General features: G+C 42.4%; 106 protein-coding genes, 3 rRNA genes, 1 other RNA gene and 4 riboswitches (2 of these 114 cut by a window edge). Of the genes, 81 read left to right on the top strand and 29 right to left on the bottom strand.

From position 1 onward, the window contains the following. The 8 genes from garR to MKX97_RS14745 all read left to right on the top strand — a co-directional run. Nucleotides 1-225 carry the final stretch of a 2-hydroxy-3-oxopropionate reductase gene (garR, locus tag MKX97_RS14780; protein WP_342536322.1) on the top strand. 669 nt of this gene lie to the left of the window's left edge, so the window shows 225 of its 894 coding nt (coding positions 670-894); its start codon lies off the left edge, out of view; its stop codon occupies nucleotides 223-225. 1 nt (nucleotide 226) lies between these two features. Continuing rightward, on the top strand, nucleotides 227-1,642 hold the full coding sequence (locus MKX97_RS14775; protein ID WP_342536321.1) for a four-carbon acid sugar kinase family protein: 1,416 nt from the start codon (nucleotides 227-229) through the stop codon (nucleotides 1,640-1,642). A gap of 9 nt (nucleotides 1,643-1,651) precedes the next feature. Beyond that, nucleotides 1,652-3,001 (top strand): gluconate:H+ symporter, encoded by a 1,350-nt coding sequence (locus MKX97_RS14770; RefSeq protein WP_342536320.1) that lies wholly within the window; start codon nucleotides 1,652-1,654, stop codon nucleotides 2,999-3,001. A gap of 301 nt (nucleotides 3,002-3,302) precedes the next feature. Continuing rightward, nucleotides 3,303-3,533: a hypothetical protein gene (locus tag MKX97_RS14765; RefSeq protein ID WP_139366033.1), complete on the top strand. Its 231-nt coding sequence runs from the start codon at nucleotides 3,303-3,305 to the stop codon at nucleotides 3,531-3,533. Between the two features lie 223 nt (nucleotides 3,534-3,756). Beyond that, a complete protein-coding gene (locus tag MKX97_RS14760) occupies nucleotides 3,757-4,488 on the top strand; it encodes a hypothetical protein (RefSeq protein ID WP_342536319.1) in 732 nt (243 codons plus the stop codon). Then, nucleotides 4,485-5,246, top strand: coding sequence for a hypothetical protein (locus tag MKX97_RS14755; RefSeq protein ID WP_078818571.1), 762 nt, complete (start codon nucleotides 4,485-4,487; stop codon nucleotides 5,244-5,246). Before MKX97_RS14760 ends, MKX97_RS14755 begins: the two co-directional genes overlap by 4 nt. Then, nucleotides 5,246-6,097 (top strand): metallophosphoesterase, encoded by an 852-nt coding sequence (locus MKX97_RS14750; RefSeq protein WP_342536318.1) that lies wholly within the window; start codon nucleotides 5,246-5,248, stop codon nucleotides 6,095-6,097. Before MKX97_RS14755 ends, MKX97_RS14750 begins: the two co-directional genes overlap by 1 nt. Before the next feature lie 53 nt (nucleotides 6,098-6,150). After that, nucleotides 6,151-6,936: an ASCH domain-containing protein gene (locus MKX97_RS14745; RefSeq protein WP_078818569.1), complete on the top strand. Its 786-nt coding sequence runs from the start codon at nucleotides 6,151-6,153 to the stop codon at nucleotides 6,934-6,936. Nucleotides 6,937-7,004: 68 nt separating this feature from the next. Here the strand turns inward: MKX97_RS14745 and MKX97_RS14740 are convergent, their stop codons facing one another. From MKX97_RS14740 to MKX97_RS14710, 7 genes are all read right to left on the bottom strand, one after another. After that, the gene (locus MKX97_RS14740; protein WP_040760123.1) at nucleotides 7,005-7,697 is read right to left on the bottom strand and encodes a DUF6198 family protein; all 693 of its coding nucleotides are present in this window, start codon (nucleotides 7,695-7,697) and stop codon (nucleotides 7,005-7,007) included. 173 nt (nucleotides 7,698-7,870) lie between these two features. Continuing rightward, nucleotides 7,871-8,242 carry a hypothetical protein gene (locus MKX97_RS14735; protein ID WP_009498689.1) on the bottom strand — a complete coding sequence of 124 codons (372 nt, stop codon included), beginning with the start codon at nucleotides 8,240-8,242 and terminating at the stop codon, nucleotides 7,871-7,873. A 263-nt stretch (nucleotides 8,243-8,505) separates the two neighbouring features. Further along, nucleotides 8,506-9,768 (bottom strand): dihydrolipoamide acetyltransferase family protein, encoded by a 1,263-nt coding sequence (locus tag MKX97_RS14730; protein WP_342536317.1) that lies wholly within the window; start codon nucleotides 9,766-9,768, stop codon nucleotides 8,506-8,508. A 12-nt stretch (nucleotides 9,769-9,780) separates the two neighbouring features. Then, nucleotides 9,781-10,836, bottom strand: coding sequence for an alpha-ketoacid dehydrogenase subunit beta (locus tag MKX97_RS14725; RefSeq protein WP_078818567.1), 1,056 nt, complete (start codon nucleotides 10,834-10,836; stop codon nucleotides 9,781-9,783). An 18-nt stretch (nucleotides 10,837-10,854) separates the two neighbouring features. Continuing rightward, nucleotides 10,855-11,802: a thiamine pyrophosphate-dependent dehydrogenase E1 component subunit alpha gene (locus MKX97_RS14720; RefSeq protein ID WP_009498685.1), complete on the bottom strand. Its 948-nt coding sequence runs from the start codon at nucleotides 11,800-11,802 to the stop codon at nucleotides 10,855-10,857. A gap of 24 nt (nucleotides 11,803-11,826) precedes the next feature. Further along, nucleotides 11,827-13,179: a dihydrolipoyl dehydrogenase gene (gene lpdA / locus MKX97_RS14715; RefSeq protein ID WP_340760482.1), complete on the bottom strand. Its 1,353-nt coding sequence runs from the start codon at nucleotides 13,177-13,179 to the stop codon at nucleotides 11,827-11,829. A 276-nt stretch (nucleotides 13,180-13,455) separates the two neighbouring features. Then, on the bottom strand, nucleotides 13,456-15,399 hold the full coding sequence (locus MKX97_RS14710; protein ID WP_009498683.1) for a sigma-54-dependent Fis family transcriptional regulator: 1,944 nt from the start codon (nucleotides 15,397-15,399) through the stop codon (nucleotides 13,456-13,458). Nucleotides 15,400-15,617: 218 nt separating this feature from the next. Between MKX97_RS14710 and rpoN the strand changes: the two genes are divergently transcribed. After that, nucleotides 15,618-16,898 (top strand): RNA polymerase factor sigma-54, encoded by a 1,281-nt coding sequence (rpoN, locus tag MKX97_RS14705; protein ID WP_342537515.1) that lies wholly within the window; start codon nucleotides 15,618-15,620, stop codon nucleotides 16,896-16,898. A 9-nt stretch (nucleotides 16,899-16,907) separates the two neighbouring features. Here rpoN and tatC (MKX97_RS14700) read toward each other — a convergent pair whose 3' ends face one another. Both tatC (MKX97_RS14700) and tatA (MKX97_RS14695) read right to left on the bottom strand, forming a co-directional pair. Further along, on the bottom strand, nucleotides 16,908-17,717 hold the full coding sequence (gene tatC, locus MKX97_RS14700; protein ID WP_078818563.1) for a twin-arginine translocase subunit TatC: 810 nt from the start codon (nucleotides 17,715-17,717) through the stop codon (nucleotides 16,908-16,910). Next, the gene (gene tatA / locus MKX97_RS14695; RefSeq protein ID WP_078818562.1) at nucleotides 17,718-17,930 is read right to left on the bottom strand and encodes a twin-arginine translocase TatA/TatE family subunit; all 213 of its coding nucleotides are present in this window, start codon (nucleotides 17,928-17,930) and stop codon (nucleotides 17,718-17,720) included. 187 nt (nucleotides 17,931-18,117) lie between these two features. Between tatA (MKX97_RS14695) and MKX97_RS14690 the strand changes: the two genes are divergently transcribed. From MKX97_RS14690 to MKX97_RS14680, 3 genes are read left to right on the top strand one after another with little or no spacing between them, the layout of a single operon-like run. After that, nucleotides 18,118-19,485, top strand: a complete 1,368-nt coding sequence (locus MKX97_RS14690; RefSeq protein ID WP_009498679.1) for a spore germination protein — start codon at nucleotides 18,118-18,120, stop codon at nucleotides 19,483-19,485. Continuing rightward, nucleotides 19,482-20,579, top strand: coding sequence for a GerAB/ArcD/ProY family transporter (locus MKX97_RS14685; protein ID WP_078818561.1), 1,098 nt, complete (start codon nucleotides 19,482-19,484; stop codon nucleotides 20,577-20,579). Before MKX97_RS14690 ends, MKX97_RS14685 begins: the two co-directional genes overlap by 4 nt. Continuing rightward, nucleotides 20,576-21,700 carry a Ger(x)C family spore germination protein gene (locus MKX97_RS14680; protein ID WP_176132607.1) on the top strand — a complete coding sequence of 375 codons (1,125 nt, stop codon included), beginning with the start codon at nucleotides 20,576-20,578 and terminating at the stop codon, nucleotides 21,698-21,700. Before MKX97_RS14685 ends, MKX97_RS14680 begins: the two co-directional genes overlap by 4 nt. A 695-nt stretch (nucleotides 21,701-22,395) precedes the next feature. Here MKX97_RS14680 and MKX97_RS14675 read toward each other — a convergent pair. Together MKX97_RS14675 and MKX97_RS14670 are read right to left on the bottom strand one after the other, a co-directional pair. Next, nucleotides 22,396-22,572 carry a hypothetical protein gene (locus MKX97_RS14675; protein ID WP_009498674.1) on the bottom strand — a complete coding sequence of 59 codons (177 nt, stop codon included), beginning with the start codon at nucleotides 22,570-22,572 and terminating at the stop codon, nucleotides 22,396-22,398. Between the two features lie 160 nt (nucleotides 22,573-22,732). Then, nucleotides 22,733-23,230 carry a DUF3231 family protein gene (locus tag MKX97_RS14670; RefSeq protein ID WP_078818559.1) on the bottom strand — a complete coding sequence of 166 codons (498 nt, stop codon included), beginning with the start codon at nucleotides 23,228-23,230 and terminating at the stop codon, nucleotides 22,733-22,735. Nucleotides 23,231-23,395: 165 nt separating this feature from the next. Between MKX97_RS14670 and MKX97_RS14665 the strand changes: the two genes are divergently transcribed. Further along, nucleotides 23,396-23,719, top strand: coding sequence for a four-helix bundle copper-binding protein (locus tag MKX97_RS14665; RefSeq protein ID WP_009498670.1), 324 nt, complete (start codon nucleotides 23,396-23,398; stop codon nucleotides 23,717-23,719). Nucleotides 23,720-23,800: 81 nt separating this feature from the next. On the opposite strand, the gene ssrS is transcribed toward MKX97_RS14665, so the two are convergent. Beyond that, a non-coding RNA gene (gene ssrS / locus MKX97_RS14660) (6S RNA) lies at nucleotides 23,801-23,994 on the bottom strand. Nucleotides 23,995-24,109: 115 nt separating this feature from the next. Between ssrS and MKX97_RS14655 the strand changes: the two genes are divergently transcribed. From MKX97_RS14655 to MKX97_RS14645, 3 genes are all read left to right on the top strand, one after another. Then, the gene (locus tag MKX97_RS14655) at nucleotides 24,110-24,343 is read left to right on the top strand and encodes a spectrin repeat,Rudiment single hybrid domain protein (RefSeq protein ID WP_009498669.1); all 234 of its coding nucleotides are present in this window, start codon (nucleotides 24,110-24,112) and stop codon (nucleotides 24,341-24,343) included. A gap of 209 nt (nucleotides 24,344-24,552) precedes the next feature. Then, nucleotides 24,553-25,068, top strand: coding sequence for a type 1 glutamine amidotransferase domain-containing protein (locus tag MKX97_RS14650; protein ID WP_078818507.1), 516 nt, complete (start codon nucleotides 24,553-24,555; stop codon nucleotides 25,066-25,068). A 290-nt stretch (nucleotides 25,069-25,358) separates the two neighbouring features. After that, nucleotides 25,359-25,541, top strand: a complete 183-nt coding sequence (locus MKX97_RS14645) for a hypothetical protein (protein ID WP_009498667.1) — start codon at nucleotides 25,359-25,361, stop codon at nucleotides 25,539-25,541. Nucleotides 25,542-25,632: 91 nt separating this feature from the next. On the opposite strand, the gene MKX97_RS14640 is transcribed toward MKX97_RS14645, so the two are convergent. Continuing rightward, on the bottom strand, nucleotides 25,633-26,763 hold the full coding sequence (locus MKX97_RS14640; protein WP_040759850.1) for a methionine biosynthesis PLP-dependent protein: 1,131 nt from the start codon (nucleotides 26,761-26,763) through the stop codon (nucleotides 25,633-25,635). A gap of 81 nt (nucleotides 26,764-26,844) precedes the next feature. Next, nucleotides 26,845-26,948: riboswitch (SAM riboswitch) on the bottom strand. A gap of 154 nt (nucleotides 26,949-27,102) precedes the next feature. Between MKX97_RS14640 and MKX97_RS14635 the strand changes: the two genes are divergently transcribed. From MKX97_RS14635 to MKX97_RS14615, 5 genes are all read left to right on the top strand, one after another. Beyond that, the gene (locus tag MKX97_RS14635) at nucleotides 27,103-27,447 is read left to right on the top strand and encodes a multidrug efflux SMR transporter (RefSeq protein ID WP_009498664.1); all 345 of its coding nucleotides are present in this window, start codon (nucleotides 27,103-27,105) and stop codon (nucleotides 27,445-27,447) included. A 2-nt stretch (nucleotides 27,448-27,449) separates the two neighbouring features. Beyond that, nucleotides 27,450-27,764: a multidrug efflux SMR transporter gene (locus tag MKX97_RS14630; protein ID WP_040759849.1), complete on the top strand. Its 315-nt coding sequence runs from the start codon at nucleotides 27,450-27,452 to the stop codon at nucleotides 27,762-27,764. Next, the gene (locus tag MKX97_RS14625) at nucleotides 27,757-28,296 is read left to right on the top strand and encodes a methylated-DNA--[protein]-cysteine S-methyltransferase (RefSeq protein WP_342536313.1); all 540 of its coding nucleotides are present in this window, start codon (nucleotides 27,757-27,759) and stop codon (nucleotides 28,294-28,296) included. The genes MKX97_RS14630 and MKX97_RS14625 overlap by 8 nt, the downstream gene beginning before the upstream one ends. A gap of 45 nt (nucleotides 28,297-28,341) precedes the next feature. Beyond that, nucleotides 28,342-28,458, top strand: a riboswitch (TPP riboswitch). A 127-nt stretch (nucleotides 28,459-28,585) separates the two neighbouring features. Next, a complete protein-coding gene (gene thiC, locus MKX97_RS14620; RefSeq protein ID WP_342536312.1) occupies nucleotides 28,586-30,361 on the top strand; it encodes a phosphomethylpyrimidine synthase ThiC in 1,776 nt (591 codons plus the stop codon). Between the two features lie 15 nt (nucleotides 30,362-30,376). Next, nucleotides 30,377-30,547, top strand: coding sequence for a hypothetical protein (locus MKX97_RS14615; protein ID WP_009498658.1), 171 nt, complete (start codon nucleotides 30,377-30,379; stop codon nucleotides 30,545-30,547). A 110-nt stretch (nucleotides 30,548-30,657) separates the two neighbouring features. On the opposite strand, the gene MKX97_RS14610 is transcribed toward MKX97_RS14615, so the two are convergent. After that, complete coding sequence (locus tag MKX97_RS14610; RefSeq protein ID WP_342536311.1) at nucleotides 30,658-32,484, bottom strand: L-lactate permease; 1,827 nt, start codon at nucleotides 32,482-32,484, stop codon at nucleotides 30,658-30,660. A 233-nt stretch (nucleotides 32,485-32,717) separates the two neighbouring features. Here MKX97_RS14610 and MKX97_RS14605 point away from each other — a divergent pair, with 233 nt between their 5' ends. From MKX97_RS14605 to MKX97_RS14590, 4 genes are all read left to right on the top strand, one after another. After that, the gene (locus MKX97_RS14605) at nucleotides 32,718-33,440 is read left to right on the top strand and encodes a FadR/GntR family transcriptional regulator (RefSeq protein ID WP_009498656.1); all 723 of its coding nucleotides are present in this window, start codon (nucleotides 32,718-32,720) and stop codon (nucleotides 33,438-33,440) included. 157 nt (nucleotides 33,441-33,597) lie between these two features. Then, nucleotides 33,598-34,317 carry a (Fe-S)-binding protein gene (locus MKX97_RS14600; protein ID WP_078818502.1) on the top strand — a complete coding sequence of 240 codons (720 nt, stop codon included), beginning with the start codon at nucleotides 33,598-33,600 and terminating at the stop codon, nucleotides 34,315-34,317. Between the two features lie 22 nt (nucleotides 34,318-34,339). After that, entirely contained in the window at nucleotides 34,340-35,761 is a 1,422-nt protein-coding gene (locus MKX97_RS14595) for a LutB/LldF family L-lactate oxidation iron-sulfur protein (protein ID WP_078818501.1), read from the top strand. A gap of 2 nt (nucleotides 35,762-35,763) precedes the next feature. Beyond that, nucleotides 35,764-36,480 (top strand): lactate utilization protein C, encoded by a 717-nt coding sequence (locus tag MKX97_RS14590; protein ID WP_009498651.1) that lies wholly within the window; start codon nucleotides 35,764-35,766, stop codon nucleotides 36,478-36,480. Between the two features lie 39 nt (nucleotides 36,481-36,519). Here the strand turns inward: MKX97_RS14590 and MKX97_RS14585 are convergent, their stop codons facing one another. Beyond that, entirely contained in the window at nucleotides 36,520-36,789 is a 270-nt protein-coding gene (locus MKX97_RS14585) for a hypothetical protein (RefSeq protein ID WP_040759845.1), read from the bottom strand. Nucleotides 36,790-36,931: 142 nt separating this feature from the next. On the opposite strand from MKX97_RS14585, the gene MKX97_RS14580 reads away from it, so the two are divergent. From MKX97_RS14580 to MKX97_RS14410, 35 genes are all read left to right on the top strand, one after another. Continuing rightward, entirely contained in the window at nucleotides 36,932-38,395 is a 1,464-nt protein-coding gene (locus MKX97_RS14580) for a nicotinate phosphoribosyltransferase (protein ID WP_078818619.1), read from the top strand. An 18-nt stretch (nucleotides 38,396-38,413) separates the two neighbouring features. Continuing rightward, on the top strand, nucleotides 38,414-39,238 hold the full coding sequence (nadE, locus tag MKX97_RS14575) for an ammonia-dependent NAD(+) synthetase (RefSeq protein WP_078818500.1): 825 nt from the start codon (nucleotides 38,414-38,416) through the stop codon (nucleotides 39,236-39,238). A 256-nt stretch (nucleotides 39,239-39,494) separates the two neighbouring features. Beyond that, a complete protein-coding gene (locus MKX97_RS14570; protein ID WP_009498647.1) occupies nucleotides 39,495-40,442 on the top strand; it encodes a MoxR family ATPase in 948 nt (315 codons plus the stop codon). Further along, on the top strand, nucleotides 40,439-41,623 hold the full coding sequence (locus tag MKX97_RS14565; protein WP_078818499.1) for a DUF58 domain-containing protein: 1,185 nt from the start codon (nucleotides 40,439-40,441) through the stop codon (nucleotides 41,621-41,623). The genes MKX97_RS14570 and MKX97_RS14565 overlap by 4 nt, the downstream gene beginning before the upstream one ends. After that, on the top strand, nucleotides 41,620-43,785 hold the full coding sequence (locus MKX97_RS14560; protein ID WP_078818498.1) for a transglutaminaseTgpA domain-containing protein: 2,166 nt from the start codon (nucleotides 41,620-41,622) through the stop codon (nucleotides 43,783-43,785). Before MKX97_RS14565 ends, MKX97_RS14560 begins: the two co-directional genes overlap by 4 nt. A 203-nt stretch (nucleotides 43,786-43,988) precedes the next feature. Next, nucleotides 43,989-45,542: a glutamine-hydrolyzing GMP synthase gene (gene guaA, locus MKX97_RS14555; protein WP_342536309.1), complete on the top strand. Its 1,554-nt coding sequence runs from the start codon at nucleotides 43,989-43,991 to the stop codon at nucleotides 45,540-45,542. Between the two features lie 142 nt (nucleotides 45,543-45,684). After that, nucleotides 45,685-46,278: a hypothetical protein gene (locus tag MKX97_RS14550; protein WP_342536308.1), complete on the top strand. Its 594-nt coding sequence runs from the start codon at nucleotides 45,685-45,687 to the stop codon at nucleotides 46,276-46,278. A 241-nt stretch (nucleotides 46,279-46,519) separates the two neighbouring features. Beyond that, nucleotides 46,520-46,621: riboswitch (purine riboswitch) on the top strand. A gap of 81 nt (nucleotides 46,622-46,702) precedes the next feature. After that, nucleotides 46,703-48,037, top strand: a complete 1,335-nt coding sequence (locus tag MKX97_RS14545) for an NCS2 family permease (RefSeq protein ID WP_040759841.1) — start codon at nucleotides 46,703-46,705, stop codon at nucleotides 48,035-48,037. Between the two features lie 349 nt (nucleotides 48,038-48,386). Next, nucleotides 48,387-49,938 (top strand): 16S ribosomal RNA (locus MKX97_RS14540). Nucleotides 49,939-50,190: 252 nt separating this feature from the next. After that, nucleotides 50,191-53,116: ribosomal RNA gene (locus MKX97_RS14535) — 23S ribosomal RNA — on the top strand. Between the two features lie 71 nt (nucleotides 53,117-53,187). Beyond that, a 5S ribosomal RNA gene (gene rrf, locus MKX97_RS14530) occupies nucleotides 53,188-53,303 on the top strand. The 16S, 23S and 5S rRNA genes sit together here, the layout of an rRNA operon. Before the next feature lie 381 nt (nucleotides 53,304-53,684). Next, complete coding sequence (locus MKX97_RS14525; RefSeq protein ID WP_009498639.1) at nucleotides 53,685-54,212, top strand: DUF2179 domain-containing protein; 528 nt, start codon at nucleotides 53,685-53,687, stop codon at nucleotides 54,210-54,212. Next, entirely contained in the window at nucleotides 54,209-54,394 is a 186-nt protein-coding gene (locus MKX97_RS14520) for an NETI motif-containing protein (RefSeq protein WP_009498638.1), read from the top strand. Before MKX97_RS14525 ends, MKX97_RS14520 begins: the two co-directional genes overlap by 4 nt. 128 nt (nucleotides 54,395-54,522) lie before the next feature. Continuing rightward, nucleotides 54,523-54,623, top strand: a riboswitch (purine riboswitch). Between the two features lie 162 nt (nucleotides 54,624-54,785). Further along, nucleotides 54,786-55,274, top strand: coding sequence for a 5-(carboxyamino)imidazole ribonucleotide mutase (purE, locus tag MKX97_RS14515; RefSeq protein WP_040759839.1), 489 nt, complete (start codon nucleotides 54,786-54,788; stop codon nucleotides 55,272-55,274). Then, nucleotides 55,271-56,392: a 5-(carboxyamino)imidazole ribonucleotide synthase gene (gene purK / locus MKX97_RS14510; protein ID WP_342536307.1), complete on the top strand. Its 1,122-nt coding sequence runs from the start codon at nucleotides 55,271-55,273 to the stop codon at nucleotides 56,390-56,392. Before purE ends, purK begins: the two co-directional genes overlap by 4 nt. Before the next feature lie 45 nt (nucleotides 56,393-56,437). Then, the gene (gene purS, locus MKX97_RS14505) at nucleotides 56,438-56,692 is read left to right on the top strand and encodes a phosphoribosylformylglycinamidine synthase subunit PurS (RefSeq protein ID WP_009498635.1); all 255 of its coding nucleotides are present in this window, start codon (nucleotides 56,438-56,440) and stop codon (nucleotides 56,690-56,692) included. Next, nucleotides 56,689-57,372 (top strand): phosphoribosylformylglycinamidine synthase subunit PurQ, encoded by a 684-nt coding sequence (gene purQ / locus MKX97_RS14500; RefSeq protein WP_009498634.1) that lies wholly within the window; start codon nucleotides 56,689-56,691, stop codon nucleotides 57,370-57,372. The genes purS and purQ overlap by 4 nt, the downstream gene beginning before the upstream one ends. Beyond that, the gene (purL, locus tag MKX97_RS14495; RefSeq protein WP_342536306.1) at nucleotides 57,362-59,593 is read left to right on the top strand and encodes a phosphoribosylformylglycinamidine synthase subunit PurL; all 2,232 of its coding nucleotides are present in this window, start codon (nucleotides 57,362-57,364) and stop codon (nucleotides 59,591-59,593) included. Before purQ ends, purL begins: the two co-directional genes overlap by 11 nt. Beyond that, a complete protein-coding gene (gene purF / locus MKX97_RS14490; RefSeq protein WP_078818481.1) occupies nucleotides 59,569-60,993 on the top strand; it encodes an amidophosphoribosyltransferase in 1,425 nt (474 codons plus the stop codon). Before purL ends, purF begins: the two co-directional genes overlap by 25 nt. An 11-nt stretch (nucleotides 60,994-61,004) precedes the next feature. Further along, a complete protein-coding gene (gene purM, locus MKX97_RS14485; protein ID WP_342536305.1) occupies nucleotides 61,005-62,060 on the top strand; it encodes a phosphoribosylformylglycinamidine cyclo-ligase in 1,056 nt (351 codons plus the stop codon). Beyond that, nucleotides 62,060-62,632, top strand: a complete 573-nt coding sequence (purN, locus tag MKX97_RS14480; RefSeq protein ID WP_009498630.1) for a phosphoribosylglycinamide formyltransferase — start codon at nucleotides 62,060-62,062, stop codon at nucleotides 62,630-62,632. The genes purM and purN overlap by 1 nt, the downstream gene beginning before the upstream one ends. 48 nt (nucleotides 62,633-62,680) lie before the next feature. Then, nucleotides 62,681-64,216, top strand: a complete 1,536-nt coding sequence (gene purH / locus MKX97_RS14475; RefSeq protein ID WP_342536304.1) for a bifunctional phosphoribosylaminoimidazolecarboxamide formyltransferase/IMP cyclohydrolase — start codon at nucleotides 62,681-62,683, stop codon at nucleotides 64,214-64,216. 21 nt (nucleotides 64,217-64,237) lie between these two features. Beyond that, nucleotides 64,238-65,497 (top strand): phosphoribosylamine--glycine ligase, encoded by a 1,260-nt coding sequence (gene purD, locus MKX97_RS14470; RefSeq protein WP_342536302.1) that lies wholly within the window; start codon nucleotides 64,238-64,240, stop codon nucleotides 65,495-65,497. A 422-nt stretch (nucleotides 65,498-65,919) separates the two neighbouring features. After that, entirely contained in the window at nucleotides 65,920-67,635 is a 1,716-nt protein-coding gene (locus MKX97_RS14465; RefSeq protein WP_078818477.1) for an adenine deaminase C-terminal domain-containing protein, read from the top strand. A gap of 9 nt (nucleotides 67,636-67,644) precedes the next feature. Continuing rightward, nucleotides 67,645-68,682 (top strand): DUF3048 domain-containing protein, encoded by a 1,038-nt coding sequence (locus MKX97_RS14460; RefSeq protein ID WP_078818476.1) that lies wholly within the window; start codon nucleotides 67,645-67,647, stop codon nucleotides 68,680-68,682. Nucleotides 68,683-68,706: 24 nt separating this feature from the next. Beyond that, nucleotides 68,707-69,024 carry a YerC/YecD family TrpR-related protein gene (locus tag MKX97_RS14455; protein ID WP_009498624.1) on the top strand — a complete coding sequence of 106 codons (318 nt, stop codon included), beginning with the start codon at nucleotides 68,707-68,709 and terminating at the stop codon, nucleotides 69,022-69,024. A 106-nt stretch (nucleotides 69,025-69,130) separates the two neighbouring features. Beyond that, complete coding sequence (locus tag MKX97_RS14450) at nucleotides 69,131-69,829, top strand: heptaprenylglyceryl phosphate synthase (protein ID WP_078818475.1); 699 nt, start codon at nucleotides 69,131-69,133, stop codon at nucleotides 69,827-69,829. Between the two features lie 44 nt (nucleotides 69,830-69,873). Continuing rightward, nucleotides 69,874-72,111: a DNA helicase PcrA gene (gene pcrA / locus MKX97_RS14445; RefSeq protein ID WP_009498622.1), complete on the top strand. Its 2,238-nt coding sequence runs from the start codon at nucleotides 69,874-69,876 to the stop codon at nucleotides 72,109-72,111. A 37-nt stretch (nucleotides 72,112-72,148) separates the two neighbouring features. After that, nucleotides 72,149-74,167 carry an NAD-dependent DNA ligase LigA gene (gene ligA / locus MKX97_RS14440; protein WP_342537514.1) on the top strand — a complete coding sequence of 673 codons (2,019 nt, stop codon included), beginning with the start codon at nucleotides 72,149-72,151 and terminating at the stop codon, nucleotides 74,165-74,167. Beyond that, nucleotides 74,151-75,284, top strand: a complete 1,134-nt coding sequence (locus MKX97_RS14435) for a CamS family sex pheromone protein (protein ID WP_342536300.1) — start codon at nucleotides 74,151-74,153, stop codon at nucleotides 75,282-75,284. Before ligA ends, MKX97_RS14435 begins: the two co-directional genes overlap by 17 nt. An 89-nt stretch (nucleotides 75,285-75,373) precedes the next feature. Further along, complete coding sequence (gatC, locus tag MKX97_RS14430) at nucleotides 75,374-75,661, top strand: Asp-tRNA(Asn)/Glu-tRNA(Gln) amidotransferase subunit GatC (protein ID WP_078818473.1); 288 nt, start codon at nucleotides 75,374-75,376, stop codon at nucleotides 75,659-75,661. A gap of 57 nt (nucleotides 75,662-75,718) precedes the next feature. Further along, on the top strand, nucleotides 75,719-77,182 hold the full coding sequence (gatA, locus tag MKX97_RS14425) for an Asp-tRNA(Asn)/Glu-tRNA(Gln) amidotransferase subunit GatA (protein ID WP_078818472.1): 1,464 nt from the start codon (nucleotides 75,719-75,721) through the stop codon (nucleotides 77,180-77,182). Between the two features lie 2 nt (nucleotides 77,183-77,184). Further along, the gene (gene gatB / locus MKX97_RS14420) at nucleotides 77,185-78,615 is read left to right on the top strand and encodes an Asp-tRNA(Asn)/Glu-tRNA(Gln) amidotransferase subunit GatB (protein ID WP_009498617.1); all 1,431 of its coding nucleotides are present in this window, start codon (nucleotides 77,185-77,187) and stop codon (nucleotides 78,613-78,615) included. A 107-nt stretch (nucleotides 78,616-78,722) separates the two neighbouring features. Next, nucleotides 78,723-79,292, top strand: a complete 570-nt coding sequence (locus tag MKX97_RS14415; protein ID WP_040759836.1) for a thioredoxin family protein — start codon at nucleotides 78,723-78,725, stop codon at nucleotides 79,290-79,292. Between the two features lie 84 nt (nucleotides 79,293-79,376). Next, nucleotides 79,377-80,300: a diacylglycerol kinase gene (locus MKX97_RS14410; RefSeq protein WP_040759834.1), complete on the top strand. Its 924-nt coding sequence runs from the start codon at nucleotides 79,377-79,379 to the stop codon at nucleotides 80,298-80,300. A gap of 111 nt (nucleotides 80,301-80,411) precedes the next feature. Here the strand turns inward: MKX97_RS14410 and MKX97_RS14405 are convergent, their stop codons facing one another. After that, nucleotides 80,412-80,843 (bottom strand): NUDIX domain-containing protein, encoded by a 432-nt coding sequence (locus tag MKX97_RS14405; protein WP_009498614.1) that lies wholly within the window; start codon nucleotides 80,841-80,843, stop codon nucleotides 80,412-80,414. Between the two features lie 298 nt (nucleotides 80,844-81,141). Between MKX97_RS14405 and MKX97_RS14400 the strand changes: the two genes are divergently transcribed. The 4 genes from MKX97_RS14400 to rlmD all read left to right on the top strand — a co-directional run bounded on the left by MKX97_RS14400 (nucleotide 81,142) and on the right by rlmD (nucleotide 85,092). Beyond that, complete coding sequence (locus tag MKX97_RS14400; RefSeq protein ID WP_342536297.1) at nucleotides 81,142-82,488, top strand: cytochrome ubiquinol oxidase subunit I; 1,347 nt, start codon at nucleotides 81,142-81,144, stop codon at nucleotides 82,486-82,488. Beyond that, complete coding sequence (locus tag MKX97_RS14395; RefSeq protein ID WP_342536296.1) at nucleotides 82,485-83,510, top strand: cytochrome d ubiquinol oxidase subunit II; 1,026 nt, start codon at nucleotides 82,485-82,487, stop codon at nucleotides 83,508-83,510. The genes MKX97_RS14400 and MKX97_RS14395 overlap by 4 nt, the downstream gene beginning before the upstream one ends. A 12-nt stretch (nucleotides 83,511-83,522) precedes the next feature. After that, entirely contained in the window at nucleotides 83,523-83,657 is a 135-nt protein-coding gene (locus tag MKX97_RS14390) for a hypothetical protein (RefSeq protein ID WP_009498611.1), read from the top strand. A gap of 67 nt (nucleotides 83,658-83,724) precedes the next feature. Then, nucleotides 83,725-85,092, top strand: coding sequence for a 23S rRNA (uracil(1939)-C(5))-methyltransferase RlmD (gene rlmD, locus MKX97_RS14385; RefSeq protein WP_342536293.1), 1,368 nt, complete (start codon nucleotides 83,725-83,727; stop codon nucleotides 85,090-85,092). A 249-nt stretch (nucleotides 85,093-85,341) separates the two neighbouring features. Here rlmD and MKX97_RS14380 read toward each other — a convergent pair whose 3' ends face one another. The 9 genes from MKX97_RS14380 to tatA (MKX97_RS14340) form a co-directional block, all read right to left on the bottom strand. Continuing rightward, on the bottom strand, nucleotides 85,342-86,682 hold the full coding sequence (locus MKX97_RS14380) for an aromatic acid/H+ symport family MFS transporter (protein WP_342536292.1): 1,341 nt from the start codon (nucleotides 86,680-86,682) through the stop codon (nucleotides 85,342-85,344). Between the two features lies 1 nt (nucleotide 86,683). Beyond that, nucleotides 86,684-87,574, bottom strand: a complete 891-nt coding sequence (locus tag MKX97_RS14375) for an alpha/beta hydrolase (protein ID WP_342536291.1) — start codon at nucleotides 87,572-87,574, stop codon at nucleotides 86,684-86,686. Between the two features lie 214 nt (nucleotides 87,575-87,788). Next, nucleotides 87,789-88,160: a Na-translocating system protein MpsC family protein gene (locus MKX97_RS14370; protein WP_245799537.1), complete on the bottom strand. Its 372-nt coding sequence runs from the start codon at nucleotides 88,158-88,160 to the stop codon at nucleotides 87,789-87,791. Nucleotides 88,161-88,779: 619 nt separating this feature from the next. Next, on the bottom strand, nucleotides 88,780-89,988 hold the full coding sequence (locus MKX97_RS14365) for a hypothetical protein (protein ID WP_342536290.1): 1,209 nt from the start codon (nucleotides 89,986-89,988) through the stop codon (nucleotides 88,780-88,782). Between the two features lie 15 nt (nucleotides 89,989-90,003). Then, a complete protein-coding gene (locus MKX97_RS14360) occupies nucleotides 90,004-90,828 on the bottom strand; it encodes a hypothetical protein (protein ID WP_342536289.1) in 825 nt (274 codons plus the stop codon). After that, nucleotides 90,825-91,514 (bottom strand): ABC transporter ATP-binding protein, encoded by a 690-nt coding sequence (locus MKX97_RS14355; protein WP_342536288.1) that lies wholly within the window; start codon nucleotides 91,512-91,514, stop codon nucleotides 90,825-90,827. The genes MKX97_RS14360 and MKX97_RS14355 overlap by 4 nt, the downstream gene beginning before the upstream one ends. A gap of 17 nt (nucleotides 91,515-91,531) precedes the next feature. Next, nucleotides 91,532-91,900 (bottom strand): GntR family transcriptional regulator, encoded by a 369-nt coding sequence (locus tag MKX97_RS14350; RefSeq protein WP_342536287.1) that lies wholly within the window; start codon nucleotides 91,898-91,900, stop codon nucleotides 91,532-91,534. 585 nt (nucleotides 91,901-92,485) lie between these two features. Continuing rightward, nucleotides 92,486-93,232 carry a twin-arginine translocase subunit TatC gene (tatC, locus tag MKX97_RS14345; protein ID WP_009498602.1) on the bottom strand — a complete coding sequence of 249 codons (747 nt, stop codon included), beginning with the start codon at nucleotides 93,230-93,232 and terminating at the stop codon, nucleotides 92,486-92,488. An 18-nt stretch (nucleotides 93,233-93,250) separates the two neighbouring features. After that, nucleotides 93,251-93,439: a twin-arginine translocase TatA/TatE family subunit gene (gene tatA, locus MKX97_RS14340; protein WP_009498601.1), complete on the bottom strand. Its 189-nt coding sequence runs from the start codon at nucleotides 93,437-93,439 to the stop codon at nucleotides 93,251-93,253. 180 nt (nucleotides 93,440-93,619) lie between these two features. Here tatA (MKX97_RS14340) and MKX97_RS14335 point away from each other — a divergent pair, with 180 nt between their 5' ends. The 3 genes from MKX97_RS14335 (at nucleotide 93,620) to MKX97_RS14325 (ending at nucleotide 96,883) form a co-directional block, all read left to right on the top strand. Then, nucleotides 93,620-94,393, top strand: a complete 774-nt coding sequence (locus tag MKX97_RS14335) for a gluconate 2-dehydrogenase subunit 3 family protein (protein WP_040759832.1) — start codon at nucleotides 93,620-93,622, stop codon at nucleotides 94,391-94,393. A 30-nt stretch (nucleotides 94,394-94,423) separates the two neighbouring features. Beyond that, entirely contained in the window at nucleotides 94,424-96,166 is a 1,743-nt protein-coding gene (locus tag MKX97_RS14330; protein WP_009498599.1) for a GMC family oxidoreductase, read from the top strand. 138 nt (nucleotides 96,167-96,304) lie between these two features. Beyond that, nucleotides 96,305-96,883, top strand: a complete 579-nt coding sequence (locus tag MKX97_RS14325; RefSeq protein ID WP_342536286.1) for an SCO family protein — start codon at nucleotides 96,305-96,307, stop codon at nucleotides 96,881-96,883. Nucleotides 96,884-97,161: 278 nt separating this feature from the next. Here the strand turns inward: MKX97_RS14325 and MKX97_RS14320 are convergent, their stop codons facing one another. Beyond that, nucleotides 97,162-98,538 carry a HAMP domain-containing sensor histidine kinase gene (locus MKX97_RS14320; RefSeq protein ID WP_342536285.1) on the bottom strand — a complete coding sequence of 459 codons (1,377 nt, stop codon included), beginning with the start codon at nucleotides 98,536-98,538 and terminating at the stop codon, nucleotides 97,162-97,164. A gap of 8 nt (nucleotides 98,539-98,546) precedes the next feature. Next, entirely contained in the window at nucleotides 98,547-99,248 is a 702-nt protein-coding gene (locus MKX97_RS14315) for a response regulator transcription factor (protein ID WP_342536283.1), read from the bottom strand. Nucleotides 99,249-99,395: 147 nt separating this feature from the next. Between MKX97_RS14315 and MKX97_RS14310 the strand changes: the two genes are divergently transcribed. Genes MKX97_RS14310 through MKX97_RS14300 form a run of 3 tightly spaced genes read left to right on the top strand, consistent with a single transcriptional unit; the run spans nucleotide 99,396 to nucleotide 102,356 of the window. Then, a complete protein-coding gene (locus tag MKX97_RS14310; RefSeq protein ID WP_342536282.1) occupies nucleotides 99,396-100,163 on the top strand; it encodes an ABC transporter ATP-binding protein in 768 nt (255 codons plus the stop codon). Beyond that, on the top strand, nucleotides 100,150-102,003 hold the full coding sequence (locus MKX97_RS14305; protein ID WP_342536281.1) for an ABC transporter permease: 1,854 nt from the start codon (nucleotides 100,150-100,152) through the stop codon (nucleotides 102,001-102,003). The genes MKX97_RS14310 and MKX97_RS14305 overlap by 14 nt, the downstream gene beginning before the upstream one ends. A 2-nt stretch (nucleotides 102,004-102,005) precedes the next feature. Then, nucleotides 102,006-102,356: a YxeA family protein gene (locus MKX97_RS14300; protein WP_342536280.1), complete on the top strand. Its 351-nt coding sequence runs from the start codon at nucleotides 102,006-102,008 to the stop codon at nucleotides 102,354-102,356. A 134-nt stretch (nucleotides 102,357-102,490) separates the two neighbouring features. On the opposite strand, the gene MKX97_RS14295 is transcribed toward MKX97_RS14300, so the two are convergent. Continuing rightward, complete coding sequence (locus tag MKX97_RS14295; RefSeq protein WP_342536279.1) at nucleotides 102,491-104,110, bottom strand: thiamine pyrophosphate-binding protein; 1,620 nt, start codon at nucleotides 104,108-104,110, stop codon at nucleotides 102,491-102,493. A 426-nt stretch (nucleotides 104,111-104,536) separates the two neighbouring features. On the opposite strand from MKX97_RS14295, the gene MKX97_RS14290 reads away from it, so the two are divergent. After that, nucleotides 104,537-105,886: an FAD-dependent oxidoreductase gene (locus MKX97_RS14290; RefSeq protein WP_340760255.1), complete on the top strand. Its 1,350-nt coding sequence runs from the start codon at nucleotides 104,537-104,539 to the stop codon at nucleotides 105,884-105,886. Nucleotides 105,887-105,956: 70 nt separating this feature from the next. On the opposite strand, the gene MKX97_RS14285 is transcribed toward MKX97_RS14290, so the two are convergent. After that, nucleotides 105,957-107,249, bottom strand: coding sequence for a Na+/H+ antiporter NhaC family protein (locus tag MKX97_RS14285; protein ID WP_078818488.1), 1,293 nt, complete (start codon nucleotides 107,247-107,249; stop codon nucleotides 105,957-105,959). A 293-nt stretch (nucleotides 107,250-107,542) separates the two neighbouring features. On the opposite strand from MKX97_RS14285, the gene MKX97_RS14280 reads away from it, so the two are divergent. From MKX97_RS14280 to MKX97_RS14235, 10 genes are all read left to right on the top strand, one after another. Then, entirely contained in the window at nucleotides 107,543-108,019 is a 477-nt protein-coding gene (locus MKX97_RS14280) for an S-ribosylhomocysteine lyase (RefSeq protein ID WP_040759829.1), read from the top strand. 269 nt (nucleotides 108,020-108,288) lie between these two features. Continuing rightward, nucleotides 108,289-108,411, top strand: a complete 123-nt coding sequence (locus MKX97_RS14275; RefSeq protein ID WP_281250679.1) for a hypothetical protein — start codon at nucleotides 108,289-108,291, stop codon at nucleotides 108,409-108,411. Between the two features lie 343 nt (nucleotides 108,412-108,754). Next, complete coding sequence (locus tag MKX97_RS14270; RefSeq protein ID WP_009498585.1) at nucleotides 108,755-108,877, top strand: hypothetical protein; 123 nt, start codon at nucleotides 108,755-108,757, stop codon at nucleotides 108,875-108,877. Nucleotides 108,878-109,064: 187 nt separating this feature from the next. Continuing rightward, a complete protein-coding gene (locus MKX97_RS14265) occupies nucleotides 109,065-110,468 on the top strand; it encodes an MATE family efflux transporter (protein WP_342536277.1) in 1,404 nt (467 codons plus the stop codon). A gap of 195 nt (nucleotides 110,469-110,663) precedes the next feature. Further along, nucleotides 110,664-111,614, top strand: a complete 951-nt coding sequence (locus tag MKX97_RS14260) for a bile acid:sodium symporter family protein (protein WP_221838309.1) — start codon at nucleotides 110,664-110,666, stop codon at nucleotides 111,612-111,614. A gap of 80 nt (nucleotides 111,615-111,694) precedes the next feature. Beyond that, nucleotides 111,695-111,928 carry a hypothetical protein gene (locus tag MKX97_RS14255; RefSeq protein WP_246603143.1) on the top strand — a complete coding sequence of 78 codons (234 nt, stop codon included), beginning with the start codon at nucleotides 111,695-111,697 and terminating at the stop codon, nucleotides 111,926-111,928. Nucleotides 111,929-112,104: 176 nt separating this feature from the next. After that, entirely contained in the window at nucleotides 112,105-113,316 is a 1,212-nt protein-coding gene (locus tag MKX97_RS14250; RefSeq protein WP_221838304.1) for a DUF2399 domain-containing protein, read from the top strand. Beyond that, complete coding sequence (locus MKX97_RS14245; protein ID WP_342536276.1) at nucleotides 113,292-114,683, top strand: hypothetical protein; 1,392 nt, start codon at nucleotides 113,292-113,294, stop codon at nucleotides 114,681-114,683. The genes MKX97_RS14250 and MKX97_RS14245 overlap by 25 nt, the downstream gene beginning before the upstream one ends. Further along, nucleotides 114,646-115,335: a hypothetical protein gene (locus tag MKX97_RS14240; RefSeq protein WP_342536275.1), complete on the top strand. Its 690-nt coding sequence runs from the start codon at nucleotides 114,646-114,648 to the stop codon at nucleotides 115,333-115,335. Before MKX97_RS14245 ends, MKX97_RS14240 begins: the two co-directional genes overlap by 38 nt. Beyond that, nucleotides 115,332-115,343: the start of a chromosome segregation protein SMC gene (locus MKX97_RS14235; RefSeq protein ID WP_342536274.1), read on the top strand. 3,192 nt of this gene lie beyond the right edge of the window; 12 of the gene's 3,204 nt are visible here — the first part of the coding sequence; its start codon is at nucleotides 115,332-115,334; its stop codon lies beyond the right edge, outside the window. The genes MKX97_RS14240 and MKX97_RS14235 overlap by 4 nt, the downstream gene beginning before the upstream one ends.

Raw genomic sequence — 115,343 nt, 5'->3', positions numbered from 1 at the left:
GAGCGGAACTTCGTAGCAGGCGGGCGTATCGACATTAATATGAAAGATCTGACGAATGTTGTTCAGGCAGGACATGATATTGGTGTACCAATGCCACTGTCTACGGATGTCTTGGAAATGTTCCATGCATTGAAAATAGATGGCAAAGCAGCAGACGATCATGTGGGTTTGATTCAATACTATGAGAAATTAGCGAATTTTGAAGTGCCAAAGGGAGGTAAATAAAGTGCAACAGCGTATTAAACACCTTCCTGTGTACGGACTGGATTTGGAAACTCTTTGGAAAACAGAACGTTCAACGTTTCAGCAGAAAATTATTGTGCTAGATGATGATCCGACTGGTGTACAAACGGTTCATGGCATTCCGGTATATACCGACTGGTCTGCCGAAACTATCCGTTCCATGTTTGAGGAATCACGTCAGCTAGTATTCCTTTTGACCAATTCCCGAGCATTCTCTGTGGATGAAACGACGAGAGTTCATACGCAAATTGCGGAAAGAATAGCCATCGCTGCGAAAGAAACAGGACAAGACTTTATAATCATCAGTAGGGGTGATTCCACATTGCGTGGGCACTACCCTCTTGAAACCGAAGTTTTGAGAAATGTGATTGAAAAGCAAGATGCGTATAAAGTCGATGGGGAAATCGTTATACCGTTTTTCAAAGAAGGCGGCAGAGAAACGATAGATGATGTGCATTATGTAAAGCAAAACGGGAACTATATACCGGCAGGAGAAACAGAATTTGCAAAGGACCGGATGTTTGGATTTACAAAGAGCGATCTGAAGGAATATATTGCGGAGAAAACAGAGAATCAATTCCCTGCTGACTCGGTATTGTCGATTTCACTTGACGAGCTGCGCGCACTTGATTTTGGTTCGATTGAGTCTAAATTGCATCGTCTGGAAAGTTTCCAAAAGATGATTGTCAATGCGGTATCGGAAGAGGATTTAAAAGTGTTTACGATAGCGTTGATGCGTGTTATCCAGCAAGGAAAACATTTTCTATTCCGTACGGCAGCTTCCTTTACAAAAGTCATCGGTGATATTTCTTCAAAACCATATTTGACCAAAGTGGACTTGATTCAAAAAAATTCAGCAACGGGCGGTTTGATTGTAGTCGGTTCGCATGTGCGGAAAACGACAGATCAACTAAACGCTTTGAAAGCTTTGGATTCGATTGAGTTTATCGAATTTGATTGTCACCTCGTCGTGGATAAAGAACAATTTGAAAAAGAAATTGTACAGATTCAGGAGAGGATCAATGAGAAAATTGGAGAAGGCACGACGGTTTGTGTGTATACATCTCGTAGTCGAATCGATTTAGGTGAAGGGCGGCAGGAAGAGGAGTTGGCTTTATCTGTGAAGATTTCCTCCGCAGTCACACAGTTTGTCGCACACTGCAATCCACAGCCAGCATTTGTCATTGCAAAGGGCGGCATTACGTCAAGTGATGTGGGAACAAAGGGGCTAGCCGTGAAAAAAGCAGAAGTGGCTGGACAAATCGCGCCCGGTATTCCTGTATGGAAAACAGGGGAAGAGAGTCGTTTTCCAAGCATTCCGTATGTCATCTTCCCTGGCAACGTCGGTGAAGTCGATACACTGCGCACAGTTGTAGAGAAATTAGTGAATAAGGATTGAGGTGATGACATGGTAGAAGGTAATATGCTCATTGTCATTTTTCTGCTGTCATTGGCAGCATTATTCTTTATGATATTAAAAATGAATATTGAGCCGTTCGTAACGTTGATTGTTGTAGCCTTTGTTACAGCACTTGTACTTGGATTTCCGTTGGCAGATATTCCGGGCCTCATTACGACGGGGTTTGGTAACACGCTAACTGGAGTCGGAATTTTAATCGGTCTTGGGGTAATTTTTGGCCAGTTCTTAGGTGTATCAGGTGCAATTGAAAAAATTGCGGAAGCTGTGCTGCGAGTGTTTGGGATCAAGCGGTCAGCAGCCGGGCTTTCTTTAACAGGAATTGCCGTTTCGATTCCTGTCTTCTTCGATGCAGCTTTCGTCATTTTGAGTGGACTGGTGAAAAGTTTATCCAGTCGTACAGGAATTTCGATTGTGACATTCGTAACTTCCCTCGGTGTCGGATTGATCGTTTCGCACAGTATGATTGCGCCAACACCTGGACCGCTCGTTGTGGCGGAAAATACGGGCGCAGACTTAGGATTGTTTATTCTTTATGGAATCATTTGCGCAATCCCAGCAGCGATGATCGGCGGCTATTTTTACGGTTCATTTATTGGCAAACGAATTAAGACCATGCCGGAAGAACTTGAGGATGATATTGCCGTTCCTGATAAAGTTGAAGGTCGTAAAGAAATCTCTACAGGTTTATCGTTCTTTATGCTTGGCTTGCCGATTATACTGATACTCCTGAATACAGTCACGGATTTATGGTTGGAAGAAGGGACTGCATCACAAATTCTAGGTTTCATTGGCGACAAAAACGTTGCATTGTTAATCAGTGTGATTGTCGGATTGATCGTGCTGAAACCGTATATACATGTGCCCTATAAAACATTGTATGATGAAGCAATCAATTCTGCAGGAATGATCATCCTTGTCACGGGAGCTGGTGGCGCTTTCGGTGCAGTAATTAATCAAAGCGGCATAGGAGATTATTTGATTGAGACGATGCAAGGTTGGAGTATTCCGGTTCTCATCCTGGCATTCATCTTTTCACAAATTTTACGTGCTTCGCTCGGATCAGCAACTGTCGCGCTCGTCACGACTTCATCCATTCTCGGACCGATGGCCGGAGAACTTGGCGTCTCTCCAATTTTGCTTGGACTTGCAATTTGTGCGGGAGCGATCGGCTTGTCCTTGCCGAATGATTCTGGTTTCTGGGTCGTCAATAAATTTGGTCGTTTGACGATTCCTCAAACAATTCAAGCATGGTCGATTGGTGGATTTATCGCAGGTCTTTCCGCACTTGGCATGGTATATTTATTAAATTTACTAAGCGGGATTTTACCTGGATTATAATGCAAAACCGCAAGTTGCTCATAGATGAGTGGCTTGCGGTTTTCGTCACTCAACGAGGTGGCGCGCTCATACGACTTCGATTTGCGCTTATAACTTCGCCATCGCGGCTCATAAACACATCTTCTTGTGTAGAAAAATATTTCCGCCTTCCAAATTAACAGAGAAAAAAATGCATTACTCATCGCAGTTAATTTTATATAGCTAAAATGTTTAACTATTCTTTTTACTGGGAATAGTTATGTGTGGTTTGTTAAAAGCTTCATTAATAAATCATATAGATCTACGAAAGGGATTGATAGAGTTGAAAAAAACAGGTCGATTTGCAGCAGCGTTACTAATGGCGGGTGTTTTAGCTATTGGTGCTAACCCTTCTATAAATACTGCGGAGGCAGCATCTACCAGTCAGACTATAGGTTCAACTTCCTTAGGAAGTAAGTGGCAAAGCGGGGAAGTTGGATTCGAAGCGGGCTGCGCGTTATCCGAGTGGCTTGGTTGGTTTGAATGTCATCCTTCACAAGTGTCTTGGAAGTAATATCGTTTAAGAGGGTATAAATTATTGAAAGTTACTATACTATGTTTGAATTTACGAGACATTTTTAAGGAACGATTTAAAGATCGACTAATAAAACAAGTGATGAGACCAATTGGTGCTCATCACTTGTTTTTTATTTTTCTGTTAAGAAGATGCAACTAATAGACACACAGTCTATAATTAAATTAGATGTTGTTTTCTGATTTCCGTTAAGGGAGAAGGGGTGTCCGCCATCGAAGTTTTATTTGACTTTAATCTGATTCCTATCATATTCACTCTACTATCTTGGATAGCATTGGGGTATATTGCTTTCAAACTCTATACGAAGCAGAAAGTCAAACTAAAATTATGGAAAGTCCTGGTCACCATAATTGTAGGTCTGTTTTCTTTCTCTATTAATGTATATTGGTTTGATCTGCTGCTAAGATTGGCGATTTTACCGCTTGGAGTATGGTTTCTCTATTTCATTTTGAAAAGTAAGGAAAACCGATGGGAGCGTTATCGATCGTTTGTCTGGCTTGGCTTTTGGTCAAATTATATTTTCCTAGCATTTGCTCTGCTATCCGTTCCTTTCCAACAATGGTTTTATCCGAAAGACCAGTTATCGACCTATCTTTCTCAGGTGGAAAACCCAGAACTTATCTCTATTCATCCTGCCGCAAAAGATCATCAGGTATTTCAGACAGAAAAATATTTTGACCAACTGGACACTATGAAAAAGGATAGGGTTTTTAATGATGAGTGGTATACGGAATACTATTTGGAAACAGAACCTGCTGAACGGAATGAACGTTTCCCTTATCAGCTGACAGGCACTGGATCAAAATGGGGAAATGGTTTGCATTCTATGATCTATGTCGAAGAGGACGGTAAAGGAATTTTAGTGACGACTTCAGATCGGCAGCTATATTTTCGCACAGATGCATCGCTGATAGATGAGGGAGGGAGCCAATGAAGAAACAATCGTGGATTTTGACCGGTATCGTGCTCCTTGGTGTGGTAATTGGCTTAGCTGGTTGGTTTTATTTATCGGAACCAGTCTCTTTTCCAACTGATGCGCAATTGATGAATGAAATTCATGAGATGTTTCCCGAAGCGGCTGTTGACGTGATTCAAGATATAATTCATGCAGATGAACGTCATACAGTGGTCCCTTTCATTTCTGAACGCCAAGAATACGGTCTGAGCTATTGGATTTGGAAGAACCGTAAATGGCAGGTGGCACATATTGATATGAACGGCGAACCTAGAGTGTGGAAGGTTGACCAGCAAGATCCATCTTCTTATCATTTTGTATGGAATATATCTCCTGCGGATCAACTAAGTACTCTCCAATTATATATGATTCGGGAGAGAGGACAGCGAATCTCAGAAGAAGTAGTAGAAGAAGAAACATATTATCCAAGGGTGCAAATGGAGTGGGTCACCTCTCTCAAGGACAGTTCATATGGCGTGATGCCGTTGCCTGAAGATGGAGTGCAGATTTTGGATTCTTTTTTAAAAACTAAAGCAAAACATCAGCCTGAGTTGTTCTTTGAGAATTTCTCACCAACACAAGAGATACATTTCAGTTGGATTGCAAAGGATCAGTCAGGGAACGAAGCATATCCAGAGAGTTCAGTAAATGGCGATAGCTATAGTGTCAGTAATATCTCGGTAGATTATATGATGATTTTTAGTGAAGAACAGTTAGAGTTGCCGGATAGGAAGTGATGAACCGGATGTCGAAGAAGTTTTTATATGTAGTAGTGACTCTTGCAGCATTGGGATCTTTCATTTATTTTCAAAATAATGCAATCGATATAACTCGCACTACAATTCGTTCGACAAACATCCCAGCTGGCTTTGATCAATTCAAAATTGTGCAGTTGTCTGATTTGCATAATAAGAGTTTTGGGGAAGAACAGCGTGCTTTGGTGCGTAAAGTCAGCGGCTTGGAACCAGACATCATTGTATTTACGGGCGATTTGATCGATTCAAAGAAAAAGGGCGACAAAGCTAGCCTTATTTTGATGGAGGAATTGGTTCAAATTGCGCCTGTTTATTTTGTCTCGGGAAATCATGAATGGTGGTCGGGAACGTTCAGTTCACTGGAGAGTTCTTTACATGATATAGGAGTACAAGTCATGAGAAACACACATGTTACCTTGGTTAAAGGTAATGAAGAGATACATCTTGTTGGGATTGATGATCCGGCGTACGAAAATGAAAGCCGATCAGAAAGAGATACATCAGAGGAGGACATTTTGAGATCGACCGAAGGGCTTGAAAAAGAAAATACTACTATCCTTTTATCGCATAGGCCCGAAATGTTTTCGCTCTACGCAGAGCATGAATTTGATATAGTTTTTGCCGGTCATGCGCATGGGGGACAGTTCAGAATGCCGTTTATTGGCGGTCTAGTAGCACCGAATCAAGGGTTTTTACCGAAGTATACAGCTGGTAAATATACATTGGATCATACGGTCATGGTGGTGAGCAGAGGACTTGGGAATAGTATTATTCCATTAAGGGTTTTCAATCGACCGGAGATTGTTGCAGTCACATTGGAAGAGACAGATTGAGAAATAAATAACTAGAGAAACAGCTGAGGGGCATAACTGAGGAGGAGAGCAAATTGACTATTAAGACGATAACACCGGAAGATTTATTTATGAAAATGAATTCTAACGAAGAGATTGTGCTTGTAGATGTACGAGCTGAAGACAAATACAATGACTTTCATATTGAAGGGTCTAGCGTAGAGGATTTGAATGTGCCAAAAACAGAGATATTCAAGTTGGTAGACGAGAAAGATCGACTCATTCCTATGTTACCGATGAATAAAGAATTGACCATCACGTGCACAACGGGGAATTCCGCTACGAAGTGCGCGAACATACTCTCCGAACGAGCTTATACCGTTGTCGTATTGGAAGGAGGAATCACCGCGTGGAAAGAATATAAGAGCAAGAATTCGACCAATCGTATGTGGGAAGAGTATATAAAGGGTAACCCGCATGCACCTGAAAGTTACGAAGCATGGGCTTTCGGCGATTCAAAAGAAATGGCAGATGAACTTGCCAATCTGGTTATAGAAGGAAAGAAAACAGCGACAGCCTCCAATTACACAATTTATGAATTAGAAAACGAGCCGTTACCGCAAGTGGGCCTACACAATATTATTCTCGATGGTGATGGGGAAGCGGTAGCGATAGTGGAAACGACAGAAGTGGAAGTTGTTCCTTTTGACGAAGTAACGGTAGAACACGCTTATTTGGAAGGCGAAGGTGATCGTTCGTTAAGCTACTGGCGTGACGTTCATGAAACTTTCTTTAGCAAAGAATTTGAAAGTCTTGATAAAGAGTTCACATATAAAATGCCGGTGGTTTGCGAAAAGTTTAGGCTGCTTTATAAGAAATAAATGATTTATCTAAATAGAAATACTTTGCAAAAAAGTCAGCCGTTCGCAACCGGCTGACTTTCACTACATCACAATTTTGATTTTATGGGCTTCATTGGGACCCCGTCTTCGTGATTTACCTCTTTTACACCTCGATAGATCCACTTATGTAACGGCTGTTTAAAACGCGGCATCATAAAACCAAGAATTTTTCCGATATAGTACGCAGCAAGAATTGTTCCGATACCAATTGAGCCGAGTGATTGAATAAAGACTAAACAAACTGCACCTGCGATCCCTACGTTAAGCAAGTCACTCGTAATTTTTGCTTTGCTGAATTTTAAATCGAATCGCTCACTAATTACATATGTCAAAGCATCATAAGGCATCAACGGAAGTTTGGCCGTGAAATAGGCTACTAGACCTGCTGAAATGATGAATAGACTGATCACTAGAAAAGCAAATCTTGTCAGAAGAATTTCAGGGTTAGGAAGCAGCTGAACAAGGAGTAGTGTCGCATCCATAAAAAATCCGAATAAAAGTGCGACTAATAGCTGTAAGAACAATTCACGTAATTCAATTCGTTTCTTTAAAATTACCTGGAGTGCGACGAATAAAATGTTCGCGAGGATGGTAGTGATACCAATGGATAGGCCGGCTGTCAGAGACAAAGCATAAGCCAGCGAAGACACAGGGGAAACGCCGAGATTTGCCTGAATGGAGAAACTAACGCCTAACGATAATAAAAATAAGCCGATTATATATAGTATTACACGTTTCATGATGGTTTTCATAAACTTTGAAGGACCTCTGCTTTCTAGAAATGTCTATGTTTAATCATAACATGTTAATTTGGATATGTATTAAACCTGATACGCTAGAAAACCTTCACTTCTATAAGTAGGGGATGGACTGCAATGGCTTACATCATGCAGTCCAAAAAACAACAGTTACTTCACCAACCAATTTTAATCGTCAACACACAGCATGTTCCGTTTTGGTCCCGATATTTCAGTTGAATACCTTCTGGGGTGTAGTGGGTTTCAACGATAGCCGTTTCATCAATGGATGCAATCAGCTGGTTTACTTTATTCTGATTGGATTGTTGTGCGGCCTGCATAAGTTCCCGTGAGAATTGGGGCGATTGTTCGATCTTACCGACTAATAAAGTTGCCTGTTTCATGAGTAGATGGAATTCCTGAGCTGAGGATTGAAATTTTTTCGTATCGACAGGTGGGTAGCCGCTAGTGTCATTGACGGCTTGTGCTTGAGTGGAGAATGGCCAGACAGGATAATAAGGTGAATGGAAGTAAGGGAAACGATGCACTGAAACTCCTCCTTTTTATAAAATTCGGTATGGTATATTATGAAGCTTATCGTAAATACGTGTTAAGTGTCGGTATGGTAGACCCATTTGAAATACGAGAATGCATAATACATAACGAAAAATTAAGGAGCTGTCGTAGAATAGCAAACGTGGACTTAGTGGTGTTTTATTATAGTGCGACCGATACACAAACTACCTTTTCTTCGTGGGTTAAACAGAGCAAAGTTGCAAGGAAGAATGCCTTTCCTTGCAACTTTTGCGTATTACAGTACTAGTAAATAAGGTGTTTCAATATATTTTACTAAAATGGATAAGAACTCGGCAGCTTTAGCTCCATCAATGATTTGATGGTCAAACGTAATGCTAAGTGGAATCTTTTTGATGGCTTTTACTGTTCCGTCTTCACTTAAAATCAACTCTTCTTGCAGAGCCCCAATTCCCAAAATTCCTGTTTCGGTTGGATTCAGTATTGGTGTGAAATATTCGATACCACTTGCACCTAAATTGGTGATAGTGAATGTGGAACCAGAGAGAAGAGCTTGATCCGCTTCACCGATTCGGGCTCTTTCAGTTACATCTTTTAACGCGTTCGCGAGTGTTCCAATGGTCTTTTGATGTGCATTTTTAATGACAGGCACTAGTAAACCGTTATCTAGGGAAGTCGCGATGCCTAAGTGTACTTCATCAAATTCTACTAACTGTCCATCAAAATATGTGGAGTTCATGGCCTTTAGCTCTTGTAAAGCCAAGATAGCAGCTCGAGCTAATAAAACAGTTAAACTTAATTTCACTTCGGAATTATTGGCGTTCAGTTCATTGCGCAATGTCTGTTGGAATTCAATTAGCTGATCGATACCTGCTTTGCGATGTAAAGTGAGTTGGGCTGTTTGTGCCAAACTTTCACGCATATTTCTCGCAATCGCTTTTCGCATGGGAGAGAGCCCTTCGCCGACAGAAGCAGTTGGTGCTGAAACGGTTGCTGCGGCTTGTTTGGCAGCGAGCTCATGTGCAGGTTCAGTCTGTCTATCACTACTTGCCAACACTTTATCGATATCGCGCTTTGTTATACGCCCTTTGCCGCCAGAGCCTGTCACAGATTGGATATCGATATCATTGTCGACAGCCATACGTCTCGCTAACGGGGTAATGAAGATCCGATCTGACTTTTGATGTTTTGTTACTCCTTGCTGTGCAGGTATGTCTGATGGTGAATGTGGTTTTTCGAAATTCATTACATCTACACTGACAGGGTTAGTATCCTTTTTATCAGCTGAGGAAGGCTTTTCTCCTTCTTCGCCAATAATCGCAAGGGCGTCTCCCACTTTCAGTTCATCTTCCACGTCACCGAACTTCTCCAATAGAATACCGGTGTTTGGAGCTTCTACATCTTGATTTAGTTTTTCAGAGCTAATCATTAAAACAGGTTCACCTTTTTCAACTGTGTCACCTATTTCTTTATACCATTCAGTAATGGTGCCTTCTGTCATAGTCATACCTAGTTTCGGCATTACAATTGTTTCGCTCATTTATTTCACCTCCTACATTGTATGAGATTTCTTTAAGTCTTCAATGATTTCATCAGCTACATGCAATACCTTATTGGCATCTGGTATATATGCTTTTTCCAGATTAGCGGCAAATGGAACAGGTGTATTTGGTGCACAAACTGTTTTAATTGGACCGTCTAGATAGTCGAATGCCTTATCTGCTACAACAGATGCGATGTCTGTCGCTGTATTGTTGTGCGGGTTGGATTCGTCTATAACAATTAGGCGGCCTGTTTTTTTCACAGACTCAATAACTGTTTCCTGATCCCATGGTGCAATCGTTCGTAAATCGATTACTTCTACCTCGACACCATCGGGATTCAGTCGCTCTGCTACTTCTTGAGCGACCTGCACCATTTTACCTATCGCCACAATTGTCAGGTCACTTCCTTCACGTACTACATTCGCCTTGCCGATTTCAATTGTATAATAGTCTTCCGGCACATCTCCTTTGATGCCATAAAGCATTTTGTCCTCCGAAAAGACGACCAAGTTATCGTCTTCGATTGCTGCTAGCATGAGCCCTTTTGCGTCATAAGGATTGGAAGGAACGACCACTTTTACACCGGGAATTGCACCGAACAATCCATACAATGTTTGGGAGTGTTGAGCAGCAGCTCCTGCGCCTGCCCCATGGACCGTGCGTACGGTAAGTGGGATTTTTGCCTTTCCGCCAAACATATAGCGCATTTTTGCTCCTTGGTTCAAGATAGGATCTAGTGCAAAACCAACAAAGTCATTGAACATCAATTCTGCGATTGGGCGTAAGCCGGTTGCTGCTGCGCCGACAGCTGCGCTGAAGTAGCCGTGTTCTGCAATCGGTGTGTCAATGACGCGTCTTCTGCCAAATTCAGTAACAAGCCCTTTGGATAAACCGAACACCCCACCAAATGCATCGTCATATCTTCCGTCATCTTGGACTAAATGATCAACTTCTGCCCCGCCTGCTACATCTGTACCAATTAGAATAACAGATTCGTCTTTACGCATGGATTGCGCCATTGCTTCATTGATTGCTGTCATAAAAGTGACTTTTCTTTCCGTCATCGTCAGTTCCCCCTTTTCTTATGCAAAAATATCCGTGTAAAGTGTGGATTCATCTGGAAGTGGACTAGCTTCTGCAAAAGCTACTGCATCCTCAACTGTCTTCTTCGCGTTTGATTCAATTTCGTCCGCTTGTTCTGAAGTCATCCATTTATTCTTGGTAGCTTTTTCACGGAATTCCGTAATTGGATCACGGTCCCTGTTTGGATCTTGGTCGGTTTTATATTTTTGTTCATCTCCTTCAAAATGTCCGAAATGTCGGTACGTATCACATTCAATTAAAGTAGGGCCTTCTCCGGCCTTAGCTCGTTTAATAGCTTTCTCAGTAGCCTCGTAAACGGCTTCCACGTCCATTCCGTCTACCCGAACGCCAGGCATATTATAGGCAGGTGCGCGTTCCGCTACGGTTTCAGATGCTGAAGCATAACGGAAAGGAGTGCCTTCCCCGAATTGGTTATTTTCACAGACAAAAATTACTGGTAAGTCCAAGATTGACGCTAAATTAAGCCCCTCGTGGAATGTCCCTTCATTGGAAGCCCCATCTCCGAAGAAACAGACTGCTACATGACTTTGCCCAAGCGTTTTAATGGTTAATGCGGCTCCTGCTGCTAACCCGAACCCACCGCCAACTATCCCGTTGGCGCCGAGCATTCCCCGGTCTATATCTGCAACGTGCATGGAACCGCCTTTTCCGCCGCCCAAGCCATCTTTTTTGCCCATTATTTCAGCCATCATACCTTTAATATCGCAGCCTTTTGCAATGGCATGTCCGTGTCCGCGGTGTGTACTCGTAATATAATCTTCGTCATCCAGTAGTGCCATCACGCCAGTAGCGACGGCTTCTTCTCCAGCGTATAAGTGAACAAATCCAGGGATTAGACCTTTTCCGAATATGTGATGCACTTCCTCCTCAAAAAAACGAATTTCATTCATCTTTTGATAAATCCATAATGCTGTTTGCTGATCCATAATAAATTCCTCCTTTATGACATTCTATTTATGAATAGCTAGACCGAAAAATGCGTTAGCACTTTCCCCGATTGCTTCTGAGACAGTAGGGTGCGCCTGAACAAAATTGGCCAGCTCAAACATCGTACCTTCTGCATGTTTAACTGCTGACAATTCCTGAATTAACTCTGTCGCATTCGGAGCAACAATCACTGCTCCAAGAATTTCTCCGTATGTTGTGTCGGCAATAATTTTGACAAAGCCTTCTGTCTCGTCCATGGCAAGTGCTTTTCCATTTCCAGATAGGGGAGTGAGGGTCGTCCGTACTTGATAACCACTCTCTGAAGCTTCGTGTTCACTAAGACCGAATGAAGCAATTTCCGGATGTGTATAGACACATCGTGGAATGGAAGAGGAGTCCAGTGGTAAAACTTCTTCTCCTAGGATTGCTTGAACGGCCGTCAAACCTTCCGCGCTCGCTACATGTGCCAGTTGATAACCCTCTACAATATCGCCAATCGCGTAAATATGTTTTGTACTCGTCTCATAATGATCGTTGACTGCAATATAGCGATCCGAATCAGCAAGCTGTAAATCTAGTTGATTAGCTATTTCTAGGTTAGGAGTTCTACCTGTTGCAACAAGCAGTTGGTCATAAGGATAGATTGTATCTTTAACTATTACACTGTCTTTTGTGACGCTCTTGATCTCCGCGCTTGTTACAACAAGTACACCTAATCTATTCAAGCGTTGTAAGATAATTTTTCTTGCATCCTCGTCCTCTGACAATAAAATCTTGTCTGCTACTTCAATAACAGTGACAGATGTACCAAGCGGTGCCATGGCAAAGGCGAGCTCGATGGCAATGACACCACCGCCAATGATTACAAGTGTACTGGGTAACTTCCGAAGTTCGAAAAAAGTGTCTGTTGTTAAATAGTCCACTTGATCAAGTCCGGGAATTGACGGGACAAATGGTTTACTTCCAGTCGCTAAAATTACATCTTGGGCTTTGAAGTGTTTATCCTTCACTGTAACGACTCGATCAGTAGTGACTGTAGCAATCCCTTGAAATAATGAAATTTGATTTTTTTTTACTAAGTACTGAATTCCCTGTGCTAACGTGTCAATCACTTGATTTTTCCGGTCCATTAATTTGGGGAAATCAATCGACATAGATCCTGTCTGGATACCCCAATCATTTGCCTTGTGGATGACTTGTATCATTTCACTATGTTGCAAAAGAGTTTTGGAAGGAATACAGCCAACGTGTAGACAAGTGCCGCCAAGTTTACCTTTTTCTATGAGAGCTATTTTTTTTCCCGATTGGGCCGCACGAATTGCTGCGACATAGCCGCCGGGACCTGCCCCAATTACAGCTAAATCAAATGTTTCCATAACTTTCTATCACCTGCTTTCATGAAAATAAAATGAACTTTTAAAGAAATAATAAATTAGCTCTTTTGATGATGCATTATTATATATTGCAAGAAGCATGCCGAAAAAACGAAAATTTTTAAGAGACTATGATACTGTGGGTTTTATTCAATATATCAACTAAATTCGGATTAAATGGAGGGATCCAGAGTGTCTCAGTGAGACAGAAAAGTGCCTCACTGTAGCAAAAAACCTCTAACAGATCAACAGGAGGCTGTTGATCCATTAGAGGACGGGTTATCGTGCGGTAATATTAAATTGCTTCATTCGTCGGTACATAGTTGCGCGTGAGACACCGAGACGTTTGGCAGCATGGGTAACTACTCCATTTTCAGCTTGTAAGGATTCGAGTAACTGCTCTTTGTCAGTTTGCTTTAAGTTTGAAGTTAGTTCTAAAGGTAGATGCGCAGGAGTAAGCATTTCACCTTCCAGATTAAATAACGCTTGCTGAATCACGTTTCTTAATTCGCGGATATTGCCAGGCCAGTGGTAATCAATGAGACATTGTACTGTCTCTGCCGTGATTTGTACATGTTGTTTTCCAAATTGATTGCTTAGTTCATTGATGAAACGATGAGATAATTCAGAGATATCTGATGTTCTCTCCCGAAGTGGAGGTAACGTTAATTGAATAATTTTTAGACGATACAATAGGTCTTCACGAAAAAGGCCATCTGTGACAGATTGTGATAAGTCACGGTGCGTGGCGGCGATGATACGGACATCAATTGGAATGGGCTTCGCACTACCGATCCTTGTCACTTCACGTTCCTCAAGAATGCGTAGCAAATGAACTTGAAGATCAAGGGGCATGTCACCAATTTCGTCCAAGAAAACGGTGCCGCCCTGTGCCATTTCAAATTTCCCTGGGCTTCCCTTTGCTCTGGCACCGGTGAACGCACCAGCTTCGTATCCCGATAATTCACTTTCTAGTAATCCTTTTGGAATGGCTCCACAATTGATTGCGATAAAAGGATGATCTCTTCTTTCGCTTGCTTGATGGATGGATTGTGCGAATACTTCCTTTCCTGTACCAGTCTCTCCTGAAAGGAAAATTGTCGCATCAATAGCAGCCGCCTTTTTTGCTTGTTTTATGACATAAGAAAAACTAGTAGATGAACCAGTTATATTTAGAAATGGGTCAGATTTCTTATTTGTAGTTTTCTTTAAAGCAGGTTTATGCTCATGTTTTGAAAAGGATTTAGTTTTCCTTAAAGTGATAATGGCACCTAAGTATATATCTTGGAATGAAAGCGGCTGGATGGAGCAACGAAAAATTTGTTTTGAATGTTTGATCTTCACTTCTTCATTCAGGATATTCTGTCCGTTCATGGTGTGGATTAAAAGTTCTTCCAATCCAATAAGGGATTGAATTTGTGAAACCTGAGAAATAATTGGATTGGTCATCGCAATTATATTTCTTTCTATAATATTTTTTCCGCTATCCACCACCAAAATAGCCTCGTCAGCCACTTCTATCGTATTTTTCAAAAATAGATTGTCACGTACTGCACTTTCATATACTTGTCCCATAATTGAATTTGATACATTTTGAGTCTCTGCGATAATTAGCTTAAATGTATGGGGATGGAGATTCGGATTAGAACCTGCAATGTTGACGATTCCCAATAGCTCTTTTGTAAAAGGAGCAATAATTGGTGTAGCCGCACAATACCAATCATGATTTTTTTCACAGAAGTGCTCGGAAAATAGTACTTGAGCGGATTGTTTAGTTTTCAAAGTGACTCCAACGGCATTCGTACCGGCTGATTTCTCACTCCATGTACCGCCATCCGAGATGTTAAGCGCCTCAGCTCGCTTTAGTGTTTGTCTGTTTCCGCAGGAATACAAAATAGTTCCTTGGCGGTCGGTAATGGATAACATAGTTTGTGACTCATTTAATAACTCTAAAATATGTGTGGTTTTTGGGGTTGCATACGACAATAATTGTTCATTTTGTTGTAAGCGATTGCCTAAATCGTGGTGGGTCACAACTTCTTGTATTTTTGATTGAAGAGGATTTACACCAAGACTCTTGGAATTCTCCCAGGATTCATAAATTTCGTGACGAATAGAATCATTTGAATGTATTCCATGATCTTGATACTGTTTCCAGGCTGCTTTAGCTGACAGATTAAATTCATAAGGTTTAAGAATTGCTTTTTTAAGTAAAGGATTCATATCCAAGCCTCCAAACCGTTAATATGCTAAATATAAGACTACCGAATATTTAGACTATAGCATACAAGGTAGATTGGATGCGATAGATAAGACAATCTAGGAGAAATTCTCTATCGAAAAGTTTGAGCGACATGTTATGATAGAGTCAGACAAATGAAAGCGCATTCAACTTTGAAGTTATTGTGTGGATAAATCTTAAGGAGGAATGGGTTTTGGAAATGGTTTTACAGCAAAAACAGGATTTGCATTTGCGTATGACGACAGAATTGCGACAAGCCATTGAGTTATTACAATTATCCACTTATGATTTAGAACAATATATAAGAGAACAAGAATTAGAAAATCCACTGATTGAGTTAAAAGAATCCGATAGAAATGAATCCTTTCAGGAAAGAATCTCTACTAAGAGTTCTGGAAATGGAGCAGAACAACAGGATTGGGTAAAGCAGCAAGAAGAGAGTAAACGTGATCAACTGATCAAGCAAGTGAATGTAAGTTTCCCAGATAGTGAGACAAGACAATTGTTAAAGGCTATCATTCACAACTTGGATGATAATGGGTACTTGTCTACAGACATGCAATTTATGGACCCTTCTCGCATAGAATTGGGAATCGAGCTTTTACAACAAATCGGACCTCCGGGTATTGGCGCAAGGAATTTACAGGAATGTCTATTGCTGCAGGTTAGGAGAAGTGATATATATCCCGAATTAGTCGAGACTTTTATTGGTGATCATCTAACGCTGATTGCGGAACGAAAGTGGGAGAAAATCGCGAAGAGTATGGGGATTTCCTTACTGCAGGTAAATGAATTGCATGACTATGTCCTAACATTGAATCCTCGGCCGTGTCCAGAACTTTCACTAGTGACTACCGAATTTATGATACCGGATATCGTTGTAGAAGAGACAGAAGGAAAGCTGTCATTCCATTTAAATGATCGAGGATTGCCGAAGATTGGTTTGCAACGAGAATACGTATCGTCTTTGCAAGGAAAATCAGAGCTCTCTTCATATTTAAGCGAATACCATAAAAAAGCACAATGGCTATTGTCGAGTATCGAGCAGCGACGTCATACGATTATTCGAATTGTAACGGAAATGCTGAAAAAACAGGAATCTTTTTTTAAGGAAGGTTTTGCGGCGTTGCAGCCGATGACGTTAAAAGACATAGCCGACAGCATCGAGATGCATGAATCTACAGTGAGTCGGGCAGTGTCAAATAAAGTAATGCAAACTCCGGTTGGTTCCTTCGAAATGCGTTCTTTATTCACTTCCAAATTATCCGGTCAAGACGGTGATAGTATCTCCCAATCGGCGGTCAAATCTTTGTTACAAACTTTAATCGCAAAAGAAGACAAACGAAAACCGTTATCCGATCAAAAAATTGCGGATTACTTTATAAAAGAACGAGGAATTACGGTATCGAGAAGAACGATCAGTAAGTATCGAGAAGAACTGCAGATCCCTTCATCAAGCAAGCGGAAAGGGATTTTATGAAAAAGCCAATCACACCGGCCGTGATTGGCTTTCTTCTGTTGCTCTCAGTTGAGCACGTTTTTCTGTATGTATCACCAAGCGAATGCTTGCTTCATACAGGAGAATCATTGGAATGAGTACAATAAGCTGGCTGATAAAATCAGGCGGGGTGATTAATGCAGAGAGAACGGCCAATACAACATATGACCACTTTCGTACTTTTTTCATCGTATCGCCTGTCAATAAACCGATTGCGGCAAGAAACATAGCGACCATTGGCAACTCGAATAACAACCCGATTGGCATGGTCGTCAGCAGCAAAAAGCGTACATATTCTTGTGCAGAAATTAAAATATCGAAATTCATTGCACCTAACGAGATTAGGAAGTTATAACTCAACGGATTGACAATGAAATAGCCAAAAGCTAAGCCAGCAGCAAATAAAATAAACATCACTGGCGAGTAAAGACTGAGGAATCGACTCTCCTTTTCGTTTAAACCAGGTCTCACAAATTGCCATAAAAAATTGCATAAGAATGGCAGTGCTAAACCGAGAGCCAGCGCTGCAGAGATTGTGGTATAAAAGGTGATGATCTCTAATGGTCCCAAGACGATAAGTTTGTGACCTCTCGTTACATAAGGAAACCACAAATTTATCGTACTGAAAGCTCCGATGAAGAAGACTAAAAAGACAGCAATACTTTTAACCAGCTGTTTTCTCAGATCCGTCAAATGCTCTACAAGTGTCGGCTCCATCGTAGAATCGTTGGTACTTGAATCTTTTGACCCGACAGATGCAACGTGTTCATTCGTTTGTTTTTCTTCTGTGGGTACTGTCATTTACTTCACCTGCTCTTGTACTTCAGTTTTCTGTGCTTCAGTTTTTGGTTGGTCATCATCGTCATCCATTATATCCTTTGCGGATTTTTTAAACTCTGCTAAAGTTTTTCCTACCGCAGAACCGACCTCGGGCAATTTACGTGGTCCAAATAAAATCAAAATGATAACTAAGATGATAATTAACCCCGGTACTCCAATGGCTGCTAAATTCATAGCATTTCCTCCTTTCTCTCCTTAAAAATCAAGTCCTTTTTATATAATAGCCAGTTTCCGACCGCCTAAAACAATTTCCTATGTATTTTTTTATGAAAGAATTGAAAAGGGGATATTTTTGACTAAATTTATGGACTTTCGGGCAAGCTACGGTCTATACGAGATGCATTGAGGAAGTGACAGGAAAATGGATGAAAATACAGAAAATCCGAATACCCCCGAGTACATGAAACGTCTAACCAAAAAACTAGAACCATCTGATGATATTGTACAAAATACCTTGACGATAGAAGGAAAGAAAGTTCATCTTCTGTTTTTGAAAAGTGTAGTCGACCCACTTCAACTGCAATCCGTCATTGTGAAACCATTTTTTGAAATGAAGGAAGAAAGACATTACGCGGAATATATCAATTCGCTGCCGTATAAAACCAAGTTACCGTCCGGTGATCGTGAAGTAATGATCGAACTGACAAAAGGTAATGTATTGGTCATGGTTAACAATCAACTGACCTTGCTGGAATTAAAAATTGTAGCAAATAATATGGTGCAAGAGGCGGATTTGGAACCGACTATGCATGGCCCTCAAATGGGGATGAGTGAAAGTTTGGAAATTAACATCAATATAATTCGGCAACGTTATCACGATCCATCCCTCATTGTAGAGACACTTGAATTGGATGAACAATCAAATCGAGGTATTGCCCTTCTTTACGATAAGGATAGAGTCAGACCGGGCGTGCTGGATAAGATCAAGGAACGACTCCAACCATTGGATGTTGAATTGGTTCAAGCTGCAGATGAGTTGATATATTATTTGAATAACAAAAAACGCAGCCTGTTCCCCACGAGCCTTCTTTCTGGACGCCCTGATCGATTGATTAACAATATAACGGCTGGAAAAGTCATCATTTTGGTTGATGGGAGTCCGCATGCTATTGTGACGCCGATTGTCTTTTTTGACTTTATGGCATCTATGGAAGATAGGTACCATTCTTATTGGATTATGGTGGGAGCTATGGTCTTGCGCTACGGCGGACTTTTCACTTGTCTCATGCTGCCGGGAATTTATGTGGGGGTTACATCCTATAATCCGGACGTATTCAGAACAGAACTTGCTCTTACAGTAGCAGCAAGTCGGATAGGTGTTCCATATCCATCATTTATTGAAGTGTTTTTCATGTTGATTTTTATCGAACTACTCACGGAAGCCAGTTTACGTCTTCCTGTAACGATTAGTGCAACAGCCACAACGGTCGGTGGGTTAATTTTGGGAACCGCTGTTGTCGAGGCTGCTTTAGCATCCAATATTATCGTAATTGTCGTTTCCCTCGTTGCCATATCTACATTCGTAATTCCGGTCAATGAGATGAGTTACGCTATTAGGATCTGCCGATTTTTCCTATTACTTTATGCGACATTGTTCGGGTTGGCGGGACTTGTTTTAGGAATGTTGGGGCTTATTATGTTTTTGTCGAACAAAGACAGTTTAGGACAGCCTTACCTACGCATGTATTGGTGGAATCGTGAAAAGGAATTAAAGGCGGGTAAGAGATGAGTCGATTCGTCTATTTTCTAATTACAACTAATATGATAGCGAATATAGCAGCCTCTTTGCCAAGGGTTCTTCTAAGCGGAAGTAATAATGGGGCAATTACTTCCATGGCGTTGGCTTTGATTTTCGGAGTGTTTGCCACTTGGTCAGTGATTCGATTACTAAGTTCATTTCCTGGAAAAACACTTCCAGAATTAATGGAAACATATTTATCGAAATGGTTATTTGTTCCGTTGCTTCTTTTCTTTGCAATCAATTGGTATGTTAGTGGGTTGGCAACGTTGATTACGTATTCGGATATATTGCTCCGATACCTAACACCTGAAATGTCTATTTATTCAATTGTCGGCACCTTCATTCTGTTTATTACATTTGGTTTAGTGATGAAAGGTCGAAGTGTCTTGTACACAATAGAAATCATTCTTGTATTACTTGTCCCCATAATTTTATATTTCTTATTAAAAGTATATTTAGATCGACAATTGGATTGGGATAATGTTGGAGTAGCGATTATGAATGTAAACAGCTTCCCCAATTATACCCTATTTACAGCCTCTTCCTATATATTCTTGGGTTTTTTTGACATGCTATATTTTAATAAATATATAAAGAAGAAAATGAAATTTGGTATTAAAGAGGGACTGATTGTCGGAGGGATGGGCTTCTTCGTTTTATTTACAACCTATTTTATCCCAATTGGCTTTATTGGTTTTGATGGAATTGAAGATATTCTCTATCCATGGATTGTAACCACGGATTCAATTCGAATGAAATTTGGAGTAGTCGAACGTATTATTTTTATATTCCTTTTGATTTTCCTTGCCATTGCGTTCTTAAACATTATGATTCATTGGCATGTGTCGTTAAAATTTTTTCAAGGCGCTTTAGGAATCGATAAATTAGAAAAAAGAAAAAAAAGGACGATAGCGAACAGTATTCTCATCATCGCTTTTTGGACGGTAAGTATAGTTGTCGCTGTTAAAATAACAGAATATGGTTTGTTTAAGTATATCAACTATTTTTACGGTACATTACCATTCCTTTTTATATTGCTTATGGGGACGTTGATGTTGGTGAAACGGAGGGCAAACTCTTGAAATATAGACGATCTTCTGTTAAAGACATACTTTTGACCTTCCTCCTGATAGGAACAGTTATTCTTCAATCTGGCTGTGCCTTTAAAGATATTGATAAACGGTTATTCGTCTCTGCAATTGGAGTGGATCCTTCGGAAAATATGGAGAACGGCTATAAAGTTACGTTGAAAATTGCGTTGCCCTACGGTGCCATTAAGGAGTCAACACAGCCAAGCTATGCGTATCTCTCTCAAGAGGGGGAAACAATAGGAGAGTCAATTAGGATGTTAGAGACGCATGTTGATAAAGTATTAGAACTTGGACATATGAAGGTAATTGTCATCAACGAAGAACTTCTTTCGGGATCTTTACGACCGTTTATGGACTTCTTTACCAGAAGGGGCGATATTCAGTTGATTGCCTACGTAGCGGCGGCGCGACCATCCGCTGAGAAGGTATTGAAAACAGAGCCAAAAACGGAAGCGCCTGCTTCTGTCTCTTTATTTAACTATTTTGGGGATTCAGGAACGGAAAGTCCTTATATTATCACAACGTATTTATTTCAATTGAGACGAGATTATATCATGGAAGGAATAAGTCCTGTCTTGCCAGTTATTACGACAAATGGCGATCATGAAGAACTTATTGTCAATAAAAGTCTGGTTATTGGAGGCGAAAATGAGTCCGCTTCGCTTGATAACATCGAAACAAAATATTACAATTCTCTCTTCAAAGATGCTAATGGTTTCTCTTATAAGACGGAGCAAGGTAAGATGAGGCTGCTTTTGAATTTTGACAGAATTAAAATGAAGTACAAAATTATCACGAAAAATGGAGTACCGCAGGCGATTGACATGAAGGTGACAATGGCAGGAGAAGTAGGTGAGTCTGAACAAAGGCTGTCCTTATCTAAATTGGATAAGTACGACAAAATGGCAGAAGAGGAAATTAAAAAGAAAATACTTCATCTCTTGAAGGATATGCAGGAAAAGAAATTGGATCCTTTCGGTTTCGGCTTGCGTTACCGGTCCACGAGACTGCAAAAGGATGGCCTTTATGAGACGTGGAAAGAAGCCTATCCTGAATTGGAGTTTAGAGTGAGTGTGGATGTGAAGTTGATGAGTATGGGAACGAATCAATGACCCGAAGAAGGACATTGATTCGAGAGTTTTTTCGAGATGCACTTCAAAAGTTAGAGCAGCAATTTAACTTTTGGAGTGATTTATTATGACTAAAATAGCAATGAAATTAAGCCGTAAGTGTCTAAAGAAAAGGAACGACTTGGTCATAGCACATTGACTAGAAAAGATGGTGTGGAGGCAGAAGTACAGGAAGGAAATCTGGCGAACGCATGCCCTCTAAATTAGAGAAGAATACTCTTCAGGAGCTAAAAGAACAATACAATAAAAGGGGGATAACGGAAAGACTCTCTCGTGGCATCCCAGTTTGTATTTAATATTCAGCTCGGTAAACACGCTTATGGAGGTGTTCTTAAAGATCAGTGAACGTAAGAATCGCTCAATAAACGCAGAGTATTTAAACGTTCAGATGATTTCTTATGGATAAAGTCTTCGGGCTATTGAGGCAAGAGATGTATTATGGAAAATAATTTACAAATAGAATAAATAGAAATGAGATATTAAGATCACCTTTCGTTGTCTTAACGAAAACAGCAATTGGCTGGCATGAGTTCGGTCCGATACCGTCCTCATACCAGCCAATTGACTGCTGTATAAACGCTAACAATAAGATGGCACTATTATCTGGATATCGACTAATCGTTCATTAATTAGTTTCCAGATTGATTAGAGAAGGCCTATTGGAAAGTCTCCTCTAGTTATTTTCGGTTATTGCGTCGTTCTCTGTTTTGCTCATCATCTTGTCGTTGGCGTTTTTGGTCGAAGTTAAACTCTTCACCAAACTCCATGTTTTCTGCTTGATCCTGTCTCTCACGCTGGTTCTGCTGATCTTGACGTTGGTCTTGACGCTGACGATCGTTTTTTCGGTTATCCATTAAAAAACACATCCTTTAAAGTTGTTAGATGATGACATCTACACCTATAGATTGAGCAGAATTACGCTTTATATGAGTGGAAAAAAATTCATCTTAATGGGTCGGCCAGTGAATAAAAAAACTCCGTCTTGCACGAATGCAGTACGGAGTTTTAGCTAGCTCATGACATATGAAGAGGTGGCGGGATAATCCAGCCTTTTGATTTGTTTAGGTTCAGTAATTTTGCGCCGAATGCCACTTTTTCCAAATGAAACTTCGCGAATAGCGCGGCGATGTCTTCACGCAAGCATTGACCCATTGCCATACTACATGAAACAAGCCCTTGACCTACGTTAATGGAGACGGCCGCACTGATTTCAGGATCCATGAACCGAGCTCCAGCTGGAATTTCCTCTGGATTTGATTTTGGTCTTTCTGGCAATGCGGGGGGAGGCGTGATACCGTTTGCTTTTAGCACTTTGCCGAATTCTTTATTCTCAGCTTTCATCGTCTTAATCGCTTCCTCCAACAGTGCGATTAAGTCTGCGTCCTCGGCATGATTGACAAATGCTTCATACCCACTAATCAACCCATTATTTGAGCCCATAAACGACCAAACAGCAATTACTTCACCATAATGCATTGGCTCATCTTTCGGATTACCGTCTAAAATACCCAAAAAATCACTCCTTAATATCATGATAATGTTCAGGTATAGTTTTTGCGTAAATCATTTTTTTATGCATACACTTTTTAGAAGTTTTAAAAACAAGACGGAACTCTCAGTTTAAGATGAATGAAAGCGGGAAGATTACTTAGGAATTAACAAATTGGAGGCGATTGGATGAATTCTCAATATGAAGACGTATTGCGTGTACTGGAAGACTGTGTGAAGGCTTGTAATCAATGCTTTGATGCGTGTTTAAAAGAAGAAGACGTTAAAATGATGGCGAATTGCATTCGATTGGATCGGGAATGTGCGGATAGTTGTTCGTATGCAATACAAGCGATTACTCGCGAAAGCCCATTTACTGCGCAAATTCTCAAGTTGTGTGCAGACATTTGTGAAAAATGTGCGGAAGAATGCGCAAAACACGACCATGATCATTGTCAGAAGTGTGCAGAAGCTTGTCGTAAATGTGCACAGGCATGTCGAAGTGCCGCGTAATTAGGTTAAGTTAAAGAGTTTTTTTGAATCAAGTATACAAAAAACACCTTTCACATCATGTGAAAGGTGTTTTCGTTCGTTATAAAAGCCGTCTTTGCCGTAATTTAGTCATAGAAAGTTTTAAACCACCACTCCTCGAAGTGGGTGTTTGCAGAAACGTTCCTGTACGTCCGAGTTGCTAAAAGGAACCCGGCATGCCATTTCCGTTCCGTAATAAACTCCCTGTTACAGCTTAAAGGTTAAAACTTAATGTCATACGAACAATACAGCTTGTAAATTTATAATACACCCGAACAGCTGAAAATGCAAATGGAAAGTTTTTCAATGAAACGAAACTTAAGCGGTTATAAAAACGTATAAAGAAGAAAACTTGGAGGAGCGATTAGATCTATGGATACGAATGAAACATCTCCGCAAAAAAATGAACTAATTTCTAAGCAATCGCAGGAAATCAGTACGCTGAATACAGAAGTAGAAGAGCTTCGTAAAGAAGTGAAGCAATTGCGTGAAGACTTGGAATTGATTAATGTCTTTCAGAAGAAGCCGGTTGTGTCGACGGAACTGGTCCAAACCGTTGGGGGTCTTATTATCGCCGCTCTTGTCATCATTGGTATATTTTTTTAAACGAGTTTTTTTCTAATGTAATTAGAAAAGTACCAGGAATATGCACAGAGATTCAAGTTGATATAAGCAGGCAAATTTTCTGGAAAGATGAAACGAATACGACCGTAAATTTAGATACTGAGGATAAGAGACAGCTTAGCCGTGCGATGTTTAGATCTTTTAATTCGTGGAATAGTAGGTCTAGAACATCACATAAGGAGTGGTAAGCAATGGCAAAGATCGCAACAGTACTAGGAGACATGTTTGAGGACTCAGAATATACGAAGCCGGCCAAAGCCTATAAAGATGCTGGACATGAAGTCGAAGTGATTGGGACGGAAGCTGGATCGGCAGTTACCGGTATGAAAGAAAACACGAAAGTAAAAGTCGATAAAGGAATTGACAATGCGAAGTCATCAGATTATGATGCTTTATTTATCCCAGGTGGATTCTCCCCAGATATTTTGCGCGCAGATGATCGTTTTGTAAAATTTGTCAAAGAATTCATGGATGCCGACAAACCAGTTTTTGCTATCTGTCATGGACCACAGCTATTGATCACGGCGAAAACATTAGAAGGTCGTGACGCAACAGGATACAAATCGATTCGTGTCGATATGGAATATGCGGGTGCAAAGTACGCAGACAAAGAAGTCGTTGTCTGTCAGAATCAGCTAGTCACAAGCCGTCAGCCTGATGATATCCCGGCATTTAACAGAGAATCCTTAAAACTGTTGGAAAAATAATAGTTGAAAAGTGACTGTCCTGAAAGTCAGAAATGGCTTTTAGGGCAGTTTTTTCTTTGGGGAGAACAAAGAACACGCTAAAGTACAGCCGCCCCGAAGCAATGCAGCTTTTTTGTTGGACTAATATGCATATTTCAAGTTAATCGTGAAGTAGAATAAACCGATAGCATTCGAATTGAAAAAGGTTCTCACTTGCACTTGAAAATTGTTCTCAACTAGAGTATGCTAAATACAACGAATTATTCAGAACCTTTGGGGAATCTTTAACTTGAAAGGTCGGGGATCTTGTTATGTATAAGTTGATTACATTGGCAATTATAGCGGGTATTGGCATAGGCACGACTGCCGGGTTTTCCTTAGGGAGTAAAGAGTGGGCGGGCATGCTGGCAGGTGTGGCGGCATTGGCATTTATTGTAGTGCCGGCAACAGTTGTTTACTCAGCGGAAAAGAAGAAATGGCAGCAAACTCAATGAGCATTTAACAGACATCCTTCTCTCTAGGATGTCTTTTTTATTGCTAGGAAAGAAAAAATCCTCTTGCACTTGAACGCAAGAGGAGAAGGGATTAATGAATATTTACGGCTTCTACTGCTTCTTTCGCAGCGTACAGTGCTTGTTTGACATCGGCAATTAAATCATCCGCATCCTCCACCCCGACTGAGAAGCGCAAGAGTCGATCATCGACACCGCGTCGATTCCGTTCTTCAATCGGAATGTCCATATGCGTCTGTGTTGTTGGATACGTGATGAAACTTTCGACGCCTCCAAGACTCTCTGCAAAGGAAATGAGTTTCATATTCTCTAAGAACGGTCCTACCCACTCGCTGTTTTGTACGCGGAACGAGAGCATACCGCCGATGCCGGCGTACAAGACATCTGCGATTAAAGGTTCTTGCTTCAAATAGGCTACCATTTCTTTTGCATTCGCGTCATGCTGCTTCATTCTCAAATGGAGTGTTTTGAGACCGCGGACTACGAGCCATGAATCAAACGGAGATAGTGTAGCGCCACTCGCATTATGGTTCGTGAACAAGCGGTCGCAAAGTTCTTCGCCTTTTGCTACGACAAGACCAGCAAGCACGTCATTATGACCACCGATATATTTCGTAGCGCTATGGATAACGATATCCGCACCTTCCTCAATCGGTCGTTGGAAATACGGTGTAAGGAACGTATTATCAACAATTAGCAACAGGCCATGCTTTTTAGCAAGTTCTGCATAAGTTGCGACGTTAATCTGCAGCATAAGCGGGTTGGTAGGTGTCTCCAAAAATATCGCTTTTGTACGATCTGTAATTGCTTGTTCAACTTCTGAAACATCTTCAAATGTTAGGTAGTGTGTAGAAATCTGATAGGTTTTCTCATACTGTTGGAATAAACGATAGGTGCCGCCATACAGGTCCTCAGGGGCAAGGATTTCGTCACCTGTTTTAAACAGTGACAAGATTAGTTGAATAGCTGCCATTCCGGAGCTGCAGGCATAGCCTTGATCACCGGATTCTAAATCGGCAATGCCGTCTTCCAAAATAGAACGAGTCGGATTTTTTGTCCGCGTATAATCGTAGCCGGTAGACTGACCTAACCCTTCGTGATGATAAGCTGTTGATAAATAAATCGGTGTATTGACTGCGCCCGTTTTCTTATCGCTGTTATTCCCCAGCTGGACTAATCTTGTTTCTAATTCATTGTTTGTCATAGTATCCATCCCCTTCAGAAAAATAAAAAAGAGCCTCTTCATTTCGAATAGGCCCTCGAACATACAACATTTTCTTCAGTATTCTCATCTTCAAGGCGGTGTTCACCCTTGGAATTAGCACCATGCCAAGCTGGCTGGTTGCTGAGACTTCTTTGGGCCTATCCCTCCGTCTCTCTCGATAAGAATATTCTTAATATAGGAAAAATTATTAGTGGATTCATTCTATCATGCGAACATAGCAGATGCAAGCTTACTTCTACTAGGAATGCTTTTTTCGTTTAACTGAAAGGTTTGTTATACTAATAGACACTATAGAGCGAATGAAAGGAGACGTTAACTTTGGCTTGGAGTTATGTCGCTTTAGCTGCGGTCGTAGAAATATTTTGGGTGGTGGGACTGCGCTATTCGGAGACGTTTCTGCATTGGATCGGAACTGGAGGCGCGATTATATTTAGTTTTTATTTCATTATTAAGGCATGTGAGAAATTGCCTTCAGGGACTGTTTATGCTGTCTTCACCGGTTCAGGCGCTGCAGCCATTCTATTAGTTGATATTTTCGTTTTCCACGCGGACTTCACCTGGATTACGCTGTCATTTATCTGTTTGATTGTCATCGGGGTTGTTGGTATCAAACTGACTACAGATGAGCAGTCGGATGAAGCGAATCAAGAAGGGGGCAGTTGACGTTGGCTTGGGTTTATTTAGCGATTGCCAGTCTTGGAGAAATCTTTGGGGTTATAAGCATCAATTATTACTTGCAGAAACGTACGATCAAGCGTCTCCTACTCATAGTTGGAGTATTCAGTTTCGGCTTTGTTTTTTTATCGTTAGCGATGCGCGATATTCAAATGAGTACGGCTTATGCAGTCTGGACAGGATTGGGAGCGGCAGGGGCAGTCCTGGCTGGTATTCTAATCTTTAAAGAGTCTGCAAGTGTGAAAAGGATTTTCTTTTTGTCATTGATTATAGTAGGGGCCGTTGGATTGAAGCTGTTTGGCTAATAGAAAGGTAGTGGGGAAACTGGTTTATTGGACAAGTTTTGATGTGGAAGGTTGGAACGTAACAATGGCAGCGACTGAAAGGGGCCTTCTCTATGTAGGCTTAGCTGAAGATGCTGAGGAAAAAATGAAGAGTTGGCTCACCAAACAATATGGCGCTGGCGAAGTGAAGGAAAATGCAGACAGATTAGCTGAATACGCAAATGAAGTGAGAAGTTACTTGTCTGGAGAAGTGCAAGATTTCACATGCTCCGTGGATTGGTCAGGCACACCATTTCAAAACAAGGTGTGGAAAGCGCTTCAAGATATTCCGTATGGACAATTGGTGACATATTCAGACATTGCCGAGATAATCGGTCATCCTTCTGCAATTCGAGCAGCTGCTTCCGCGATTGGAAAGAATCCGTTGTTGCTTGTCATCCCATGTCATCGGGTCATCGCAAAAAATGGAAGTCTATCGGGCTACCGGGATGGTCAGCAACTGAAAGATCGGTTGATTCGAATGGAAGGTAATTCTTTTACTTCCTCTAGTTGACAAAGCATTACTCTATGATAAACTATAGTTGTTCGACAATTCAATAATCATAACTAGGGGTGTCCAGCGCGACTGGACTGAGATGGGATGAGTAAAATGCATTCCGAACTCTTTGGACCTGATCTGGCTCGTACCAGCGTGGGGAAGTTTTCAATCTATCAATCAGCGTACTTTTGTGCGTTTTTGAAAGACCAGGTCCTTTTTTTATGGAGCTGGTCTTTTTTTGTGCTGCTGATTCCCTTTACTCGGATGGAGTCATGGTCTGCCCTCACAAAGGAGACGATGACAAATGAAACAAACGACAGAAAAAGAGATCCACATTCACGATTGTTTTCCGGCAAGCAGAAAAGTATATGTACAAGGAAGTCGATCCGATTTGCTTGTACCTATGCGCGAAATTGAACTATCACCAACCGTGACAGAGCAAGATGAGTTTCCGAATGAACCGTTCCGCGTTTATGATACGAGCGGAAAATACACGGAAGCAGGCTATGAAGTCGATATTAAAAAAGGACTTCCAGCCATTAAGGAAAATTGGATATGGGAACGTAATGACGTGGAAGAATATGAAGGAAGACAAGTAAAACCACAGGATAATGGCTATCGTTCAATAGAGCAAATGAATAACGATGCGCAATTTCCTTTATTGAAGCGCAAACCGCTGCGAGCTAAAAAGGGAAAGAATGTTACGCAGATGCATTATGCACGAAAAGGGATGATCACACCTGAAATGGAGTTCATTGCGATTCGTGAAGGCGTTGAATCGGAGTTGGTACGCGATGAGGTTGCGAGAGGACGGGCAATCATTCCGTCCAATATTAACCACCCCGAAGCAGAGCCTATGATTATCGGCAGTAAATTTCATGTCAAAATTAATGCGAATATCGGAAATTCCGCAGTCTCTTCATCGATTGCAGAAGAAGTGGAGAAGATGACGTGGGCAACACGCTGGGGTGCGGACAATATTATGGATTTATCGACAGGTAAGAATATCCATACGACACGTGAGTGGATCATCCGAAATTCCCCTGTACCGGTGGGGACAGTTCCGCTCTATCAGGCGCTCGAAAAAGTGAATGGAAAAGTGGAAGATTTATCATGGGAAGTCTTCCGCGACACATTGATTGAACAGGCCGAGCAAGGCGTCAGCTATTTCACGATTCATGCGGGGGTACTGCTACGCTATATACCGCTGACGGTTAACCGAGTGACAGGCATTGTCTCACGTGGCGGTTCGATTATGGCGCAATGGTGCATGCTTCATCATGAAGAAAGTTTTCTCTACACGCATTTCGAGGAAATTTGTGAAATCATGAAGCAGTATGATATCGCATTTTCATTGGGAGATGGCTTGCGTCCGGGATCGATTGCAGATGCTAATGATGAAGCGCAATTTGCTGAGCTGGATACGCTTGGTGAACTGACGAAAATTGCTTGGAAGCACGATGTGCAAGTGATGGTCGAAGGACCTGGGCATGTACCGATGCATTTAATTAAGGAAAATGTTGATAAACAAATGGAAGTTTGTCAGGAGGCACCATTCTATACATTAGGTCCGTTGACGACAGATATCGCGCCTGCGTATGACCACATCACATCTGCAATTGGTGCTGCGATGATCGGGTGGTTCGGGACTGCGATGCTGTGCTATGTAACGCCAAAAGAGCATCTCGGATTACCAAATAAAGAGGATGTTCGTGAAGGTGTCATCACATATAAAATAGCTGCCCATGCAGCAGACTTAGCGAAAGGCCATCCAAATGCACAAAAGCGCGATGATGCATTATCCAAAGCTCGCTTCGAATTTCGTTGGAGAGATCAATTCAATCTGAGTCTAGATCCAGAACGAGCGATGGAATATCACGATGAAACGTTACCGGCAGAAGGGGCGAAAGTATCTCATTTCTGTTCAATGTGCGGGCCGAAATTCTGCAGTATGCGTATTTCTCACGACATTCGAAAGTACGTGGATAAAAATAGTCCAGAAGAGAATCTGGCAATCGAAAAAGGAATGCAGGAAAAAGCGGAAGAATTCAAAAGATCTGGTGCTAAAATCTATCTTTGATTAGGAGTGGGTTAGATGACTTCAGCAAAACAGTTAGTTCGTCATATTGTTGTGCAGCGCCAAGGTCTACGTGAATTAGAGGAAAAGTTATATAAGTTGCAAGCCGAATGTATCCATGAATATATAGAAACTTCGACACATAGAGAATGTGAAAAGTGCCAGAAGGTGGAGAGTATTCATTATTAAAAATAGGTTGCAGGAAGTACGTAACGTATCAGAGTAGACGCGAACCGAGTAAATAAAATTTAACCATGACAAAAAAGAGCCAATCAGTGGCTCTTTTTTGCATTCTATAATTACGATGGTTGACGCAATGATTCTACTGACAACATCCGTTTATCTGTCGCCATTTTGATGGTATATGCCGCCATAATTCCAATAGCGAGGATCAACCAGATATTTAGGAATCCGTGGATAAATGCCATGCCGAAGAATCCAGCTGCCAATAAATAATAACTGAGCGGGAACAGTACACGGCGAATCAACAGACCCTCTTTACCGATTAACCCAACTGTCGCCGAAGCTGCAACGACATTGTGCACACAGATCATGTTACCGGCAGCGCCTCCCACGGCCTGCATTGCAACGACAATTCCGGCTTGTGTCGTATCCAAACCGATATTGCCCGCGGCGCCGAATTGGAACAGAGAAAACATCATATTACTGAACGTATTGCTTCCTGCTATGAAAGCGCCGAGCGCACCAACAATTGGAGCAACGAGCGGCCAGAAATCTCCAGCGACGACAGAGACACTTTCAGCTAAAACTAACGGCATGTTTTCGCCTATTAATGATGTACTATCAGCCGCTGCTTTACCTGCTGCAAGCGAAGTATTCAAGAATATTTTGATCATCGGTACAGCAAAGATCAGTGCCACCCCCGCGGTTACCGCCGTGATAAATGAGCTTTTCCATGCTGATAAATACTCCCTAGGTTTCATTCGATGAAAGAAGTAACCAAACAGTGAAGCTACAATAAAGAAAAAGCCAGGCAAGAATAAAGGTGTCGAGACCGTGGTGATACCTGAACCGAACATGTCTTCAAACTTCAACGTAATAGCTGAGTGTTTCAATAAACTTTCGAAAGGCTCTGCCGTTCTCGATAGGACGAGTAATACTGCAAGTACGACATATGGCATCCATGCATTTAACATAGAAATCTTACGGCTTTCATCCAAAGGCTTGGCAGCTTCATGGTTCAGCTTGCCGAACCAATCCTCCTCCCACTGGGCACGAGGTGGAAATTCAAACGAATCTTCTGTTTTAGGCATGAACAATCCCTTACGAGCAGCAGGAACGACGATGATCAATGACACGAGTGCGCCAAGTAAAGAAGGAAATTCAGGACCTAATGTAAGGCCGATCAGGAAATACGGAATAGTGAAGGCCAACCCTGCGAATAGAGCGAATTTCCAGACTTTTAAGCCTTCACGGAATGACTTGCTGGGACTAAAGAAGCGAGTCAGTAAAGCTGCCAAAAATAATGGGATCAATGAGCCGACTACGCCATGGATCAAAACCGTGTTGGTAGTGATTTGGAGTAAGTACTCCGGGAAGCTCATACCCATTTTATCCAATGCCGTCATAACGGCTGGTTGATCCGCAAGACCAGTATTTACGCCGATTTGTATTGGAGTACCAATGGCCCCAAAAGAAACGGCAGTACTTTGAATAACGAGTGATACCATGACAGCAGCTAGCGCCGGAAAACCAACGGCAACTAATAGTGGGGCAGCAACAGCAGCGGGCGTACCGAAACCTGATGCACCTTCGATAAAGGAACCAAATAAGAACGCAATGATGATTGCTTGAATTCGCCGGTCAGGCGAGATCGAAGTGAAACCGTTCCGAATCGTATGTATGGCACCGCTTTCTTTAATGGTATTTAACAGTAACACTGCGCCAAAGACGATAAATATAACTTCCAAGGCAGTAATTAAACCGTTAAATGCAGCCCCTGCAACGATATTACCCTTTGTTCCCCAGATGAATGTAGCGATGAGAGCAGTGACGACGAGAGCAATAGGCATAGCCCGGCTAGCAGGCCAGTTCAATAAGACGAGAAAAACTAAAATCGTGACAATAGGCAATAAAGCAATCAGCGATAAAATCAATAAGTTCAAATAAATAGCCTCCTTTTTGATAGGTTAGATTGGAAAGCGTTTTCAAATAGTGTTAGATCATTAGGTCATCTGATGACCTAATGACTGATAACTCTTTTCACGATTATATAGACTACCATATTAAAAGACAAGCAATTTTTTATATTTTTAGATTACATGCTTTGTTTACACGTTTTAAGTCATAATAATGCATTATGGATTATAATGAGAGTAGAAGACAGGAGTGAAGATTCTTGAAATATAAGCAAATCAAGCCGAAGAAAATATATGAAGAAGTAGCTGAAGCGTTATTGAATTCGATCCGCTCGGGGGAGTTGAAGCCAGGAGATAAACTAGAATCTGTTCAGCAATTGGCGGAAAGCTTTAATGTGGGACGTTCAGCTATTCGCGAAGCATTGACTTCTTTACGTGCAATGGGATTGATTGAAATGCGTCAAGGTGAAGGGACATATGTTATGGAATTTTCATCAGATGATTTGGTGTTCCCTCTGCATAGTGCGATGTTAATGGGCGAGGAAGATGTCTTTCATTTACTAGAGGTCAGAAAGATATTAGAAGCCGGTGCTGCATATGCTGCTGCTGAAAAACGTACGGAAGCAGATTTAATTAAGATGGAAAAAGCCTTGAACGAAATGAAAGAACACGCAGGAGATATTCTTCTCGGAGAAAAAGCAGATTTAGACTTTCATTTTGCTATTGCCAGGGCCAGCGGAAATCCTATTTTGGTTAGTTTGATGAATCAAGTATCTGACCTGATGGGGGAATCGATGAGGGAAACCCGCCGAATTTGTCTGTACACTGAAACGACGACTGTAGACCGTTTGCATGAAGAGCATGAAGCAATTTTCTTGGCAATTAAAAATGAATCACCCGATCTAGCCGCTACAAGTATGAAAGAACATTTGTTTAACGTAGAATCGGTTTTATCTAATTATATGCGCTCGCTAAGCGAGTAACCAATTTCACCCGATTTGCAATCGGGTGAAATTTTTTAACAGAAAATATAGAGAACATCTATTAAACCTGAAAGTTTTGTAGTATGCTATGAAATAACTATAAGTCATCTGATGACCTGTTGACTCTGAAAAGTCTATCCCAGAAAGGTGAATGAAAATGAAAGTCAGCTTATTTATTACATGTCTCGTAGACATGTTTTATGCAGATGCAGGAAAAGACATGGTAGAAGTATTGGAAAGGCAAGGCTGTGAATTATCCTTCCCCAAAGGCCAGGTATGTTGCGGGCAGCCTGCCTACAATAGTGGCTACGTGGAAAATTCTAAATCGGCGATGAAAAATATGATCAAAACGTTTGATGGCGCGGAATTTGTTGTTACGCCATCTGGATCATGCGCAACGATGTTCAAGATGTATCCTGAAGTTTTCAAAGATGATCCACAATGGAGAACGAAAGCTCAAGAGCTTGCAGATAAAACGTATGAATTCACAGAGTTTCTTGTAGATGTACTCAAAGTAGAGAATGTCGGAGCAAAACTATCTGGGAAAGCAACTTATCATCCATCCTGCCATATGACTAGATTGCTAGGCGTCAAGGAAGCACCAAAAAAATTACTTGAGCAAGTCGAAGGTCTTGAAATGGTTCCGTTACCGAACGCTCATAATTGCTGTGGTTTTGGCGGCACGTTTTCGGTCAAGATGGGTGACATTTCTGAACAGATGGTAGATGAAAAAGTAAACAGTGCGATTGAAACAGAGGCTGATTATTTAATCGGGGCGGATTGCGGCTGCTTGATGAATATTGGAGGACGTGCGGAACGGACAGGAAAGCCGATCCGTGTTATGCATATAGCACAAGTATTGAATAGTCACGAGTAATTCAGAAATGAGGTGAAGCTTTATGGCAATGAAATTCAGTACGAAAAACTTTACGGATCGAACGAAAGATAATATTTCAGATGATTTTATGCGCAAGGCAGTGGCAGGGGCACAAGAAAGGTTGCACGGTCGTCGATTGGATGCTGCTGAAGAGCTCGGAAACTGGGAGGAATGGCGTTCTCATGGAGAAGAAATCCGTCAGCATGTCCTAGAAAATCTTGACTTCTATTTGCATCAGCTCAGTGAAAATGTAGCCGAACGTGGCGGCCGTGTATTCTTTGCCAAAACGGCGGAAGAAGCAAGCGTATATATCCGGGACGTTGTAGAGAAAAAAGAAGGTAAGAAAGTCGTTAAATCTAAATCTATGGTGACGGAAGAGATTAATTTGAATTCAGTTCTCGAAGAAGCTGGATGTGAAGTCATTGAGACGGATTTAGGTGAATACATTTTGCAGGTGGATGATCACGATCCGCCATCTCATATCGTAGCGCCGGCGCTACATAAAAATAGAGATCAAATCCGTGATGTTTTTGCGGAGAAATTGGATTATAATAAAACATCCAAGCCGGAGGAACTGGCATTACATGCACGTGAAAAGCTTCGCAAAGAGTTTTTGGCAGCGGATATCGGCATTACTGGCTGTAATTTCGCAATTGCAGAAACGGGATCGATCAGTCTCGTGACCAATGAAGGGAATGCACGGCTTGTTTCCGCATTGCCGAAAACACAGATTACAGTGATGGGTATGGAGCGTGTCGTTCCTTCCTTTGAAGAATTCGAAGTACTGGTCAGCCTTTTGACACGCAGTGCGGTTGGTCAAAAATTGACAAGCTATGTGACTGCGTTGACAGGCCCAAGAGGCGAAGGGGATGTGGATGGTCCTGAGGAATTTCATTTAGTGATCGTAGACAATGGACGTTCGGAAATTCTAGGTACTGAATTCCAATCAGTTTTGCAATGCATCCGTTGTGCTGCTTGCGTCAACGTCTGTCCTGTCTATCGTCATATTGGCGGGCATTCTTACGGCTCGATTTACTCGGGGCCGATTGGTGCAGTATTGTCACCTTTGCTTGGCGGTTATGATGATTTCAAGGAACTGCCGTATGCCTCTACGTTATGCGGAGCATGTACGGATGCGTGTCCGGTAAAGATTCCGCTTCATGAGTTGCTTCATCAGCATCGTCAAGTCATCGTGGAAGAAGAAGGCAGAGCACCGATTTCCGAAAGACTTGCAATGAAAGCGTTTGGAATTGGAGCCTCATCCAATCCGTTGTATTCCATGGGAGCGAAAGTTGCTTCCACTGCGATGAGACCATTGACGAAAAACGATCGCATCTCAAAAGGACCGGGTCCGCTTAAAGAGTGGACGGACTTGCGTGAGTTTCCTGCTGTAGGCAATCAACGTTTCCGAGATTGGTTCTATGATCAGAAAGGAGGCAAATAATCATGACAGGAACGATTCGAAACCGAGACACCTTCCTTACTGAAATTGCCACCCGTTTAGGTCGGGAACCTAAATTGAACGTGCAGAAACCCGTGTGGAAACATCAGCCGCAACGCGCGGTATTAAAGGACGCTTCAGCAGATGAACTGTTAGAAGTGCTGCGCAATCAATGTCTGCAAATTCATACGGATTTAATTGAGACAAAATTGGCAGATCTTCCAAAAACCTTGGCTGAAGCCGTCAAATTATACGGCGGTGGACCGTTGTCGTTATGGAAAGATGAGCGTTTTGACAAATACGGGTTGACCAATTTAATTGAAAATGAATGGCCGGCGGAAAATATAGAAGTGAATAGCTGGGACACTACACTCGGTGAGAAGAATATCGAATTGGCGGAACAAGCGAATATTGGAATTACATTCAGTGATATGACTCTTGCGGAATCGGGTACCGTCGTGCTGTTAAGCAGTTCTGATAAAGGACGTTCCGTTAGCTTGTTGCCTACGAATTATATCGCGATCATTCCGAAAAGTACGCTCGTTCCAAGAATCACCCAGGCGGCAGACTTGATACGAGAGAAAATCGATAACGGCGAACAAGTGCCTTCCTGCATCAACTTCATTACGGGTCCCAGTAACTCTGCAGACATTGAAATGAATTTGGTAATCGGAGTACATGGTCCTGTGAAAGCTGCTTATATAATAGTAAATGACTGTTGATTGTCATTGAAAAACCTTCCAACTTAGGAAGGTTTTTTCTCATATATCTTCTTTTAATCGATCTACATATTCTTTTGCTTCCAATAAAGAGAAACCATACATTTCTCTTGATAGTTTCACTGCTTTTATACTCTCACCGGCATGGATCAATGAAAGGATTTCATCATTTGCAGGCGGCTCGGGGAAATTTTGTGTCAATTGATTCAGCATTGACTGCTGCCGAGCCAGGCGTCTTTCAATGGCATCTAACTTAGTTAAAATTAAAAAGCCGAAAACAACGATAACGGACACAAGCAAGATTATATTCAATATTATCACTCCTTATACTTCTGTACGAAGTGAAAGTCAAAAAGTTTCAAGAATGAATTATGACGAAGATGGTTACTTTACGAAGAAAAAGGGGAAATAGTGTATAATGGTACCATCATTGCAGCGGAAGAAGGAGACGACTATGACCTCATCATATTCAGACGATAGCCTAGCGTTACACACAGATCTTTATCAATTAAACATGGCGGAATCCTACTGGGCGGATGGCATACACGAACGGAAAGCTATTTTTGAATTGTATTTCAGAAAGATCCCGTTTGGAAATGGCTATGCTATTTTTGCAGGACTTGAACATGTATTGAAATATTTGCAGGAGTTTTCATTTACTGAAAGCGACTTAGCATATTTGCGTGAAGAACTTGGATTTGCTGATGACTTTTTGGAGTATCTGAAAGATGTTCGCTTTACTGGGGATGTTTATTCCATGAAAGAAGGCGAGCTGGTCTTCGCGAATGAACCAATGATTCGTATTGAAGCACCATTGCTTGAAGCACAACTGATTGAAACGGCATTGCTCAATATCATCAATTATCAGACGTTGATCAGCACGAAAGCTAGTCGGATTAAGCAGGTTGTAAAGGATGATATCGTTATGGAATTCGGCAGTCGACGTGCGCACGAAATGGATGCGGCGATCTGGGGAGCACGGGCTGCTGTAATCGGCGGTGTCGAATCAACGAGTAATGTGCGGGCTGGAAAACGCTTTGGCCTGACAGTTTCCGGTACCCATGCGCATTCATTCGTTCAAGCGTATAAAGACGAATACACTGCTTTTAAAGTCTACGCACAACGTCATAAGGACTGCGTATTTTTAGTGGACACTTACAATACTTTGAAAATCGGTGTACCTACTGCGATTAGAGTTGCCAAAGAACTTGGCGACAGCATCAATTTTATCGGTGTTCGGCTCGACAGCGGAGATATTGCGTTCTTGTCAAAAGAAACTCGCCGTATGCTTGATGAAGCGGGCTTCCCGGACGCGAAAGTTGTCGTCTCCAATGATTTGGATGAATACACGATTTTGAACTTAAAAGCACAAGGCGCGCAAGTTGATATTTGGGGGATCGGCACCAAATTGATTACTGCTTATGATCAGCCTGCACTTGGAGCGGTCTATAAAATTGTCTCTATTGAAAACAGTGATGGTGAGATGGAAGATACAATTAAAATCTCGGCCAATGTGGAAAAAGTGACAACACCAGGACGCAAAAAACTGTACCGGATTATAGATCTGGAAAACGGCAAAGCGGAGGGTGATTACATTACGATGCATGACGAGGATCCGACACAAGAGGAACGGATTAAAATGTTCCATCCGGTACACACATTCATCTCGAAATTTGTTACGAATTTCAAGGCGGTCAATTTACATGAACAAGTGATCCGTAAAGGTGAAGTGATTTATGAGAATCCGGCCGTTTATGACATCCGTGCATACGCACAACAGAACCTCGAACTGTTATGGGAAGAATATAAACGTTCATTAAATCCAGAGGAGTATCCTGTCGATCTCAGTCAGAAATGTTGGGACAATAAAAGACGTAACATTGAAGAAGTTCATGAGATGGTAAATAACTTTAAATGAAGCAAAGGAGTGGGAGCGTTGACATTGCAGCAAGAAATTATCCAAGCACTAAAAGTGAAGCCGGAAATCGATCCGCAGCAAGAGATCCGGACTTCCATTGAATTTTTAAAAGCTTATTTGAAGAAGAATACATTTTTGCAAGGCTTTACTTTAGGGATTTCGGGCGGTCAAGATTCAACGTTAGTCGGCATGCTTGCACAAATGGCAATAAACGAGTTGAATGAAGAAGCGGGTAAAGAAGACTATCGCTTCTATGCGGTTCGCTTGCCATATGGTGTCCAGTTTGACGAAGATGACTGTCAGGATGCGTTAAATTTCATCCAGCCATCGATCGTCTATTCCGTGAATATAAAAGAAGCGGTAGATGCCAGTGAGCGCGCCCTTGCCAATGCGGGCCTGCATCTTACGGACTTCGATAAAGGGAATGAAAAGGCCCGTGAACGAATGAAAGTCCAATTTTCAGTGGCAGCAGTTCATCATGCCGTTGTTCTTGGAACGGATCACGCCGCAGAAGCAATTACAGGTTTTTACACGAAGTTCGGGGATGGTGCGGCGGATCTTATGCCGATCTATCGCCTGAATAAACGTCAGGGAAGACAGCTGTTGCAGGCGCTGGATTGTCCGCCGCACTTGTACAATAAAATCCCGACTGCTGACCTCGAGGGGAATAAACCGGCTATACCCGATGAAATTGCACTGGGTGTGACGTATGATGAAATTGACGACTATTTGGAAGGTAAAGAAGTCTCTGATGAGGCACGCGAGCGAATAGAAGGGCATTATTTGCGGTCTGCTCACAAACGACACTTACCGATTACAGTATTCGATGACTTTTGGAAATAAGAACTGCCTGCCTTTTGTTTAACAGAAGGCGGCAGTTTTTCTGTTTGTCGGACCTAATAGTTTCAGGTATGATAGTTTAATACAGATCAATTACGCCTCGGCGTAATTGCGTCCAGATTTTGAATCGAGCATGTCCGATTCACTCCTTTCAGAATCTGTGACATCCGCCGAAGGTATTATCCTCATTCAGCGGGTGTTTGAACACCTGCTGAATAAAGATAAATGGGATGAGTTAGTGAATTGAGGGGGAAACGATATGCATTCACAGTGGATCGAACAAGTACTGGGGAATATAGAGAAAGTCATTGTCGGCAAACGAGAAGTTGCGGAGTTAAGTATTACGGCATTGCTGGCGGGTGGCCATGTGCTGCTTGAGGATGTGCCGGGCGTTGGAAAAACCATGTTAGTGAGAGCGCTTGCAACATCGATTGGTGCACAATTTAAACGAATACAATTTACGCCCGATTTATTGCCGTCCGATGTTTCGGGGGTTTCGATTTATAATCCGCAAACGATGCAGTTCGAATTTCGACCTGGCCCACTGATTGGCAATATTGTGTTGGCGGATGAGATTAATCGGACATCACCGAAAACACAAGCAGCTTTATTGGAAGGCATGGAAGAGGCATCGATTACTGTAGATGGCACGACGATTCAACTTCCTAAACCATTTTTCGTAATGGCTACGCAAAATCCAATTGAATATGAAGGGACGTATCCGTTACCGGAAGCTCAACTGGACCGTTTTATTTTCAAATTGAAAATGGGCTATCCATCAAAGCAACAAGAAATGGATATTTTAAAGCGGGCAGAGCAGCAAACACCGATTGAGCAGATAGGACCTATTGTGACGATAGAAGAGTTATTGGAATTGCAGCAGAAAGTCCAAGAAGTCGTTGTAGACAATACGGTTGTTTCCTACATAGTAGATTGTGCTGAAGCGACGCGTCATCATGAATCTGTGTCGTTAGGCGTAAGTCCACGGGGGTCTCTCGCACTCATGAAAGCCTGTCAAGCATATGCATTTATTAAAGGTCGTTCATTTGTCTTACCGGATGATGTGCAGTTTCTAGCTCCCTACGCATTTTCACACCGCTTGATTTTAAAGCCAGAAGCTAAATATAAAGGAATGGACCCAAGTGAGCTCATCCGACAGGTTTTATCTCGTTTGGAAGTGCCAGTTCAGCGGCCAACTTCTGTATGAAGCAACTGATTAAGCGCTTAAAATCGATTGGTAGTATTGTCGGAGTTGTTGGGATTGGTGTAGCGTCCTATATTTTTGCGAAATTTCAAGGTGGATTCGTCAGTTGGTTTATCTTCTATATGCTGTTGCCATTTGTATTGTATTCTATCCTGCTTTATTTTTATCCGTTACGAGATTTCACTGTGAAACGGAAGATTTCAGCTGAACAATTGACACGCGGGGGACGGGTAATCGTTCGTTTGATTATTGAACGAAAGTTGCCGATGCCTTTGTTGTATACAGTAATTATAGATAAAAGAGAGCATGCCAACAAGGAACGGACAGTACAGCAAATCGTGTTGTGGGGCTTTCGAAGACGGTACGAATATTCATATACTCTGACGAATATTCAGCGTGGCGAATATCGGTTGAAAGCTGTGGAAATTGAAGTGGTGGACTTTTTTAATTGGATTCGAAAGCGACGCGTCTATGCGCTCCAAGATTCATTTCTGGTGTACCCGAAAATGACCGATGTGCTGTATGAATCAGCGAATTCACGAACAAGTGAAGGACAGAAGATGTCTGCCTACATGCTGGCAAAAGATGCGACTATACCGTCAAGCGTCCGAGAATATGCTGCAGGTGATCGGATGTCTTGGATTCATTGGAAATCATTTGCGCGTACGAATAAACTTATGACGAAAGAATTCGACGAACAGCACTCTGAACAGTATACAGTGTTACTGGACAGTTCTTCTTCGGAAACGTTTGAGGACACAGTGGAACTCGCAGCTTCCATCCTAACCGCAGCCAGAAATCATCAAGCTATGCTTACTTTGATGATTAGCGGGGATCGGCCTGCGGTATTTCCGGCGATTCAATCGGGCGATCAAATGCAGCAAGCACTCGTTCATTTGGCGAAGATCCAATCAGATGGGACGGGGAGCGTTTCAATGCCATTACAGAAAATGGATGCGAGTAGTAAGTTGCTGGTCATTACAGGGAATTTGCGAATGGAGTTTATCCATAGTGTTCTTCAGTTCTGCCCGAATCCAGCTTCCGTTGTGTGCTTTGTAACCCAGAACGATGAATCGGAAAATCTTCAAGTGATAATTGAGCAGGTCAGACGACTGGGAATTACGGTTCAGATTATCAGTAAAACGAATGTTTCATCTGCGCTGAAAGAGGCGGTGACATCTTGAAAAAAAACAATTTGAACTGGAAGGTACTCGTATTTTTATACGCGTTGAGCATTGTAATGCTTTGGGAATGGTTTATACCGATCATGGAGTTGACCGACTTCGGTTATCCTTCTCTTTTCCTTATTTATTTACTATTATTCTTTGTCTTAGCTTTATTCGACGTGCCTTGGTGGCTAAATGCTCCATTACAACTCCTTTATATACTGTGGACACTCCACTACATATATTTTGATCAACTGTTTTACTCTATGGAGTCGATCGGCCTTATTTTCATAGATCTTAAACAGAATTTGATGTTTTTATTCCAAGGCGATATAGGCGAGCTGTCGAATCTATTTCGCACTGTTTTACTATATACATTAATTTGGATGATTTCGTATTTAATACGACATTGGATAGAAGTGCGCAATAGCATGATGATGTTTTTTGCGATCACGGTTGTGTTTATCGCGCTGCTCGATACGTTCAGTTCATATGATGCATCCGCTTCCATCGTTCGGATTATGATGGTGGGACTGTTGATTGTTGGCTATTTAACACTCATTAAATTGACAGGAAAAGAACGAATTCCGATTCGTCCGAAACGATTGTTGCTGTTGTCATTACCGTTGTTACTACTCGTTGCTTCTGTTGGTTTGCTATCGAAGAATGCCCCTGTTCACCCGCCCGCTTGGCCTGATCCCGTGCCCTTTTTATTATCGATGAGTGATATGTCAGGGAATAAGGATGGCGAAGGTGTTTCAAAGGCCGGCTATGACCCGGACGATTCACAATTGGGCGGAGCTTTCGTCCAAGACCATCAGTTGGTATTTGAGGCGGATGTGCAAAAACGACAGTATTGGCGAATTGAGACCAAGGATACGTACACGTCTAAAGGTTGGGTACAAAATCAAGAGTCCGATTCTGAAATCTTGCATACAAATGAAGATTTATGGGAATCAGAAGATGCAGAGCCGTCCTACGCGAAATTACAATTCTCAGAGCATTTGCCGTTCTTGGTTTCGCCTTACGGTACGCAAAAGTTTTTCTATCCAGAGTCGCTTTCCATCATGCACGAAATAGATGCAAACCGTTTGTATATGCTGATGGGTGTCCAAGAAGAATTGGATAATTATGAAGTGGAGTACGTAACACCTAAGTATTCCATGTCTACTTTAAAGAAAACTGAAATGATCGCGTATGAAGCTGCGCCGGAAAATTTGAATAGCTATATGCAACTTCCTGACGAATTGCCAAAACGTGTAAAAGATTTGGCTTTGTCTATTACGGAGAAGGAAACGAGTGTGTATGATAAAGCCAAAGCGGTGGAACAGTATTTTAAAAGGAATGGCTTTACTTATGAGACACAGAATGTAGCATATCCAAGTCCCAATCAGGATTATGTAGACCAATTTTTATTCGATACGAAAAAAGGGTACTGTGATAATTTTTCAACATCTATGGCTGTAATGTTGCGTTCAGCAGGGATTCCGACACGTTGGGTGAAAGGCTTTGCACCAGGTGAGCTTTCGTATAAAGCGTCGGGAAAAACTGTCTATCGCGTGACGAATGATGAGGCTCATTCGTGGGTAGAGGCGTATATTCCAGATGTCGGATGGATGCCCTTTGAGCCGACAATAGGATTTACCCATCCGACTGAAATAAAATTTGACGTCGTAACTAAAGATGAAGAAGAGCAAATTAAGAAGAAACCAGAAAAAGAACAAGTAGAAAAAGAACAGCAACAGAAAAAGAAGAACACAACACCATCGATGTTCAGCAAGTTGAAAGGACAATTCATATGGTTCTTCACTCAATGGTGGTTGTATGCAGTACTTGTACTTTTATTAGTTGGCGGTATAGTATTTGCTTATCAAAAGCGAAGAAGCTGGCTGCCGAAATGGCGAGTGAAGCAACTTCGAAAGCGACCGGATGGCTGGCAGAAATTCGAACAGCAGTACATCCAACTAGTAAAACAATTATCACGCGCTGGCTTGCCGAAAGAGCCAGGAATGACACTCTCTCAATACGCCATACTAGTTGATGAACAATACGGTGGCGAACGTATGCATATGCTGACAGATGCGTATGAAAAGGCAATTTACGGAAATGATCGGACGTCGCAGGATTGGATTAAATTAAATGAAGTGTGGGAAGATTTAATCATTAGTTCAACTTGTTGATTTTTTTAAAAAACATGCGTAAAATATGTAGCGAATGAATGCTTGATATGACCTCATATATCTTGCTATAACGAACGTTGACTGCCATTGTATTACGTTATATGTATTCTTTGGCGGAAAAGGCGCGTGGAAAGTTACTTTCTTACGCGTCTTTTGTGATTGAGGCATGAATCGGCACTATTAAATTGGAAGAGGTGGATCAGTTGTCAAACGCTCCTTTGTTAGTCGAACAAGAAAAAATTGTGGTACTCGATTACGGCAGTCAGTATAATCAGCTTCTCACGCGAACGATCCGTGAATTCGGTGTGTATAGTGAGCTTCATGCACATACAACGACTGTTGATGAATTGAAGAAAATGAATCCGGTTGGTATTGTCCTTTCTGGTGGCACATCTTCCGTTGGGGATTCTGCTGCTTATGATATCAATCCAGAAATCTTCACATTAGGTATTCCTGTCTTAGGCGTCAATTATGGGAATCAGCTAATCGTGAATCATTTTGGCGGTACATTGGAAAAGCTGGAAGATCGCACTTACCGACAAGAGTCCATTACGGCAGATACCACATCTACATTGTTTGCTGGGCAAACAGAGAAGCAAAGCGTCTGGATGGGGCAAAGCGCTCATGTTGCGCAATTACCCGAAGGATTCACTGCGTCCGCAAAAGATTCTGCTGGTAATATTGCAGCGATTTCAAACGACGAGCAACAGGTCTATGGAGTTCAATTCCATCCTGAGGTTCACCACTCAGAACAAGGCAAAGAAGTGTTGCGTCATTTTGTATTTGATATTTGTAAAGCAAAAGGCGATTGGACAATGGAACGGTTCATTGAAATTGAAGTGGAAAAAATCCGCTCGACTGTTGGAGATCGTAAAGTGCTTTGCGCATTAAGCGGCGGAGTTGATTCATCAGTAGTAGCGGCTTTGATCGACCGTGCAATTGGGGATCAGCTAACTTGTATTTTCGTCGACCATGGACTACTCCGTAAAGGCGAAGTTGAAAGTGTTGTAAAGACATTTAGTGAACAATTCAGCATGCATTTCATTAAAGTGGATGCACGCAAACGATTCTTGGACAAACTTGAGGGCATTACGGACCCTGAGCAAAAGCGTAAAATTATCGGCAATGAATTCATTTATGTCTTCGATGAAGAATCCGCAAAATTGGACGGCATTAAGTTCCTGGCACAAGGAACAATTTATGCAGATATCATCGAAAGCGGTACAGCAACTTCCGCTACAATCAAATCACATCATAATGTCGGTGGATTACCGGAAGATATGGATTTTGAATTAATCGAACCTCTCCGTGCGCTATTTAAAGATGAAGTTCGCGCGGTTGGTGCAGAGCTTGGTTTGCCGGATGAAATCGTTCATCGCCAACCATTCCCGGGCCCTGGACTAGGAGTTCGTGTACTTGGAGAAATTACAGAGGACAAGCTTGAGATTGTTCGCGATGCAGACTGGATTTTGCGTAATGAAATTGCAAAAGCAGGACTCGACCGTTCAATCTGGCAATACTTCGCAGTCCTTCCGAATATTCGAAGTGTCGGCGTTCGTAACGAAAAGCGTTCTTACGACTATGCAGTTGGTATTCGCGCAGTTCATTCGGTTGATGGTATGACGGCCGACTGGGCACGTATACCTTGGGATGTATTGGAAAAAATCAGTACGCGTATTACAACAGAAGTTGACCAAGTGAATCGTGTTGTATATGATATTACGGCAAAACCACCTGGCACGATTGAGTGGGAGTAATCTTTGTCTTCACATGCAAATTTTTATAGGTAAGTTGAACTCCCTTCTATTTGATAATATCAAGTAGTGGGAGTTTTTATATAGATCGGCGCAGGGGCATTATAGGTGAGAGGTAATCATTAATTGAGGAGAAATTAAAAGTGTGAACAGTAAAACGAATATACAAAAACAGTTTTATAAAATTTATAAAGGACTCATCAGTATTTCAGAGTTTGAAGAATGGCTCTATAGAGCACAAGATATTGAAATTGTTTACGGCGAAGATTTTTACTTCGACTTACTAGATCTGGATTATAGAAAGAAACATATAAAAAATGATTTAGACAGGCTGCTTGAGCCGAAAATTCCTTTTGATGAATTTGAACAGAAGAGGATTATTGCGCTTTTGGAAAACATCATATATGAAAAAGAAGATATCGTAGAAAACTTAGAACAGTTATATGATGATTATTGCAGTGGATACTCATTTTTGCGGTATTTAGGGCTTAGTTATATCACGGGAATTGATGGAATTCCTAAGCTGAAGCATGAAGGTGAATGGGATGAAAACGAATTTAAGAGTAAAAGAGAAATATTGAGTAATGTGAAATCAAAGATCATAAAAGAAGCGGTGAGGTTATTGCATTTTTTCCAAAACGGTTTGATACAAATAGTTGAAGAAAATGAGTATCGCGATTATCGAAAAGAAGAAGAGAAAATAGAGCTCACCAGGATTGAAAAGATGTTTAATGAATAAACCGTTGTTTTGATGAAACGGGCAATCCGCCGCTTGATGGTTTTATAAAAATGGCGGCGATTGAGGAATAACAGGGAAGGCTGAAAATATCTCCTGACGTGTAAATAATTGGAGTATTTAATGAACAAAAATTGTTTTGTATATTTAACAATATCGTGCTACTATTTATTATATTGTAATTAAAAAAATGCAGTCGCCGACTGTCTATAACTAAATGTGCAGCTGAAATGAAAACCGGCATTGCATTACAATTGAATACGATCGTATAACGCTAGGAATATGGCCTGGAAGTCTCTACCGAAACACCGTAAATGTTTCGACTACGATCCTGAATAGAAGAGTTTTTTCTATTGGATTGACTGGAGGTATACGAACTGATTTCGTATGCCTCTTTTTTTACATAATGAGCATAAGGAAGGTCACAATGAAAAAATATTTTGAGTTTGATAAGCTAGGTACCAATTATCGTCGGGAGATTATTGGGGGAGTCACTACATTTTTAGCAATGGCTTATATTTTGGCGGTCAACCCGATTATGTTGTCGCTGGATGTAATACCCGATCTACCTGATTCCATGCGAATGGATAAAGGGGCAGTGTTCGTAGCAACAGCACTTTCAGCTGCAGTCGGAACATTATTCATGGGGTTAATTGCCAAGTATCCAATTGGCTTAGCACCTGGTATGGGGTTAAATGCGTTTTTTGCTTTCACGGTTGTTTTAACTTATGGAATTCCATGGCAAACAGGTTTAACGGGTGTTCTGTTTTCTGGTTTGATTTTCATCGTTCTTTCATTAACAGGTCTGCGTGAATTGATTATCAACGCAATTCCTGCCCAACTGAAATTTGCAGTGGGTGCTGGGATTGGATTATTCATTACGTTCCTGGGATTGCAGAACGCCCAAATCATTGTAGCTGATGAGAATACTCTGGTTGGATTGGGTGATTTATCAGCTGGTCCCACATTGCTAACGATTTTTGGATTGGTAGTAACTATCATTATGATGGTACGTAAAATCAAAGGTGCTATCTTCTATGGAATGATTATGACCACGGTCTTAGGTATGTTTGTCAGCTTGATAGAAGTACCTCACAAAGTGGTGGATAAAATACCTTCGGTGGCACCGACATTTGGTGCAGCGTTTGATGCCATCATCAATGAACCTTCTTCATTGATGACGACTCAGTTCCTGGTCATTGTCATTACGTTCTTGTTTGTTGATTTCTTCGACACAGCGGGAACATTAGTCGCGGTCGCTACGCAGGCGGGTTTAATGAAAAATGATCGTTTGCCGCGTGCGGGCAAAGCGTTGATCTCGGATTCATTAGCGACGGTAACAGGAGCTGTAATGGGAACATCTACTACGACGTCTTTTATTGAGTCTACAGCAGGTGTCGCAGCAGGTGCAAAAACGGGCTTTGCTTCTATTGTTACCGCGGTGTTATTTCTATTGGCTTTATTCTTCTCACCATTGCTACTAGTTATTACGCCAGCAGTCACTGCACCAGCTTTAATCATTGTAGGCGTATTGATGGTATCCACGTTAGGGAACATCGAATGGTCTCGTTTTGAAATTGCCGTTCCTGCATTCTTTACGATCATCGCTATGCCTTTGACGTATAGTATCGCAACGGGTATCGCAATCGGTTTCGTGTTTTATCCGATCACTATGCTGGTTAGCGGCAGGAGAAAAGAGATACATCCAATAATGTATGGGTTATTCGTGATATTTATTTTGTATTTCATATACATTAAATAGAGAATACAAATGAAGAAACCGTTCCTTCAATTAACAGATAACAGAGGAACGGTTTTTTTGATGTTTTATAAGATTGTTTGTAGAGATTTGCTTTATTTTAGTATGAGGTTTTCAGTGAGACTTAAAAATAAACATGTTTTTAAAAGAAAGTTGTCCAAAAGTGTTGACGTGTTTAAAAATCTTTGTTATAGTAGTGGAACAGTCAAGAAAGCGACTGCGATGAACCTTGAAAACTGAACAGCAAAACGTTAACGAATTATACGTTTGTGCATCGGCTCTGCCGGTGACATAAACAAAATGAGTATCTTAAATGATGCCAGCAAGAAATCGAGCTAACTCGAATTTCTCTTTTATGGAGAGTTTGATCCTGGCTCAGGACGAACGCTGGCGGCGTGCCTAATACATGCAAGTCGAGCGAATCTTTGGGAGCTTGCTCCTAAAGATTAGCGGCGGACGGGTGAGTAACACGTGGGCAACCTACCTTACAGATGGGGATAACTCCGGGAAACCGGGGCTAATACCGAATAATCCATTTCTTCGCATGAAGAGATGTTGAAAGACGGTTTCGGCTGTCACTGTGAGATGGGCCCGCGGCGCATTAGTTAGTTGGTGGGGTAACGGCCTACCAAGACCACGATGCGTAGCCGACCTGAGAGGGTGATCGGCCACACTGGGACTGAGACACGGCCCAGACTCCTACGGGAGGCAGCAGTAGGGAATCTTCCACAATGGACGAAAGTCTGATGGAGCAACGCCGCGTGAGTGAAGAAGGTTTTCGGATCGTAAAGCTCTGTTGTAAGGGAAGAACACGTACAGGAGTAACTGCCTGTACCTTGACGGTACCTTACCAGAAAGCCACGGCTAACTACGTGCCAGCAGCCGCGGTAATACGTAGGTGGCAAGCGTTGTCCGGAATTATTGGGCGTAAAGCGCGCGCAGGCGGTCCTTTAAGTCTGATGTGAAAGCCCACGGCTCAACCGTGGAGGGTCATTGGAAACTGGAGGACTTGAGTACAGAAGAGGAAAGCGGAATTCCACGTGTAGCGGTGAAATGCGTAGAGATGTGGAGGAACACCAGTGGCGAAGGCGGCTTTCTGGTCTGTAACTGACGCTGAGGCGCGAAAGCGTGGGGAGCAAACAGGATTAGATACCCTGGTAGTCCACGCCGTAAACGATGAGTGCTAAGTGTTAGGGGGTTTCCGCCCCTTAGTGCTGCAGCTAACGCATTAAGCACTCCGCCTGGGGAGTACGGCCGCAAGGCTGAAACTCAAAGGAATTGACGGGGACCCGCACAAGCGGTGGAGCATGTGGTTTAATTCGAAGCAACGCGAAGAACCTTACCAGGTCTTGACATCCCGCTGCCCGGCATGGAGACATGCTTTTCCCTTCGGGGACAGCGGTGACAGGTGGTGCATGGTTGTCGTCAGCTCGTGTCGTGAGATGTTGGGTTAAGTCCCGCAACGAGCGCAACCCTTAATCTTAGTTGCCATCATTCAGTTGGGCACTCTAAGGTGACTGCCGGTGACAAACCGGAGGAAGGTGGGGATGACGTCAAATCATCATGCCCCTTATGACCTGGGCTACACACGTGCTACAATGGACGGTACAGAGGGCTGCAAACCCGCGAGGGGGAGCCAATCCCACAAAACCGTTCCCAGTTCGGATTGCAGGCTGCAACTCGCCTGCATGAAGCCGGAATCGCTAGTAATCGTGGATCAGCATGCCACGGTGAATACGTTCCCGGGTCTTGTACACACCGCCCGTCACACCACGAGAGTTTGTAACACCCGAAGTCGGTGGGGTAACCCTTACGGGAGCCAGCCGCCGAAGGTGGGACAGATGATTGGGGTGAAGTCGTAACAAGGTAGCCGTATCGGAAGGTGCGGCTGGATCACCTCCTTTCTAAGGATAGTATGCCATCTTGGCATTCGGAAGATGGATCTTCGATCCGTCACGTTAACGTTTTGCGTTCAGTTTTGAAGGCTCATTTTTTGAGTGTTCAAAGCTTTTTTCTTTAGACTTGTTCATTGAAAACTGGATAAAACGACATTGAAAGTAATCAAGTAATCAACCGAATCGAACATTTTGTTTGATTCATGTAAACTTTTTAACCTTCGTTCTTTCTATCGCTAGAGAGACGTTGGACCTTTTATAGGTTAAGTTAGAAAGGGCGCACGGCGGATGCCTTGGCACTAGGAGCCGATGAAGGACGGCACTAACACCGATATGCTTCGGGGAGCTGTAAGTAAGCTTTGATCCGAAGATTTCCGAATGGGGAAACCCACTGTCCGTAATGGGACAGTACGTTCACGTGAATACATAGCGTGATCGTGGCACACCCGGAGAACTGAAACATCTAAGTACCCGGAGGAAGAGAAAGAAAATCGATTCCCTTAGTAGCGGCGAGCGAAACGGGAAGAGCCCAAACCAGGAAGCTTGCTTCCTGGGGTTGTAGGACACTCTATACGGAGTTACAAAGGAATGCATTAGACGAAGCGATCTGGAAAGATCCGCCGCAGTGGGTAACAGCCCCGTAGTCGAAAGTGCATTCCCTCCAGAGTGGATCCTGAGTACGGCGGAACACGTGAAATTCCGTCGGAATCCGGGAGGACCATCTCCCAAGGCTAAATACTCCCTAGTGACCGATAGTGAACCAGTACCGTGAGGGAAAGGTGAAAAGCACCCCGGAAGGGGAGTGAAATAGAACCTGAAACCGTGTGCCTACAAATTGTCAGAGCCCGTTAATGGGTGATGGCGTGCCTTTTGTAGAATGAACCGGCGAGTTACGATTCCATGCAAGGTTAAGCTGAGAAAGCGGAGCCGCAGCGAAAGCGAGTCTGAATAGGGCGCATGAGTATGGGGTCGTAGACCCGAAACCAGGTGATCTACCCATGTCCAGGGTGAAGGTCAGGTAACACTGACTGGAGGCCCGAACCCACGTATGTTGAAAAATGCGGGGATGAGGTGTGGGTAGCGGTGAAATTCCAATCGAACCTGGAGATAGCTGGTTCTCTCCGAAATAGCTTTAGGGCTAGCCTCAAACGAAAGAATCTCGGAGGTAGAGCACTGTTTGGACGAGGGGCCCATCCCGGGTTACCGAATTCAGACAAACTCCGAATGCCGATGATTTATGTTTGGGAGTCAGACGGTGGGTGATAAGATCCATCGTCGAGAGGGAAACAGCCCAGACCACCAGTTAAGGTCCCCAAGTATCCGTTAAGTGGAAAAGGATGTGGCGCTGCCCAGACAACCAGGATGTTGGCTTAGAAGCAGCCATCATTTAAAGAGTGCGTAATAGCTCACTGGTCGAGTGGCGCTGCGCCGAAAATGTACCGGGGCTAAACGGATCACCGAAACTGTGGATTGACGCAAGTCAATGGTAGGAGAGCGTTCCAAGGGCGTTGAAGCTAGACCGGAAGGACTGGTGGAGCGCTTGGAAGTGAGAATGCCGGTATGAGTAGCGAAAGAAGGGTGAGAATCCCTTCCACCGAATGCCTAAGGTTTCCTGAGGAAGGCTCGTCCGCTCAGGGTTAGTCAGGACCTAAGTCGAGGCCGATAGGCGTAGACGATGGACAACAGGTTGATATTCCTGTACCACCTCCCCGCCGTTTGAGTAATGGGGGGACGCAGTAGGATAGGGTGAGCACGCAGTTGGTTGCGTGTCTAAGCAGTGAGGTGGAGAACGAGGCAAATCCCGTTCTCATATAACACTAGGCTGTGATGGCAAGGAGAATTGTCTCCGGAGTCCCTGATTTCACACTGCCAAGAAAAGCCTCTAGCGAGGCGGGAGGTGCCTGTACCGCAAACCGACACAGGTAGGCGAGGAGAGAATCCTAAGGTGATCGAGAGAACTCTCGTTAAGGAACTCGGCAAAATGACCCCGTAACTTCGGGAGAAGGGGTGCTCTGGTAGGGTGAATAGCCCGAGAGAGCCGCAGTGAATAGGCCCAGGCGACTGTTTAGCAAAAACACAGGTCTCTGCAAAACCGTAAGGTGACGTATAGGGGCTGACGCCTGCCCGGTGCTGGAAGGTTAAGAGGAGGGGTTAGCGCAAGCGAAGCTCTGAATTGAAGCCCCAGTAAACGGCGGCCGTAACTATAACGGTCCTAAGGTAGCGAAATTCCTTGTCGGGTAAGTTCCGACCCGCACGAAAGGCGTAACGATCTGGGCACTGTCTCAACGAGAGACTCGGTGAAATTATAATATGCGTGAAGATGCGCATTACCCGCGACAGGACGGAAAGACCCCGTGGAGCTTTACTGTAGCCTGATATTGAATTCCGGTGCAGCCTGTACAGGATAGGTAGGAGCCTTGGATTCCGGAGCGCCAGCTTCGGAGGAGGCGTTGGTGGGATACTACCCTGGCTGTATTGGACTTCTAACCCATGCCCGTGATCCGGGCAGGAGACAGTGTCAGGTGGGCAGTTTGACTGGGGCGGTCGCCTCCTAAAGAGTAACGGAGGCGCCCAAAGGTTCCCTCAGAATGGTTGGACATCATTCGTAGAGTGCAAAGGCATAAGGGAGCTTGACTGCGAGACCTACAAGTCGAGCAGGGTCGAAAGACGGGCTTAGTGATCCGGTGGTTCCGCATGGAAGGGCCATCGCTCAACGGATAAAAGCTACCCCGGGGATAACAGGCTTATCTCCCCCAAGAGTCCACATCGACGGGGAGGTTTGGCACCTCGATGTCGGCTCGTCGCATCCTGGGGCTGTAGTCGGTCCCAAGGGTTGGGCTGTTCGCCCATTAAAGCGGCACGCGAGCTGGGTTCAGAACGTCGTGAGACAGTTCGGTCCCTATCCGTCGCGGGCGCAGGAAATTTGAGAAGAGCTGTCCTTAGTACGAGAGGACCGGGATGGACATACCGCTGGTGTACCAGTTGTCTTGCCAAAGGCATCGCTGGGTAGCTATGTATGGACGGGATAAATGCTGAAAGCATCTAAGCATGAAGCCCCCTTCAAGATGAGATTTCCCATTACGCAAGTAAGTAAGATCCCTCAAAGATGATGAGGTGGATAGGTCTGGGGTGGAAGCACGGCGACGTGTGCAGCTGACAGATACTAATCGATCGAGGACTTAACCTATTTTAAGAAGTACTACTTGAGGTACACAATGTCTTTTATTCAGTTTTGAGTGAACAAGCTTTACTCATCTGTCTAGTAACGATGGCGAAGAGGTCACACCCGTTCCCATACCGAACACGGAAGTTAAGCTCTTCAGCGCCGATGGTAGTCGGGGGCTTCCCCCTGTGAGAGTAGGACGTTGCTAGGCATGCGAAGCCATTCACTATGGTCATCATAGTGAATGGCTTTTTTGTATTTTCGTATAAGGATATGCAGAATGAAGGGAGCCTGTCTTGAATGAAGCTGTGGGTGAGCGCAGTGAGAGATTGATTTGTTTGCAAAGACGGAAAGTGTGGCGTGAAAGGCGAATGGCTCGTACTGTCGTGGATTATGATGATTCGATGAGTATTTAGTGCGGGTCTCAGGGTCCTTGATACAATGCATGAGTTACTCATCCTATTGAATGTTCAGAGTGTCATGCAGATACGTAGATAGACGTGTAAAAGCTAAATCAGTATTAAAAGACTTTCCTTGAATTATTTAGTGAGGCGCGATACGATAAACCCTATTGTAGAAAGGAGAAGTTGCTATGGGAATGGTGTTAATAATCTTTGTAATCAATATTGTCTATGTTTCCTTTTTTACAGTCCGTATGATAATGACGTTAAAAGGCTACAGATATATTGCTGCAGTTGTCAGTATGATAGAAATTGTCATCTATGTCATCGGACTTGGTTTAGTACTTGACAATTTAGACCAAATTCAAAACCTAATAGCTTATGCTTTGGGGTATGGTTCAGGTGTAGTGATAGGATCTAAAATTGAAGAGAGATTGGCCTTAGGTTATATAACGGTCAATGTGATTACTTCAGATATTGATAAAGAAATGCCTGCAGTATTGCGACGAGCGGGATATGGGGTGACGGATTGGTCGGCTAACGGATTAAGCGGCGGCCGTTCAACTATGGAGATTTTGACACCGCGTAAATATGAATTGCAGCTCTACAAGACAATAACAGATCTTGATCCGAAGGCGTTTATCATTTCCTATGAGCCAAAGAAAATACATGGCGGCTTCTGGGTGAAGAGTGTGAAAAGAGGAAAGCTATTTAAATGAGTACTAAAAAAATATGGTTTGATAAACAGGACGATGAAACATTGGAACAATGTGTGGAACGAATACAAGGTTTAGGTTATAGCGTAGTGGCTAGGAGGGAGAAGCCTCTGTTTGAACAAGTGGGAGAGGAGTACATTCCAATTAAGCAGCAGACGCAGTTTCAAGGAGTTAAAAATAGCTAATACTATCAAAGTGAATGAGAAGCCGGTATGTTTTCATTCATTAAATGCTCAAAAGACGAATGATTGAAAAAGAGTTATTAAACAATGTTCGTCTTTTAGTTGACGAATTAAATATTAATTGTTACTATAATAAGAGTAAATGAGTTCCCCGTATATGCCGCAGAATTGGCTGCAGCGTTTCTACCAAGACACCGTAAATGTCTACACTATGTGGGAAAGCAATTTTTCTTGGATAACTAAGTGTGATAGCAGAAGAATATTCAGCTATTGCCTTCTTTTGTTAAGGGTCCTTGAAAGTTCTGCTTTTTGTGCATGTGAAAAGTAGAGTTTTCAAGGACCTTTTTTTGTATGATATTGATAATAAAGTATGGATTGAAGGAGCGGATTGGATTTGGAACCGAAGATCGGTGTGATTATGGGCAGTAAAAGTGATTGGGAAACAATGAAGCATGCATGTGAGATATTGGATGAGCTAGACGTTCCCTATGAAAAGAACGTGGTTTCAGCCCACCGTACGCCTGACTTTATGTTCGAATATGCAGAACAGGCAGAAGGAAAGGGACTTCATGCTATTATTGCCGGTGCAGGCGGAGCCGCTCATTTGCCAGGAATGGTTGCAGCAAAAACACTGGTACCTGTTATCGGTGTTCCGGTACAATCCAAAGCCTTGAATGGAATGGATTCTTTATTATCTATCGTACAAATGCCTGGCGGGGTTCCCGTGGCAACCGTATCAATCGGTAAAGCGGGTGCTACTAATGCAGGACTGCTGGCTGCGCAAATGCTTAGCGTACAAGATGCGGAGTTGCGAAAAAAACTACAGCAAAGACGTGATGAAATGCGACAAGTCTCGTTGGAAAGCAGTGGTGAGTTAGAGTGAAATTAATTAAGCCTGGACAGACGATAGGGATTATCGGTGGTGGACAGTTAGGAAGAATGATGGGACTTGCAGCGAAAGAAGCTGGATTTCGTATCGCAGTGTTGGATCCTACAACTGATTCACCTTGTGGTCAGATAGCAGATATCGAGATTGTGGCTTCTTATAATGATGAAGAAGCACTAGCTGAATTGCGTGAAGTCAGCGATGTGATCACTTTTGAATTTGAGAATATTGATTATGAAGGTTTGAAACGTTTAACGGAGCAAGCGTATGTTCCTCAAGGAGCTGAGCTAGTCCGCATTACGCAAAATCGAATACATGAAAAAGCAGCTATCCGAGCTGCTGGGGCTCCGGTTGCTAATTACATAACAGCGGATACGTATGAAGAGTTAACAGACAAAATCGATGAACTCGGTTTTCCATGCATCGTCAAAACTGCTTTTGGCGGCTATGACGGCAAGGGGCAAGTCAAGCTAGAATCAAAAGGGCAATTGACAGAGGCTCAATCCCTTTTTAAACATTCGGCTTGTATAGCGGAAGCGTTCGTTCCATTTGAGAAAGAAATTTCAGTAATCATACAGCGAAATCCTGCGGGTCAATCCTATTGTCTGCCGATTGCTGAAAATATTCATCGACATCATATCCTGCATGAATCAATTGTGCCCGCTCGTGTAGGAAAAAAGGTTTTGCAACAGGCCCAACTGGAAGCAGAGAAAATCGCGAGTCAACTTGAGTTGGTAGGAACCTTGGCAGTCGAAATGTTTGTATTGCCGAGTGGTGAAATTATTATCAATGAATTAGCACCGCGACCGCATAATTCTGGACATTATTCAATCGAAGCATGCAATATCTCGCAATTCCATCAACATATCCGTGCTGTCTGTGGATGGCCGTTGCGCGATCCGAAGTTATGGGATTCCGTCGTAATGGTAAATGTGCTGGGTGAACATGTTGAGCCGCTTAAACAGCGCATTGCAGATTATCCAGATTGGTCGATTCATTTATATGGTAAAGCAGAAGCGAAAGAAAAACGCAAAATGGGTCACGTTACCATGATGACAAATAACGTAGAAGCCACTTTGCTTGAAATTGAACAATCAGGTATTTGGGAAGACTAAATAAATTGCACTACACAACTATTTCCACTTTGGGAGGAACCAACAATGACGAAAGTAACTATTTATGTAACATTACGTGAAAGTGTTGTAGATCCACAAGGCATCGCGACAACAGATGCACTACAGAAAATGGGCTTTGAAGAAGTGAAAAGTGTACGGGTTGGTAAACTGATCGAGCTAGAGATGGACGGTTCTGAACAAGCTGTAGAAGCACGTGTGAAAGAAATGTGCGATGAGTTATTGATCAATAAAGTCATTGAAGATTATCGCTTTGAAATCGGGGAGGTCGCCGGCAAATGAAGTTCGCTGTCCTAGTATTCCCAGGTCTTACTTGTGATCTAGATATGTATTATGCGGTCGAGGAGACTGTGAAGCAAGAAGTAGAGTACGTTTGGCATACTGAAGCCGATCAACTCGATTACTTCGATGCGGTTCTATTACCGACAGGCACTTCTTATGGAAACTATTTGCGCCCAGGTGCGTTAGCTAAAAGCTCACCTGCCTGCAAACATCTTCAGGCGTTTGCAGAAACAGGGAAGCCGGTTCTTGGCGTAGGTAATGGCTTTCATATCTTAGTGGAAACTGGTATTCTTCCGGGTGGGTTTTTGCGCAATAACAGCCTCAAATTCCGCTCTGCGCTTGAAACGGTGAAGGTGGAAAACAATAACACTGTTTTCACAAAAGACTATGCAAAAGGCCAAACAATTCAACTTCCTGTGGCAAGCGACTTCGGCAATTACTATGCGGATGAGGCGACAGTGGAAGAACTGAAAAAAACAAACCGAATTATTTTCACTTATGCGGATGAAAATCTAGACGGCAGTATATCAGCTATTGCAGGCATCACCAATGATAAAGGCAATGTTCTTGGAATGATGCCACTTCCGGAACGAGCAGTTGAGGAAATCATCGGCGGTACAGGTGGAACACCGTTATTCCATTCAATCTTGAACAATTGGAGTGAACAGCATGTCAATTAATCATGAACCTACGGCTGAACAAATTAAGGAACAACGTCTGTATCTTCAGATGGGCATGACAGATGAAGAGTACGAGCGTGCAGTGGAAAAGCTTGGACGCACTCCGAATTATACGGAAACCGGTCTATTTTCCGCTATGTGGTCGGAGCATTGTTCCTATAAGAGTTCCAAATCTGTATTGCGTAAATTCCCGACTGAAGGTGAACGCGTACTTCAGGGACCAGGTGAAGGTGCAGGGATTGTAGATATCGGTGACAATCAAGCTGCTGTGTTCAAAATGGAGTCTCATAACTCTCCGTCAGCTATTGAACCTTTCATTGGAGCTGCAACAGGTGCAGGTGGGATTATCCGCGATGTATTTTCCATGGGCGCACGTCCGGTTGCATTGGTTAACTCGCTCCGTTTCGGTGATTTGACAGAGCCGCGCGATAAGTTTTTGTTTGAAGAAGCAGTTGCAGGGATTGCGAGCTATGGTAATACGATGGGCATCCCGACAGTGGCTGGGGAAGTCCAATTTGATCAATGCTATTCCAAGCGTCCACTAGTCAATGCGATGGCGGTTGGATTGCTTAATCACGAAGATATCCAAAAAGGATTGGCAGCAGGTGTCGGCAATACAGTTCTGTATGCGGGCGCAACAACGGGACGTGATGGAATTCACGGCGCAACGATGTCTTCTTCTGAAGTATCTATCGAAGAAGAGAAAGAATTGCCGGTCATGCAAGCAGGAGATCCATTCATTGAGAAACTGTTGATGGAAGCTTGCTTGGAACTTGTGAAATCCGATGCTTTGATTGGTATCCAGGATATGGGTGCAGCAGGTCTAACTTCATCAGCAGCAGAAATGGCATCGAAAGCAGGCTATGGCGTGGAGATGAACTTGGATCTGGTACCTCAGCGAGAAGACAATATGACGGCATACGAAATGATGCTGTCCGAGTCACAGGAACGGATGCTGATCGTCGTGAAAAAAGGACGTGAAGAAGAAGTTATTGCATTGTTCACGAAATATGGAATCAATGCAGCGGCAATTGGTCAAGTAACAGATGATAAAATGTTGCGCTTGCTTCATAAAGGAGAAGTGGTGGCGGAAGTCTCTGCAGATTTGCTTGCTGAAGACGCGCCGAGCTACCAGAAGGAATCCAAAGAACCTGCATCCTTTGCGGTGAACCAAGCGATTGAAAATAAAGAACCTCAAGTAGAAAACTTAAAGGAAATTTTACTCGATTTATTGCAACGTCCAACAATTGCATCAAAAGAGTGGGTATACAACCAATTCGATACGGGTGCTCGCACAAATACCGTATTAGCTCCAGGAGCGTCTGCCGGGATTATCCGTGTCAGAGGAACGAATAAAGGAATTGCGATGACAGCGGATTGTAATTCACGCTTCATTTATTTGGATCCGGAAACCGGCGGAAAAATCGCAGTCGCAGAAGCTGCGCGTAACCTCGTTTGTTCAGGAGCTGAGCCGATTGCATTGACGGACTGTTTGAACTTCGGGAGCCCGGATAAACCAGAAGTGTTCTGGCAGCTTGAAAAATCTGCAGACGGCATATCGGAAGCTTGCCGTAAACTTAACGCGCCGGTCATTGGTGGCAACGTTTCGCTTTCGAATGAAGTCAATGGAGTGCCGATCTACCCGACACCGACAATTGGTCTTGTCGGAATCGTCCATGATTTAAAAGAAGTGACGACGCCAGGCTTTAAACAAGCTGGAGATGCGATCTACATTATCGGTCAAACAGAGACAGAATTTGGTGGTAGTGAACTGCAGCAAATGATCGAAGGAAAAATCTTCGGTAAAGCGCCTGCAATCGATTTGGACGTAGAGGTTAAGCGTCAGAAGCAATTGCTTGCAGCTATTCAGCAAGGCTTACTCCAATCAGCAGCAGATTTATCCGAAGGCGGTTTTGCCGTAGCTCTTTGTGAAAAGGCATTTGCAACCGATGGACTGGGTGCTGAAGTGACGGTTGAAGGTTCTGCGGTCACGGCTTTATTCAGCGAGACGCAATCGCGTTTCTTGGTAACTGTGAAGGCGGATCAGGTGGCAGAGTTTGAAGAGAAAGTCGAAGACGCTGTGAAAATCGGAACAGTGACAGATGGCGGACAACTTGTCATCAAAGATGCAGAAGGATCTGTCCTAGTAGAAGGGACGGTAGAACAATTCCACGCTGCTTGGAAAGGGGCAATTCCATGCTTGCTGAACTCAGAGGATTAAACGAAGAGTGCGGCGTATTTGGTATTTGGGGGCATGAAGACGCAGCGCAAATTAGCTATTACGCGTTGCATGCACTTCAGCACCGGGGGCAAGAGGGGGCTGGAATCGTTGTAAAAGGCGATGATGGTCTTCATGCAGTTAAAGGAGAAGGCCTGGTCAATGAAGTTTTCTCAGGTGACAACTTAAATACACTTAAAGGTCACGGGGCGATTGGACAAGTCCGTTACACAACAGAGCAGGGACGCGGCATTGAAAACGTCCAACCGCTTGTGTTTCGTTCGACAACAGGAAGTCTTGCTATTGCACATAATGGGAACTTGATCAACGCAAGAGATCTTAAAGAACATTTGGAGCGTCAGGGAAGTATCTTCCAGACTACTTCCGATACAGAAGTACTGGCGCATTTGATCAAACGCAGTAGCGGCTCATTGAATCAGCGGGATAAAGTGAAAAAAGCACTTAGCATCTTAAAAGGTGCCTTCGCATTTGTCTTAATGACAGATGAAGGCTTGATGGTAGCGCAGGATCCGAATGGCTTGCGTCCGTTGTCTATCGGCAAAATTGGGGATGCATGGGTCGTGGCATCTGAAACATGTGCATTCGATATTATCGGTGCCGAGCACGTTCGATCAGTAGAGCCGGGAGAGCTATTGATCATTAACGACAAAGGTTTGACGTCTGAACGGTTTGCAGCACCAGCAGAGCGTGCGATGTGCTCGATGGAGTATGTCTACTTCTCTCGTCCTGATTCGGATATCGATGGGATCAACATTCACGCTGCGCGCAAACGTTGTGGCAAGCAGCTTGCTCGTGAAGTTCAAATTAGCGCGGATGTTGTGACGGGAGTTCCGGACTCCAGTATTTCTGCTGCGATTGGTTTCTCCGAGCAAAGTGGCATCCCGTATGAACTAGGTCTAATTAAGAATCGCTATGTCGGCAGGACATTCATTCAGCCTTCTCAAGCATTAAGAGAAAAAGGCGTGAAGATGAAGTTGTCGCCTGTTCATCAAGTCGTACACGGAAAACGCGTAGTGATGGTCGATGATTCCATCGTTCGCGGTACGACGTCGAAACGTATTGTGGCAATGCTGAGAGAAGCTGGTGCAAAAGAAATCCATGTGGTCATTGCATCCCCTCCTCTCATCGCACCTTGCTATTACGGAGTCGACATCAGTTCCGATTCCGAATTGATTGCAACAGGACGAAGCTTGGAACAAATGCGGGACGAGATCGGCGCGGATTCGCTGCATTTCCTTTCCATTGATGGAATGCTGGAAGCGAATGGCCGATCGCCTGAAATGAAAAATTGCGGTCAATGCTTAGCTTGTTTTACAGGAGAGTATCCAACTGAAATTTATTCGGATACGGCAATGCCGCACGAAAAAGAAATCGTACGATAGGAGGCCTTTCCATGTCGAAGGCGTATGAAAAAGCGGGAGTCAATATTGAAGCTGGCTATGAGTCAGTGGAACGGATGAAGTCCCACGTAGCACGAACGACTCGTAAAGGAGTTGCAGGTGCATTTGGTGGATTCGGCGGAATGTTTGACCTATCTGCGCTCGAATATAAAGAACCTGTGCTGATTTCAGGTACAGACGGAGTCGGTACGAAGTTGAAATTGGCTTTCATGGCAGATCGTCATGACACGATCGGTATCGACTGTGTCGCAATGTGTGTCAACGATATCGTAGCGCAAGGCGCAGAGCCATTGTACTTCTTGGATTATGTTGCTCTTGGAAAAGCAGTGCCTGAGAAAGTCGAAGCGATCGTCAAAGGGGTAGCGGATGGCTGTATGCAATCCGGAGCAGCATTGATTGGCGGCGAGACAGCAGAAATGCCTGGTTTGTATGAAGAAGATGAGTATGATTTAGCTGGTTTTGCAGTCGGGGCTTGTGAAAAGAGCAAGCTAGTGACAGGAGAGCGTGTACAGGAAGGTGATGTACTCGTAGGAATTGCTTCTAGTGGAATCCATTCCAATGGATATTCTCTCGTTCGTCATATCGTGTTTGAACAATTAGGTCTGGATATCAATAGTACGATTGAAGGCTTTGAAGGACTAGGAACGGTAGCGGATGCTTTGCTGACACCGACTAAAATTTATGCGAAGCCTATTCTAGAAATGCACGAGCAGTTAGATGTTCATGCGATGGGCCATATTACGGGTGGCGGATTCTTTGAAAATCTACCGCGTATGTTCTCTGAAGGTTTTGGCGTGGAAGTAGAGTTGGGCGCATGGCCTGTACTTCCGGTATTCCAGATGTTGAAGGAAAAAGGCGAGCTGACAGATCGTGACTTGTACAGTGTCTTCAATATGGGGATTGGTTTTGTCATCGCACTGCCCGAAGCAGATGCTGAAAAAGCGGTAGAAATCGCAAAAGCACATGGCGAACAAGCTTATGTAATTGGACATGTAAATGGTCAGGAAGGCGTCAAGTTCGTTGGCGATCATGACGGGAGCTTGGCGTAATGGCGGAAAATGTTCGTATTGCGGTTTTCGCGTCAGGCAGTGGCAGTAATTTTGCCGCTTTGAACAAAGCTTGTTCTGTTGGCGATATACCTGCCGATATCGTACTGGTCGTCACAGATAAACCAGATGCTTTCGTAGTCGAACGGGCAAAACAGGCGAATATTTCAGTGGTTGCTTTACGTCCTCGTGATTTTGCAACGAAGCAAGCATATGAGCAAGCAATACTAGATGCTCTAGAGGAAGCTCAGGCAGAGTGGCTGATACTTGCAGGTTATATGCGCTTGATCGGCTCGGTTTTACTGAATGCATATCCTGAACGCATCGTTAATATTCATCCGTCGCTATTGCCGTCATTTCCTGGCAAGGACGCCATTGGGCAAGCTGTTGCTGCTGGAGTTAAAGTGACAGGTGTCACCGTGCATTTAGTCGATGAAGGAATGGATACGGGTCCGATTCTGGCACAACGAGCTGTGGATGTGGTAGACAATGATGCTCAAAAAACCGCCTATGCGATTCATGCAACGGAGCATGAATTGTATGCGGAAACGTTAAAGGATTTATTTAACAACTGATCAGCCTGTTGTGAAGACAGGCTTTTTTTATAAAATGGAGGGATTCTTTTGAAAAAGCGCGCATTACTGAGCGTATCGGATAAAAGCGGAATTTTGGAGTTTGCGCAAGAACTCGAGCAACTCGGCTATGAACTATTATCTACGGGCGGCACAATGAAGCATTTGAAAGACAATGGAGTAAGTGTGACGGCAGTCGATGAAATCACAGGCTTCCCGGAAATCATGGAAGGTCGCGTCAAAACATTGAATCCGATGATCCACGGTGGGTTGCTCGCGAAACAAGACGATCCAGCACACCAAGCTCAGATGGAAGAGCACGGAATCCAACCAATCGATGTCGTGTGTGTGAACCTCTATCCATTTAAAGAAACCATTTCAAAGCCAGACGTAACGGAAGATGATGCGATTGAAAATATCGATATTGGCGGTCCGGCAATGCTGCGCGCTTCTGCAAAGAATCATGCATATGTTACAGTGATTGTAGATTCAACGGATTATGAAGATGTATTAAAGGAACTTAAGGCTGAAGGCAGCACGACGCTCCCGACACGCCGCCGTCTGGCAGCAAAAGTCTTCCGTCATACAGCAGCTTATGATGCCTTGATCTCCGGCTATCTGACCGAACTTGCGGGTGAGCAATTCCCTGAACAAGTTACCTATACATACGAACTGAAACAGCCGCTGCGTTACGGTGAAAATCCACATCAGCAAGCGGCATTCTACAGCCGCCCGCTAGGATCCGACTTCTCGATCGCATATGCGGAGCAGCTCCATGGTAAAGAACTATCTTATAACAATATCCAAGATGCCAATGCAGCGATTCAAATAGTCAAAGAGTTTGCAGAACCAGCAGCAGTAGCAGTCAAACATATGAATCCATGCGGTGTTGGGACAGGCAAGACAATTGCTGAAGCTTTCAGCAAAGCATATGAAGCGGATCCGGTGTCCATCTTCGGCGGGATCATTGCGTTGAATAAGGAAGTAGATCGGGAAACGGCAGCTCAACTTGCGGACATCTTCCTTGAAATCGTGATTGCTCCTTCATTCACAGAGGAAGCAATTGAAACATTGACAAAGAAGAAAAACATTCGTTTATTGACAATTTCATTTGAACAGCAGAAAAATGATCAATGGAATACGGTTTCTGTTGAAGGCGGGTTGCTTATGCAACAGCCAGATTCCTACGGTTTTGAAGAAGCTGATATTAAAGTAGCAACAGATCGTGAGCCGACGGAAGCAGAATGGAATGCGATGAAGTTGGGATGGGCTGTCGTTAAGCATGTGAAATCCAATGCGATTGTCGTAACCGATGAACATATGACAATTGGAGTCGGTGCAGGGCAGATGAATCGTGTCGGAGCTGCGAATATCGCATTGACGCAAGCAGGAGAACGTGCAAAAGGAGCCGCTCTGGCATCCGATGCATTTTTCCCTATGGATGATACTGTAGAAGCAGCTGCAAAAGCAGGCATCACGGCAATCATCCAACCGGGTGGTTCTGTTAAGGATGCAGATTCCATCAAAAAAGCAAATGACTATGGCATCACGATGGTGTTTACGGGCGTGCGCCATTTTAAACATTAAGAAGGCAGGAGGAAGATGGTCATGAAAGTACTCGTAATTGGAAGTGGCGGTCGTGAACATGCGATCGCTAAGCAATTTAACCAAGCGCCTTCTGTATCTGAAGTATTTGTAGCGCCAGGAAACGATGGCATGAAGCAAGATGCACAATGCGTGCCGATTGATGCAACAGATTTTGAAGCGTTGGCAGAATTCGCTATCGACAATCAAATCACGCTGACATTCGTTGGTCCTGAACAGCCTTTAGCAGAAGGAATTGCGGATTTCTTTTTGGATAAAGGATTGACTGTTTTCGGGCCGACTAAAGCAGCGGCGCGTATCGAAGGCAGTAAATCATTTGCTAAAGAAATTATGGACAAATACGATATCCCGACCGCAACGTACGGAACATTCACGGATGCGGAGGAAGCGAAGAATTTCATCCGTGAGCAGGGTGCACCAATTGTAGTGAAGGCAGACGGATTAGCTGCCGGAAAAGGTGTCATCGTAGCAATGGATCTGCAGGTAGCATTGAACGCGGTTGACGATATGATCGGCAATCAAAAGTTTGGTGAATCATCCTCTCGCGTCGTAGTGGAAGAGTTCTTGGATGGTGAGGAATTTTCCTATATGTCGTTTGTCCATGACGGACAGATCTATCCAATGGTCATCGCACAAGATCATAAACGGGCTTACGATGGGGACCGCGGACCGAACACTGGCGGTATGGGTGCGTATTCACCAGTTCCTCAAATTTCAGAGGGTATTGTTCAGGAAGCTTATGACCGCGTGGTAGTTCCGACTGTCAATGCGATGGCAGAAGAAGGTATTCCGTTCACAGGTATTCTTTACGCTGGTCTGATCCTGACTGAGCAAGGTCCGAAAGTAATCGAATTCAACGCACGTTTTGGCGATCCTGAAACACAAGTCGTCCTGCCGCGTATGGCATCCGATTTCGGTGAGTTCATGAAAGCCTTGATGGCTGGTGAACCTTTCGACTTGGAGTGGCATGAAGAAGCGATGCTAGGCGTTGTCATCGCAGCAGATGGTTATCCAGGCGATGTCGTAAAAGGCAACAAGCTTCCGAACTTAGATCCGCTGACAGCAAATGGCCTGGAGGTATTCCACGCAGGGACAAAACTGGAGGATGGCCACTTCATCGGAAACGGCGGCCGAGTACTCCTTGCTGCTGCCAAAGCTGAAAACCTTAAAGAAGCCCAAGAAAAAGTCTACAAAGAACTAGCGACACAAGAATGGAACGGTTTCTTCCACCGTCACGACATTGGGTGGAGAACATTTGAATGACGTACCCAAAAGCGAAAAGCACCGTCTAGCCTGAAACGTTCCGAGAGGCTGGTGCTTGCAGTGTTTATAAATAAATCCCTCTGCAGTTTTATTGCAGAGGGATTTGTTTGTCTTGAGATGAATTTCAAAGTAGTTATTATATCTGAACAAGTAAACAAAGAACCTAGGAAAACGCAGCTATAGGACATATACTCACAAAGATTCTTCCAAACTGTGAACTACTAGTGGGTAAATTGTGAATAAACTGTTAGTAATGTTGGTAACTTGTTGACATTATGTGGATTTACACTTTGATGTTGTGGATAACTAAAATGTTGCTTGCCTATTCTCTGGCGGATTGCTATGTTAATATAAAGCGTGAATTGATAGAACAATGAAATAAATAAACAGCTAACTTACTATTACAAAGGGATGGTGTCGAAATGTGGAGTGCACAAGAAATTCAGGAACAGCTCGCAATTATTAACGGACAGAAAGCACCTGATTTATTGATAGAAAATGCAACGTATTTACATTCAATATTTAAAAAATGGATGCAGGGAAATATATGGATTGCAGGAGATCGAATTGTATATGTGGGGCAGAAACTGCCTGCCCAGCTGGAAGGAACCGAAAGAGTGGACGCTTCTGGAAAGAAAATCGTGCCGGGGTATATTGAGCCGCATGTGCATCCATTCCAGCTTTATAATCCTGAGACATTTGCCGATTTCGCTTCTCGGCGAGGCACAACTACCATATTAGCGGACAATCTTTTGCTATTTACCATGCTCGATCAAGAAAAGGCTTTTTCGTTCATTGAACAATTGAATGAACTCCCATTCTCTTTTTACTGGTGGGCTCGCGTCGATTCACAGACTGTCTTGCAAAACGAACAACAGTTATTCAATCCGGCAGATATTGAAAAGTGGCTGAAGCGTCCCGATGTTCTAATGGCAGGTGAACTGACCAGTTGGCCACGGTTGCTTCAAGGCGATCAAAATATGTTGCGTTCGTTAGGGGAAGCAAAACGCGAAGGCAAGAAAATAGAAGGCCATTTTCCCGGCGCATCTGAAAGAACACTTGCCCGGATGAAGTTGCTAGGCACTGACGGTGATCATGAAGCAATGACGGTGGATGAAGTCGAGAGACGTCTGCAACAAGGGTATGCGGTTACATTGCGCTACTCATCGATCCGTCCCGATTTGCCTGATTTATTGGCGGGAATTCTTGAACGAGGCTGGGATGTATTTGATCATTTGATGATGACGACAGACGGTTCCACACCATCTTTCTATAAGAATGGTGTGATGGATCAATGTATTCAAATTGCGTTGGACGCTGGCGTATCGCCGATTGACGCCTATCAGATGGCATCCTATAATGTCGCGAGGTACTATGACATGACCGACTTGCATAGTGTAATTGGGACGGGCCGCTATGCAACGCTGAACTTTTTGGAAGACGAATGGAATCCAGTACCGACAGATGTATTATCGAAAGGTCAATGGTTAGTGCGTGATGGTGAAGCGACGGAGACGTTCCAAGCAGTGGATTGGTCAAAGATTCCTTTTTTTGATTTGCCATTTGAGTTGAATGACGCCGATTTCTCATTCTCTTCTTCTACTGGAATCCAAATGGTGAATGATGTCATTACAAAAGTGTACGAAACAGAACTAGATCTGACGAAACCTATTATTTCTTCAGGAAATGAGTGTTTCTTACTGTTGCTTGATAAGCAGGGGAAATGGCGGGTAAATACAGTGTTAAAAGGTTTCGCTGATTCTCTGCAAGGTTTTGCATCTTCCTATTCGAATACAGGTGATGTATTATTAATTGGTCAGAATTGGGAAGAGATGAAACGAGCATTTAATGAAATTAAGAAGAATGGTGGCGGCATGGCGGTAGCGGAAGATGGACAGATCGTTGAAACTTTGCCGCTTCGGATATCTGGCGGGTTATCCGACGAACCAATGGAAGTTATTATGGAACAAGAGCTGACTATGAAGCGAGCGTTGAAAGACCGTGGCTACCACCATGGAGATGTAGTATTTACGCTATTATTCATGCAATCTGTCCATTTACCTCATGTTCGAATTACTCCCATGGGCCTAATTCAAGTCTTGAAAAACGAGTGTTTAATTTCTAATACAGAAAGGTAGGAAACTGGATTGAGATGGACAGGACGAAAGCTGCTTTTTGCAGCACTGATAGGCCTTCTATATATAGGCGGCTGTTCTTCGAAAAATAGCACGACAGAACAGCAAGAATCGTCACAAGAACAGCCAAAAGAAATTGCGACGTCCTACCCGGCCCCCTTCACCGGAGAACAATTGACGGAAAAGCGGGAGAATCGTCCAATAGTAGCTACAATCAATAATCATCCTTTAGCCCGCCCACAGTCCGGGATCGCGGATGCAGATCTGATCTATGAATTTATGGCGGAAGGCGAAGTAACACGATACTTAGCCTTATTTCATAGTGAGATACCCGACCAAATCGGTCCGATCCGCAGTGCGCGTGATTATTTTGTTCGCCTTGCCGAAGGAATGGATGCATTTTATATTGCACATGGCTACAGTCCAGAAGCGAAAAAGTTACTGGACAGTGGAACGGTTGATCATGTGAACGGTATGCAGTATGACGGCACTTTATTTGAACGGTCTCCCGATCGAAAAGCACCGCATAATTCATATATTTCCAAAGAACATATAACACAGGCATTTGAAACGACGGGCGCGTCCGAAAAGATCTCCAAGATGCCGGTCTTTTCTTTCCTAAATCCTGAAGATAGTGATAAAATAGGAGATATGGCTTCATCAGTTATTGTATCGTATGGCAAGAATCCGAATTTTAGCAGTACGTATCATTTTGATGAAGAGACCAATCGTTATTATCGTTCTGTCAATGGCATTGATACGGTCGACAAATTGAATGAACGGCGAGTTGAATTAGCGAACGTGATCGTAATGGAAATGGATCACCAAACAGTAGATCAAGAGGGTAGACAAGCAATTGATCTTCATTCAGGCGGTAAGGCTGTGCTATTCCATGAAGGGATTGCCAAAACGATCGAGTGGGAAAACATCGATGGATTCTTAACGCCGTTAGAACAAGGGTTACCTGTTAAATTAACGGCGGGTAAATCTTGGATCCATGTCGTACCCTCTATTTCAGGCCCTTCTACTTCCGTAACTTATACTCCATAAGATCGACAAAGAGAGGGTGAGGACATGCAAATTGATAAAATACGCGGTGAACAACTAGACCGATTATTTAAAGCGGTCTTAGAGTTGGATGACTTAGAGGAGTGCTATCAATTTTTTGATGATTTATGCACGATGAGCGAAGTCCAATCTTTAGCACAGCGTTTTGACGTCGCTCATAAGCTTAGGCTGAAAAAAACGTACGATAGTATTCAGCAAGAAACCGGGGCCAGCACAGCTACCATTTCCCGTATACGCCGATGCGTAGACTACGGATCCGGAGGCTATAACCTCATGCTAGACCGCCTCTATCCCGAACTCAAAAACAACCAACCGAAAAAATAAATAACCCAACCGGCCGGGGGAACCTCCCACCGGTTTTTTAAAATGCTTATAAAGTAAACTGCTTTCAGTACACATGAAAATTACGAAAAAGAAGGTGGACAAAAACATGGACTACAATACATGGCGGCATGCCTTTAAAGTGGACCCAGCTAAAGAATTAACGGATGAACAGCTTGAAGCAATTGCTGAATCCGGAACAGATGGGGTTATAATCGGAGGTTCTGACGGAGTCACATTAGAAAATGTTCTCGATTTACTTGCGCGTTTCCGTCGTTTCTCAGTCCCCCTCGCATTGGAAGTCTCCACAGTAGAATCCGTAACACCAGGATTTGATTACTATTTTATTCCGACCGTTTTAAATACATCTGACGCAAAATGGCTGAACGGTCTTCATCATGAAGCGCTTCGTGAGTACGGCCATATGATGAATTTTGATGAAATTATTACAGAAGGCTACTGTATCCTAAACCCCGATTGTAAAGCAGCTCAACTGACAGGTGTGAAGGAAGTGCCGGATGAAGATGATGTACAAGCCTATGCACGCATGGCAGAGCATTTATTTTCTTTACCGATATTTTATTTGGAATACAGTGGACAGTACGGCGATCCGAAAATTGTGAGAGCAGCCAAAGAGTTGTTGGAAAACACACGTTTATTTTACGGCGGTGGAATCCGGACGAAAGAGCAGGCGAAAGAAATGGCAGCAATTGCAGATACAGTAGTTGTAGGAAATGTCTTATATGATGATTTGAAAAGTGCACTTGCTACTGTAAATGCTGTGAAATCTGTTCCTTTATCGGTTTAATTAAAGTATAATAAGAACAAATGTTCCAAGAAGGCGGTACTTACATGAAAGAACTATCAGAAAGCTTACTAAAAGGCATGAATCCAGAGCAAGCGCGTGCAGTGAAAACAACAGAAGGTCCGTTGTTAATCATGGCAGGCGCAGGTTCCGGAAAGACACGTGTGCTGACTCATCGAATTGCATACTTGGTTGTGGAAAAGCAAGTGTACCCTTCCAATATTTTAGCTATTACATTCACGAATAAAGCGGCACGCGAGATGCGTGAAAGGATTGACGGATTGCTCGGCGCAGGATCTGGCGAGCGAATGTGGGTTTCTACATTTCACTCCATGTGCGTTCGAATACTTCGCAGAAATGTAGATCGCATTGGACTATCCAAGAATTTTACGATTTTAGATAGCGCTGATCAATTGTCAGCGATTAAGAGAGTATTGAAAGAATTAAATCTTGATCCGAAGCAATATGATCCCCGTGCGATGCTCGGAACAATCAGTAATGCAAAAAATGAATGCATCAATTCAGATGAATTTCGCAAGAACTGTAATCCGCAAAATCCATATGAGCGAACTGTCGCGGATATTTATGAACGATATACGAAAAAACTGCGTCAAAACCAATCAATGGATTTTGACGACTTGATTATGATGACGATTGTGTTGTTTGAACGTGTGCCGGATGTATTGGAGTATTATCAAAATAAGTTCCAGTATATTCACGTGGACGAATATCAAGACACCAACTTTTCACAATACCGTTTAGTCCAGATGCTGGCGTCGAAATTCCGTAATGTGTGTGTAGTGGGCGACTCTGACCAATCGATCTACAGATGGAGGGGTGCCGATATTGGCAATATCCTATCATTTGAGAAAGATTATAAAGAAGCAAAAGTAATTTTATTGGAACAAAATTATCGTTCCACGAAGCGGATTTTACAAGCCGCGAATGAAGTGATTAACAATAATAAAAGCCGCTATGATAAAAAACTGAGAACGGACAATCCTGAGGGTGAATTAATTTCCATCTACAAAGCGCGGGATGAAAAAGACGAATCACAGTTTGTTGTCCAGCAAATTATAGAGCTGAAAGAACAAAAAGGATTAACATTGGATCAGTTTGCGATTTTATACCGTACGAATGCACAGTCCCGTCTAATTGAGGAATATTTATTGAAGTCCAATCTCGATTATACGATTGTCGGCGGCACAAAGTTCTATGATCGAAAAGAGATTAAGGACCTGCTTGCATACCTTCGTCTCATCGCAAACAATGACGACGATCTCGCATTTGCGCGAGTTATTAATGAACCGAAACGAAGCATTGGTGCTACTTCATTCGAGCGGATGGCTGTATTTGCTATGGAAAATGATCGATCGATTTTCGACTCGTTGCAGGAAGTCGATTTTATGGGCTTGCCTGCAAGAGCAGCAAATGAAGCCGTTAAGTTTCGCGAGTTGATCGATGGTTTCAGTCAAATGCAAGAATACCTATCCGTTACGGAACTAGTGAAGGAAGTTATTGAAAAGTCTGGTTACCGCAGCATGTTGGAAAAGGAAAAGTCCATTGAAGCGGAAAGCCGTCTAGAAAATATTGAAGAATTTTTATCTGTTACGGAGGCATTTGAAAAGCGCGCAGAGGAAGAGGAAAGCGAACGTTCACTGATTGCATTCCTTACCGATCTCGCATTGGTAGCAGATATTGACACGTTAGATAAAGAAGAGAACTCTTCCACCGAAAAAATCGTCCTAATGACGATGCATGCAGCAAAAGGTCTGGAATTTCCAGTCGTATTCGTCATCGGTATGGAAGAGAACATCTTTCCTCATATTCGTGCACTTGCGGATTCTGAAGAAATGGAAGAAGAACGCAGACTGGCATATGTGGCAATTACCCGTGCAGAACAGCGGCTTTACCTCACTTGTGCAGGTTATCGTATGTTGTTTGGTCGTTCTAACTTCAACTCACCTTCACGTTTCCTGAATGAGATTTCAGAAGAACTGACAGAAATGTTGGCAGACGGCAACGGCATGAGTGTACCGTTTGATAGGGCACCTGCTAAACCGAGAGTAACGAAACCAGCAGTGAAACGTCCTGTTTATAATGAAAGCGGCGGGGAAAAGCTGCAGTGGAAGCCCGGCGATAAAGCAACACATAAAAAATGGGGAACCGGCACAGTCGTCAGTGTCAAAGGAGCGGCAGATGACCTGGAACTCGACATCGCCTTTCCGAATCCCGTCGGTATTAAGCGCCTGCTAGCGAAATTTGCACCAATTGAAAAAGAATAAACCGTTCCATGAGGAGTGTAGAGAACCGATGGATGATGTGTTAGAACTAGAAAGACGAGTGGCGGAACTGAATAAGATCTTGCATGAATATGGGCATGCTTATTACGATTTGGATGCACCAATCGTTCCTGATTCAGAATACGATGCAAAAATGCAGGAATTGCTCGCTATAGAAGAAGAGCATCCGGATTTAATTTATCCGGACTCCCCTACACAACGAGTGGGCGGAACACCGCTCGAAGTATTTAGCAAAGTCGTTCATCGGTATCCGATGCTCAGTTTAGCGAATGCATTTAATGAGGCAGACTTGCGGGATTTTGACAGACGTGTGCAGGAAGCTGCTGGCAGTGTAGTGTATGTTTGTGAATTGAAAATCGATGGTCTTGCAGTTTCGTTGCAATATGAAAACGGTCAACTTGTGCAAGGCTCCACTCGAGGAGATGGGGCAGTAGGTGAGGACATCACAGCAAATTTAAGAACGATTCGCTCCGTACCTCTTCAATTGCAGCAACCGCTGACGATTGAAGTGCGCGGTGAAGCCTATATGCCCAAACGCTCTTTTGCCAAGCTTAATGAAGATCGTGACGAAGCGGGGGAAGTGCCATTCGCCAATCCGCGAAATGCGGCAGCGGGCTCATTGCGTCAACTGGATCCCAAAATAGCAGCCAGTCGAAATTTGGCCACATTCATTTATGCAGTAGGTGGAGATGCTGAAGCATATAATTTGGACAGCCACTCAGACGCGCTTGATAAGTTGGATCAGCTCGGCTTGACGACGAATGAAGAACGTAAACGCTGTGCGACAATCGACGAAGTCTTGGATTACGTGGCATACTGGACAGAGCATCGTCAAGCGCTCGATTATGAAATTGACGGGATTGTCATAAAAGTGGATAACTTTGAAGCGCAAGAACAGCTTGGCTATACGGCGAAAAGCCCGCGCTGGGCGATTGCCTATAAATTTCCGGCAGAAGAAGTGCGGACGAAACTGATTGATATCGAACTTAGCGTCGGCCGTACAGGGGTTGTTACCCCGACCGCAATTTTAGAACCAGTACGTGTAGCAGGAACGACTGTCGGACGTGCTTCCTTGCATAATGAAGATTTGATTCGCGAAAAAGATATCCGAATTGGTGATCAGGTCGTTCTGCGTAAAGCAGGCGATATCATCCCTGAAATCGTCTTGGCAATCAAAGACCAGCGGACCGGTGAAGAAGAGCCTTTTCATATGCCATCCAATTGCCCGATCTGCAGTTCAGAATTGGTGCGGATCGAAGGCGAAGTAGCACTGCGTTGCATGAATCCGAAATGTCCTGCTCAAATGAAAGAAGCTCTCATTCATTTCGTTTCAAGAAAAGCGATGAATATCGAAGGAGTCGGTGAAAAGCTTGTTGAGCAATTATATGCGGCCAACCTGGTACAAGATGTCTCAGATCTTTATACGTTAACGAAGGAATCACTATGTACTCTTGAACGAATTGGTGATAAGTCTGCAACAAATATCTCAAACGCAATCGAACAATCTAAGGCAAATTCATTGGAAAAACTTTTGTTTGGTCTTGGAATTCGTCATGTCGGTGAAAAAGTTGCAAGAATCCTGGCGGAAGAATACCGCACACTTGATGCTCTTGAAAAGGCGACGGCAGAACAATTGACGAACATCTTTGAGATCGGTGATATTGTAGCGGATGCCGTGGTCACTTATTTTAGTACGGATGAAGTACAAGAAGTGATGAACAAACTGCGGGCATACGGAGTCAATACCGTGTACAAAGGTGTCACACGTGAAGAATTACCGACAACTGGACCATTTGCAGGGAAAACAGTTGTACTGACCGGGAAATTGACAGGATTAACACGCGGTGAAGCGAAAGAGCAGATTGAAGCGCTCGGCGGAACTGTTAGCGGGAGTGTCAGCAAAAAAACGGACCTGGTCATCGCAGGTGAAGATGCCGGCTCCAAATTAACCAAAGCAGAGGAACTAGAGATCGAAATTTGGGACGAGCAAGCTATGCTTGACGCCCTTGGAGTGGATAAGAATGAAAAGAACGACTAAATGGCTCGCTCCCAGTGTATTGTCAGCCTTGTTACTGACAGGATGCTTGCCGACTCCTGGTGGCGACCAGGAAAAAGCAGTTCAGGAGACGGAGGAAAGCGATCAGGAAATGGTCCTCATCCCCGACGAGCAAATTAAAGACGAATATTATCGGACACCTGTGCCATTCAAGAAGAGTGCGAGCAGAGGATTGGTTGTCAGTAACTTGAACACCAAATACGATATGCAGGAAACAGAAGAAGGTCTGCTGCGACTTTCGACGCAGTATTTTGATCCGAAAAATTATTACTTCCAAGAAGGCCAATATATTGACCGGGATACCGCAAAAGAGTGGCTATCACGAAAATCAAATTATGAAGCAGGACTTAATCCTGCAATCAAAGATGATATGACGCCAGAACAGATAGCGGAAAAAGCACCGATCTACTTGGCACATATAGTAGAGCAAAACTATTTGGAAATGACGGATGATAAAAAAGTGAAACTGGCAGGCGTGTCGATCGGTCTTGCGATGAATTCGCTTTATTATCCAAGAGAAGGAAAAGAACGTTCAATTGATGACAAGACGATAGAGGAAAAAGGAAAGCAGATGGCCGATATTATTTTGAAGAGGCTACGTGATAAACCGGAACTGGCAGATATTCCGATTGCGGTCGGTCTCTTTAAACAGAAGAGTCGAAATGATATTGTACCGGGCACCTACTTTGCTACTGCATTCGCTCCAAAGGGGAAAAGTGAATTCACTGGTTGGAAAGAAGTTGATGAAACGTATGTCTTGCTCCCGGCTTCATCGTCAACAGGAAACTATCGAGATTTGAATACAACGTTCAAGAATTTCAAGCAGGATATCGATGATTACTTTGAAAGTTTTGTTAATGTCGTCGGTACAGCGTTTTACAAAGATCAGAAGCTGAAATCGCTGCATATAGAAATTCCCATTCAGTTTTTTGGCAAGAGTGAGCTGATTGGCTTTTCTCAGTACCTAACGTCCCTAGTGAAAACGCATTTTAAAGATGTCCCGCTCGAAGTGAGTGTCACCTCTGTCAACGGACCGGAAGTATTGATTGTCACAGAAGGGAATAACAACGAACCATTGGTGCACGTCTACGGTTATTAACATGACAGTTCTTGGCATCACGAACTTTTCAACTATCTAATTAGATGGTATGATAAATTGTACGATTGCAGAATGAGGAGGAACGATGTATGACAACATTTTCGAAAGATGACGTCAAATATTTTGCGGATTTTGTCCGTATTGGTCTATCCGAAGAAGACAAAGAGAATTTCTCTGCGCAAATTGCAGATTTGATTGAGAGTGTCAGCAACTTAAAAGAAGTAGATGTGACAGGTGTCGAGCCAATGACGCACCCAGTTCCTATGATCAACATATTGCGTGAAGATCAGCCAAAAGATATCTTGGACCGTGAAAAGATGCTTGCAAGTGCAGAAGACCAGGAAGATGGTCTGATTAAAGTACCAGATATCCTATAAAACGGATTTGCTGTATACAAGAACATTCATGGCACAATGATAGTAGGAGGAAAAGTGATGACGTTAACAAGTAAAACAGCCGCAGAACTTCAAGCGCTTTTACAAAAAGGTGAAGTCACGGTTACAGAACTAACGAATGAAACATTAAAAACGATCGAAAAGACAGAAGAGCAGATCCACGCATTCATTCATGTAGCGAAAGAAGAAGCAACAGCACGTGCGGAACAACTTGATCAGGCGCCTGCTGATGCACGCGGCCCGCTTTTTGGTGTTCCGGTCGGTATTAAAGATAATATTGTTACAAAAGATATGACGACAACGTGCGCAAGTAAAATGCTGGAAGATTTTGTGCCGGTGTATAATGCAACAGTAATGGATAAATTAGAAGCGGCTGGAGCTATCAATGTAGGGAAGTTGAACATGGACGAGTTTGCAATGGGCTCTACAACAGAAACTTCTTTCTTTGGTAACACCTTGAACCCTTGGAATACGGACTATGTACCAGGCGGCTCTTCAGGCGGTTCAGCAGCGGCAGTTGCGGCAGGAGAAGTACCACTTTCACTAGGTTCGGATACAGGCGGTTCAGTGCGCCAGCCGGCCGCTTTTTGTGGAGTAGTTGGAATGAAGCCGACATACGGTCGAATTTCCCGTTTTGGTTTGACAGCTTTCGGTTCTTCACTTGATTCAGTCGGTACGTTCTCACGTACGGTTGAAGACAATGCGTTGTTGCTGGGCGTAATCGCTGGAGAAGATGACAATGACAGTTCTTCTTCTGCAAAGCAAGTACCTGATTATAAAGCCGCTTTGACAGGAGATATAAAAGGACTGAAAGTGGCGGTTCCATCTGCTTATTTAGGTGAAGGTGTGGATGCTGAAGTCGCAGCTACTGTCAAAGAAGCGTTAAAAGTATTGGAATCATTAGGGGCGGTTTGCGAAGAAGTGGAATTACCGCATGTCCAGTACGCACCAACTACGTATTATGTGATTTCTTCATCTGAGGCACAATCCAACCTCTCCCGCTTTGACGGTTTGCGTTATGGCTATCACACTGAGAACGCAGAAAACTTGGAGCAAGCGTACTTCCGCACGCGCCAAGAAGGTTTTGGTGATGAAGTGAAAAAGCGTATATTGTTTGGTACATACGCGATGAGTGCTGACCACCATGAAGATTTATATGTACGCGCACAAAGAATCCGCACATTGATCGCACAGGATTTCGATAAGGTATTTGAAAACTACGATGTAGTCATCGGGCCAACTGCTGCAACGACTGCCTTCAAACTTGGCGAAACAGGAGGCGATCAGCTGGTACATTATGCAAATGATGTATTAGCGGTTCCTGCCAACTTGACAGGACGTCCAGCACTTTCCGTACCATGTGGTTTCGTAAATGAACTGCCGGTCGGATTGCAGATCATGGGCAAGCACTTTGATGAGGAAACTCTTTATAATGTAGGACATGCTTATGAGCAAGCAACAGATTTCCACAAGCGCACTCCAGCGATTCGGGAGGGGAACTAATCATGAACTTCGAAACAATTGTCGGACTTGAGATTCACGTAGAATTAAAAACAGATACGAAAATTATGTCTCCTGCACCTGCTCATTTTGGAGCGGAGCCGAATAAAAATATCCATGTGACAGACATCGCGTATCCTGGTGTCCTGCCTACATTGAATAAAAAAGCAGTTGAATTCGGTATGAAAGCGTCTATGGCACTGAACTGTGACATCGCGCCGATTATGAACTTTGACCGCAAGCATTACTTCTATCCGGATAATCCAAAAGCCTATCAAATTTCTCAGGACAAGCGTCCTGTAGGGTCAAACGGCTGGATTGAGATCGAAGTAGAAGGCAAGAAGAAGAAAATCCGTATTGAACGTGTGCATTTAGAGGAAGATGCGGGGAAATTGACTCACACGGAAAACGGCTATTCATTGGTCGATTTAAACCGTCAAGGCACACCATTAATTGAAATCGTAACAGAGGCGGATGTTCGTTCTCCAGAAGAAGCTTATGCATTCTTAGAGAAACTAAAAGCCATCATCCAATATACGGGAGTATCTGACGTACGTATGGAGGAAGGCTCGCTTCGTTGTGATGCGAATATTTCATTGCGTCCATTCGGCCAAGAAGAATTCGGCACGAAAACGGAATTGAAGAACTTGAATTCCTTCAACTTTATCCGTCGCGGTATTGCAAATGAAGTTGCGCGTCAAGAAAAAGTATTGCTATCTGGCGGTACGATTCAGCAAGAAACACGCCGCTACGATGAAGCGACAGGCGAAACTGTTCTTATGCGGATTAAAGGCAGTGCCAACGATTATCGTTTCATCAATGATCCGGACTTGCCTGAAGTGCATATCGAACAAGAATGGATGGATCGTGTACGTGCGGAAATCCCTGAATTGCCGGATGCCCGTAAAGCACGCTATGTTTCAGAATTGGATCTTCCAGAATACGACGCACATGTTTTGACATTGACGAAGGAAATGTCCGATTTCTTTGATGCAACTGTGAAAGCTGGAGCTGATCCGAAATTAGCATCCAACTGGTTGATGGGCGATGTTTCTGCTTATTTGAATGCAGAATCAAAAGAATTGCATGACACGCCATTGACGCCTGAAAATTTAGCGCAACTTGTGAAGTTGATTACGGACGGAACGATTTCATCTAAGATCGCTAAGAAAGTATTTACTGATCTTGCGAAAAAAGGCGGAAACCCTGCAGATATCGTGAAGGAAAAAGGTCTTGTTCAAATTTCCGATGAAGGTACATTGCGTACGATCATCACGGAAATCCTAGATGCGAATGAGCAATCCATCGAAGACTTCAAAAACGGTAAAGATCGCGCAGTTGGATTCTTAGTCGGTCAAGTGATGAAAGCGACAAAAGGACAAGCGAACCCACCGCTTGTTAATAAGCTATTGATGGAAGAAATAAAAAAACGATAATACAGTAAGCTGATCAAGTGAATCGAAAACGTTCCAGGAGAGACAAAGAGAGTCCGACCTGGGCGTTTTTTGACTTAATGATATGCATCAAACAGGAGGGGATTGTCATGAAAACAGAACAGCAATATTTTGAAGAAGCCGTATCACTTCAAGAGTATATGGAGCAAATGGAAACACATAAAGATAATAGTTTTTTGATCTATAATGAGTTTGAAGTGCCACAGGATGATGAATTTATTGAAATACTGAAAGAAAAACAACCCCATATTTTAGTCATCACTGAAGATTGGTGCGGCGACGCCATGCTGAATAATCCAATTTTACGAAGGGTTGCAGAAGCTGCTATGCTCGATGTCCGTGCTGTACTGCGGGATGAAAATTTAGATTTGATTGACCGTTATTTGACGAATGGTGGACGTTCAATCCCAGTGTATTTATTATTGGATTCAGACGGTGAAGTATTGTCCAAGTGGGGGCCGCGAGCACCGATACTTCAAGAGTATGTGATGAAGGGCCGTGCTCAATTGCCGAACAAAGATGCAGCTGACTTTGAAGAGAAGCAAAAGGCGTTTTATTCGCAGTTGATGTCAGAATATACAGCGAAGCCGACAAACTGGCTAGCGGTCTATGATGATATCCGCTCTACATGGTTGCCTGTTTTACAACAAACGAATTAAGTAGAAATATCAATTCATACGATGATGGTAAAGGTCTGAATTTTATCTGTATTTTCAGACATGAAAGGATCGAGGGGAAAGTGTATGAAACGTGCACGTATCATTTATAATCCGACTGCAGGAAGAGAAGCCTTCCGTAAGCATTTGGCAGAAGTCCTCGAAAAACTGGAGAAAGCCGGTTATGAAACTTCCGCCCATGCAACGACTTGTGAAGGCGATGCGACGGAAGCGGCGAAAGAAGCAGTCCGTAGAGGCTTTGATATCGTGATTGCGGCAGGTGGTGATGGCACGCTCAACGAAGTGGTAGAGGGAGTAGGACATTTTGAAAAACGTCCGAAAATTGGATTGATCCCAATGGGAACGACCAATGACTTTGCTAGGGCTTTACGTATTCCGAGAGATATTGATCAAGCTGTCGATATTATCTGTGATGGGGATACGACTCCAGTGGATGTTGGACTTATGAATGACCGTTATTTTATTAATATTGCCGGCGGGGGTCGTATGACGGAACTGACCTATGAAGTGCCGAGTCGACTGAAGACAGTGCTAGGGCAACTCGCCTATTATTTAAAAGGAATCGAAATGTTGCCGTCCATTCACTCGAGTCATTTGCGGATAGAGTATGATGGGCAAGTATTTGATGATGAAGCTATGATGTTTTTGATCGGGTTAACAAATTCTGTTGGCGGATTTGAAAAGTTGGCTCCTGATTCTAGCATAAATGATGGATATTTTACATTGCTCATTTTGAAAAAATGTAACATAGCGGAATTTATTCGAGTGGTGACGCTTGCTTCGAGAGGAGAACATTTGGATGACCCACTCGTGATCCAAGCGAAAGCAAAGAAAGTTGTCGTTACTTCGAAAAATGAAGTGCTTTTGAATTTGGATGGAGAGTATGGTGGAGTGTTACCGGCTACCTTTGAGAACTTATACCGTCACATCGAGATGTTTGTACCGCTGCAGAGATTGCGTCCACAAGATAAAGTACAAGAAATCGAATAAAAAAAGCAAAAGACTATTCCAATTATCGACATAAGTTCGGATGGAATAGTCTTTTATTGCATAAGATTAAGTTGTCGTGAACTATGCACTAAGCAAAGTATCAGGTCAATATCAGATGTATTCAATTGCTTCTCCTTGTTTAGCAGCTAGTTTTGGAACCGCATTCAATGGCAACCAACGATAGCTGAATAATAGACCTGCGTCTTTACCTTCACCTTCAACACGATATTCCCATTCGTTTTTGTCTTCTCCTAAATAAGAAAAATGGAAAATAGTACGTTGATAAATGACGTTTTTGTCTTCGGGGAAAAATTTCGAAGCTTTCACTTTTCCTTCCAATACAAGTTCATCTCGAAGGATACCGGATTCTTCTTCAATTTCTCGATATAATGCATCCAATAAAAGTTCGTTCCGTTCAATCGTGCCACCTGGAACTTGCAGACCTGCCTCAGGTTGATCCTTCTGCTCATATACTAGCAGTTTTCGGTGTCTTCCTTCCCCTTTTGTAATATAAGCTAATACTTTTCTCTTGACTTTTTTCAATATATTTCACCTCTCTATAGTTAATCCATTATACTGTAAAATTTAACTATTGACAAGTGAAATGTGTTAATCAATTAGTATACAACATCTTCGTGAACAGTAGGAGAAAGAATTCGTCTAAATTTCAACAAATAGGTTAAGAAGAGTGGCTTTGCGGGAAAGACTATAGAAGGACTGTGCGAGGAAGTGATAATTCATGTATAAAAAACAGGAAAGACGGCTAATGTGGTTAGCATTTGGCGTAGCCGGTATTATGCTGATATCAATTATTGGAAGGTTATTTTCGTAAATTCTGGAGGTGAGTTTTTTGGATTCGGTTTTTTATTCAAGAGTGTTAACGGAACTAACGCTTTCATTCCATATTATCTATGCAACGATTGGCGTTGGGGTGCCGCTCATGATCATGTTGGCTCAATGGGTTGGTATTAAGAAAAACGATGAACATTATATTTTACTTGCAAGACGTTGGGCTCGCGGCTTTGTCATTACTGTAGCTGTTGGTGTCGTAACGGGGACGGCAATCGGTTTACAGCTGTCGCTTCTATGGCCGAATTTTATGGAGCTTGCAGGGAATGTTATTGCATTGCCATTATTCATGGAGACATTCGCTTTCTTTTTTGAAGCAATTTTTCTCGGTATTTATTTATACACATGGGATCGATTCGAAAATCAGAAGAAGCATTTCCTGTTGCTCATTCCAGTTGCACTTGGGGCATCATTCTCGGCTGTGTTCATTACAATAGTGAATGCTTTCATGAATGCGCCGCAAGGTTTTAATTTGGTAAATAATGAGCTCATTAATGTGAATCCACTTGTAGCAATGTTTAACCCGGCGATGCCGACGAAAGTGGCGCACGTAGTTGGAACGGCTTATATGACTTCTGCTTTTTTATTGGCTGCGATCGCTGCATTTCGTCTGTTACGTGGGTCAGACCATATTTATCACAAGAAAGCATTGTATCTGACGTTGAAAGTTGGTTTCATATTCAGTGTAAGTGCAGCACTTGTCGGCGACTTGTCAGGAAAGTATTTAGCAGAATATCAGCCGGAAAAGTTGGCGGCTGCAGAATGGCATTTTGAAACAGAAGAAAATGCGCCATTGATGCTGTATGGTGTGCTGGACGATGGTGAAGTCAAATATGCCATTAAAATCCCATACGCCTTGTCAATCTTGGCACACGGCTCTCCGACAGCTGAAGTCATTGGGTTGGATCAATTCCCTGAAGAAGACACACCGCCGCTTTATATCCATTATCTATTCGATATTATGGTGACGATTGGCATGACGTTGCTCGCATTATCCGCTATTTTCTGGATCGGTATGTGGAGAAAGTGGTCATTCGTTGAGTCTCGGTTATTCCGATGGCTTATCGTCATAAGTGGTCCTCTGGTTTTCATTTCACTCGAAGCAGGATGGTGGTTAGCTGAAGTCGGCCGTCAGCCATGGATTTTGCGCAATATCATGCGCACATCTGAAGGTGCGACAAGCAGTGGGCAGGTGCCTACGATGTTGGTACTTTTCGCACTTCTTTACTTAGTACTCGGCATCGGCAGCGTTGTCGTGCTGCGCCGCATGTTCATCCGGAACCCTGTAGAGCAGGAAATCGCTGAACGACAGCAAGAGAAGGGCGGTGATATCCGATGAATATTGAGATTCTTGGAATCACAGTATTGTGGGTGTTCTTATTCGGTTATATCATGATCGGCGCGATCGACTTTGGAGCAGGATTTTTCAATGCTTATAGTGTATTAACCGGTAAGCAACGGATTTTGACGAATGTCATCCAGCGCTATCTGTCACCTGTATGGGAAGTCACCAATGTATTTCTCGTGTTCTTCTTCGTTGGAATCATCGGCTTCTTCCCGAAAACTGCATTCTATTATGGAACGACCTTGCTCGTTCCGGTGAGTTTCGGGATTATCCTGCTGGCCATACGAGGCTCATATTATGCTTTTGAGACGTACGGTGCCCGCGGTCATAAGGGATACTCCTTTGCTTACGGTGCAGCGGGTCTGTTGTTGCCCGCATCGTTATCCATCGTACTGACCATTTCCGAGGGTGGATTTGTTGAATTAGTAGACGGACAGCCGGTGCTTGATTACTGGAAGTTGTTCACCAGTCCGCTTACTTGGTCGATCGTCGTCTTGAGTATTGCAGCTACCCTATATATTTCGGCGGTATTCTTGACGTGGTATGCCAATAAAGCAGGTGACCGGGAGGCGACGGATTTATTAAGGAAGTATGCGCTCATTTGGGCGTTGCCGACGATCATCACGGCAGGAGGCATCATTTTCGAACTGCGGAAACACAATCCGCTTCATTACGAAAATATCCAGCGCTTCTGGCCGATGTTCCTGCTGTCGTTCTTGCTGTTTCTCGGTACAGTATTCCTTATTTGGAAACGTCGTCAATATGGAGCGGCATTCGGAATGCTTGCAGGTCAGTTCGTCTTCGCCTTCTTCGGATACGGGGCGTCCCATTATCCATATTTGCTTTACCCCTATTTGACCATTTACGATAGTTTTACGAATCATGCAATGGCGATTGCGTTAATCATTGCTTTCGTATTTGGCCTGTTGCTGCTCATCCCATCACTCTACTTGCTGTTGCGGATGTTCTTATTCAATAAAGATTATGTTAAAGGCAAGGAAGATCATCATGCGTAAGGAGGCATTCGAATGAATGAGTTTTTGATATTCTACGCTCCATTTCTAGTCGTCATAGCAGGCATTGTACTCTCGTTCTTTGTCGTCTTGAAAGATGATGCTGTAACGAGAAGTGAATATAAAGAAAGTGAAAAAACAGACGTGTGATTTTCGTCTGTTTTTTCATTTGCCCCGCATGGTACACTAGGAGTATCTGAAAGATGGAGGAAAAAACATGAGCTTTGCAGTCAATAAAAACGATCAATTACAAGTGAAAATAGAGGATTTAACACATGACGGAGCAGGGGTAGCGAAAGTAGATGGCTATCCACTGTTTATTCCAGGTGCTTTACCAGGTGAGACGGTCAAAGTTCATGTGCTGAAGACATTAAAGAAGTATGGATTTGCTAAAATGCTGGATGTCATTGAACCATCTTCGGAGCGGATTGTAGCGCCGTGCCACGTATTTCCGACATGTGGGGGGTGTCAGTTGCAGCATCTCTCTTATGAAGCGCAGCTTACCCAAAAAAGAAAGTCTGTCCGTGATGTCGTGGATCGTATCGCGAAACTTCCGGATGTTCCTGTGCATGCAGTCAAAGGCATGGAGGATCCATGGCGTTACCGCAATAAATCGCAGATTCCATTTGACACGGAAGATGGACGTGTCATTGCAGGTTTCTATAAAACACGCACACATCAAATCGTTGATACCGATGTCTGTATAATTCAAACGACAGAAGCGGATGAATTGATGGCGATGCTAAAGCGTAAGATTCAGCAGCTTGGAATCGAGACGTATGACGAACGAACACATAAAGGCATGTTGCGGCATTTGATTGTCCGGAAGGCACGGCAAACAGATCAAGTGATGGTCGTTCTCGTGACACGTCATAAAAAGTTCCCGCAGAAGCAAGAAGTTGTTGAATTGATCCAGCAAGAAATCCCGAATGTCACATCGGTCATGCAAAATATCAACACAGCAAATACGAATGTCATTATGGGCAATGAAACGATCAACCTATATGGTGCCGACGTCATTATCGATCGGATTGGAGATATCGAGTTCGAGATTTCAGCGCGTTCATTTTACCAAGTGAACCCTGTCCAGACAGAAGTGCTGTATCAGCAAGCACTGGACTATGCAGGCCTTACTGGAGATGAAACAGTGATCGATGCGTATTGCGGAATCGGCACGATTTCATTGTTTTTGGCTAAACAAGCGAAAGAAGTATATGGCGTCGAAATTGTTCCACAAGCGATTCAAGATGCGAAGCGTAACGCGGAATTGAATGGTATCACGAATACGCATTTTGAGGCAGGCGCGGCGGAAGACGTGATTCCGAAATGGTATGCGGAAGGCAAACTTTTTGACGTTCTGGTCGTTGATCCGCCGCGTAAAGGCTGCGATGAGAAACTGTTGGAAACGATTTTGAAGTACAAGCCGGGGAAAGTTGTGTATGTGTCTTGTAATCCAGGGACGCTCGCTCGGGATTTACGGATTTTGGAAGATGGCGGGTATCGGACGAAGGAAGTGCAACCGGTGGATATGTTTCCGCATAGTAGTCATGTGGAGTGTGTAGCTTTACTAGACTTAAGTAAATAAAAAGCAGCGGTTTCCGAGAATCTGTAGGGGATTCTTGGGTTTCCGTCTGCTTTTAATTAGATTTTTTCTATGAAATGATTAAAGTAAGTACTACGTGGGCGAACATTCCTAGTTGTTTGAATTAACGCAAATGAACAACCGGACTGTATAGTTCTATGCACAAGTATCTTGAAATTCATTAAAGGCCCAGCAAGATTTTGTATGCTGTAAACTCATTAGGGGATTTCATAGAAAAATAAACTTCTTGAATTATTTAGTTGCATTTACTGATTTAAATGACGGCATGAACAAAATAACTAGCGATGCGAGAATTGCCACAACTCCAAACAAATAAAAATTAATTTCATATCCTGCATTCATGCCCATAAGAATCCCGACCAATAATGGACCAGCAATCGCGCCGAATCGACCAATTGCCGAGGCAATGCCTAAGGCACTAGCTCTATTTTGATCATTATATTGCCTCATCACATAACTTGCGAGTACGAACGTCGTTCCAGTAGTTCCGAAACCTGCTATGGCGATAAGTATATACAGAACCACTATATTGAATTTAATACTAAGTAGAAGAATGCTTATTGCGGCCAAAAAATAAATAAAGCTAATGACTTTTTTCGGTTGTAGTCGATCAGCGACTCTTCCGGCAATAATTCCACCCACGACTGCAGATAAGTTGAAAACCAGTAAAAATAGTAAGCTAGAATTCATGGGATAGCCAGCTTCTTTCATAATTTGTGGCAGCCACGTATTCATACCGTAAATAAGCAAAAATGCACCAATATAGACTATGCTAAACAAAATCGTGGAAACTAAATACTTTTTAGAAAAAATAGACGCTGACTCGCTGGCAGTTCCTTCGGATTGTTCTTCTATCACGAACTCATCAGGTAACCGGTATTTTTCAATGAGGCGTTTTGCTTTCGCTTGCTGATTGTTTGCCTGTAAAAATTTAATAGATTCCGGTAAATATTTTATAAAGAACGGGATGAATAAAATTGGTGTTGCACCTAACCAAAAGAGTGATCTCCAACCAAAATTCTCAATAAAAAACACACCAGAAAGTGCAGCGGCTACTCCACCGACAGCAAAACCGGAATACATAATAACAAAGAAAAATGAGCGATACTTAGCCGGGGAGTATTCAGTTGTTAATGCTGAGGCGGATGGGACAATACCGCCAATGCCTAATCCCGCTAAGAAACGATAGATTGCGAATAATTCAGGAGTGGGAGCTAAAGCAGTCAGTACCATCATGGTAGACATGAGCGCGATTGAAGCGATGATGATAGTTTTTCTTCCTATTTTATCACAAAGGATGCCCCCGATCGAAGAACCTAAAAACATGCCAAGCAATGCATAGCTTCCCATTGCGCCCGCTTGTGTTGCCGTTAGTCCCCACCCACTTGGGTCCATCAAAACTGGTAATACAACGCCGTATACAACTAAATCGTAACCTTCGACAAAAATTGTAAACCAGCAAATTATTGTTACTAAAATCGTTACTTTACTAATCGATTTAATCCCGACCTTATTTGCCTGTGATTTTTCCTCTTCAAGAATTTCAAAAGTTTCCTCTACATGTGCCTTCATTCTATACATCTCCTCCAATTTTACTTAATATTTGAATTTGTCTTTTTGAATAATGTCCATTTAAAGCTTGCTTTACAGTTCTATGCAGAAAGTCCAAAATATTAGGCATTAAGACATTGTTCGGATAATCATTTACCTTTCCCCCTGCAATTCCTGGTAACTGATTGAACCAAAAATGTCCTTTGTCTTCCACTTTAGTTATTTCAACTTCAATGTTCACTTCTTTCAAAGCCTCATAAAATAATAAAGATTGGGTTGGATTGACAATTGTATCTTTTTCACCCCAAATTAAGTAAAAGATTGTATCAAAAGTTGGCACTGCCATTGCATCTTGAATATGAGCAATTGGAGATGCGGCATAAAAAGCGCTTTCATTACCATCGAAAGGTAGTCCTAATAGACGTTCGTTCATATTCACATCCCGAACAATAATTGGATTTTTACATTCATAAGCTAAATCATAAAGTCCGTAGACCCCGATTACAGAACAAACTCGATAACTAAACGAGTGATTGCTTAAGGCAAATAACGACGATAAATAGGCACCGGCTGAATCACCGATCAACCCAATTTTATTAATATCCAATTCTTTTTTATTGGCGTTTAAAACGAGCCAATTCATCGCTTGCTTCAGATCTTCAATTACTGCTGGAAAAGACGCGTAGTTGGGCGTGGCTAGTCGATAGTTGATGGCCATTACAAAATAGCCCTCTTGCGCAAACTTTTCCCCCCACTCTTTATACATTTCTTTTGAACCTGCCTGGAATGCCCCTCCATGAATAAGTACTAAAATTGGCAAAGGCTCATTGAACTTCAAAGGCATATATAAATCTGCTGTTAAATATTCTTCTTCAGTTTCACCATAGACTACATTTTTTTCGAAAGTAAACAAGTCGTATCATCCTCTCCATAACCATTTATTAAATTGAAAACAAAAAACCATAGCCGTATAGACCGCTCACGAGGAGCCGTCGATAACAGCTATGGTTTGCCTTTTTTTTAAGACCACCCATTGCTATGAATGATATGGGACACACAGGGGAACTGTGCGCTATTATACTATCAATTTTAATTATATATAATTTTCTGTACATTGCAAATGAATTTTATATTTTTTTGAAAATAGCCCTATCTAATAATAAGACTGCAACTGCAGAATCATCATCCAAACTCCAAGACTCATAGCTTTCAACAATTTTGCAGCCAAGAAATTGTTCGAATTCCGTATTACGACGCTCTTTTACTAATTCCATAAATGATCTTCTAGCATCCAAAACCATTTTTCGTCCCTCAGTATTAACCATTAATGTTTTTTCACGCTTTGTTAAAATACCTCTAAGAATATAAACGATCGTATCTCCCATCAACCGGACTTCGGTTTGCTTCGGACCTTTTCCGCCAACGCTTTTCAAGAAACTATTAATCAAATTTAAAAGTTCTAATTCGAATTGCTCAATGTCCATTGTTTTTTCGGTCAAGTTTCAATCCCTCACAGTGTTAGAAGTTTTTAAAACTGCTATACCAATTCTGCCTTGTTATAATTCAAAACGCTTTACATCAGTCGAAGTATTTAGTCTGATCCGCCATACGTGGAAAGTTCTGCCGTTTATAATTGCGCAAAGAATGTCCTTCCATCATCCTTAACTCATCAGAACTTTTACTTTCTATTCATTCACCATAAACTAAAACAAGAATTTTCTCAATACAGAAATTTTACTATATAAAAGTTCCGCAATATAAAAAACATTCTAAAAAAGAGATGAAATAAGAACCAAATGCAAGTGAGTATTCGTTACATATGTTTGATTTAAGAAGGCGTATTAGTTTAAAATTTTTACTTCTGACAACTGAATTGAATCTTTTTTATGCATTATCTATCATTATTTCAACCGAGTTAATCCATTTATGAACTTTGTAGGTGTAAAATAGCACGTGTGAAAAATTCATAGTTGTTTGAATCAACATGAATGTACAAATAACGTGAGAGTTTGGTGTACAGATATCCTAAAATAAAAAGGTTGAAAATAAATACCTATACAAGGAGTATGCATGATTTTTTAGATCGTGAGAGGTGCTAGATTCTCATTTTGAACTAATTCAGAAATCTGCACCTTCCAAAATCTCATAAATATATAGATGATAATCCTCCTGTTTATTTCTTTGACTTTTTACTTCCAATTTCCCTTCATATAATGATTCTCCCGTTTCCAAATCTCCTATAAAGAAGATATGCTCTTTATTTGTTGCGGAAACGGCATATAACCTTCCATTCATCACTTTCAAATAAGGATTTTCATCATCCGTTGTATCTGCTATATCAAATATCAGTTTTTCATCCCATTTTTCGTTTTCTATGTCATACTGGTTGACCTCTATACCATTCGCTGTTTGTAACGGAATAAAGATTGTGGAGTGAAAGACAGCAGATGCTCCGCCTATAGAATCAAGTATTTCATCAGGAACAGCTAATTTTTTAGTCTGGTTATTTTCTATATCGTAAACCACGTATTCATTAGCAATTATGTTTGGTTGACCATCATCTTGCATGCTTTTTTCTTCGGAAGCCTCAATGTGAATCAATAGATATTTACTTTTCTCATTGTAATCTCCAGCATTGATTACTCGTATATCAGTCCAGCCATATTCTACCGTCGGTGTAGAAGCGATTGTGTCATTGTGTACCAACTTTTGCCCTTTCAAATTAACCGTATATGCATGGAATTCGCCTCTGCCATCCATAAGAAGGTTATGGGTAATTATCTTTAATTCGCCCTCTATTACTTGGACCTTCTCAACACTCATCCAACTGTACTTTTCTCTTTCTGGTACGTCTAATTCTAAGGACGTAATTTTTTCTGATTTTTTATTGAGTACTTCAATTTCAAAGGTTAATTCTTTCATCGGTTGTTCATAAAAATTCTCCGCTTGAATTCGGGCATATGCTACTGTATTTTTATCTTCAAAGAAATGATTAGCTGTTAAATCCTTGCTGCGCATAAAGCTCCTACGCTCTTTTACCAATCCTTCAAGAGTCGGCGGAACACTCATCCTCTCTATTTTTTTGAGAAAAGGTAAATGATTTGGATCAATTGTTTCTTCACTTGTGATTTGTAAGGATTGAGATCTATCGCCTGCCTGATAATCCCCGGTTAAAATTAAGTTCTTTACTTCATTTTCATTGCCACTTATTTTTTTAAATTCAATTTCCACATGATTGTTTGTAGCGAAACTCGACTGTATATAAAATGTTCCAATACTAAGTACGATAACCAAACAAATTGAAATAATTTTCCAATAGCGTTTCATGTATGTGACCTCCCATCAAACTCTTACTTTATTTTTTATTAGGAAATTAGCAGTCCAAATGGAGCAAGCCGCCACAACAAGACCTGTTGCTAATTCCATGAAAAATAGTTCTGTCGGATAAAAGTAATTCTTCAAAACAAATGTATTCACTAGTAACGGTGCAAAAAGGACGAGTTGGGAAGCAGCACAAAAAAGAATGCCATACATAATTCCTTTTACTCGGTAAGAACGTTCAAACAAAATAGCCGTGAAGACAATCGATACAACCCCTACTCCAGCAGCATAGTAAAGAACAAACTCACCAAGAGTGTTTGGTATTAACAGAGCCACATTTGGAATGCGTGTAATTTCATTAATAGAGAGATCGGTACGAAACTCACTTGGTACTATCCACTTTAAAATTTTGTTCTCCACTGGCATTAAAAGCAGTTGCAATGCAATGAGGCCCAGAACGTACAGTAAAATCGTTGCAGCCTTGGCCAAATAGACTTGAATGCGCGCAATTGGTAACATGAACAAGCGGTAACTAAATGTATTTTTTCCGAACCAGTCCCGATACCAAATAAAGAAAACATAAATCAGCAGGGTAGCAGCACCAAGTGCAATGGGTCCCATAAACCAAGCTGATTGGGAAAAATCATAAAAAGAGATCGGCGCGAGTTGAATATCGCCCTTCGTAATATGCTCCTCGTTAATCCATTCATTTGCCCGATTTACATGCATTCGTGCTGTTGTAATAACGCCAATGATCTGAGTGAGGATCGTAATTCCAATTAAAACGAGATACAGTTTAAAAAATCGGTTGAACTCGAAATTGACCAACTTCAGATATTGTTTCATGCTTCATACACCTCTCTCATTACATCAACTACCGATTTACCTTCTTTTTCTCGTATTTCTTCCGTATCAAATTCTTTTAAAACGACGCCGTTATCCAGTAAAACGACTTTATCAATTAAATGCTCAATATCATTAATTTCATGGGTCGTTATAATGACGCCCCGGTCTTCAATTAAATGACTCGTAAATACATCGGCTATTTGTTCACGGCTGAATATATCAATTCCGGAAAACGGCTCGTCCATTAAGACATAATCGACATCCATCGCTAAACCGAGTATCAGGTTTACTTTTGCGGTATTTCCTTTAGATAGATCAGAAATTCGATCTGTCTCCTGCAGCTTAAAAAACCGAAGAAGTTCACTGGCTCGTGCCTGATTCCAGCTGTCGTAAAAATCAGCCATGAAGACGAATGCATCCCGTATTTGCATTTGCGGCAACATCGTGATCGTATCTGGTATAAAAGTGATTTTTTCATAGCTTTCTTTATGAATTTTTTTTCCGTCAATCAGAATTTCACCGCTCGCAATGGGGGTTAATGCCATAATCGCTTTCATAATTGTTGTTTTCCCAACACCGTTAATACCAATTAAACAAGTAATCTTTCCTTTTTCAGCTGTAAAAGAAACACCATTTAATACTTTCTTCTTACCAAACTTTTTTGTAACATCTTTTATCTCAATCATAAGAATCCCCCATTCCATTAGTTTCCTTCTTCATACTTATCCTTCGCTAAATGCAGGGCCTCATGAATAGGAATATTGATTGAACGAATCGAATGAACGAATGCATCAACGGCCTCTAAAATCAATTCCTCTCTAACCATTTCTAGTACTTGCTCATCCTTTGAAATGCGACTGGGTAAATTCCCCTCCGTAAGTATCAAACCTTGTTCCTCCATTTCTTTATACGCCCTTTGCGCCGTATTTGGATTAATTTTAAGCTGATTCGCCAGTTCTCTTCTCGATGGAATCTCCTGGCCGGGTTCAAAGTAACCTGAGGCAATTTGTTCTTTAAAATGCCGGATCACTTGTACATAAACAGGATCACGATTATTAAACTTGACTTTCATAGATCCAACTCCTAAAAACGTAATATGTTTAGCGTATTAAGTGGGTAATACAGTGATTGCAAAAAAATAGCATCTGTTTTCAAGCATTGTAGTAAAACCCGTCATACAGCCGTGATAAAAGTGCGTATTAAGTCATTCATACAGTAACTTTAAAAAAGTCTTCCACTGCATTCAAGCGCAGTTACACCTCGTGCATATAAGGTATAAAAGAATTTAAACGTATTAATGGGTTAATACACTCTACAATATGTATTATATGCGTAATACACTTTTATTGTCAACATCACAGTCATAGTTCAAGATTATTTACGAGCAGACCAAAATATAAGTACCTACGTGGAAAACATTCATGATTGTACAAATTAACGGATAATTTGTCGCACAGGTACCTTTTATCAAAAAAGTGTGGTAATGAAGTAGCTTTTATGTTGAAAAGGAGCGATTACTTTTAAACAACACACAAAAAAGAGCTCGAAATATTAGGGCGTTACATGCGTCAACAGGATGGAATACCGTTTCCTTGTATCACCATGCTTGTTCCTCCAATTTCAAACTCTTTCAAAATAATATATTCATATGGTAAAGCTAGGTTACTAGCATCTCTTCCTCTTCTTGTTTCAAAAGACGCCTTTTCTCAACTCTTGCTACAACACGAATACTTATTTCATATAATAAAATCATTGGTATTAAAACGAGTAATTGACTAATAAAGTCCGGCGGTGTAATCACTGCAGATAATAGCGCTAAAATAACATAGGACCATTTTCTTGTTTTTTTCATTGTTGCTACCGTCAATACTTCAATCGTTGCTAAAAATAAAGCAACGATTGGTAATTCAAACATTAAAGCAATTGGTACGGTTGTATATAATAAAAATCGAGCATATTCACTAGCGGATATCATCACATCAAAATGAATTGCACCTAAACCTGTTAGAAAACTATAACTAATCGGATTAATCACTAGATAGCCAAACGTTAAACCAAATAAAAACAATAGAAAAATAACTGGTGTATATAAACTAAAAAATTTACTTTCACGTTTTGTCAAACCTGGCTTAACAAATTGATAAATAAAGTGACATATAAAAGGTATTGACAAACCAATCGAAAGGGCTAGTGATATCGTCATATAAAATGACAACACATCAAATGGACTAAGAATCAGTAGTTTATAGTCTTTTATTATATAGGGAAACCAAAAGTGAATCGTACTTAACGCGAAAATAAAAACGATTGTAAATACTACTGCCGACTTGATTAACTGTCTTCTTAATTCGTCTAAATGACCGAATACTGCTGGATCATTCATTCTTTTTGATTCTTCAGGCATCGTAACACCTACTTTTATTCACATTTTTTTCTTTTCTTCCGATTCTTCATTGTCAAAATCCATGATCTCCTTTGTTGATTTCTTAAATTCCGCCAATGTTTTGCCGACTGCCCCACCAATTTCAGGTAACTTTCTTGGTCCGAACATAATTAAAATAATTACTAAAATAATAATTAATCCTGGTACACCAATAGCCGCTAGGTTCATATACACCACTCCTCTTATATTATCGATTCTACAACCTTTTTATCATCTTATGAAATGTATTATACATAATATTCACACTACAGAGATGTTCAGCTAGATAAGTCATTCTCAATGTAACTGTTTTCAGTGCGTCATAATTCAAGCTAGTCACACCATAGTATGTTACTAGGAGGGGTGCATATGTCGGATCAGAAAAAGCAAGAGAAGAAAAATGAGGACAATCAGCCCGAACAAGAATCGAGACGTCGTTTCTTGAAAAACTCGGGATTAGTTGCTGGTGGTATTGTTGGTGGTGGTTTATTAGGTTCATTTATCGGCAATCCATTTACAAAAGACATCACAACATCCAATAAAGATGAAAGACCTAAAAAGGAATTTACAGAAACAAGAATGTTTTTCACTCGATTTGAAGACTTTTTTGTATTAGAAGCAGCAGTAGAAAGAATTTACCCTGAAGATGGTAATGGACCAGGTGCAATTGGTTTAGGTGTTCCATATTTTATAGATAAACAATTAGCAGGCCCGTATGGTTCGAATAAATTCGACTATATGAAAGGTCCTGTTCAAGAAGTAAAAGTTGCCTCATCTTATCAGACGTTAATGTCACGTGGTGAAGTGTTTATTGAAGGTATTCGAAAGTTGAATGCTGAAAGTCTAAGAAGCCAGGATGCAAAGTTCTATGATTTAGAAGGCGAACAACAAGATGAGATACTAAAAGCAATGGAAGCTGGAGAAATCGGATTGCGTGGTGTTAAAGGTCCTACATTTTTTAACTTATTACGTCAAATGACGATTGAAGGAGCGTATGCTGACCCGCTTTACGGTGGAAACAAGAATATGATGGGATGGAAAATGAAAGAACATCCAGGAATTCGTCCAGGTTATAGTGATTTAATCGAAGAAGAGAAATTCCAAATCATTGAACGAATGAGTTTAAAAGATTATCAGGGCTAAAAAATAAAGTAATATTTCAGGAGGATTGTCATGGCTATAAAATTAGACAAAGTAGATGTTGTCGTAGTGGGTACTGGTTGGGCTGGTGGAATCCCATCAGCAGAACTAGCAAAGAAGGGATATAAGGTAGTAGCTCTAGAACGAGGAAGGGATCACGACCATAGTGATTTTGTTGGCTCTAAAGACGAGCTGCGTTATGCATCTCGCTATGAAATTATGACAGATAACTCTATTTCAACTGTCACAGCGCGCGGTACTTTAGATGAAGAAGCATTCCCACTTCGAACGCAAAGTGAAAATTTTGAAGGTAACAACGTTGGAGGTAGTAGTGTACACTGGTCAGGCGTTACACAACGTGGACGTAAATTTGATCTCCAAGCACGTTCTATTACGATTGACAAATATGGAGAAGATAAAATTCCGGCAGATATGAATTTACAAGATATGGGGATAACATATGAAGAATTAGAACCTTATTTTGACCAATTCGAAAAAACAGCTGGTACATCTGGTGAAGATGACCCAATGGGACCACCACGTAGTGATAGTTATCCTACAGGACCAATGCGTCCTTCATACCCAGTAAAATTATTTAAAGAAGCAGCATCCAAATTGGGATACCATCCAATTATGATACCGTCTGCCAACCTTTCTGAGCAATATGAAAATCCGGATGGAGAAACAATTAACGCTTGTCAATATTGTTCATTCTGTATGATGTATGGTTGTGATTTCGGCGCGAAATCAGACCCGGTAGCAACAGTTATTCGTACAGCTAAGAAAACAGGTAATTATGAAATACGTACAGAATCTTACGCACGCCGTGTGATACATAAAGACGGAAAAGCTTCCGGTGTTTTGTATGTAGACATGCGGACGGGAATGGAATATGAGCAACCTGCCGACGTAGTTGTTTTAGCAGGTTACACTATCTCTAACACACATTTAATGTTACTTTCGGAAATTGGGAAACCATATGATCCAAAAACAGGCGAAGGAGTTATTGGTAAAAACTCTGCCGGATTAGCATCTCCAGGTGGAAGTGCGACTGGTTTCTTTGAAGATAAAAAATTCAACTTATTTATGGGTTCAGGTTCCTTAGGCGGTACATTTAGTGATCTGGATAGTGACAACATCGATAATTCTGACTTAGGCTTTATCGGTGGAGGGATTTGTGAAATTCGTCAACGTGGCTCAGGGCCGATTGGTTCCAACCCAGTACCACAAGGCACACCACGATGGGGGAAAGAATTTAAAGAAAAATCACTTCACTACGCAAATCGTATGTTAAGTGTTGGATTCATGTCACCATCATTCGGTTGGAAATTTAACTATATGGACTTAGACCCAAACTATACGGACATGTTTAATGACCCATTATTAAGAATTACACACTCGGTTACTGAACAAGATAAAAAATTCTCAGAGTACTTTAGTGCACGTGCAGAAGAAATCATGAAGGAAATGGGAGCAGACATTATTGAGAAGGGTAATCCACCTCAAGAATGGAGGCATACACAAGGATATGGTGAAACAAGTGGCGGGGTAATTATGGGAGATGACCCAAAGACTTCAGCAGTAAACAACTACTCTCAAGTCTGGGATATGGATAATTTATTCGTAATCGGAGCATCTGCATTACCACATAAAATTCCTCAACAAACAGGTACACTCGGTGCATTAGCATACCGTGCTGCTGAAGGAATTGACAAGTACTTATCAGATGGTAGCGGGTTACTAGTTGAAAAGAAATCAAATGCAATAAAAGCATAAACAGCCAGTTAATTTGAATACATGCAATGGGACGTAAGATCATACTACGTATATATATTTGACGTAGTATGAACCTCACGTCCTTATTTTTAATAAATAATAATCCATTGATATTGTAGTAGAAAGGGTGTTACTATTTTGAAAAATACATCGTTCAACATCATCCTACTCATCTTTACACTTACACTTGTCGCTTGTAGTAACGGAAAAATTGAATCAAACATATCCGCGACAGTTGCAGACTTCGAATTTACAGACCAACATAATGAAACATTTTCATCAGAACAATTAAAAGGCGACTGGTGGATTGCTTATTTTTTCTATACGAACTGTAAAATGGTCTGCCCACAAACAACAGCCAATATCGTAAACGTTCAAGCGACACTATGGGACGCTGGTATGACACCACCAATCATTGGCTTTAGTGTAGACCCTGATTTCGATACACCAGCAGTACTTCAAGATTTTGCAGCAATATATGATGCAAACTTCGAAAACATGACCTTTTTGACCGGATATGACTTTGACAAAATAAAAGAACTATCCAACAAATCCTTTAAAACCGTATTAGACGGGGGAGGACCAGAAGACCATGTATATGCACATAGCACATCTTTTTTCCTTATCAATCCGAAAGGCGAAGTCATCAAACGGTATGACGGCCTATCGAAACTAGATTATGAAAACCTCATTGCAGATGCGAAAAAAGTAATGTGAAAACAAAAACTTCATGATTCAAACAATAGGTTTTCATTTGCCTTCCTTATGAGAACGACATAGGGCCGGTATCATACGAAAATGCTTGGATTATTGGCACGGACTTAGTACGGACTGTACGCGATACGAAATACCGCGATGTGCTGGCTGTCGGAACGTATACACCATGGAACAAACAAACGTATTTTGGATACTACGCGAAAGATATTGGCTTAATTCAAAGGGGCGATGGTAGTGGAAAGCAAGTAATGGAAGGTGCCTGTAAAGTAGGCACCTTTTTAATTTAAGAAAATCTCTACTTTCGTTCCTTTTCCAATGTCACTCGTCAATGTAATATGTCCTCCATGTGCCTCGATAATGTCTTTCGAAATGGCAAGCCCAAGTCCAGTGCCGTGAATGTTGTCCGTATTGGATCCTCTGTAATAACGGTTGAATATTTGTTCAATGTCTTGCTTTGCAATGCCTTTCCCATCGTCTTCGATTGTGAGCCCTGTATCCGAAACACTAATAGTGATCGCTATGTCACGATCATTATGAATAATCGCGTTGTGAATGAAATTCAAAATGGCTCGTTTCATTAAATGCCGGTCGATACTCCATATTGCATTGTGTGCGTTGCCTTCAAATGAAATTGCGTGATCGCTGTATCTCGGGTCGTTCAATACATCTATAACTATTTCGCAGACGAAGCTTGCGGGACGTGTATCTTCACGATGTAATGGCATTTCCTGATTACGTAAGCGCATCATTAAATTAAAATCATCCAATAGATCCTTCATATAAATGGATTTTCGTTCGATGATTTCCGCATACTCTGCACGTTCCGATTCCATCACGTCTTGTCCACGTAGCAATTCTGCAAAGCCTCGAATGGATGCGAGAGGCGTTTTTAAGTCATGCGAAACATTGCTAATCCATTCTTCGCGCATCTTTTCAAGCTTCATGCGCTCCTCTTCATGGGCCTGCAATGTTTCAGAAACTGAATTCAAATTTGAAAAGACTGGTTTGAAGACACCTTGACGCTTCATTTTTTGGATGGAGAAATTTCGCTCTTTCAGCTGTGAAATCCGGTCGATTATGTACGAAACCGGCTTTGTTATGATCATGCTAAAAAGCAATCCGACGAGCATTGCGATAAGCAGATCGGCAATTGTAATGCCGACGAATGCTTTTGATACATAGGACAGGAATGACTGGGCATTGAACATGAAGACAACACGCTGTTCAGTGGAATTTTGAACGCCCAATAAATAGCTGTATTCTTCAAATTGACCGACATAATACGTTGTTAATTGATCGTCCATATACTTATAAATATGGACGAGCTCAACCGGACTGTAGTGTGTAGGTGCATCTTTGGGTGCAAGGGCAGCAGTAACGACATGCCCGTTTGAATCTAGTACTTGGAGCCAACCGCCAAATTCCCGAAGTGCCTGAATCCCTTCGTCTGTAATGAGGGGCTGCTCATTTTCCGTCGACAGATAACGAGAAAATTGGCGGGTGAAAGATTCGCCGGTATCAGTAGATAAGCTGTCATTGCCGTTTGTCTGTTGGAAGTAAAGTACACCGATTAATATAATTAAATTAACGAAAATGACAATAAAGACAATGCTCAAGACTGAAAATAAGTATTGGACAGTCAACTTCCATTTCATCGAATCACCTATTTCACAATGAATTTATAGCCCAATCCTTTTACGGTTGTGAGATATGCAGGCTTTGATGGATGATCCTCAATTTTTTCGCGGAGGCGGCGGATATGAACCATTAACGTATTATCCGCACCGAAAAAGTCTTCCCCCCAAACACGTTCAAAAAGTGTCTCTTTGCTCAAAATTTGATTTGGATTCTGCATGAAAGAAGCCATCAATCCCATTTCTTTAGCTGTCAGTTCCAAAGCTACGCCGTTCTTCAGTACTTCGGTTTGCGCCTCGTTCATAGAAAACGGTCCAATGGCAATCTCTTTAGGTTGGGAAGTTGCCTCTATTTCATGATAGCCAGCACGTCTTAATTGGGCTTTCACCCTGAAGGCGACTTCCTTTGGGCTGAATGGTTTTGTAATATAGTCATCGCCCCCAAGAGCGAGCCCTAAAATTTTATCTGTTTCGTCGGATTTTGCTGATAGAAATAAAATGGGGATATGGGAAACTTCTCGAATCTTTTTGCATAAATCATAACCTTCCCCATCTGGAAGCGTGATGTCTAAAATTGCTATATCCGGCGAGAATGCTTCAAACTGCTCCCAACCTTCCCTTACGGATCCAGCCGTTTTGATCTCCGAAAAGCCTTCCTTCATAAGTGCAGTTTCCATTAAATGACGCAGATCGCTTTCATCATCAACGATTAAGATGCGTGGTTTTTCCAAATGATACACTTCCTTTCAAGCAACGTTGACCCAAGTATAAAGCAATTCTCTAAAACCCGCCCGTATTTAAGGATAATGTAAGGTCGGCGTAAAATTAGCTTAAGGTTCACCAAGTATTGTAAAGATATACGAAAGAGGTGCAACTAAATGGTGTCATTATTACTTGTGAAAGACGTTGAAAAAAAATACGGAAAAGATGCGAATACATTCAAAGCGCTTGAACATATTTCGTTTGAAATCGATCATGGTGAGTTTGTTGGAATTATGGGTCCTTCGGGAGCAGGGAAGTCCACGTTGCTGAATGTCCTAGCAACGATCGATACACCTACAACTGGAGATATTTATATCGGGAAGGATAACATTGCAAAGATGAAAGAAGAAAAACTTGCGGATTTTCGGCGAGACCATCTAGGATTTATCTTTCAAGATTATAATCTATTGGATTCGTTGACTGTCCGCGAAAATATCTTATTGCCATTAGCGATTGCAAAAATTAAACCAGAGGAAATTGCTAAGCAGGTGGATGAAATCGCGGGTACATTCGGCATATCAGACTTGCTTAATAAATACCCGTATCAAATTTCAGGTGGACAGAAACAGCGTACAGCAGCAAGTCGCGCATTAATTTCCAATCCGAAAATAATTTTTGCGGATGAACCGACAGGCGCGCTCGATTCAAAGTCGGCCACAGATTTGCTTGAAAGTATGAGTTCGTTAAATGAAAAGCATGAAACGACGATTATGATGGTGACACATGATGCTTATGCAGCAAGTTTTTGCCGCAGAATTTTATTTATTAAAGACGGACGGCTATCGAAAGAGATTTTTCGTGGAAGTAAGACGCGGAAAGAGTTTTTCCAAATGATTTTGGATGAATTGGCGCAAATGGGCGGTGATGTGAATGACGTTATTTGAATTGGCGTTGAAAAATATCCGCCGCAATATGAAAAGCTATTCGCTTTATATAGGCTCCACCGTATTTTCCATCTTGATATATTTCACATTTGCTACGTTAAAATATAGTGAGGACATTAGTGGAATGGCTGAAACGTCAAAGCAGATTAAAGGAATCATGGGGGCATCTGCATTTGTGCTCATGATTTTCGTAGCGATCTTCATATTGTATTCCAATTCATTCTTCATGAAAAAGCGGAAGAAGGAAGTTGCGCTCTATTCTTTATTAGGCGTACGCAAAAAGTCGATTGGATTCCTTTTGTTCTTTGAGAACATGGTGATTGGGTTGGTATCCCTCGGTATTGGTGTTGTTTTAGGCTTTTTGTTGTCCAGAATGTTGCTCACCATTCTCTTGAAGCTGATGGGTCTCGACATCGTTGCTGGATTCGCTTTTTCAATGAACGCGCTAATTAATACATGTATAGTATTTTTCATTATTTTCTTATTCACTTCGTTGATGGGACATCGTATCATTTACCGTTTCAAGTTGATTGATTTGTTCCATGCGGAAAAAAAGGGAGAGAATGTGCCGAAAGCAAGGGTCATCACAGCCGTACTAGGTGTGGCGTCGTTGGCAATCGCGTACTATCTTGCCTTGCAGGACTTAACGGAATCACAGGTATGGCGTGTGCTTGGACTAGCAACCCCGATTGTCATCATCGCCTTTACAGTACTCGGCTCGTATTTGCTGTTCCATAGCGTATTAGTGTATGTGCTGTCAGCTTTGAAAGGAAATGCACGCTGGGCTTGGAAAGGTCTTCATATGATGACGGCGTCACAGCTGCTTTACAGGATAAGAGGAAACGCGAAAACGCTAACGCTAATTACGATATTGAGTGCGACGACCATTACATCAGGAGGCGCAGTTTTCGGTGTTTATTACAATGCCGAAAAAAATGTGAGAGATTATACTCCTTACACATTCATGTGGGAAGGAGAGAAGCAGGCTATCGACACGTCGATAATCGAATCGGAAATCACGTTCTATAGCAAGATGATCCGAGTTGCACTCGATAAGTATGAAATGGAATATGTTGTAATTGATGAAGCGACCTTCGGCAAGTTGGCAAAGGATTTAGGTTGGTCAGATATTCAAAAGTTACGACAGAATGAGGTCTTTGCAATCGATGCATTTTTTGATGAACGCTGGTCTGAAAAATTGGATTCTGTAACGATAAATAAGGTAGAGTTTCCAGTCGCCAAATTCTATAATAAAGTGCTGTTCAATGTCGAGACGTTAGGTGGAAATGCAATTGTCGTACCGGAACAACTGTATGACGAAATCAAATCCGATGAGACACTGATACAAGCTGTCCAAGTAACCAACTATAAAAACCAGTCTGCTGTATCGGACCGGTTAGCTGCTTCGACCGAGAACTTCTCAAGTGCGACAGCGGATTATAAAAATACAATCGAATCGTTGGGTGCATTGCTTTTCGTGGGAAGCTTTTTAGGGCTTGTCTTCCTCGTCGCAACAGGCAGCATCATCTTCTTCAAAATGATGACTGAAGCGGAAGAGGATAAAGCGAAATATGCAATTCTTCATAAAATTGGCGTCTCAAAAAAGGATATGAACAGGACGATTCGTGGGCAGGTCGGCGTCATCTTTACAGTTCCGCTTGTTCTTGGACTTATTCACGGAGGCGTTGCATTGGTCGCAGTGTCCAATATGTTCATGATGGATTTCCTTGTGCCAGTCGTCATTTGGATGTTGGCTTACACAATGATTTACGCGATGTACTATTTTGCTACGGTACGCAGCTTCATTAAAACAATTAGAAGAGGATATTTGGAGGGGTAATTATGAGAAAAGGATTAATTCTGGCAGGTGTCATCGCCGTGTTATTAGCTGGGGCTGTCTTTGCGTTAGCAAAGGTGGACTTTAACAGAATGGGGAAAGGCAATGCCTACTATCATATCTCACCAGCGCATTCGGTTGAAGAGACAAAACTGGACTCAGGTGAAATCATGAAAAGATACTTGTATACTGGTCCTGCTTATAAAGAAAATGGTAAAGAAATCGAAGTAGAATTCACAGCAGCAAAAGAGCTGCGAGAAGGCGCATATTTGAAGTTATATCTGACTAAAGGAGATGACGTCACTTCTTATGATGAAGTGAAATTGTCAGATATTCCCGATAAGGTGAAGTTTTAAATTCTAAGTTAAACCCGTCCAAACACTATCGGACGGGTTTTTTTACTTTATAAGAGAAACATTTATGATAATTTGAATTGGCGTAAAAGTGTCAATAAACGTGTAGATTTAATGCATGGTTAGAATGAAATGTTTTACCCTTCCGTTTCAGGAAAGAATGCCTGGGCTGTAGAGATGTCTACCAGTGAAGGACCGTTCGTCTGGAATGCTTCTTTCAGCAAATATTCTAGCTGGGTCTCTGGCTCTGCCCGAAATCCTTTCCACCCGCAAGCTTCCGCTACCTTCACGAAATCAGGGTTTGTTAAATCCACACCTACTTCTTTCTTCCCCATGACGTTAATTTTGTCTCTCTCCATTTGCAGAGCTCCATTATTTAACACAACGACGGTAATATTGAGTTCATAACGGGTGGCAGTCAATAGATCTGCAAGCGTCATTTGAAGTCCACCATCCCCGACTACCGCTACTACTTGTTTTTCAGGGTTTACGAGCTTCGCGGCCATCGCAGCAGGAAGGCCAAAGCCCATCGTCCGCCAATAACCTGAAAATAAAACGGTTTGATCTTTCTGCTGGAAGTTACGGTTTGTCCACACCGTAACATCTCCTGTATCAAGTGCCAAAACAGCGTCTGCAGCTACTGTTTGGTCAAGGGCATGGATAATTCGCGAAGGGTGGACAGGATAACCCGCAGTGCTGCCTTCTTGATTGTTTTGTTGAGCCCATTTCTCTTTTATTTCTTGGCAGCGGAGCACCCAGTCTTCTTTTTTGGAAAATCCTTGAAGGCTCTCTAATAAGAGAGGAAGAACTTCTTCACTTTTACCGGCGATACCGAGTTCGACGGGAATGCCTTTTTCAAATTTACCAAAGTGGCGATCAATCTGAATTATGCTCGCGTCGTTCGGCACATATCCTTCCGGCCACCAGGTTGTTCCTGCCAAAAGCACAACATCTGCTTCTTTAAATAATTCAGCAGCATACGGATTGCCTCCTTCGCCGATTCCTTGCAAAACATTTGGGGAAGGCTCATTAAATAAGCCTTTTCCACCTAAGCTTGTCAGAATGCCAGCTCCCCATAATTCAGCAAGTTTCTCCACTTCTTTTATAGCGAAAGTAGCCCCGGCGCCTGCGAGAATCATTGGACGCTTGGCTGTTTTCATTATTGCTGTTGCCTTTTCCAGACTATTTTCCGTAAAAATGGACGTGCCCTCTATAATATTGGGCAATGGACGAGGTTTACTTGAAGCAGACATTGTAAATAAATCTTTTGGAATAGACAGATGGGTGACAGCCCGTTGCCCGAGTGATGTTTGTGCCGCTTTTTGAAGAAGTTCGACCGTTGCATCGGGGCTTGCTAAATTAGCGGAATAAGAGGCGAACGGCTTCATTAGCTCCTGCTGGTCTACATATTGCGGGAATTCAGTGCCGATTTTATCACTCGGTGCTTGCCCCGTAATTGCCAGTACAGGAGCTTTGTCAGCATAGGCATCTCCCAGCCCGTTCAGTAGATTGGCCGCTCCAGGACCCATTGTCGCTGTACAGACACCGAGCTTGCCTGTTAGTTTCGCCTCCGCAGATGCCATAAAAGCAGCTGTTGACTCGTGTTTAACCGCAATGAATTGAATTTTATTCTGCTTGGCCAATGCATCGATAAGTCCGATAATGGTATCGCCCACAACTCCATAAATACGTTTTACACCGAACAAAGACAATTGATCAAGCATTAATTCAGCAACCGTCTGGTCTGTTTTTTTCATAACATGCGAACCTCCTGTATTTATTATTTTCGACTTGAAGGATATAAAATGTTTTAATCTTCATTCTTATTGTTCTTTCACTTAAAAGCACCGGTTAAACATTATTCTGCTTTTATAAATATTGCCTTTAAAATGATTGCTATGGTGAATCTTCTTATATATAAATGTAAAGACGATTGTTATTTAGCGATTAGGAAATAAGCTTCATCCATTTCCAATAATAGTATCCGGCTACTGCACAAAGAGTAAACCTTAAACCGGAAATAATGGCGCTAGTCAGAGAATAATTATGAAGTATAAACGTTGAACCATTAGTAAACAGGGTACTAATGAAAGTAATAGGGTGAAGGCGGGAATTCTTTTTTACAGGACAGCTTCAGTCAGGGCCAGACAGAACGTTACGCCATTTTAGAAAGGAATGTTCATATGAAATATGTGATTATTGGCGGTGACGCAGCAGGAATGAGTGCTGCCATGCAATTATTGAAACATGATCTAAGTGCGGAGATTACAATTTTGGAGCAGGGAGCGGTGTATTCCTACGCGCAGTGCGGAATGCCGTATGTGATTAACGGGGTTGTTAAGTCGGTGAATGATCTCGTTGTACGCAGTGTGGAGACGTATCGGAATAAATTTGGGATGGATGCGCGTGTGCACCATCAAGTGGAGAAAGTCGATACGGAGGAAAAGTTGGTCTCGGGAAGAAACGTAAAAACCGGCGAATCATTTTGTATACGATACGATAAACTACTTACAGCAAGCGGGGGAAGTTCATTTATCCCGAATTGGAAAGGAGTTGATTTGCAGGGCGTTTATTCGGTAAAGACACTAGCGGATGTTGAAGCAATCATGAAGAAAGTTGAAAATGGTATTGAGGATGTCACAATTGTAGGAGGCGGGTATGTCGGGTTGGAAATGGCGGAAAGCTTTAGGTTGCTTGGAAAGCGTGTTAGGATATTGATCCGCAGTCGGCAAGTGGCAAAGACATTCGATGAAGAAATGGCAAAATTAATTGAAGAAGAAGCTGAACGTCATGGCATCGAGATTTTATACGAAGAGGTATTAGAAGAGATTATTGGGGAACATTTCGTCACGTCTGTCCGCACAAACAAACGTACATACGAGACGGATGTTGTCCTGGTTGCGGCGGGTTTGCGTCCGAACACAGAGTTTCTTAAGGAAACGGGAATTCATTTGGCTAAAAACGGAGCGATTTATGTAAATGAATGGATGGAAACAAATGTGGTGGACGTCTATGCAGCAGGTGACTGTGCGATGCAGTATAACCGTATTACACAGGTGGATGAGTATACGCCGCTCGGGACGCATGCGAATAAACAGGGCCGGGTTGCGGGGTTGAATATGGCGGGAAAGCACCGTGCATTTAAAGGAATTACGGGCACATCCATTTTGAAATTCATGGATTTAGCTTTAGGGAAGACCGGGTTGTCTGATCGGGAGGCGTTTGCAGCAGGTATTGCGTATTTGTCGATGATTGTGCGGTCGAAAACGCATGCATCGTATTATCCGAATGCAAGGTCGCTGACGGTTAAATTAACATTCAGGCGTGAAGATGGTTTGCTGCTTGGCGGGCAGGTGATTGGTAAAGCGGGGGTGGATAAGCGGATAGATGTGCTTTCCACTGCATTATTCAATGAGATGACAGTTGAGGAATTGGAAGATTTGGATTTAAGCTATGCGCCGCCCTTCAACAGTACATGGGATCCGATTCAGAGTGCGGCGAGAAAAGCGGTCGCCAAGCTGGAAGATAAGTAGGTAGAGGGGGAATTTGAAGTCTCCTGTCCGCAATACAGATGGCATGCGGAAGGAGATTCTTCGGAAAGTTCTAATCTGTTAACTGATCTTCTGCTGTGGGCAATGCAGCAGGCTGAGGAGCTATTTTATCCGACTTTTTCGTTTTCGGATAACCAATCAGGATTGCAACTATGCCACAAACTCCCATGAGTATCGGATAGAAAGAGTAAGGCAGGATGCTTAGGGGAGAAATCGCCGCGAGTCCGGCAGCTGCAAGCATTTGACCACCATATGGGACGATACCCTGCCAGCAGCTGGCAAACAGGTCGAGCAGGCTTGCAGATTTTCTTCGATCGACATCATACTCATCCGCAATCTGCTTTGCCAAAGGACCGGTCATCAGGATAGAGATTGTATTATTGGCTGTTGCGATATCTGCTGCACTCACAAGTCCTGCGATACCGAACTCAGCACCTTTTTTGGATTTGATTCGTTTTGAAATGAAGTTCATTAGGAAGTCGATACCCCCGTTGTATTGGATAATTCCGACCATCCCTCCAATCAAAATTGCAATGATTGCTAAATCCTCCATACTGATTATACCTTCTGCAACTGTTTGCAGGAACGATACAAAACTATAAGAACCGTCAATCATCCCAATAATACCCGCAAAGACTGTACCGCCGAGCAGTACGATGAGTACATGAACCCCAAAAAGTGCGGCTCCAAGAACGGCTAGATATGGTAACACCTTGATGAAATCGTAATGAAAATCTCCGGCAACTGTCGCGACATTCCCTCTCGTCAAAATACTTAGAAGAATTGCCGTTATAATTGCTCCAGGCAGAACGATTAAGAAGTTTATTTTAAATTTCGCATTCATCTGTGTTTGCTGTGTCCTAGCCGCCGCAATAGTTGTATCTGAAATCATGGATAAGTTATCACCAAACATTGCTCCGCCAATAACGGTTGCCATCGCGAGTGCTAACGAAATATCCGTTTGGGATGCAATTCCGATGCCGATCGGCGCCAGTGCGACTACGGTTCCCATGGAAGTCCCCATCGATATAGAGATGAAGCAGCCGATTACAAATAGACCGACCATCAGCAAGTTTGCCGGCAAGAATGACAAGCCTAAATTGACGGTAGACTCAACAGCCCCCATTCCTTTTGCGACTGTTGAAAAAGCACCGGCCAGAATGAAGATAACAGCCATCAGCATAATATTCGGATGGCCTGCACCTTTCGTGAAAATCTCCACCTTCTTCAGAAACTTTTCCTTTGGATTCATAGCCAACGCAATAAATGAGGCGATGATAACTGCCACATTTAAAGGCATACTTGAAAAATCCCTCGTCAGGATACCAGTTCCGATAAATAACATGACAAACACGAGTAGAGGGAACAGTGCCCACGCACTCCCTTTATCTCTTTTTAATTCTGTCAATAAAATCCCTCCAATTTTTCTGTCGATAGTTCTTCTGTGAAAACCCAGGAATCATTGCTTTGATAGCAAAACCAAGTAATTCTATCAGTATTATAAATTAAGAGAATTCTACCTCATTAAAAAATAGTTGTCAATACAGTAGTGGAAACCTTTAGAATAATTTATTTAATTACTTTACATATAGTATAGTATTGTGATAGGTTAAGTGTAATATTGAAAGGATGATGGTAATGGCTCAAGTTGAAAGTTTTCTGCTCGATCATACAAAAGTAAAAGCTCCATATGTCCGAATGGCGGGGACAGAACAGCACGCAAAGGGGAGCGCTCTCCAAAAATACGATCTACGGTTTCTCCAGCCAAATGAGGATGCTATGCCAACAGCAGCTGTTCATACACTTGAACATTTGCTGGCTACGTATTTACGTGATGAACTGGAAGGAATTATAGACATTTCACCAATGGGTTGCCGGACCGGTTTTTATTTGATAATTTGGGATGAACACGAACCGAAAGAAGTGGCTGCTGCGTTAACAAAAGTCTTAGAGAAAGTGATCATTACTGAACATATACCAGCTGTTTCTGCAGAAGAATGTGGAAATTACCGGGATCATTCTTTATTTGCTGCTAAGGAATACGCTAAAATTGTTCTCGAAGCGGGGCTGAGTGACGATCCGTTTGTACGAACTGAACTTGCGGAAAAAATTTAAAAGGTACCAGGCCCTGATACAATTTATAATTGTTCGGGGTCCTGGTACCTTTTATTGATGCATTCGGAGATTGGACACCACTTAAACATCAAAAAAACCTTTGTAACAAATCTGACAAATGTAAGCGTTTCGAGTTTGAATGAATTGTGAAAACCTTCACAAGGCTGTTTCAATCCGTAAAAAACAGTGTATGATAAGAGTAGTTAAAGAATTGGTCCAGGTTTCCAATACGGGAATCAAAATACAAACCAAAAAGGAGAATGAACAACATGTGGGTTATCACATTGTTCGAACAAGAAAACGTACGGATTTTTGAATATGCAGAGAAAGCAGAAGCAACGAATGCACTGAAAAACTTCAGCAAATACGCGCTTTTGTCTTATACAAAATAAATGGATCGACACCCCACCCGTGGCTATGAGTGCTGCGGGTTTTTTTGCCCAGTAAAGTATAACTTCCTCCTGTGAAATCTAGTGGTAATTTTGTATTCATTGAGGTTGTGGACACAGGACAGCAACTCTGAGTGAGGCTGCTTTTTCTTTCCTAAAAAAGTATATTAAAATCATATTCACAAAGCCTTCAAATGTAAGCGTTTCGAGTTTGAATGAATTGTGAAAACCTTCACAAGACGGTTCCAATCCGTGCAATACAGTGTATGATAAGAGTAGTTAAAGAAATTGGTCTAGGTTACCAATAAGGAAATCAAAATACAAACCCAAAAGGAGACTGAACAACATGTGGGTCATCACATTGTTCGAACAAGAAAACGTACGGATTTTTGAATATGCAGATAAAGCAGAAGCAACAGATGCGCTGAAAAACTTCAGTAAATATGCGCTTTTGTCTTATACAAAATAAATGAAATGCCCCCTAACTCGCAGCTATAAAAGCTGTGAGTTTTTTTGATTTCCACCTTCAATCGTCAAGCATCCGTGATACATAAAAACTTCACAAAATATCCAAGAAATATCATTATCTTCTCAGAGGAATTTATGGTAAGCTATTCCTGTTTTTCGATTTTGAAAGTAAAGAAGGAGATAGATAGATGGCGGCAACAGCAGCTAACGGCCCGGGGATGAAAATGAATTTATTTCATCTGACGTGGCCGATTTTTCTTGAGTTATTTTTGTTTATGCTGATGGGATTAGCGGATACGTTTATGTTGAGTGCATTGTCGGATGACGCAGTCTCTGGAGTGGGGACGGCGAATCAGTATGTCCAAATCGCAATTCTGGTACTAGAAGTAGTCGGAAATGGAGCTGCGATCGTGGTAGCCCAGTATCTTGGTTCACGCCGTTATATGGAGGCGGCGAAGATCTCTGCAATGGCTATTTCCCTCAACTTGTTGGCTGGACTTTTGATTAGTGGAGTTTTCTTGCTGTTCACGAGTCAGATGATGCGTGCTATGAATTTGCAGGGTGATATCCTCGCTCATGCGGAGACTTATTTAGTTATTGTCGGTGGCGGGATTTTCTTGCAGGCGATCATTAACTCGCTTGCAGCAATTATTCGAGTACATGGATTTACGAAGCAGACAATGTTTGTTTCACTCGGAATGAACATTATCCATGTGATCGGGAACTATGCATTGATTTTTGGGAAGTTCGGAATGCCGGCACTTGGTGTAAAAGGTGCGGCGATTTCATCTGTTGGAAGCCGTCTTGTAGCCGTGTTGTTCTTTTTATGGTTATTGTACAAAGTTTTGGATTATCGCATTGACTTCCAATTTTATTTCAAATGGTCAAAGCGATATATTACTCAAATTCTCCAAATTGGCTTACCTTCTGCATTTGAGCAAGTTCTTTATCAGGCGTGCCAAATTGTATTCCTTTACTATGTGACCTATCTTGGAACTGAAGCCCTTGCTGCTCGGCAGTATGCGACAAATGTGTCGATGTTCAGTTATTTGTTTGCATTGGCGATCGGACTCGGTACCTCCATCATTACAGGCAGATTGGTCGGTAGTGGAGAGAAGGATGAAGTATACAGCCAAGTATGGAGTTCGCTCCGGCGTGCGCTTGCATTTACTGCTTTCATGGTAGTAATTGTAATGGCGCTTCGTTATCCGCTCATGCGGTTGTTTACGGATAATGAAGCCATCATTCAGCTTGGCGCCTCCGTGTTGTTGCTGTCTTGTCTGCTGGAAACAGGCCGTACAGTGAATATGGTGATCATTAATTCACTTCGCGCGTCAGGAGACGCGAAGTTTCCGGTACTGATGGGAGCGATATCTATGGTGCTCATCAGCTTGCCGCTCGGTTACTTCTTTGTCTTTGTGCTTGATTTAGGGCTTGTTGGCGTATGGCTCGCTATTGCGACGGACGAATGGATACGGGCAATCAGCATGGCGTTGCGTTGGAAGAGCCGGGTGTGGGAACGATATGCATTGGTCGATACTTCTTCACAGAAAACGCTAATTGACACACCGGTCGAGCCGGATGTAGTATAAATGGACAGAATTCATCCCGTAGTGATTTAAGCTATGGGTTTTCTCATTTATTGAGAAAAATCAGGAGAAAGTCCTTCACTTTTAAGTGGGCTGTTAGAAAACAGAACATGACTGTACAGATGATCTTTGTGCTAAACTAACACTATATATTGTTGGAATTTTGAGTTATCTATTGCGATAAAGAAGGAGTATTCCATGTTAGTGAATTTAAATACTTGGCTGCAAAGATGGATCGCTATTCTAACACCACTCAGCTTACTTATTGGCGTGCTGTTTCATCAAGTTGGAGAACACCTGTTATTTCTTGTATCTTGGCTATTTGCGTTTATGACGTTTGTAGGAAGCTTAGGTATGAATGTAAAAGAAGTTCGCATGGTCGTGAAGCATCCAAGTGTTGTGTTGGTGAGCATTGCCTTTTTGCATATCTTGATGCCTGCATGGGCGTATTTACTGTCCATTTTGTTTTTTGATGATCATTTGCTGACGGTTGGCTTCGTATTGGCTGTGGCGGTTCCGACTGGAGTAACAAGTGTTATCTGGGTAACGATTTCGAAAGGAAATCTGCCACTGTGCCTGTCAATTATTTTGATTGATACGTTATCGGCCCCTCTAGTGATGCCGGTAGTTCTTCATGTAGTGGCTGGAGAAAGGATAGCTGTGGAAACTACCTCACTCATCTTGAATTTATTGTGGATGATTGTGATGCCGACGCTTCTTGGAATTTTACTGAATGAATGGACCAAAGGGAAGATCCAGACCACTTTGAGTCCAACATTAGCACCTTTTTCTAAGCTGAGCCTGTTCGCGATTGTCGCAATTAATGGAAGCTCGGTTGCTCCATATGTTAAAGTGATTTCGTGGGAACTGGTCGGCACAATTTTACTTGTGTTGTTTATCGCGGCATCCGGTTATGCAGCTGCTCTTGCGATGGGTCATTTACTTTGGAGAGATCCGGTTACTGCCACTACGTTCATGTATGTCGGCGGCATGCGCAACATTGCAATTGGTGTTGTAATCGCCACGACTTATTTCCCGGCGAAAGTAGCCATGCCGGTTGTATTCGGTATGTTATTTCAACAAGTGCTCGCCTCACTGTATAGTAAGGTCGTTGAATTATATAGAAATCGTTATGCACAGACAGTGTAAATGAAGTAAAAGCAAGAAATTGAATGGGGTATGTAGACAGCATGCTGCTTTATATAGCTATAGTACAAGGAGGAATTATATTGAACCCTGCACAACAGAAATTTCATCAATTTATACTAGAACGTGTACAGGAAGACAAAATGGATGAAGTTCAAGAATTGTTAAAAGAGAGTTTTCAAAAACAAGTTGATAAAAGCTTTGATCAAGCGTACATGCTCGAGTTTATGCCACGAATGAAAGCTTGTTTGAAACCTGAGCATGTCGTTGAAGTAGAACAGATCATGAAAGAATTTGGCGGCAAGTTCACAAGGTAACTTGGCAAAGAAAATATAGTTACTAAATATTTTAACGGCAGGAAACCGTCGCACTCTCATTTATAGAGAGTTTGCGGCGGTTTTTCTTCTCTCTCAAATTCCAGCAACCGTTAAAATGTGATATCCTTTATTTACATCTTCATAATAGTTAGAAAAAAGCGAGAGGACATGACGTCATGCAAACGGTGAGAGTGTTTTTGGAAACCCATATTTGCAAAGCAGGAGAGTCGATTCAACAGGTTGGCGAGAATGAATGGGAAATTCAAAAATGGACTGCTCGTACATACAAAACATTGGGCAACGTATTGGCGTCTGATGAATATGATATTCATCCACCGGAAGACATTGTGAAAATGAATCTGAAGCCAAATTCCCGCAGAGACTCGTTATCTCTTTCAGCTGAGTTGAAACAAGAAGCCCTTCTTAAAGGGTGGTTAGTTCAGGAAATACGGTTTAAATCAGATGGCAGAACTCCTTTAAGTTCAACCTACCGTATGGGGCCTGGGTTAGCGGAATACGAACGGCTAAAAAGGCAAGGAGTGATGGAAGCCGATGAATTATTACGTCAGACATTACTTGGGGAGCTCGAAATCTCTAAATCGGTCCTTCATGAGAGCTTCATTCAACAAGCGCAAAAATTCATTGTAGAACCAAAAGATGAGGAATCTTGGGGTAAAGAAAGAGTGCGGAAGTTTACGGAGTTCCTTATTGCTTATCTACAGTTAAAAAGACAGCAATCTGATATGGAGTTCAAAGAAATCGGTGCCGTCTATTACAAAAGAATTGGCGGTTCAAAAGTGTTTGACGCCTATCGCGAGCCTTTTATAGGTCGGATTGAAAAATGGATCGATGCGCCGATAAGTGAAATCGGCATTGTCAGTACAGGTTCTATTGTTCCAATCTTTTTTGCAGGAAATCTAACAGGCGAATTCTCGCAATATTCAATCGGTACTGTTCATGCCACAACGGAAATAGCCGTGACAGATGAAAGTTATGTAACGACTGCAACAGTTTTATGGTTGGTAGAAAACCGTGCGGTACTGACTAGAATGGCAAAAGAAGTTGATTTCCTAAAGGATACCTCTTCGCTGATCATCGGAGTAGATGGACAAGTACGGGGTGCGCATCGAAAATTAATTCAGCAGCTCTGTCGGAGTTCTTCTATTCAGCAGATTGTAATATGGGTAGATTATGATACCGCGGGCAGGATTATTGCTAAAGATATTGCAAATTTAACAGAAGGACTATCTGTGCGTTTTATCGGCAATGACGGAAATGTTTTCACATCCTTTCAAAAGTATACGGAGTGGACAGAAACGATTAGCGAAGCGGAACAAGAAATGACACTAAGGGGGCCAGCGGAATGGAGGAAGTGGATAAGCAGATAATATCTATTTTCAATACGGATGAACAGCAGCCTGAAATGGCACGAGCTATGCGAGATATTATTTCATTAGCCGGTGTGATGAAAGATCTGTCTTCTGAAGCTGTCTTCCATTCACCATTGGAGATGCTTCGCTTTTTACGGATTATTGAACTGATACACGAAGAGGCATACGGTCTTACTGAACCGATTGATAGTGCCGAGACGCTGTACTACCGATATCAGTCCCGTTTTCGTGATGAAGAGCCGCCGTCTAAATCGCGGGTTGATCAAATTGTTACGATACTTGCAAGCAATAATTGGATCAGTAAACAAACCCAGCAAATTAAAATGATGAGCGTTGGGAAACGGATGATGCACTCTTTGACTCGGCTTGCAAATGATTCCCTTGCGTATTATTTAGAGGATGACATTGGTCGTTCACTGTTTCAGGCGAGGAGAGACGCGGAAATCAGTGAAGCATATGACGATAAAGGAATTTCAGGCGGCAATGTCATCGCCAGTATGATCCGCAATGTCAGAGAGGCCAATGAAACGTTGAAAGAGCGGGAATTGGAACTGCTTGCGGATCGCAACGCCTTGCCGCAATTACAAGTAATTCATACGCTGATGGAAGATTTGGAACGTAAGCTGCATGAACGCTTTAATCAGTTCGAAACAATTGAAGACAGTCTTGTATTAAGCCATTTAATGCAAAATGGAGCTGGAGTACTTGCTGAAGGTACAAGCTTGTCACTTGGAATGGTCAATAAGTATCTTCAGTTTATGAATGTACAGCAAACGCCGCTCAAAACTGCCATTTCTCCTGAAAAAGTTCGGACGTTCATTACGAAAATGTTTCATCCGCCTGTGGAATCGGAAATTCCGAATGCACACCAGCTCTTTAGCTTTATGGAACAGGGACAGTACGAGGGGGAGGAGTTAGATGGCATCTGGATTCCCGTAAAATATGCTAGTCCCTTGTCACCTATGGATATTGAAAGCGGAATAGACTTTCTGGAAAACTATGAGCCTGTCGTAGCGGATATTGAAGAGGAACGCGACATAGAGTTCAGGCGAGAAACATTGGAAGTACAATCGATAGACGATTTAGTGGACGAGGCGATCTGGCTGTTAACGAAAGCGAGTATCGACACAGATAAGATTGAACAATATCTTGCCGAGAAAAAAGAGGCAGGAATAGAAGAAACAATGATTGAGACGAGTTCAGCGGACTGGGGAGATGCCATTCGCCAACTTCTTGGAATTGCTGCTATGGAAGCGAATAAAAAGGTGCAGATCAAATTGCAGCAACACGTAAAAGAATTAGATAAAGAATGGGAGTGGATTCGAGATGACGACCGAAAATTCAACATTCGAAAAAGAGAATAGCGAGGACTACTCATTAAACAGTTTACAGTCATTGCGCAGTATTTTAACTACTCGAGAAGAACAAACGTTTATGTCCATTCTCTTTTCTTCGAGTGCGACCATCCGGGCGAATAATTTTGGTCTATCTCGAAAAGAAGTGGAAAAGTTATTGGGCGTTTCCAAAGAAGACGCTTATTTTCATTCTTTTTTATCACGTGTAAACCAAGCCGTTGGTCGATATTATCGTTTGATTTATGATGAAGAACGGGATCAGGTAGTCGCTATGTTGCGGGTTCCTGCCCGTTCTGCCCGTCATACATTGTCCGAGGAAGCACTCGCAGTACTGTTGTTCATGTTTTATCAACAGGAAGTATTGAAGCATGAGTTTACATTATTAACCCAGTTACTGGAAGCGTTCGGCCATGAGATAAAGAAAGGAAGCCGCCGCATTCAGTTAGCAATCGATACATTACGAAAAATAGGCGCACTCGAAATCCAGACAGAATCGGGGAAAGAGGATGCGTATTGTTTAACGGCGATTGGAGTTCATATGTTTTCGGATTCATTTCTGCATAGGATGGTAGAATTCAGTCATTCCAATCAATTGTCAAAAGAAGACGTCATGAAATTCTTTAATCGTTATAATTTGTACGAGAAGGAGGGGTTCCTGTGATCCCTTGG

Source organism: Sporosarcina sp. FSL K6-3508 (genome assembly GCF_038615825.1).
In the GTDB taxonomy this organism is placed as follows: Bacteria; Bacillota; Bacilli; order Bacillales_A; family Planococcaceae; genus Sporosarcina; species Sporosarcina newyorkensis.
The sequence above is the reverse complement of the archived record's forward strand: the minus strand, read 5'-3'. Positions and strand labels throughout refer to the sequence as shown.

What these genes read in the sequence shown, in the direction of transcription:
- MKX97_RS14770 (WP_342536320.1), top strand. Translation starts at nt 1,652, where the DNA reads ATGGTAGAAGGTAATATGCTCATTGTCATTTTTCTGCTGTCATTGGCA.
- MKX97_RS14755 (WP_078818571.1), top strand. Translation starts at nt 4,485, where the DNA reads ATGAAGAAACAATCGTGGATTTTGACCGGTATCGTGCTCCTTGGTGTG.
- MKX97_RS14750 (WP_342536318.1), top strand. Translation starts at nt 5,246, where the DNA reads ATGAACCGGATGTCGAAGAAGTTTTTATATGTAGTAGTGACTCTTGCA.
- MKX97_RS14740 (WP_040760123.1), bottom strand. Translation starts at nt 7,697, where the DNA reads ATGAAACGTGTAATACTATATATAATCGGCTTATTTTTATTATCGTTA.
- MKX97_RS14730 (WP_342536317.1), bottom strand. Translation starts at nt 9,768, where the DNA reads ATGAGCGAAACAATTGTAATGCCGAAACTAGGTATGACTATGACAGAA.
- MKX97_RS14725 (WP_078818567.1), bottom strand. Translation starts at nt 10,836, where the DNA reads ATGACGGAAAGAAAAGTCACTTTTATGACAGCAATCAATGAAGCAATG.
- MKX97_RS14720 (WP_009498685.1), bottom strand. Translation starts at nt 11,802, where the DNA reads ATGGATCAGCAAACAGCATTATGGATTTATCAAAAGATGAATGAAATT.
- lpdA (WP_340760482.1), bottom strand. Translation starts at nt 13,179, where the DNA reads ATGGAAACATTTGATTTAGCTGTAATTGGGGCAGGTCCCGGCGGCTAT.
- MKX97_RS14710 (WP_009498683.1), bottom strand. Translation starts at nt 15,399, where the DNA reads ATGAATCCTTTACTTAAAAAAGCAATTCTTAAACCTTATGAATTTAAT.
- rpoN (WP_342537515.1), top strand. Translation starts at nt 15,618, where the DNA reads ATGGTTTTACAGCAAAAACAGGATTTGCATTTGCGTATGACGACAGAA.
- tatC (WP_078818563.1), bottom strand. Translation starts at nt 17,717, where the DNA reads ATGACAGTACCCACAGAAGAAAAACAAACGAATGAACACGTTGCATCT.
- tatA (WP_078818562.1), bottom strand. Translation starts at nt 17,930, where the DNA reads ATGAATTTAGCAGCCATTGGAGTACCGGGGTTAATTATCATCTTAGTT.
- MKX97_RS14690 (WP_009498679.1), top strand. Translation starts at nt 18,118, where the DNA reads ATGGATGAAAATACAGAAAATCCGAATACCCCCGAGTACATGAAACGT.
- MKX97_RS14685 (WP_078818561.1), top strand. Translation starts at nt 19,482, where the DNA reads ATGAGTCGATTCGTCTATTTTCTAATTACAACTAATATGATAGCGAAT.
- MKX97_RS14675 (WP_009498674.1), bottom strand. Translation starts at nt 22,572, where the DNA reads ATGGATAACCGAAAAAACGATCGTCAGCGTCAAGACCAACGTCAAGAT.
- MKX97_RS14665 (WP_009498670.1), top strand. Translation starts at nt 23,396, where the DNA reads ATGAATTCTCAATATGAAGACGTATTGCGTGTACTGGAAGACTGTGTG.
- MKX97_RS14655 (WP_009498669.1), top strand. Translation starts at nt 24,110, where the DNA reads ATGGATACGAATGAAACATCTCCGCAAAAAAATGAACTAATTTCTAAG.
- MKX97_RS14650 (WP_078818507.1), top strand. Translation starts at nt 24,553, where the DNA reads ATGGCAAAGATCGCAACAGTACTAGGAGACATGTTTGAGGACTCAGAA.
- MKX97_RS14645 (WP_009498667.1), top strand. Translation starts at nt 25,359, where the DNA reads ATGTATAAGTTGATTACATTGGCAATTATAGCGGGTATTGGCATAGGC.
- MKX97_RS14640 (WP_040759850.1), bottom strand. Translation starts at nt 26,763, where the DNA reads ATGACAAACAATGAATTAGAAACAAGATTAGTCCAGCTGGGGAATAAC.
- thiC (WP_342536312.1), top strand. Translation starts at nt 28,586, where the DNA reads ATGAAACAAACGACAGAAAAAGAGATCCACATTCACGATTGTTTTCCG.
- MKX97_RS14615 (WP_009498658.1), top strand. Translation starts at nt 30,377, where the DNA reads ATGACTTCAGCAAAACAGTTAGTTCGTCATATTGTTGTGCAGCGCCAA.
- MKX97_RS14600 (WP_078818502.1), top strand. Translation starts at nt 33,598, where the DNA reads ATGAAAGTCAGCTTATTTATTACATGTCTCGTAGACATGTTTTATGCA.
- MKX97_RS14595 (WP_078818501.1), top strand. Translation starts at nt 34,340, where the DNA reads ATGGCAATGAAATTCAGTACGAAAAACTTTACGGATCGAACGAAAGAT.
- MKX97_RS14590 (WP_009498651.1), top strand. Translation starts at nt 35,764, where the DNA reads ATGACAGGAACGATTCGAAACCGAGACACCTTCCTTACTGAAATTGCC.
- MKX97_RS14580 (WP_078818619.1), top strand. Translation starts at nt 36,932, where the DNA reads ATGACCTCATCATATTCAGACGATAGCCTAGCGTTACACACAGATCTT.
- MKX97_RS14570 (WP_009498647.1), top strand. Translation starts at nt 39,495, where the DNA reads ATGCATTCACAGTGGATCGAACAAGTACTGGGGAATATAGAGAAAGTC.
- MKX97_RS14565 (WP_078818499.1), top strand. Translation starts at nt 40,439, where the DNA reads ATGAAGCAACTGATTAAGCGCTTAAAATCGATTGGTAGTATTGTCGGA.
- MKX97_RS14545 (WP_040759841.1), top strand. Translation starts at nt 46,703, where the DNA reads ATGAAAAAATATTTTGAGTTTGATAAGCTAGGTACCAATTATCGTCGG.
- MKX97_RS14525 (WP_009498639.1), top strand. Translation starts at nt 53,685, where the DNA reads ATGGGAATGGTGTTAATAATCTTTGTAATCAATATTGTCTATGTTTCC.
- MKX97_RS14520 (WP_009498638.1), top strand. Translation starts at nt 54,209, where the DNA reads ATGAGTACTAAAAAAATATGGTTTGATAAACAGGACGATGAAACATTG.
- purS (WP_009498635.1), top strand. Translation starts at nt 56,438, where the DNA reads ATGACGAAAGTAACTATTTATGTAACATTACGTGAAAGTGTTGTAGAT.
- purQ (WP_009498634.1), top strand. Translation starts at nt 56,689, where the DNA reads ATGAAGTTCGCTGTCCTAGTATTCCCAGGTCTTACTTGTGATCTAGAT.
- purL (WP_342536306.1), top strand. Translation starts at nt 57,362, where the DNA reads ATGTCAATTAATCATGAACCTACGGCTGAACAAATTAAGGAACAACGT.
- purF (WP_078818481.1), top strand. Translation starts at nt 59,569, where the DNA reads ATGCTTGCTGAACTCAGAGGATTAAACGAAGAGTGCGGCGTATTTGGT.
- purM (WP_342536305.1), top strand. Translation starts at nt 61,005, where the DNA reads ATGTCGAAGGCGTATGAAAAAGCGGGAGTCAATATTGAAGCTGGCTAT.
- purN (WP_009498630.1), top strand. Translation starts at nt 62,060, where the DNA reads ATGGCGGAAAATGTTCGTATTGCGGTTTTCGCGTCAGGCAGTGGCAGT.
- purD (WP_342536302.1), top strand. Translation starts at nt 64,238, where the DNA reads ATGAAAGTACTCGTAATTGGAAGTGGCGGTCGTGAACATGCGATCGCT.
- MKX97_RS14465 (WP_078818477.1), top strand. Translation starts at nt 65,920, where the DNA reads ATGTGGAGTGCACAAGAAATTCAGGAACAGCTCGCAATTATTAACGGA.
- MKX97_RS14455 (WP_009498624.1), top strand. Translation starts at nt 68,707, where the DNA reads ATGCAAATTGATAAAATACGCGGTGAACAACTAGACCGATTATTTAAA.
- MKX97_RS14450 (WP_078818475.1), top strand. Translation starts at nt 69,131, where the DNA reads ATGGACTACAATACATGGCGGCATGCCTTTAAAGTGGACCCAGCTAAA.
- pcrA (WP_009498622.1), top strand. Translation starts at nt 69,874, where the DNA reads ATGAAAGAACTATCAGAAAGCTTACTAAAAGGCATGAATCCAGAGCAA.
- MKX97_RS14435 (WP_342536300.1), top strand. Translation starts at nt 74,151, where the DNA reads ATGAAAAGAACGACTAAATGGCTCGCTCCCAGTGTATTGTCAGCCTTG.
- gatC (WP_078818473.1), top strand. Translation starts at nt 75,374, where the DNA reads ATGACAACATTTTCGAAAGATGACGTCAAATATTTTGCGGATTTTGTC.
- gatA (WP_078818472.1), top strand. Translation starts at nt 75,719, where the DNA reads ATGACGTTAACAAGTAAAACAGCCGCAGAACTTCAAGCGCTTTTACAA.
- gatB (WP_009498617.1), top strand. Translation starts at nt 77,185, where the DNA reads ATGAACTTCGAAACAATTGTCGGACTTGAGATTCACGTAGAATTAAAA.
- MKX97_RS14415 (WP_040759836.1), top strand. Translation starts at nt 78,723, where the DNA reads ATGAAAACAGAACAGCAATATTTTGAAGAAGCCGTATCACTTCAAGAG.
- MKX97_RS14410 (WP_040759834.1), top strand. Translation starts at nt 79,377, where the DNA reads ATGAAACGTGCACGTATCATTTATAATCCGACTGCAGGAAGAGAAGCC.
- MKX97_RS14395 (WP_342536296.1), top strand. Translation starts at nt 82,485, where the DNA reads ATGAATATTGAGATTCTTGGAATCACAGTATTGTGGGTGTTCTTATTC.
- MKX97_RS14390 (WP_009498611.1), top strand. Translation starts at nt 83,523, where the DNA reads ATGAATGAGTTTTTGATATTCTACGCTCCATTTCTAGTCGTCATAGCA.
- rlmD (WP_342536293.1), top strand. Translation starts at nt 83,725, where the DNA reads ATGAGCTTTGCAGTCAATAAAAACGATCAATTACAAGTGAAAATAGAG.
- MKX97_RS14380 (WP_342536292.1), bottom strand. Translation starts at nt 86,682, where the DNA reads ATGAAGGCACATGTAGAGGAAACTTTTGAAATTCTTGAAGAGGAAAAA.
- MKX97_RS14365 (WP_342536290.1), bottom strand. Translation starts at nt 89,988, where the DNA reads ATGAAACGCTATTGGAAAATTATTTCAATTTGTTTGGTTATCGTACTT.
- MKX97_RS14360 (WP_342536289.1), bottom strand. Translation starts at nt 90,828, where the DNA reads ATGAAACAATATCTGAAGTTGGTCAATTTCGAGTTCAACCGATTTTTT.
- MKX97_RS14355 (WP_342536288.1), bottom strand. Translation starts at nt 91,514, where the DNA reads ATGATTGAGATAAAAGATGTTACAAAAAAGTTTGGTAAGAAGAAAGTA.
- MKX97_RS14350 (WP_342536287.1), bottom strand. Translation starts at nt 91,900, where the DNA reads ATGAAAGTCAAGTTTAATAATCGTGATCCTGTTTATGTACAAGTGATC.
- tatC (WP_009498602.1), bottom strand. Translation starts at nt 93,232, where the DNA reads ATGCCTGAAGAATCAAAAAGAATGAATGATCCAGCAGTATTCGGTCAT.
- tatA (WP_009498601.1), bottom strand. Translation starts at nt 93,439, where the DNA reads ATGAACCTAGCGGCTATTGGTGTACCAGGATTAATTATTATTTTAGTA.
- MKX97_RS14335 (WP_040759832.1), top strand. Translation starts at nt 93,620, where the DNA reads ATGTCGGATCAGAAAAAGCAAGAGAAGAAAAATGAGGACAATCAGCCC.
- MKX97_RS14330 (WP_009498599.1), top strand. Translation starts at nt 94,424, where the DNA reads ATGGCTATAAAATTAGACAAAGTAGATGTTGTCGTAGTGGGTACTGGT.
- MKX97_RS14320 (WP_342536285.1), bottom strand. Translation starts at nt 98,538, where the DNA reads ATGAAATGGAAGTTGACTGTCCAATACTTATTTTCAGTCTTGAGCATT.
- MKX97_RS14310 (WP_342536282.1), top strand. Translation starts at nt 99,396, where the DNA reads ATGGTGTCATTATTACTTGTGAAAGACGTTGAAAAAAAATACGGAAAA.
- MKX97_RS14305 (WP_342536281.1), top strand. Translation starts at nt 100,150, where the DNA reads ATGACGTTATTTGAATTGGCGTTGAAAAATATCCGCCGCAATATGAAA.
- MKX97_RS14300 (WP_342536280.1), top strand. Translation starts at nt 102,006, where the DNA reads ATGAGAAAAGGATTAATTCTGGCAGGTGTCATCGCCGTGTTATTAGCT.
- MKX97_RS14295 (WP_342536279.1), bottom strand. Translation starts at nt 104,110, where the DNA reads ATGAAAAAAACAGACCAGACGGTTGCTGAATTAATGCTTGATCAATTG.
- MKX97_RS14290 (WP_340760255.1), top strand. Translation starts at nt 104,537, where the DNA reads ATGAAATATGTGATTATTGGCGGTGACGCAGCAGGAATGAGTGCTGCC.
- MKX97_RS14285 (WP_078818488.1), bottom strand. Translation starts at nt 107,249, where the DNA reads ATGTTATTTATCGGAACTGGTATCCTGACGAGGGATTTTTCAAGTATG.
- MKX97_RS14280 (WP_040759829.1), top strand. Translation starts at nt 107,543, where the DNA reads ATGGCTCAAGTTGAAAGTTTTCTGCTCGATCATACAAAAGTAAAAGCT.
- MKX97_RS14275 (WP_281250679.1), top strand. Translation starts at nt 108,289, where the DNA reads ATGTGGGTTATCACATTGTTCGAACAAGAAAACGTACGGATTTTTGAA.
- MKX97_RS14270 (WP_009498585.1), top strand. Translation starts at nt 108,755, where the DNA reads ATGTGGGTCATCACATTGTTCGAACAAGAAAACGTACGGATTTTTGAA.
- MKX97_RS14265 (WP_342536277.1), top strand. Translation starts at nt 109,065, where the DNA reads ATGGCGGCAACAGCAGCTAACGGCCCGGGGATGAAAATGAATTTATTT.
- MKX97_RS14260 (WP_221838309.1), top strand. Translation starts at nt 110,664, where the DNA reads ATGTTAGTGAATTTAAATACTTGGCTGCAAAGATGGATCGCTATTCTA.
- MKX97_RS14250 (WP_221838304.1), top strand. Translation starts at nt 112,105, where the DNA reads ATGCAAACGGTGAGAGTGTTTTTGGAAACCCATATTTGCAAAGCAGGA.
- MKX97_RS14245 (WP_342536276.1), top strand. Translation starts at nt 113,292, where the DNA reads ATGGAGGAAGTGGATAAGCAGATAATATCTATTTTCAATACGGATGAA.
- MKX97_RS14240 (WP_342536275.1), top strand. Translation starts at nt 114,646, where the DNA reads ATGACGACCGAAAATTCAACATTCGAAAAAGAGAATAGCGAGGACTAC.